Below are 115,343 nucleotides of genomic sequence, written 5' to 3' on the forward strand. Positions count from 1 at the left end.
GAGCGCGTCGTAGACCGCCTGGGGGAACTCCCCGGACTCGTCGGTCTCCGCCGCCCGCGGAGCGATCTTGTCATCGGCCAGCGAGCGCACCGTCTCGCGGAGCATCTGGTGCTCTTCAGAGAGTTCGAAGACGGGGACGTCGGTCATCACTTCTCCTGATAGTCGTAGAAGCCGCGGGCGCTCTTGCGGCCGAGCAGGCCGGCGTCGACCATGCGCCGCAGCAGGGGCGGGGCGGCGTACAGGGGCTCTTTGAACTCCTCGTACAGCGACTCGGCGACCGAGACGAGGGTGTCCAGGCCGATCAGGTCGCACAGGCGCAGCGGGCCCATCGGATGCGCGCAGCCGAGTGTCATGCCGGTGTCGATGTCCTCGGAGGTGGCGTGGCCCGCCTCGAGCATGCGAACGGCCGACAGCAGGTAGGGCACGAGCAGGGCGTTGACCACGAACCCGGACCGGTCGGGCGCGGTGATCGCGGTCTTGCCGAGCACCTCGGTGGCGAAGCCGCGGGCGCGCTCGAGCACGGCCTCGGCCGTGAGCACCGAGGGGATCACCTCGACGAGCCGCTGGACGGGCACCGGGTTGAAGAAGTGCAGGCCGACCACCTGGGCGGGCCGGGTGGTGGCACCGGCGACCTGGATGATCGGGATCGACGAGGTGTTGGTCGCCAGGATCGCGTCGGGTCGTTCGACGACGGCGTCGAGTTCGGTGAACAGCGCGGCCTTGACCTGGGGATTCTCCGTGGCGGCCTCGATGACCAGGTCGCGGTCGGCCAGGGCGTCCAGCCGGGTGGTGAAGCTCAGCCGGGCCAGCGCGGCGTCCCGGTCGTCGCCGCCCAGCTTGCCGGCGTCGACGGCTCGCCGCATCGATTTCTCGATGCGGGCCCGCCCCGCCTCGGCCGCGGGCTCGTCGATCTCCCGGACGATGACGTCCAGGCCGGAACGGGCGCAGACCTCGGCGATGCCGGACCCCATCAGGCCGCAGCCGATGACGCCGACACGCGTGATGTCACTCATGGATCTCCCTGTCGGATGCTGCTCAGATACTGCGGCGGTACTGGCCGCCGACCTCGAAGAAGGCGTCGGTGATCTGCTGGAGGCTGCACACGCGCGCGGCGTCCATCAGCACGGCGAACACGTTGTCGCCGTTCCTGGCGGCGTCCTTCAAGGCCTCGAGTGCGGCGTGCGCCTCCTCGCGGTGGCGGTTCTGGAAGTCGCCGACCCGCTCCAGTTGGGAGCGCTTCTCGGCCTCCGTCGCGCGGGCCAGCTCGACCGGCCCGGCCCCGGCCGTCTCACCGTGGGGGTTCCGGAAGGTGTTCACGCCGATGATGGGCAGTGTCCCGTCGTGCTTTCGCTGCTCGTACAGCATCGACTCGTCCTGGATCCGGCCGCGCTGGTAGCCGGTCTCCATCGCCCCCAGCACTCCCCCGCGCTCGCTGATCCGGTCGAACTCGGTCAGCACGGCCTCCTCGACCAGGTCGGTGAGCTCATCGATGATGAAGGAGCCCTGGAGCGGGTTCTCGTTCATCGCCAGACCCCACTCGCGGTTGATGATGAGCTGGATGGCCAGCGCTCTGCGGACCGACTCCTCGGTGGGCGTGGTGACGGCCTCGTCGTAGGCGTTGGTGTGCAGGCTGTTGCAGTTGTCGTAGATGGCGATCAGTGCCTGCAAGGTGGTGCGGATGTCGTTGAAGTCCATCTCCTGGGCGTGCAGCGACCGGCCCGAGGTCTGGACGTGGTACTTCAGCTTCTGGGCGCGTTCGTTCGCGCCGTAGCGGTCTCGCATCACGATCGCCCAGATCCGGCGGGCCACCCGGCCCAGGACGGTGTATTCCGGGTCCATTCCGTTGGAGAAGAAGAACGACAGGTTGGGCGCGAAGTCGTCGATGTCCATGCCACGGGCCAGGTAGGCCTCCACGTAGGTGAACCCGTTGGCGAGGGTGAAGGCGAGCTGGCTGACGGGGTTCGCACCGGCCTCGGCGATGTGGTAGCCCGAGATGGAGACCGAGTAGAAATTCCGGACCTTGTTGGCGACGAACCATTCCTGGATGTCGGCCATCATCCGCAGGCTGAACTCGGTCGAGAAGATACAGGTGTTCTGCCCCTGGTCCTCCTTGAGGATGTCGGCCTGCACCGTTCCCCGGACCGTCGCGAGAGTACGGGCCCGGAGATCGACCGTCTCCTGTTCGGTCGGTTCGCGGCCCTGTTCACTCCGGAAGGCGTCCAGTGCCTGGTCGATCGCGGTGTTGAGGAAGAACGCCAGGATCGTGGGGGCCGGTCCGTTGATCGTCATCGACACCGAGGTCGTCGGGGCGGCCAGATCGAATCCGTCGTAGAGGGCCTTCATGTCCTCCAGCGTCGCGATCGACACCCCCGAGGTGCCGATCTTGCCGTACACATCCGGACTCTGCCCCGGGTCCCGGCCGTACAGGGTGACCGAGTCGAACGCCGTCGACAACCGGGTCGCCTCGCCGTCGGCCGACAGCAGCTTGAACCGCCGGTTCGTCCGGAAGGCGTCCCCCTCTCCGGCGAACATCCGCGCCGGGTCCTCTCCCTCCCGTTTGAACGGGAACACCCCCGCCGTGAACGGGAACCGGCCCGGCAGGTTCTCCCCGCGCAGGAACCGCAGCAGTTCCCCATGGTCGGTGTAACGCGGCAGCGCGACCCGCGGGATGTGGTTGCCGGACAGGGACTCGCGGGTCAGGCGCGTGCGCAGTTCCCTGTCCCGGATCCGTACGACCTGCTCTTCTCCGGAGTACGCCTCGACGACGGCCGGCCAGGTCTCGATGAGCTCGGCGTCGGCGGGGGCGACGTCACGGCGCGCGTGATCGAGGAGTTCGGTCACGGCGGCGGCGGGTTCGCCGGTGAGCTCCGCGGCGACCTCGCTCAGGCGCTGCGCGCGCCGGACGGCCGCGCACTGGCGGGCGGTCTCGGCGTGGTACCCACGAACGGTCGCAGCGATATCGGCGAGGTAGCGTACGCGGGCCGGCGGGACGATCTGGGCGGCGCCGGTCGAGGTACGGCCCTCCACCGGCGGTAGGACACCAGGCTGCAGGACGAGGCCGTGCTCGGCGAGCAGGCCGGTCAGATGCCGGTAGAGGGCGGTCACGCCGTCGTCGTTGAACGTGGCGGCGCTGGTACCGAAGACCGGCATGTCCTCCGGGCGCGCGCCGAAGGCCTCCCGATTGCGGATCAGCTGCCGGGACACGTCGCGCAGGGCATCGGCAGCACCGCGGCGCTCGAACTTGTTGATCGCCACGACGTCGGCGAAATCCAGCATGTCGATCTTCTCGAGCTGTGAGGCCGCGCCGAACTCCGGCGTCATCACGTACAACGACACGTCGACGAACGGGACGATCGCCGCGTCCCCCTGCCCGATCCCCGGCGTCTCCAGGATCACCAGGTCGTATCCGGCGGCCTTGCAGGCGTCGATCACGGCTTCGATGTTCTCCGGCAGCTCGCGGGCACCGCGCGTGGCCAGCGAACGGAAGAAGACATGGTCGCCGTCGAGGCAGTTCATCCGGATCCGGTCGCCCAGCAGCGCGCCGCCACCACGGCGGCGCGTCGGGTCGACCGCCAGGACCGCGATCCGGAACTTGTCCTGCTGGTCGGTGCGCAGCCGGCGTACCAGCTCATCGGTGAGGGACGACTTGCCCGAGCCGCCCGTGCCGGTGATGCCCAGGACGGGCACACGGCGGGAGCCGGCGGCGGCCGCCAGCGCCTCCCGGTCCGTCGCGGGGAGCCTGCCGTCCTGAAGGCACGTGATGGCGCGTGCCAGCGCACGACGCTCCCCGGCCAGGACCGCCTCGGTCGGGGCCGGATCGCCGGCCAGGTCCAGGTCGCAGTCGCGGATCAGCTCGTTGATCATTCCGGGCAGGCCGAGGCGCTGGCCGTCTTCGGGCGAGAAGATACGCACGCCCGCGTCCGCCAGCCGAGCGATCTCCTCGGCGACGATGACGCCGCCGCCACCGCCGTAGACCCGCACGTGTCCCCTGCCCGCCTGCTTCAGCGCCTGGGCCAGGTACTCGAAGTACTCGACGTGACCGCCCTGGTAGGAGCTGACCGCCACCCCCGCCGCGTCCTCTTCCACGACGGCGTCGACGACCTCCTGCACCGACCGGTTGTGCCCCAGATGGACCACCTCGGCACCCTGGGACTGCAGGATGCGCCGCATGATGTTGATCGCGGCGTCGTGGCCGTCGAACAACGCCGCCGTCGTCACGAACCGCACCGGATGCACCGGCCGATGCAGCGCCTCGTTCGTGGATCCGGTCACCATGGCCTCCCCGGGAATCGGATGCCGCAGCGCCGGACACCCGGGCGCTCGGATCCAATTACTTGGACGTCCAATATTTTGAAGCCAAAGTAGAGTCTCGCTCGGGACGGGTCAAGGTGCCGGGCAGCGGACCGCCCGGCCGTCGCACCCGTCGCCGATCTCCCATACGGTGAGCCGGTGCCCCAGCCATTCGATCCCATCGCGGAAGCCCACCGGCAGTGGACGCGGCGCTGGCCGGAACACGCGGATCACATGGCCGCCGTGACCTCGATCATGCGCGTGCAGCAGCTCCTGCTCAGCCGGGTCGAGGAGGCCCTCAAGCCGTACGCCCTGACCTTCGCCGCCTATGAGGCGCTGCAGCTCCTGGCCCTGGCCCGCACCGGCACCCTGCCGATGGGCAAGATGGGCCGACGCCTCATGGTCCACCCCGCGTCGGTCACCAACGTGATCGGCCGACTCGAACAGCGCAGGCTCGTCGTACGGCGCCCCTCCCCCGACGACCGCCGCGTCGTGCTCGCCGAGATCACCGAGGAAGGACGTGCCACGGCGCGCGAGGCGACGACCGCGCTGAACGAGTGCGCGTTCGGCCTGCCCGGCCTGACGCCGGGAGAAGCCGCCGAGATCACCGAACGCCTCTTGGCCCTGCGCGTCGCGGCCGGCGACCTCCCCCAGGACGCGCACGCTCGCCCTGAACGGAGGTGACGCGACGGGCGGCTCAGGCGGGGTATCGGGACGACATCACCACGGCAGGGGGAGTTCTGCGGCCTCGCCGCCCGTGGCGGTCCCCGCGAGGTGGCGTACGGCCAGCTGTGCCGTGACGATGTCGTCGGTCGCGCCGGCCACTCCGGTGAGCGGCGGCACGCCCTCGGTGACCATGGCGTGGAAGGCGAGCAGTTCGTTCTCGAACGACGGTGTCACATCGGCGTACTCCGCGCGCCGTTCGGCTCCGCCGTCGCCCTCGACGAGGGTCAGCCGGGTGGGTGCGCCGAGCAGGTACGGCGTCGGGAAGACCAGCTCGGCCGATCCGGTGGCGTGGTGGATCGCCACCGTCTCCCGGTAGGCCGGGTAGTCCGCCAGGAAGTGCCAGTGGATCGTGTACCGGCCGCCCGTGCCCAGCGTCCCGGCCAGCTCGACCGACCGCCCGCCAGTGGCCGGACCGGCCGCGAGCGTCGCGACGGCGGTGGACCGGGTGGGCGGTCGCCCGGGATGGTCGGGCCAGAGCGCGACATGGTCGATGGTGGCGACCCCGCCGGCCAGCAGGCGCAGGAGCGACAGGTCGTGGCTGATGCTGTTCAGCGTCGTCGTGTAGAGCCGACGCGCCGCCGCCGGAACATCGCCGACGGCGGCCCGTAGCAGGTCCTCGTCGGCGGCTCGCAGGGCGGCGAGCGTGCCCGCGGGCACGTCCAGCGGCGGCGCGGGCAGCCGGGCGAACGCCAGCTGCGCGCCGTCGCTCGGATGCAGCACCGTCACCTGGATCGCCTGCGCGCCCGCGGCGACGTTGGTCGCGAGGACACGCGCGACCGCCAGGTCGTACTGCTTCATGTAGCCGACCATCAGCTTCGGCACCGGCCCGCCGTCGAGCGCGGCGAGGTCCGCCGCCTCGGCCCGGGTGTAGGCCAGCGGCTTCTCGCACAGCACGAAGTAGCCGTGGCGGAGCGCGGACGCCGCGGCCGGGCCGTGCGAGCCGGAGGTGAGCAGGGCGACCGCGTCGAACCCGCCCGCCGCCAGCATCGTCTCGACGTCGGTGTACCGGCCGGGCACGCCGTACCGGTCGGCCGTCCGTGCGGTGAGCGAGGGCGACAGGTCGCAGACCGCGGTCAGTTCGAACCGGTCGCGGAGCCGCTCCAGCAGCGGCAGGTGCACGGTCTGCGCGATGACGCCGAGACCCGCGACGGCGATCCTGACCCTCACAGCCCGGCCTTCCGCAGCAGCTCCCGGTTGGCCCGCTGGTCGGCGAGGATGGTGTCCAGGTCCTGGCCGGTGGCGGGCGCGTCCTGCTCGACGACGACCCAGCCGGTGTACCCGGAGTTCTTGAGCGCACGGGCGAACGCGAGCACGTCGAGGTCGCCCTCGCCCAGCGCGCAGAAGCCGCCACGGCGCACCAGCTCCGTCAGGTCCGCCTCGTCGGCGCGGGCCTGGGCGTGCAGGTCGTGGCGGGCGTCCTTGACGTGCACCTGGGTGATCCGGCCCGCCCACGCGCTCAGCGCCTGGAACGGGTCCCCGCCGGCCAGCATGAGGTGGCCGGTGTCGAGGCAGATCCCCACGTCGGTGAGCTCGAGCAGGCGTTCGACCTCCTCATAGGTCTCCACGTCGGTGCCGAGGTGCTGGTGGAAGGCGGGCTCCAGGCCGGCCGCCCGGCAGGCGTCGGCGGCGCGCTGCACGCGGGCCGCGAACGCCGGCCACATCGCGTCGGGCACGCCGGGCCGTACCGGGGTGCCGGGGTGGGCGAACCGGGCCGGGTTGCTCGGGCAGGCCAGCGTCGGGCGCGGCGCGAACCACGGGTCGTCCACCGGCGCGGAGGTGAACCACTCCAGAGCGCGGCGGAGCTTTTCGAGGTCCTCCTCGAACCCGTCGGCGTCGCCGTACCGCAGGTCGACCCAGCCGCCGGCCAGCGCGAGCCCGTGCCGGGCGAGCCGGTCGCCCAGCTCCGGCCCGGCGCCGAGGTAGCCGATCGGCCCGGAGTCGGTGCCGTCGTAGCCGTCGTCGGCCATGCTCGCCAGCAGTTCGTCCGGGCCGAGGGTGGTGTTCGACCGGTAGATGCCGAAGTTCACGGGGGCACTGGCCACCCGGATGGTGTCGTTCGCCGTCACGTCGTCTCCAGAGTCCAGGACCATCGGTGGGTGCCCGCTCCCACCAGGAAGGCGGGCAGGGTGTCGGGACCGCAGGACGCCGTGCCGAGGCCGCGGTGCGCGGCGTCGATGTGCACGACGCACTCCGGCCGTGGCACCAGCTCGTCGTGGTGTGACGCCGCCGCGAGGTCGGTCGCGCGGTACCGGGTGAAGCTCACCTGGCGTGGCCGGTCGAGCCGTACCCGCAGCGTGTGCGCGGGTCCGGTGAGCGTGAACCGGCGGACTCCGTGCCGGCCGCCGCTCTCCTGCGGCCGCAGGTACGGGGTGAACAACTCGTCGATCGCGGCCTCATGGGAGCCGACCGGGCCGCCCGCGCACCGGTCGGGGTAGGTCTCCCAGGGCCCCTGCCCGTACCACGAAACTCGGTCGAACCCGCCGATGGTCTCGAACACCGTGCCGACCCGCGCGACGTCGGTCAGCGCGTCGCCGAGCACGACGGTCTCCTCGACCAGGATCCCGTCGGTGACCGGGGTGAACGACTGCTCGTGGACGACCAGGCCGCCGAGGTAGCGGGCGTGAACGGTGACCCGGTCGCCGTCGCGTACGACGTCGACCGGGTCGCGGGCGGGTTCCGGCAGTCCCTGATCCGCCCAGCGGGCGCCGAGCCCGGCGAGCCGGTCGTTGTCCGTGGGCGCCCGCCACAGGCTGAGCGTCGGTGGCGCGGCGAGCAGCGGGTGGACCAGCAGCCCGTCGTGGTCGACCTCGATCGGGGGGCCGCCAACCGTTCCGCTCGTCCGAAGCGGCAGGGCGCGCCGTTCGGCGCGCAGGTGTACCTGGGGCAGGCACATCGTGGTGCCGGCCGCCGCCCACGGCTGGTCGTCGCGCACCGTCACCCGAAGGGTGAGCCAGACCTCGCCGTCACCGGGCAGGTGGCCGATGAGCGCGGCGGGCGGCGTGAGGAGCGCCGACCCACCGGGCGGCACGTCCGGCAGTTCGGCGGGCAAGGTCCGGACCGCCGCTCCGTCGGCGTCGAGGCGCCACTCGGCGGCCAGCCAGGACAGGTCCCGGAAATGCTGGCGATTGTGCACCCGGATCACCCCGGCGTCGGCCGTCAGGCGGAGCGGAGCGGCGAGCTCGCGGTGCTCGTACATCGCCGGTTTCGGTGTGCGGTCGGGAAAGACGACGCCGTCGGCGCAGAAGTTCCCGTCGTTCGGCTCGTCGCCGAAGTCGCCGCCGTACGCCCACCGGTACCCCGGCCCGGCCACCCCATCGGCGTACGGACCCCCGGGAGGTCGGTCGGGGTCGGTTGGTTGGGATTGGCACTGAGCCGGGCGGCCGTCGTCGAGGCGCTGGAGCAGGCCGTGGTCCCAGAACTCCCAGATGAAGCCGCCCTGCAGGCCGGGCGTGGACTCGATGGCCGCCCAGTAGTCGGCGAGGGTGCCGTTGCTGTTGCCCATCGCGTGGGAGTACTCGCACAGGATCAGCGGACGGTCCTGCCGTCCGGAGCGGGCGTGTGCGGTGATCTCCTCGATGGAGGCGTACATCGGGCAGATGATGTCGCTGACCGGCCCGCTGCCGAAGTCGTACTTGATGGCGCCCTCGTACTGGACCGGCCGCGTCGGGTCGAAGGCTCGCAGCCAGCCGGCGGCGGCGTCGTGGTTGGCGCCGTAGTCGCTCTCGTTGCCGAGCGACCAGATGATGACGCACGGGTGGTTCACGTCCCGCCTCGCCATCCTCGACACGCGGTCGACGAACGCGGGCAGGTACGCCGGGTCGTCACAGATCTCCCGCGCGTACGCGTGGCTCTCGATGTTCGCCTCGTCCACCACGTACAGGCCGAGCTCGTCGGCGAGGTCGAGCAGCACCGGGTCGTTCGGGTAGTGCGAGGTGCGGATCGCGTTGAACCCGAAACGTTTCATGGTCACCAGGTCGGCGCGCATGTCCGCTTCGGAGACCACTCGTCCGGTCCGCGGGTGGAAGTCGTGCCGGTTGACGCCCCTGATGTAGACGCGTTCGCCGTTGACGAGCAGGTCGCGGCCGACGACCTCGACGTCGCGGAAGCCGACGCGCAGCGTGGTCTCGTCGGTGACGGTCCCCTCGGCGTCATGCAGCCGTACGACCAGGTCGTACAGCGTGGGAAGCTCGGCCGACCAGGGCCGGACGCCCGGCACGGTCCCGCGCAACCGGACCCGGCCCTGCCACGTCGAGATCTGGTCGCGTTCGGCGAGCATGGCGCCGTACGCGGTGTCCAGCCCCAGCTCGAGCCCGCCCAGGGTCGCCGAGACCCGCCAGCCGCCGGGCAGCGGGCCGTGCCCGGACCGTACGTCCACGTCCACCCGCAGGTCTCCGGAGCGGCGCGCCCTGACCCGTACGTCGGCGAGGTGCAGCGGATCGGTGGAGTAGAGGAGGACCGAGCGGGTGATGCCGCCGTGCCACCACTGGTCCTGGTCCTCGATGAAGGTCGCGTCGGACCACTTCACGACGGTGAGCCGGACCGTGGTGGTCTCCCCCGGCCGGACGAGCTCGGTGACGTCGAACTCGCTCGCCAGGTGGGAGTCCTTGCCGATCCCGGCGGTGACCCCACCGACCTGGGCGATGAGGACGCTCTCGGCCGCTCCGACGTGCAGGATGATCCGCCGCCCGGCCCAGTCGGCGGGAACGGCGACCTCGCGTTCGTACACGCCGGTCGGGTTCGCCGCCGGCGGGTTCGGCGGCAGGCCCGGCCAGGGCATCTGGAAGTTCGTGTACTGCGGCAGGTCATCGGTGCCGCCCATCGTCCAGCAGCCCGGGACGTCGGCCTCCTCCCAGTCGGCGGTCACGGCGGCCTCGGGCGAGGGCAGCAGCTGGAAGCGCCAGCGCCCGTCCAGGGGGAGGGCGGCGGCCGGCCGCAGCGCGTGCATCCGCAGCCGCCCCGTCCCGGTGAGCTCCGGGAACGCCCACGGGCGCTCAACCACGCAGCGCCCCCTTCATGACGTCGCGGATGAACTGCCGGGCGAACAGGATGAAGACCACTACGAGCGGGAGCACGGCGAGTAGTGTTCCCGCCATCACCATGCTGTAGTCGGTGTGGTGCGCGGTGTTGAGCTGGGCGAGCGCCACCTGCAGGGTGACCTTCTTCGGATTGATCAGCGCGATCAGCGGCCAGGCGTAGTCGTTCCAGGTCGTGATGAAGGTGTAGATGCCGAGAAAGGCCAGGGCGGGCCGGACGGCGGGCAGCGCGACGTGCCAGTACTGCCGCATGAACCCGCAGCCGTCGAGACGGGCGGCCTGGAGCAGCTCGTCGGGTACGGCGCCCTGGATGTACTGACGCATCCAGAAGATGCCGAACGCGTTGGCCACCCCGGGGAAGATGAGCGAGTTCAGCGTTCCCGCCCAGTGGATCTGCACCATGAGGACGAAGCGCGGGATGAGGGACAGCTGGGCGGGCAGCATGAGGGTCAGCAGCAGGAACCGGAACAGCATCCGGTTCCCCGGGAACTCGAACTTGGCGAACGTGAACGCCGCGAGCGAGTCGATGAAGAGCACCAGGAGGGTCGTCGCGCTGGACACGATGACCGTGTTGAGCAGCGATCCCAGGAAGTCGATGTTCTGGAAGACCCGGTGGACGTTGTGGAGCAGATGCGTCCCGGGGACCAGCGCCGGCGGGTTGCGGTACATGTCCTCCGTCGTGTTGGTGGCCATCACCGCCGTCCAGTAGAACGGGAACATCGACACCAGCACGCCGGCCAGCAGCAGGAGATGCAGGGCGATCCGCTGGACCCGTCTCCTGGCCCCGGCGCGCTGGTTCGCCCTTCTCGCCCGCTCCGCCCGGCCGACTCGGGTGGCGGGAATGCTCTTGTCGCTCACCGCCTGACTCATCCGGCCCTCCTTCTCCCGAAACGCGTCACCATGCCCCAATTGATCGCGGTGAACAGCAGGATGACGAGGAAGAGCGCCCAGGCGATCGCGGCGCCGTACCCGTACTGGTTGAAGTCGAACGCCTCGCGGTACAGGTACAGGACGGTGGTCAGGCCCGCGTGGCCGGGACCGCCGGTGTCGGGGTTGGTCGCGTCGGTGCTGCCGAAGAGCACCTGCGGTTCAGTAAAGGTCTGCATGCTGCCGATGGCCGACATGATGACCGTGAACAGGATGATCGGGCGCAGCTGCGGGATCGTGATGCGGCGGAAACACTGCACCGGCCCCGCGCCGTCGATCCGGGCGGCCTCGTACAGCTCGGAGTCGATCGCCTGCATGCCGGCCAGGTAGATGATCGCGTTGTAACCCGTCCACTGCCAGGTGATCAGAGACGCGATGACCAGCTTGACCGTGAAGCTGCCGGTCATCCAGCCGACCGCCGGGATGTGCAACCACCTGAGGACGTCGTTGATCAGGCCGACCTGGTTGGCGAACACCGAGCCGAAGAAGATCGCGACGGCCACGAGCGAGGTCACGTTGGGGACGAAGTACGCGACCCGGTAGAAGCCGCCGAACCGTACCGACGCGTTCAGCATGGCCGCGAGGACCAGCGCCAGGAACAGCATCGGCACGGTCGACAGGAACCAGATCGCGAACGTGTTGGTCAGCGACTGCCAGAAGAGGCTGTCCTTGACCAGGAACCGGAAGTTCTGCAGCCCGGTGTAGTGCATGGGGCCCAGGCCGTCCCACTTGTGGAATGCCAGGTAGAGCGAGAACAGCACCGGGCCCAGCATGAACACGGCGAAGAGCACGTAGAACGGGGAGATCGCCAGGTACTGCGGCCAGAACGTGACAACCGCTCTCTTCCTGCCCGGTCCCTTGACGGCGGCCTGGGGGGCTGCCATCTAGTTCACGCCCTGGCGCTGGGCGATCTGCTTCGCGGTGCTCACCGCGTCCGACCAGGCCTTCTCCGGGTCCTTCTTCTTCGCCCAGACGTTCTTCAGCTCCGACTGGAACGGGTCGGAGACCGCGGCGTCGGCCGGCGCCTCGTACTGGGCCTGGATCTTCTGTGCGGCGGGCGCGAAGATCTCGATCGCCTTCTGGCCGCCGAAGAAGGGGACCGGCGCGGTCATCGCGGGCAGGGTGTAGCTCCCCGTGTTGGCGGCGAAGTTGCCGTTGTCGACCCAGGTCCGGGCCTCGTTCTGCGGGTTGAGCAGCCAGGTGATGATCTCGAAGGCGAGCTTGTGGTCACCGCCCTGCGCCGGAATGGTGAGGAACGAGCCGCCGAAGTTGGCCGGCCCGCCCGGCATCGTGGCCACCCGCCACTTGCCCGAGGTCTTGGGGGCCGCCTGCACGAGGTCGAGGTAGTGCCAGGCGGCTCCGACCGAGCTGGCGAACACACCGTTGTTGTAGGCGGCGTTCGAGTCGGTGCTGCCCGGATCCGCGAAGGGCGCCACGATGCCGAGCTGCATGGCCTTGATCGACCGGTCCCAGGCCGCGCGGATGTGGGCCTGGTCGCCGATGAAGTGGTTGTTCTCGTCGATGAACCGCTTGGTGCCCTGCTGGATCGTGTACGTGAACGGCGAGGTGCCGTCGTCGATGATGAAGGACTTCGGGTTGGCCTTCTTGAGCTTCACCCCGGCCGCGAAGTAGTCGTCCCAGGTGGACATGGCCGCGGACACGGCGTCGGGTTCGGTCGGCAGCCCGGCCTTGGCGAAGATGTCGTGCCGGTAGAACAGCGCGCAGGGGCCGATGTCGATCGGCAGGCCGAGGAGCTTGCCGTCCTTGGTCGTGGCCTGCTTCAGCTTCCACGCCACGTACTGTGAGGCGATCTTGTCGGCGCCGAGAGTGTTGAGGTCGACGAACTGCTCGGCGTAGTTGCCCTTGAACGTCGCGATGTCCTCGCCCTTGACGCCGGTGATCGACGGCAGGAACGCGCGGCTGGTCATGGTCGTGACCAGCTTCTGCTTGAAATCACCCCCGATGACGGACGGGGTCAGCTTGGTCTGGGTGAAGTGGGCGACCGCGTCCTTGAGGACGTTCGGGCTGATGCAGCCGTCCCAGACCCAGACGGCCATCTTCTTGCCGGCCAGGCTGGCCGAGGCGGCACCGGAGCCGCTGCCACAGGCGCTCGCGGCGAGCCCCGCGCCGGTGAGCAGGCCGGCCTGGAGCAGTCTTCTGCGGGTGAGTTCCATTTTCAGGCCCCTTCGAGGGTGGGGATGACGTCGGCGAGGAACGCGTAGTCGCGGAGGATCCGCGGGTCGCCGGGAGAGGAGCGGACGGAGCGCCACCAGGCGGCGATCCCGGCCCAGCCGGGCGCGGACAGGGATCCGCCGGGCCGCTGGAGCGACAGCGCGGCGGACAGGTTGGCGAAGCGCAGCCGGTCGGCGAGCGGCCAGCCGGCGAGCGTGGCGGCGACGAGGCTCGCGCCGAACACGTCACCGGCCCCGGTCGGGTCCACCGCGTCGACGGGGAGCCCGGTCACCGACGCGGTCTCACCGGTGGATCCGTCGATGGCGATCACGCCGTCGGCGCCGCGGGTGACGACGGCGAGCGGCACGAACTCGGCCAGCCGTGCGACGGCGGCCTCCGGGCTGTCGGTGCGGGTGTAGGCCATCGCCTCCCATTCGTTGGGCAGGAAGGCGTGGTAGCGGGCGAGCCGGACGAGGACGTCCGGCGCCCACTGCCCGGAGGGGTCCCAGCCGAGGTCGGCGAAGATCAGGCCCAGGCCGGCGCCGTCGAGCCAGGGAATCGGCTCGGGCCCGACGTGCAGCACGGTCGCGCGGGCCCGCGGCGGGGCGACGGGCAGGTCCGGCGGTGTCGTGCCGTGGCTGACGAGGGCGCGGTCGCCGTCATAGGCGAGCGAGACCGTCACGGGCGTGGTCCAGTCGACGAACCGCCGGGACCAGGACAGGTCGACCCCTTCGGCGTCGAGGGTCTCCCAGCAGTCCCGGCCGTGCCGGTCGTCGCCGAACGCCGCCGCCATCCCGACGCGCAGGCCCAGGCGAGCGAGCGTGACCGCGAAGTTGGCGATGCCGCCGGGGCCCGCGCCCATGCCGGTGGTCCACGTCTCCGTGCCCGGCTTGGGCGGCCGGTCCAGGCCGGTCAGCACCAGGTCGTGGAACAGCAGCCCGGAGACGAAGACGTCGACGCCGTCCGCGTGGAGGGCAGCGTTCGTTCGCCCGCCACGATCCGTTCGTGCACTGCCGGAGTCGTCCATCGAAATGACCTTGAAGTGGGGGTACGGGGTTTCGAATACGCAGCATCGTGACGAACTGCGCACAGGCGCGCAAGAGTTTGACGGGAAATTTTCATCTTTGCGCGACTTGGGTCTAGAGTGCTCTCATGCTTAGGGATCAACGGCACGAGCTGATCCTGCGCATCCTGCGCACGGACGGCGCCGCCACCGTCGAGGATCTCGCCGCCCGGCTGGACACCAGCCAGGCGACCATCCGCCGTGACCTGGTCCAACTGGACGAGGACGGCCTGCTGCGGCGTGTCTACGGCGGTGCGGTGCCCACCGATGACCGCGACGATCCGTTCCTCGACGTGGCCGCCGTTCACGCGGCGGAGAAGGACGCGATCGCGAGACGCTGCGCAGAGCTGATCAAGGACGATGAGACCGTCCTGATCGACATCGGCACCACCGCGCACCGGGTCGCCCGGCAGCTGCGCGGCCGGTCCCTCACCGTCGTCACCAGCAGCCTCGCCGTCGCCGAAGAGCTGGAGGACGAGCCGGACATCCAGCTGATGCTGCTCGGCGGCGTGCTCCGCCGGGAGTACCGGTCGCTGGTGGGATTCATGACCGAGGACAACATCCGGCAGATCCATGCCGACCGGCTCATCCTGGGCGCCAGCGGCGTCCGCCCGACCGGTCACGTCATGGACACCACCGTGATCGAGGTCCCGGTGAAACGCGCCATGCTCGCGGTGAGCGACCAGGTCATCCTGGTCGCCGACGTCGGGAAGTTCCCCGGCAAGGGCATGGCCAAGGTCTGCGGACCCGCGGACCTCGACATCGTGGTGACGAACGCCCCCGCCGATCCGGCGACGGCCACAGTCCTGCGCGAAGCCGACGTTGAGGTGATCGAGGTATGAGACTGACCATTCTCGGCGGCGGCGGGTTCCGCGTGCCGCTGGTGTACCGGGCGTTGCTGGCCGACGAGGGCAAGGGGCGGGTCACCGACGTGGTCCTGCACGACCTCGACGCGTCGCGCATCGCGGTGATCGAACGGGTGCTCGCCGAGCAGGCCGCCGAGTTCTCCGACCCGCCGCGCGTCACCGTCACCACCGACCTCGACGAGGCCCTGACCGGCGCGGACTTCGTGTTCTCCGCGATCCGGGTCGGCGGGCTCCCGGGCCGGGCCGCCGATGAGCGGCTGGCACTCGAGGAGGGCGTGCTCGGCCAGGAGACCGTCGGCGCGGGCGGCATCGCGTACGGCCTGCGCACCATCCCGGTCGCGGTCGACATCGCCCGGCGCGTCGCCGAGCGCGCCCCCGATGCCTGGGTCATCAACTTCACCAACCCGGCCGGCACCGTCACCGAGGCGATGTCCCGCCACCTCGGCGACCGCGTCATCGGCATCTGTGACTCACCGGTCGGGCTGGGCCGCCGGGTCGCCGCCGCCCTCGGTGTCGAGTCGGAGAGCGTCTGGTTCGACTACGCGGGCCTGAACCACCTGGGCTGGCTGCGGGCGGTCCGCGTCGACGGCCGCGACGTGCTCCCGAGCCTGCTGGCCGACGACGCCGCGCTGGCCTCCTTCGAGGAAGGGCGGCTGTTCGGCGGGGAGTGGCTGCGCGCGATCGGCGCCGTGCCCAACGAGTACCTGCACTACTACTACTTCGACCGGGACGCCGTCGCCGCGGCCCGCGAGGCGCCCAAGACCCGCGGCGCCCTCGTCCTGCACCAGCAGCGCGACTTCTACGCCCGCACCGCGGACACGCCCGGGTCCGCGCTGGAGGCGTGGGACGCCACCCGGCTGGCCCGCGAGACGACCTACATGGCGGAGAACCGCGAGGCGGCCGGCGCGGGCGAGCGCGAGTCGTGCGACCTGGAGTCCGGCGGGTACGAGAACGTCGCGCTCGCGCTGATGCGCGCCATCGCGCAGGACGAGCGCACCACTCTCATCCTCAACGTCCGGAATCGCGGCGCCCTCCCCGGTCTCGACGACGACGCCGTCGTCGAGGTGCCCTGCCTCGTCGACGCCAACGGCGCCCGCCCCGTCGCCTGCGCCCCGCTCGCCGACCACCAGCTCGGTCTCGTCACCACGGTCAAGGCGGTCGAACGCGCCGTCCTGGAGGCCGCCACCACCGGGTCGCGCCCGGCCGCGCTGCGCGCCCTGGCGACCCACCCGCTCGTCGACTCGGTCGCCGTCGCCCGCCGGCTCCTCGAACGCTACGAGGACCACTTCCCACAACTCGCCTACCTGCGCGCGACGGGAGCCCGCTGATGCACGACGACCGCCGGCAGGTCGAGGACCGGATCGACCGTGTCCTCCGCGAACGCATCGTCCCCGCCACGTACGCCGCCCGGCTGCCGCTGACGCTGGAGATCTGGCACGTCCCGGACGAGCCGGTGCCGGTCGCCGAGGCCCTCGCCGCGACGTACGCCCCGTTCCAGTCCGGCACCCGGTGGGGCCGGCCCTGGTCCACCAGCTGGCTGCGCGCCACCGGCACCGTGCCCACCGAATGGGCCGGGCGCCGCGTGGAGGCGGTGTTCGACCTCGGCTTCGTCGGCGACTGGCCCGGCAACCAGGCCGAGGCGCTGGTGTACGACCTGGCCGGCCGGCCGATCAAGGGCCTCGAGCCGATGAACCAGTACGTCCCGGTCGCTTCCTCGGCGGCCGGCGGCGAGCAGGCCGGCCTGCTGCTCGAGATGGCCGCCAACCCCGACATCCTGGCGAACGGCTTCACGCCCACGCCGCTGGGCGACAAGGCCACCGCCGGGAACGATCCGCTCTACCGGTTCGCCGCCGCCGACCTGGCCGTCCTCGACGAGGACGTCTGGCACCTGCGCCTCGACACCGAGGTCCTGGCCGGGCTCATGCGCGAACTGTCCACCGACGACCCGCGCCGCCACGAGATCATGCGCGCCCTCGAGCGGATGCTGGACGACCTCGACATCCAGGACGTCGCCGGCACGGCGGCCCGCGCCCGCACCCACCTGGCGGACGTGCTGGCCCGGCCCGCGCACGCGAGCGCGCACACCGTCTCGGCGACCGGGCACGCGCACATCGACAGCGCGTGGCTGTGGCCGATCCGGGAGACCCGGCGCAAGACCGGCCGGACCTTCGCCAACGTCACCGCGCTGGCGCGGGACTACCCCGAGTTCGTGTTCTCCTGCTCCCAGGCCCAGCAGTACGCCTGGGTCAAGGAACACCACCCGGAGGTCTTCCAGCGCATCCGGGAGGCGATCAAGGCCGGCCAGTGGGTGCCGGTCGGCGGCATGTGGGTGGAGGCCGACGGCAACCTGCCCGGCGGTGAGGCCCTGGCCCGCCAGCTGATCCACGGCAAGCGCTTCTTCCTCGAGGAGTTCGGGGTGGAGACCCGGGGCGTGTGGCTGCCCGACTCGTTCGGCTACACCGCGGCGTACCCGCAGCTGTCCGTGCTCGCCGGCAACGAGTGGTTCCTCACCCAGAAGATCTCCTGGAACCAGACCAACAAGTTCCCGCACCACACGTTCTGGTGGGAGGGCATCGACGGCACCCGGATCTTCACCCACTTCCCGCCCGCCGACACCTACAACGGCACGTTCGCCGCGGCCGAGCTCGCGCACGCCGTGCGCAACTACGGCGACAAGGGCGGCGGCACGCGGTCGCTGCTGCCGTTCGGGCACGGCGACGGCGGGGGCGGACCCACCCGGGAGATGCTGGAGAAGGCCCGGCGGCTGCGCGACCTCGAAGGCTCTCCGAAGGTCGTGATCGAGGACCCGAACGACTTCTTCGCCGCCGCCCGCGCCGAGTACCCCGACGCGCCCGTCTGGTCCGGCGAGCTGTACCTGGAGCTGCACCGCGCCACGTACACCAGCCAGGCCCGGACCAAGGCCGGCAACCGGCGCAGCGAGCACCTGCTCCGGGAGGCGGAGCTGTGGTCGGCGGCCGCCGCGATCACCGCCGGGCTGGCCTACCCGTACGACGAGCTCGACCGGCTGTGGAAGATCGTGCTGCTGAACCAGTTCCACGACATCCTGCCGGGCAGCTCGATCGCCTGGGTGCACCGCGAGGCGGAGGCCACGTACGCGCGGGTCCGCGCCGACCTCGAAGCGATCATCCAGGGCGCCGTGGCCGCCGTGGCCGGGGAGGGGCCGGGCGGATGGGTGTTCAACACGAGCCCGCGCGACCGCGCCGAGGTGGTGACCGTCCCGGCCGCCCTCGCCACCGGTCCGGACGCCCAGGTCCTGGCCGACGGGTCGGCGGCCGTCTTCACCGCGGTCCCGGCCTCGGGCATCGCGGGGCTCGGCGCCCCATCGGCGCCCGCGCCGGTCACGGTGACCGCCACCGGCGGCAGGCAGGTGCTCGACAACGGCCTGATCCGGGTGGCCGTCGACGAGGAAGGCCTGCTCGCCTCGGTGTACGACCTGACGGCCGACCGCGAGGTGCTCGCTCCCGGCACCCGCGGCAACCTGCTGCAACTGCACACCGACCTGCCGAACCACTGGGACGCCTGGGACATCGACCGCCACTACCGGCGGCGGCACACCGACCTGACCGGCGTGGACGCCGTCGACGTCGTGGAGCGGGGACCGCTGGTCGCCGCCGTACGGGTCACGCGGACGTTCGGCGCGTCGACGGTGACGCAGACCGTCACCGTCACCGCGGGCAGCCCCGGCGTGCGGATCGACACCGAGATCGACTGGCACGAGCGGGAGAAGATCCTCAAGGCGGCGTTCCCGCTCGACGTGCACGCGGACCGCTCCGCCGCCGAGATCCAGTTCGGGCACGTGTTCCGGCCCACGCACACCAACACCAGCTGGGACGCCGCCCGGTTCGAGGTCTCCGGACACCGCTGGCTCCACGTCGCCGAATCCGGGTACGGCGTCGCGCTGCTCAACGACTCCACGTACGGACACGACGTCACCCGCGCCACCCGGCCCGACGGCGGCACGACCACGACCGCCCGGCTCAGCCTCGTCCGCGCGCCACGCTGCCCCGACCCCGACGCCGACCAGGGGCGGCACCGGATGACGTACACGCTGCTGCCCGGCGCGACCGTGGCCGACGCCGTGAGCGGCGGCTACGCCCTGAACCTGCCGCTGCGCGTCACCACCGGCACCGGCACTCCCCCGGCCCCTCTCGTGCGGGTCGACGGGGACGCCGTCGCGATCGAGGCGGTCAAGCTCGCCGACGACCGCTCCGGCGACGTGGTCGTCCGGCTGTACGAGTCGCTGGGCGGCCGGGCGAGCACGCACCTGCGCGCGTCGTTCCCGGTGGCCGGCGTGGAGGTCACCGACCTGCTGGAGCGGCCGCTGCCCGGTTCGGTCACGCCGGCCGGCGACGGCGCGATCCCGGTGACGCTCCGCCCGTTCCAGGTGCTGACCCTGCGGCTGCGCAGGGCTCCGGGCACGACCCCCTTCCCTGGAGAGTGAAAGATGACCGAACACAGGCGTAGCGCGAGCAGGGGCCTGATCTGCCTCGTGGCGGCCGTCGTCGTGGCACTGACCGTGAGTCTGCCCGGCCGGGCCGCCACGGGCGGAGGGCCGACGGCGCGTTCCCGGGCCGGAACGGCCGTGTCCGCGATGATGGGCTTCTACGACGAATCCACCGGCCGCTGGGACGCCGACGCGCCGTGGTGGCAGTCGGGCAACGCGCTCCAGGCGCTTCTCGACTACATGGTGAAGACACGCTCGACGCAGTACATGCCGCAGGTGCTGCACACCATCGAACTCCAGCGCAAGCCCCTGCCCTGGTGGCCTCAGGGCGATGGGGAGTTCCGCGCGGACTCCACCGACGACACCGGCTGGTGGGCGCTGGCCATGGTCCGCATGTACGACCTCACCCACGACCGGCGGTACCTCGACATCGCCAAGACCGATGAGGCGTACATGCGCCAGTACTGGGACGGCACCTGCGGCGGCGGCATCTGGTGGGACCTGCCCGCCAAGACGTACAAGAACGCCATCAGCAACGAGCTGTACCTCGAGCTCACCGCGTCCCTGCACAACCGCATCCCCGGCGACAGGACCTACCTCTCTCACGCGCTCGAGGAGTGGCGCTGGTTCGAACAGACCGGGATGATCAACAGCGCTCACCTGGTCAATGACGGCCTGGCGACCCAGAGCGGGAGCTGTGCCAACAACGGCGGCACCACGTGGACGTACAACCAGGGAGTCATCCTCGGGGGGCTCACCGAGCTGTACCGCGGCACCGGTGACCGGAAGCTGCTCGCCACCGCGGGCCGGATCGCCCACGCCGTCATCACCAGCCCCGATCTGTCCCCTGGCGGCATCCTGACGGAGCCCTGCGAGCCGGCCGGCACCTGCAACTCCGACCAGTCCGCGTTCAAGGGCGTCTTCGCCCGCAACCTCGCCGAACTCGACGAGGCCACACCGGCCCACCCATACCGCGGCTACCTGCTCGCCCAGGCCCGGTCGGCGTACGACCATGACCGGAACGGTTCAGAGCAGTACGGCCTGCGCTGGGCCGGGCCGTTCGACCAGGCGGGCATCGCCCGTCAGGAGTCGGCCGTGAGCCTGCTCACCGCCGTCCTGTAAAACGCTCGGCCGGGAGGCCGGGCCTGCGCACCGTCCACCGACGTGTTCAGCGTGGTAGGCACGCCGCGACCTGCGCGACGTGCCTACCGGATGGACGGCGCTGGAGCGCGCGGCCGCCCGCCGCAGCGCCCAGGGTGCGGCCATCGTCGCGCTGCTGTTGTACGCCGGCGCCCGGGTGGAAGGCGGAGGATGAGCAGCTCGACGTCCTTGACGCCGTTCCCGACACACTGACGGTCCGGGAGCCCGGCGAGGGAATCCACTTCGGACTCGACACGGCAGACAACCCCACGGGACTCACCAACCTGCGTCGCTGACCAACCGGTACTGAGCAGCAGGTCCGATTCACCAGTGATCCAGCCTGCCCGGGAACCAGCCGATCTCTGGAAGACGCCCGTTCCACGTGGGACCGGCTCCCGCCGTGGGACGGCGCGAGCCGGGTGCATCCAACCGTTTCCAGTGGTCACCAGTCTTGCGACGCCCCCTCGAATCCGCCGATGTGCCGGGCCTTCGCCTGTGCGGGTCGGTTGCTATCTGGCGACGACCTCGAAGGTGCCGCGCAGGTGGATCCGCGCGGAGGAACTGCCGACCTGGACCTCGAAGGTGCCGGGCTCGACGACCTGCCGCATCGACTCGTCGACCAGTTCCATCTCCCGCGGGCCGAGCGTAAGCCGGACCGTCCGCTTCTGGCCCGGCTTCAGCTCCACCTTCGCGAAGCCGCGCAACTGCTTGACCGGCAGCGACACGCTCGACTGCTGGTCGGCCAGGTACAACTGGACGACCTCCTGGCCCGTACGGTGCCCGGTGTTGGTGACATCGACTCGAACCTCCGTGGTCTCTCCTGCCTTGATCCGGCGGCGAGAGATCTTGAGGTTGTCGTAGCGGAACGTGGTGTAGCTCAGACCGTGGCCGAAGTCATAGAGCGGGGACGCCTTGAGACCGACGTACCCGTCGGCCGCCGCCCGCATGGGCTTGACGTCGTTGTAGATCGGGAGCTGGCCCACGCTCCGCGGCACCGTCACCGGCAGCCGCCCACCGGGGTCACATTTGCCGAACAGCACGTCCGCGATCGCCTCACCGCCGCGTTCTCCAGGGAGCCACGCCTGCACGATCGCCGGGACGTGCTCGGCGGGCCAGGTGATGGACGACGGACGGCCCGCCACCAGCACGATCACGACGGGCTTTCCGGTCGCGTGGACGGCCTTGACCAGCGAGTCCTGCACGCCGGTGAGGTTCAGGTCGGCGGCGTCGACCCCCTCCCCTCCAGTGGCGCCCTCGAAGAGGAAACCCTTGGACCGCTCGCCGAGCACGAGCACCACGAGGTCGGCGCCGCGCGCGGTCGCAACGGCCTTGGCGAAGCCCGTACGGTCAGCGTCGTTGATGCCGCAGCCCTTGGCGTAGGTGACCCTGGTCCCGGCAGGCGCGGCGACCTTGATGGATGCCAGCACTGTGGGCATCCCGTTCTTCGGCGGCCAGGGCGCGTAGTCGCCGGTGAGGTTCTCCGGGACGTCGGCGTTCGGCCCGATCACGGCGATTCGCTTGATCGAGCTCTTGATCGGTAGCAAGCCGCCGTCGTTCTTCAGCAGGGTGATGCCCTCGCGCGCGGCCTGGAGCGCGAGGGCGCGGTGCGCGGCGCCGCCCACGATCTGCTCGGCTCGCGCGGGGTCGACGTAGGGGTTGTCGAACAGCCCGAGCCGCAACTTGAGCATCAGCACGCGCCGGACGGCCCGGTCCACCAGTTCCATCGGGACGGAGCCGTCCTTCACCCCGTCCTTGAGCCCGTCGAGGTAAGCGTCCTCCCAGGTGATGCCCACGTCGACTCCCGCCTTGATCGCCTGAGCGCCGGCCTGTTTCTGGTCGGCCGCGACACGCTCGGTGACCAGCGTCGTGAGGCCGCCGCCCTCACTGATGACGACGCCACGGAACCCCAGCTCCCCTCGCAGGACCTGCGTGAGCAGCTTCTCCGACCGGTGCGTGGGCACGCCGTCGATTGTGGACTGGCAGGCCAGCGTCATCAGCGCGCCCGCGTCGGCGAACCCGGCGCGCCACGACGGCAGGTGGATCGCCCGCAGTTCGCGCTCGCCGATCTCGACCGAGCTTCCCTCCAGCCCGCCGACGTTCGGGGTCTGCAGCGGGAAGTGACACAGGGATGCGACGGTCCGGTCCGATCTGCTGACGTCGGTGCCCTGGACAGCGCGCACGATCGCGCCGATGATGCCACCGACCAGGTACGGGTCCTCGCCATACCCCTCGCAGCCGCGCCCGAAGCGGGGGTCGCGAAACACCTCGGCGACCAACGTGTTGAGCACATGGGTGCCGCAGGCGCGTGCCTCGGCCGCGACCGCGCCGTAGACCGCGCCGACCAGGCCGGTGTTCCAGGTGGCGGCGATCGACGGCCCCGCGGGGAAGATCGTCGCGTACGGCGCGGAATGACCGTTCGTCCCTTCGGCGATCTGCAGCAGCGGGATGCCGAGCTTGCTGCCCTTGGCGACCTTCTGCAGTTCGTTGGCAGCCTCCGCCTGCTGCCGGGGCGTACGGGGCTGCTTCACCGGGAGTGCCCCGGCGATCGTCTCGTTGAAGAACCCGAAGAACCCGCCTCCCTGCCCGAGGTCGCGCCACTTGCCTGCCGCATAGGCCTTGCGGTGCTCGTCCGTGGTGACCGGGGACGTCTTCGGGACCAGCCCGTCCGGCAGGACCTGCGGCATGTTCAGCTGGGCGATCTTGTCGGCGAGTGACATCTTCGCCAGCAGTGCCTCGATCCTCGGATCGGTCGGCTCCCCTGGCGTGGGCCGGGCCGTCGGCGCCTGCGCGCAGGCCGCCGGGCCGGAGAGGACCAGCGTCCCGGCCAGCGCAGCGGCGCCGTTCCCGAGAAAGCCGCGCCGTCCCACCCCGGCGGAAGTCACAGGGGCCTCATCAGTACCTGTCGGTTCCATGCCGCAACGGTAGGAAGGGCGCTGCCTGCGCCACAGCTTGCCCAAGGGGGCTCTTCGCGCCGACTTCGGTCTATCCGAAAGTAGGGGGCTACCGCCAAGACCGCCTCGCCGTCCGCGCGAGCGGGCGGCGCCGGTAGCGACAGACAGCGATGCCACCGGCCCTCGTCACCGTCTCATCGCCAGAACGCGCAGCCGGTCGTGTCGCTCGTGTTCTTGATGGTGGTCGTACCGGTCTTCAATGCCTTCACGTGCATTAAGGCGGTGCGAGGATCGACCAAAGTGGACTCCAGGTTCCATCCTCCGTCCGCTGCGGCCTCAGCGCGACGGAAGGCAGGCTAGTGCCATGACACAGATCGAAACGCCGCTGGCTCAGGCCCCTTACATCGCCTCGACGGCGGAGGAGCTGAGGGCCCGCAGGAAAGGCGACCGGATCGCGGCCGGGGTCGACCAGAGCGTGCTGTTCCCGCGAAGGGGCCAGGCGACGCTGTACGACGATCGGCTCGTGCTCAGCGGCTGGGGCGACGATGGCGACCTCGTCCTGCGCCCGGACCAGGTGACCTCTGTGGCGAACGAGTTCACCAACCTCTACGGCCGGTTCATCGGCGGGCTGCTCAACGCGGGAAAGCCGCTGATTCTCGGAACCACCATGGTCGGAGAGATCTACCTGATGATCGACCACCGGACCTTCATGGAGACCACCGACAATCGGCGATGGACCGCGCTGATCAAAGAGTGGCTCGGGTCCACGGGTGCATGACGAGCAGGGGCCGCGTCCGGTGAGCGTCTCGTGGCGGCTGCTGCCAGGGGCCCTGCGAGCCGACCTGGAGGAGGACCCGCCCGGAGCCCGCACGGCCCGTGACATCGCGGTGGACGTGTCCGGGATCCTCCTCGCCGTCCTGATCGGCGCGCTGAGCGGGTGGCCCCGGTACCAGGGCGTCGCGCAGCCGGTGGTGATCGCCGACGTGGCGGTCGGGGCGCCGGCCTGCCTGGCGCTGTGGTGGCGGCGCCGGTGGCCGGTGGGGCTGGCGCTCGCCATGACCCTGTTGTCGGCGGTGTCGCCCGCGGCCGGGGGCGCGGCGTTCGTCGCGACGCTGTCCGTCGCCGTTCACCGTCCGCTGCCTGTCGTCTTGTGGATCGGCTCCCTCGGCATCGCCACCGAGTTGGTGAATGCCGCCCTCTTCCCCAACCCGGGCGTGCCCTACGCGGCGAGCGTCACGATCGGCGCGCTCTTGACCATCGCGACGGTCGGCTGGGGGCGTGCCGTTCGGGCCCGCCGCGGCCTGCTGGCCTCGCTGACCGAACGAGCGCGCCGCGCCGAGGAGGACCGGCAGGCGAGGATCGCCGAGGCCCGCAGGATGGAGCGGGTCCGGCTCGCCCGCGAGATGCACGACGTGCTGGCACACCGCATGTCGCTGCTGAGCGTCCACGCGGGCGCGCTGGAGTTCAGGCCGGACGCCCCGCGGGCCGAGATCGCGCGGGCCGCAGGAGTGATCCGCAGCGGCGTCCACCAGATGCTGGAGGACCTCCGGGAGGTCATCGGGCTCCTGCGGGAGGAACCCGGCGAGGAGACGGCGCCGCGCCCCCCGCTGACCATGCTCCCCGACCTGGCCGAGGAGGCACGCCGAGCCGGGACGGACGTGACCCTGGACATGATGGTGGACGAGGCCGAAGCCGTCCCGGCGGTGGTGGCGCGCACGGCGTACCGGATCGTCCAGGAGGGACTGACCAACGCCCGCAAGCACGCCCCCGGCATGCCCGTGACCGTCACCGTCCGCGGAGCCCCAGCCATGGGCTTGGACATCGAGGTCCGCCAGCCGCTTGCCGGCCGGGACGCCGAGATCCCCGGGGCGGGTGTCGGGCTGGCGGGGCTCGCCGAGCGCGCCACACTGGCGGGCGGCACACTGGACCACGGGCTGGAGGACGATATGTTCGCCCTGCGTGCCCGCCTGCCGTGGGAGGCGTGATGGAGGACCGGGACGAGCCGATCAGGGTCCTGCTCGCCGACGACGAGTGGCCGGTGCGCGCGGCCCTGTCCACGATGCTCTCCGGGCTGGACGGCATCGAAATCGCCGGCGAGGCGGCCGACGGCACAGCCGTCCTGGAAGCGGTGGGCGCCACGGGTGCGGACGTCGTGCTCATGGACATCCGCATGCCGAGACTCGACGGCATCGCCGCGACCGAGCGGCTCCGCGCCGCGCCGGACGCGCCCGAGGTCATCGTGCTGACCACGTTCGACACCGACGAACTCGTCCTGCGGGCGCTGCGGGCCGGAGCGGCCGGGTTCTTGCTGAAGGACACCCCACCAGCGCTGATCGTGGACGCGATCCGGCGCGTCGCGTCCGGCGAGCCGATCCTCTCCCCGGCGATCACCCGCAAGCTCATCGCGCACGTCCGCGACGATGGGCCGCGGGTGGCCGCGCGCGAGCGGCTCGCCTCCCTCACCGGCGCGGAACGACGCGTGGCGGACGCGATTGGCCGGGGTCTGTCCAACGCCGAGGCCGCGACCGAGCTCTATATGACCGTGGCGACTGTCAAGTCCTACGTCTCCCGAATCATGGGCAAGCTCGGACTGAACAACCGCGTCCAGATAGCCCTGCTTATCCACGACGCCGAGTAAAGAGCCGCCGACAGGATGGCGCGCCCGGAGACCACCAGCGACGACGCGCTCGGGCGCCTCCGAGCCATCACCACCGCCGCCGCCACACTCGCCCTTCGCGGCAGCACCCCCGACCACGCCACCTACGACGTCCGGCTGACCGCAGGCGAAGGGGCACGACTGCACTGGCTCCCCAAACCACTGATCTCCGCATGCGGCAGTAATCTGCGGCAGTCCTGCACCGTCGACCTGGCTCCCACGGCCCGGCGGGTACTACGCGAAGAGCAGATCCTCGGACGCGCAGAAGAACCACCAGGCCACCTGATCACCCGCCTGACCGTCCGCCGCGACGGTCACCCGCGCCCGACGTGATCACCGCGACCCCCGGCCCCCGCCGCCGGGCGTCGGGACCGGCCACGACCCGAGCCACCTGGCCGGCATCGCCGACGTTCGGGTGCCCGACCTCACCCACGTCCACCCGGCCCCGGAAGGCTTGCGCGTCAGCGGTTGAGCTGCCAGATCCGGGCAGTGTCGTCGTAGGACCCGGTGGCCAGCAGCTTGCCGTCCGGACTGAAGGCCATGCTGATGATGCCGGCGGTGTGGCCGGTGAGGGCGGGTCCGGACTGCCGCTGGTCTGCCGCGGTCAGCAGCCGGGCGTCCTTGCCGTCGGAGTAGGCGAGCAGCGTGCCGTCCGGGCTGAAGGCGACGGCCCGGCAGTCCGACCAGCAGTGGATCGACGCGCCGACCCGCTGATGGCTGGTCAGGTCCCACACCTGTACCAGGTCACCGCCGGCGGCGGCGAGCCTGCGGCCGTCGGGACTGAACGCCACGCTCGCGATCCAGCCGTCGTAGCCGGTGAGGTCCGGTGTAACGTGCCGTTTCGCGGTGAGGTCCCAGAGCTCCACCACGCCCTTGGTGTTGTGGGTGTCCAGGTCCCTCTCGTTGCCAGTGGTGCCGACGGCCAGCACCCGGCTGTCCGGGCTGAAGGCCAGCGCGGTGACGTTGCCGGACTGCACCCGGGCCGCTTGGGTCGGCATGCCCTTGCCTCTGAGCGGGAAGAGCTGGAGGTAGCCGTCCGGCTCCAGGGCCAGGAGGTTCCCGCTGGGGGCTAGCGCCATCGCTCCGATCTGGCCTCCGTCGAGGTTCACGCCGCTGGACCTGCCCTGCCCAGACATCGGGAAGATGCGCAGGTACCCGTCGTTGCCGCCGGTGTAGAGCGCGGTGCCGTCCCGCGAGATCGCCAGCGATTCCACGCCGTCGGGATGCCGGTCCGGCGCGCCGCGCTCGGTGTGCGTGGCCACGTCCCACAGGCGGGCCGTCGCGTCGTTGCCTGCGGTGGCCAGCGTCTTGCCGTCCGGGCTGAATGCCACCGCCATGACCCAGGACGTGTGCCCGCGCAGCGTCCAGCTGGGCGGCGGGGGTGGAGCGGACGAGGTGGCCGGGTGCGGCGCGGGCTTGCGCGCGGCCGAGCCCGACCAGGGCGTCCAGACGAGGAGCCCGAGCAGCACGGCGACGGTCAGCGCCGCGCCAACGGCCAGGAGCCGGCCGCGCCGTGGCGCCCGGACCGGCTCGACCGCGGTGGGCTGCGTGCCTGCAAGCAGCCGGGCGAGCTCGGCCTGCCGGTCATCGATCAGCTGATGGACGGCGGGCGACCAGGGCCGGGCGGCCGGCGCGACCTGACCGACGAGCTCCAGCAGCCGACCCGGCGACGGCCGGTCGCCGGGCGCCTTGGCCAGGCAGGCGGCCACGACCGGGCGGAGCGAGACCGGCACGCCGCCGAGCTCCGGCTCGGCATGGACCAAATTGTAGAGCGTCTGCATGGCGCCCGGGCCGTCGAACGGACCGCAGCCGGTGCAGGCCAGCACCAGCACCGACCCGAGCGCGAAGACGTCGCCCGCCGCCGTCGGCGGCCCGCCCTCGGCCTGCTCGGGCGACATGAAGGCCGGCGTGCCGGTCGCGTCGCCGGCCAAGCCGTCGGCCGATGCGATCCCGAAGTCGATGACCTTCGGGCCGTCGGCCGCCAGCAGCACGTTCCCCGGCGTGAGGTCGCGATGCACCAGCCCTGCGCCGTGGATGTCACGCAGCGCGGCGGCCAGCCCGGCCGCCAGCCGCCGTACGGCGGGCTCGGGCAGCGGCCCGGCGGCCCGTACCGCCTCACGCAGCGATGGCGCCGGGACGTAGACCGAGGCGAGCCAGGGCACCGGCGCGTCCGGGTCGGCGCCGATCACCGCCGCCGTGTAGGCACCGGAGACGGTCCTGGTCGCCGTCACCTCGGCGCGGAACCGGTCCCGGTAGCCGGGCGCGCTGAGGAGCCGCGCGTGGACGAGCTTGACCGCGACCAGCCGACCGTCCGGGCCCGAGCAGAGCAGGACCCGGCCCATCCCGCCGCGGCCGAGTTCGGCCAGCATCCGGTACGGCCCGATCCGGGGCGGGTCGGTGAGGGACAGGGGGCGCATCGAGATCACCCCCGGGCGAGGGCGGCGAGATCCCAGAACTGGATCGTCCGCTTGCTCAGGGTGGCCAGCGTGCGGCCCTCGCCGTCGAATGCGACGCCGGTGACCTCGTCGCCGAGGGCGATCGGCCGGCCGACCGGGCGCTGCGTGGTCACGTCCCAGAGGCACGCGTCGCCATTCCTGGTGCCGCCGGCCAGGGTGTGCCCGTTCGGGCTGAAGGCGAGGAACTCGACCATCGTCGTCGAGCCGACGGTGATCGGCCGGCCGACCGCGCGGCCGGTCGGCACGTCCCAGAGCCGGACGGTGGAGTCGTAGGCCGCCGTCGCGAGCGTGCGGCCGTCCGGGCTGACCAGCGCGGCGATGATGTCTGCGGTGTGGCCGAGCAGTGACTGCCCGGACTGCCGGCCAGAGGTGACGTCGTAGACCTTCACAGCGGTCTGGTCCGGGATGGCCAGGAGCTTGCCGTCGCCGGTGAAGGACACCTTGGACAGGAGGTTGGCACCGCCGTAGTCGACCCTGCCGACCGGCGCGTGAGTTCGGGCGTCCCAGATCTGGATCAGGTCCATGCCGGCGCCCCCCAGCAGCCGGCCATCGGGGCTGTAGCCGACGTCGTGCGCCGGGCCCGGGGCGTCCATGCTCGCCATGAGCGGGACCGTCAGGGTGCCGACCTGCCGGCGGGTCTTGACGTCCCAGAGCTTGACGCCGTCGCCGGCGGTGGCCAGCGTGTCGCCGACCTGGTCGAAGGCGACGGCGAAGATCTTCGCCTTGTCCCCGGTGCCACCCTTGATCGGGTCTCCGGAGGGCTGCCGCGCGGCGACGTCGAACACCCGCACCGTGCCGTCGCCGCCGATCGCCACGAGCAGGCTGCCGTCCGGGCTGTAGCGCAGGTTGTCGAGCGGGACGTCGCTGGTCAGCGTGGCCACCGGCCGCCGCGCCGCGACCCCGGCCGGCTTGTCGGTGGCAGTCTTCCGCTTCTTGGAACCGCTGCCGCCCGACGAGGCCCAGGCGACGCCGCCCGCGACCGTCGCAACGCCAAGGACCGCCCCGCCCGCCGCCAGGATGCGCCGGCGGCTAGGCCCGGCGGGCGGCGCCTGGTCCACCGTGGTGTGGGCCGAGGGGAACGGCAGGCCGGTCGGCGGCCCGTCATGCAGCAGCCGGTCGACCTCGCCCTGCTGGGCGGCGATCAGGGCGTGCACCGCCGGCGGCCATGGGCGGGCGGCTGGCACCACGCCGCCGATCCGGCCCAGCAGCTGCTCGGGTGTCGGCCGACCGGCCGGATCCTTGGTCAGGCACGCCCCCGCCAGCTCCCGGACCCGCTCCGGCAGCCCGCCGAGCTCGGGTACGGCGGTGAGCACGTTGTGCAAGATCCGCGGCGCGCTGTCGGCTTCGAACGGACCGTGCCCGGTGCAGGCGTACACCAGCACCGAGCCGAGCGAGAACACGTCGCTGGCCAGGCCGAGCGACTCGCCGCGCGCCTGCTCGGGCGACATGTAGCCAGCGGTGCCGACGAGCATCCCGGTCCGGGTGACCTGGGTGCCATCGCCCTCGGCCGCCCGGGCGATGCCGAAGTCGATGACGCGCAGGCCGTCGTCGGTGAGCAGCACATTCGAGGGCTTGAGGTCGCGATGCACCAGGCCCGAGCGATGCACCTCCATCAGCGCGGCGGCCAGCCCCGCAGCTAGCCGCAGCGCCGCCTCGGTGCCCAGCACCCCCGTTTGCGCGACGGCGGTATGCAGCGCGGGACCGGGCACGTACACCGAGGCCAGCCAGGGAGTCGGCGCCTCCGGATCAGCGTCGATCACCGCCGCCGTGTAGGCCCCGGCGACCTGCCGCGATGCCCGGACCTCGCGCCGGAACCGGGCGCGGAACCCGTCGTCGTCGACGTACTGCTCGTCCACGAGCTTGACCGCGAGCAGCCGCCCGTCCGGGCCGCTACCCAACAGCACCCGGCCCATCCCGCCCCGGCCGAGCTCGGCGAGCATCCGATAGGGCCCGACCTGCCGGGGATCGGACGCGTCCAGAGGCCTCAAATTCACACCTCCCTCTCAGAAAGACAATCTTGTCTTAGAGAGAGGAGCACGGCAACCTGTGGGTGTGAGTGCCGATATCGTGTCACAGGGCTTGATCTGGGGTTTTGCTGTGCTCAGTAGCTCGGCTCCGGCAGGATCGCGGGATGGCTTTACGGCTGCTGTACTTGATCGTCTTACGGGTGTTCGGCTGGATCGCGCTGCTCGCCCGATCACAGGCGTCCAAAGACGCAGAGATCCTGGTACTGCGACATCAACTCGCCGTGCTCAGACGCCAGGGCGCCGCTCCCCGACCATCATGGGCGGACCAGGCGATCCTCGCCGCGCTCGCGCGGCTCCTCCCCCGACGCCGCCGGAACCACCTGTTCGTCACACCGAGGACGATCCTTCGCTGCCACGCCGAGCTGGTCAAACGGCGCTGGACCTACCCCAAGCACGGACCGGGCCGACCGCCGATCCGCCCCACGATCAGAGCCCTGGTGCTGCGGCTGGCCGCCGAGAATCCGGGCTGGGGACACCGGCGCATCGCCGGAGAGATCACCAGCGCGGGCCGGAAGGTGTCCCCGGCCACCGTGTGGGCAATCCTGAAGAAGGCCGGCATCGATCCAGCCCCGCGGCTCAGCGACCCGACCTGGACCCAGTTCCGGCGCTGACGCTCCGCTGATCTGGGTTCGTTACAACAGTCGTTACGCCCTGACCGGGCAGGGACCGAGCGGGAGGCTGGCATGCAGCACGGGGGTGTTCATTCGGCACGGGCTGTGAGCTCCATCGTGGTCAGCCGGCCTGCGGGTCCTCATGATTGCCAGTGGGCAGGCACGTGGGGTGGGAAAGAACTAGCTCCTCGTCCGTGCTGCCGTCACAGAATGCATGCCTGATCGCCGGGAGCATGTCTCTTGTAGGTCCGAGAGGGAACGCGATGAAGTACCTGGTCAGCGCTGAGCTCGAGACACCGACCGATACGCCCGAATTGGATCCTCTCCAGCGTGAAGGAGCCGCTGCCCTCCTCACAGACGGGCTCGTCCAAGTCGACGAGGTCACCGGCCCCGATGGCATCGAGGTCGAGGTGGAGGACTTCCGCATCGGTGTCCATCCGGCAGGAGCCGTCGTGGGGATTGTGTCCGATGCCCCGGCGCTGGAGTTCGCTGAACAGGCCATGCGCGTGATCATCGAACAGATACTGGAGCACACCGAGTTGCTCGCCGGCTGGCAGGTGACCAAGTGCGAGGTCAGCCTGAACGACGAGCTGGCGTTGGAAAGCCTCCGAGCCGCCGAGGGACACACCGCACCGCCTGACGACCCCGCCGAACGCCTCACTCCCCCGCACAGCGACACACCGGAGTCCGGTGTGCAAGACCTGCAGGACCAGAGCGACCAGGTCCGCGTCCAGATCCTTGAGGCCGCCGAGAAGCTACGGGCATTCGATCTGACAGCTTTCGGTCACTATCCCGATGAAGCTGGCCTCGGGCTCGGCTCTGACCAGGCCCGCCTGGCCGCAGGAGCCCTTCTGTGCTCGGTCGAGACCATGCTCGATCACCTCTTCACAGACATCGAAACCCTACGCACAGACCACTTGACGGTCGCCGAAGGCGACGGGTTCTTCGTCATGGACGGCCTGCCAGCCCAGTACGCACACAGGTACACGGCGCTGCTCGCACAGCAGTTCATGGTCGCGGCCATCACGATCACGAGCCGCTTGCTCGAACCGCAATGGCATAAGCCGTCATGCGTGGCCGAGGCGCTCGCCCTGCACCTGCTTATCAGAGAGGCCAAAGCAACCCTCGACATGTTCGACCTGCTCGACGGCCGGGCGGCCGAGCACGCTTACGCCGCCTTCCAAGAACACGCCTATGAGGACCTGGACTTCGAATGGCTTTACGACCCTAGCTTCGACGGTATCGATCAAGACCCCAGCCTGGGCTTCCTGGACATCCGCCCGATGGACGTCGGCTCCTGGTTCCTTCCCTACCCGACAGCGACCCGTCCCCTCCATCCCTACGCCGAGAGCAAACCGCCCGCCGAACGCACCGAGTGGGACGACTGAACCTGGCGATCACAGTCGGGCGGCGATCCAGCACAGAAAAGACCGCGACCGGTACGCCCCGGAGATCACTTTCGCCTATGAGCAGCACGCCGAGGCCATGCCGCTGATCGGTTTCATCGGGCCGGACGCGATCGTCACCGGCGTCGAAACCGTGCCTGCCCGCACATTTACCTCGAGGACAGCGCACGGACTGCCTGATGAGTTCCCGGGCACGAGGCACCAGGGGAAGAGGCCTCGCCGGCGCCACGGGGGAAGACACACCGGCGGTTCGATCCGCAGCCGCGAGATCAGGGCGGCGCGGCCTGCAGGCCGGCCAGGACCTCAATCAGCACGGCCGGGCCCGGTGCGCTGGCTTGCCGCGACAGCGTGACGAGCCAGCCCTCCGGATCGCCGAGGAAGTCCAGCGCGTTCGCCGCGCGACGGGCGTACGGGCAGACGCCCGCCACGCTGCAGACGCGGCACCGGCCGTCGACGAGCGCGTGAGCGGCCAGCGTCGTGATCGCCGTCCGGCGCAGCAGCTCAGGATCGGTCAGCATCAGCCCTCCATCTCGCTGCGGCGGCGCGCGAGCTCGGTCTCGGCGAGGATTTGATCAGTAGCGTCGACGACGTCAGCGAGGGGACGCCGTCGAGGGCCGCTCGCCCCGCACCACCGGTAGGCCCCGTTCAGGGCCCACACCGTCAGGTGACGGACCGACAGCCGCGCGGCCCGCCCGTTCACCCGGGCCTGCAGCTCGTCTCCATCGATTCCGCGGTGGCGCAGGTGGGAGGCCAGGCTCTCGATCGCCTCGGCCGGGGAGATATCGCGGAACGCGGGCCCGGCGCGGATCTCCGACGGCAATGGCAGCGCTAGCCAGGCCGCCGTACCCGGTAGCCGGTACGCGCCCAACGGGGCCCGGCTGGGATGCATTCCCCACCGGCCCTGCGACTCCTCGGCCAGCGCGCCGAGGATCTGCAGGCCGCGACCGCTTTCACTTTCGGCATCGGGGACACCGACGGCGGGAACCGTCGCCGCCGACCAGCTCGCGCCCAGGCCCATATCGAAAACGCTCAGAACGAGCTCGCGAGGGAGCGCCGTTCCTCGCACGTACAGCCACAGCTCAGGCAGGCCCGTCACCGGCGGCCCGCTCTCGAGCGCCGCGTGCGCGGAGCCATGCACCAGGGCGTTCGTCGCCAGCTCGGACACGGCAACCGTTGCGGTGTGGACGAAGTCTTCCGGCACTCCGAGGCCGGACACGACATCGCTGACGATCCGGCGGGCATGGCGGACCATCCGGTCACCAGGAAGCTCCCAGGCCACGCACGCGCCAGCGCGCAGCGCGTCCGCTGCAGACTCCATGGCGGATGCGGTCATCGCCGTGACCGGCCGGCAGGAAACCCCTGCAGGCGAGGAGAGACGACCTTGACTGCGAGCGCAGCGATCGTGCGCACCTCGCTGACCGGGCCCGCCGCAGCACCGAGCGACCAGAAGAAGGACGGCACTCCGCCCGGCCCTGGTCTGCAGGTGATGAGTTCCGCGAACTGCTCGAAATCCGGATCCCAGACGCGTACCTGCGTGGGAAACGGCGACGTGGCCAGGCCGAGAGCCGCACATGCCGCGCTCAGCTCGGAGCAGTACCGCCGGTACGGATCAGTCACCATCGGCCGGGCTCCTCTTGCGCGCCGCGAGGCCGAACGCATCCTTGCGAACGCCGGCAGCAGCGCTTGGCACCCGGGCTTCGGGGGACATGTCTCGTGGCCTCCTCTTGTGAACTCCATGGGGTTGTGGCGTCCGTAACGCTTCCGGGCCCGGGCCGCCCCGGCAACGACGATGCGTCGTGGGTCGGGCACGGCGGGTTATGACGGATTGGCATAGCCGCCGGGTGGTGGCGGAGCTACGGTGAGGCGGGCCCCGAGCGGCCACGCAAACCTGCGCGGGGCGCAGTAACACCCGTTTTTCCTGCACGGCCCGAGGAAAGGTCGCCCGGATGGCCAGTACCGCCCGCGTCTGCCCCAGCTGCCGCATCACGGTCTTGAGCCGGTACAACGCCGAGCCGCTGTGCGCAGCTTGCTTGCGCTCGGTACGGGATCCCGGCGCGCTGGTCCCGACGTGGATGTGGGACTCGCCGCCGATGCGGCGCGCGCTCGCGCGCGCCGACCTAGGGGCGTTCCTGGCGATCCTGCGGGGCGCGGCCGGACTGTCGCAAATGGACTTGGCGCACTTGGTCGAGGGCTGGTCGCAGTCGACGGTGAGCCTGATCGAAAACGGGCGCCGGGCCACGTTGTACGACGTCAGGGAGTTGTTGCGCGTCGCTGATGCGGTCGATATGCCACGGCAGGCGCTGTTGCCGCTTGTCTTCGGCGATCCAGGTGTCACCGTGGAAGAAGCAGACAATGCCGACCTTACGGGAGATGCGTTGGCCGACCTTGATCGCCGGTCCTTCAACACCATGACGGCCGGTCTTGCCGCCGGAGCGCTCGCCCCGATGATCCGGATCCCGGACCGGGCCGATGCCGCACACCTGCGATATCTGCGGGCCGGGCTGGCGCGGCTGCGTAACCGTGACCACGATGTCGGCGGCGGCGCCATAGTGCGGCAAGCAGCCCGGCAGTTCTCCCGGGCTCGCCGCATGCTCGATGAAAGCGACTACACCGAGACCATCGGCCGTCAGCTGCTGGCCGTGGCAGCCGAACTGGCGATTTTCACCGGATGGCTCGCCTACGACGCTGGCCAGCAGCAGCTGGCCCGGCGGCTCTACAGCGAGGCCGAGTTGCTGACCGGCAGCATCGGCGATGGGCAGCTGTCCGCACACGTGTACCTCAACCTGGCGATGCAATCGACCTACCTGGCCCGGGTCGGTACCGCGCGGGGCATGGCGCGGGAGGCTCTGCGGTTCACCGCACAGGCGGCGGAGACGGCCCGGCATGAGCCGTCGCCGCGGCTGCACGCGCTGATCGCATTGCGGGGGGCCGCCGCGCACGCCCAGCTACGCGATGAGATCGCGTTCCGGTCAGCGATCGGGCAGGCCCGGCGCGAACTCGACCGCGGCGCACATCCCTTCGACCCGCCCTGGTGCGGCTTTGTCGACCACACCGAGGTCACCGGGTATGACGCGGACGGCCGGATCTGGCTCGGCACACCCGCCCGCGCGGCTGCCCTCTACGGCGAGGTGCTGGCCGATCGGGGCCTACCCCGCCGGAACCGGGCCTACTACCAGGCCCGGCTAGCCGGGGCGCTCCTGGATGACGGCGACCGCACCGAGGCGATCCGCCAAGGGCTGATGGTCCTACCGGAACTGGGCGAGCAGGTGACCTCGACGCGGACTCTGATCGAGCTCCGGCCGGTACGCGCAGCTGCCGAACAGGCCGCTGCAGCGGAGTTCGTGACCCGCTTCGACGCCGCCGCCCGGTCGCTATCGGTCGCCTAAGGGGAGAGAGCATGTTCGATGGGGTGAAGTTCCGCCGCTACGACGCGGTCGGCGCCAAGACCGTCCGCGACCTGGTCGCCGACATCCACCGCGACGCCTACGGCGAACGGGTCACTGGCGATGGGTTCTCCTCCGACGAGGCGTTCATGCGCCGGTTCGACGCATACACCGCCCGCGACGGCTTCGACCTCCTCGTAGCCGTCGACGACGCCGGCGAGGCAATCGGTCAAGCGTGGGGGTGGCCCCTGCCCGCCGACACCGCCTGGTGGCGCGGCCTGATCGAGCCGCCCGAATTGGGCTTCACCGACGAAGACGGACATCGCACCTTCGCATTGAGCGAGATCATGGTCCGCCAAGCGTTCACCGGGCGAGGCATCGCCCACGCCCTCCACGACGAACTTCTGAGCGACCGGACCGAGCAACGCGCGACGCTCCTGGTCCGCCCGACCAACACCACGGCGTACCAGGCATACCAGCGCTGGGGATGGCGGACTGTCGCCAAGCTACGCCCTGACTGGCCCGATGCCCCGCTGATGCATGTCTTGACCCTGTCCCTGCCACAGCATCGCCGGTCCTGATGCGGGCCAGGGAAGCAGCCGCCCGGGCCGCGCCACAAAGTCGCTGTGACACCGTGGAAGCGGCAGTCGCCGATGCTCGCCGTGCGGTGTTTGAGTTCGACGACGCTCGGACGTGGCCGGAGCCCACCCGGCAGGGCATGATGGAGCCGCTTGCTGCCGAGATGTGGGGCCTGTGACGTGCGGTTAGTTAGGGGACCTGCACAGCGCCGGGCGGGGCCTTCATGGATGTTGGTCGTCCGTTTGGAGAATGTGGAGGCCGAATCCGGCGAGGATGGCGTCGGCCTGATCGACGGAGATGTGGGCGCCTTTGAGAGCGTGGAGGTCGACTGGTGTGAGCTGGCCGAGGTCGGCTCCGCGCAGGTCGCGGCGCGTAGGTCTTCTCTGAACTAAGAGATGATCGGGTCTGTACGGTCAACGGTGGATCTTCGAGCAGGAAGTGACACCTGATGACAGACGTGACGGTCTCCGCCGAGGCTGTAGAGGAAGTCCAGCCCGTGGGGGTGAGGGGCCCTGCGTTTTCCGGACAGCCGTCGACGCCCGGACCGTCCCAAGCTCCGGCCAACCATCCCCGAGGGGCTCAGGGACGGGCGGCTGTGAAAGCCGACCATTGCTCGGACGCGCCGACTGCGTCTACGGGGCTCCGGGTCCCTGGCCCGCCAGGTCCAGTGCGATGTCCATGATCATGTCCTCCTGGCCGCCCACCATCTTCCGGCGGCCGACCTCGACCAGGATGCTGCGGGTGTCCAGCCCGTGGCGCTTCGCGGCGGCCTCGGCATGGCGCAGAAAGCTGGAGTAGACGATGATCTCACACGTGAGCGGCCGACCGGTGTCGGCTGCCGACGCCAGGAGCGCACGGATCGCGTGGTCCGCTCGCGCCGAGATTCGCATGGCGTCTTACGCCACCCAATTAGCCCCCTTTAGGTGTCTATTGCCGTGAGGGCGGGCCGCCAGCCGAGCTTGGGGGCGATCAGCGTACGGACGTCGTGGAGGATCTGCTCGTAGTCTCGCTCGTCGAACTCGTACGGCAGTTCCAGGCGCAGCTCGGAGACCGCGGCCACGGCGCGGTCTCCGAGCAGGCGCTCGATGATCTCCGCTGAGGGGCCGACCAGGTCGGGGGCGAAGAGGATCCGCCGCTCACCGTGGGGTGCGAGGGTGCGGGCGTGCCGGCTCGCCGCATAGCGGCGGTACCGCTCCCTGGTCGCGGCATCCGCGCCGTCCCACGGCACGATGACCCGGCCCAGCGCCACCCGGCCGGGGCGGCCCGGGGGCAGGAGGCGGCGGTACTCTCCGATCAGCGCGAGCTGCGCGGTCACGAAGTCGTCGCTGCCCTCGCCCTGGATGATGTTGCCGGTCAGCAGGTTCAGCCCGTGCCCGGCGGCCCAGCGGATCGAGCGCAGGCTGCCCCCGCCGTACCAGATCCGGTCGAGCAGTCCCGGGCTCCGCGGCTGCAAGCGCGGCCGCTGGACGTTCCCCGGTGAGTGGATGACGGTGTCCGGGCCGCCGAGGTAGTCCCCGCGCAGGTTGTCGACGAGCCGTCCGATCCGGCCGTACGACAGGTCGTAGGAACGCCAGTCGCCGTCGTACACGACGTCCCCGAGCAGGTCCGCGTGCGGCATCCCGGTGCTGAACCCCGGGTGCAGCCGGCCGCGGGCGAGCACGTCGACGGTCGCGAGGTCCTCGGCCAGCCGGAAGGGGTTCTCGTAGCCGATCGGGATCACCGCGGTCCCCAGCTCGATGCGCCGGGTGCGCTGGCTCGCGGCGGCGAGGAAGACCGCCGCCGAGGAGACGCCGTGTTCCAGGTGCCGCTGCCGGATCCAGGCGCCGTCGAAGCCCTCGCGCTCCCCGAACTCGAACAGCCGGAGCGTCGCCTCCAGCCCGGCGTACGGGTCGTCGTCGGGGTAGTTGCCGGGGCTCAGGAAGGACAGCGAACGGATCGTGGTCATGCCCGCTCCTCTGATCGACGTGGGCCGGTGGCGGCGCGGGCTCTCCGGCCGGGGATGGCGGCCAGCAGTTCGCGGGTGTGGGGGTGGGCGGGAGCGCCGAAGATCTGCTCGGTCGTGCCGGTCTCGACGACGCGCCCGTCTTTGAGGACCGCGACCCGGTGCGCGATCTGCCGTACGACGGCGAGGTCGTGCGAGATGAACAGGTAGGCCACGCCGGTGTCGGCCTGCAGTTCGGCCAACAGTTCCAGCACCTGGGCCTGGACGGAGACGTCGAGCGCCGAGACGGGCTCGTCGCACACGACCAGGTCGGGCCGGAGCGCGAGCGCGCGGGCGATCGCGACCCGCTGCCGCTGCCCACCGGACAGCTCAGCCGGCCGTCGGTCCAGCGCCGAGGCCGGGAGGGCCACGCGGTCGAGCAGTTCCCGGGCACGGGCCGTACGGGAGGCCCGGTCGCCGATCCGGAAGGCCCGCAGCGGCTCGCTGATCACCTCGCCGATCGAGAACCGCGGGTCGAGCGAGGCGTACGGGTTCTGGTAGACGAGCTGGGCGCGGCGCCGCAGCCGCCGCAGCGCATCTCCATGGGCGGTGGTGACGTCCTCGCCGTCGAAGACGATCCGCCCGGCGGACGGCTCGACGAGGCGCAGCACCAGCCGGGCGGTGGTCGACTTGCCGGAGCCCGACTCGCCGACCAGGGCCAGCGTCCGGCCGCGGTGCACGGTGAGACCGACGTCGTCGACGGCCCGCACCGTACGGGCGGTGCCCCGCGTGTGCGGGAGGGGGAACTCCTTGACGAGACCGTCGGCGACGACCAAGGGCTCCTCCCCCGGCGACGACGCGCCGGCGGGCCGTACGCGCGGCCGGGCGACGGTGAGGCTGGGCGCGCTGCGCAGCAGCCGCCGCGTGTACTCGTCCTGCGGGTCGTCGAGGATCCGCCGGGCCGGGCCTGCCTCGACGACACGTCCCCGCGACATCACGACGATGCGCTGGGCCCGGTCCGCGGCCACGCCCAGGTCGTGGGTGACGAGGAGGACCGCGCTGCCGAGCTCGCCGGTCAGGTGCTCGAGATGGTCGAGGATCCGGCGCTGCACCGTGACGTCCAGCGCGCTGGTCGGCTCGTCCGCGACGATCAGTTCCGGCGAGGCGGCGATGGCGATCGCGATCAGCACGCGCTGCCGCATGCCGCCGGACAGCTCGTGGGGATACTGCCGGGCCCGCGTTTCCGGGTCGGGCAGGCCCGCCCGTTCCAGCACCGCCACCGCGTCCAGCGGCGCCGAGCGGCGGGTGGACCGGCCGTGCAGCCGCAGCACCTCCGCGACCTGCTCACCGACGCGTTTGACCGGGTTCAACGACACGGTCGGGTCCTGCGGGATCAGGCCGATCCGCGCCCCGCGCACGGCGCGCAGCCCGCGTTCGGACAGGTGCGTGAGATCCTCGCCGGCGAACCTGACGTGGCCGGCCTCGATGACGGCGTTGTCGGCGAGCAGCCGGGGAACGGCGTGCGCGGTCGTGCTCTTGCCCGACCCGGATTCCCCCACGAGCGCGACGATCTCGCCCGGGTGCACGTCCAGGTCGACGCCGCGCACGGCGGTGAGCCGGCCGGTCCGGGTCCGGTACGAGACGGTCAGGTCCCGGATCTCCAGCAGCGGGGTGCCGGTCATGACGCCCTCGCGAACTCGCCGTCCAGCGCGCGGGCGATCCGGTTGGTGGCCAGTACGGTCGCCGCGATGGTCAGCCCCGGCAGGGTGGTCATCCACCAGGCGTTCGCCAGGTAGTTGCGGCCCTCGGAGATCAGGGTCCCCCATTCGGGTGCCGGTGGCGCCGCGCCGTACCCGAGGAAGCTGAGCGCGGACACCGCGAGGATCGCCGCGCCGAAGTCCAGCGTGGCCAGCACCAGGACCGGGCCGGTCGCGTTGGGGAGCACGTGCCGGGTGAGCACGCCGTACCAGCGCACGCCGCAGGAGCGGGCCGCCTCGACGAACACCGCCTGGCGCACCCGCAGCACCTCCGCCCGCGTCACGCGGGCGAAGGTCGCCACGCTCGCGATCCCGACGGCGACCGCCACCTTGACCGTGCCGTAGCCGAGCGCGGTGACGAGGGCCAGTGACAGGAACAGCGCGGGGATGGACAGCAGCACGTCGACGAACCGCATCAGCAGGTCCTCGACCCACCGGCCGACGAACCCGGCCAGCAGGCCGAGCAGGCCGCCGACGACGAACGCGACCGCCACCGCGATCAGCGTCGCCTTCAGCGACAGCGCGGCGCCGTGGACCATCCGGGCGTACAGGTCGCGGCCGAGTTCGTCGGTGCCGAACCAGTGCGCCCCGCTCGGCGGCCGGAACGCCTGCGCGGGTGTCCCGGTGAGCGGATCGCGGGAGGTGAACAGGCCGGGCCCGAACGAGGCCGTGAGCACCGCGGCGACCACGAGGATCGACAGGACGAGCCCGGGACGGCGTAGCAGGAACCGTCCCGTACGCGCGAGGTCGAACCGGCGGTGGGCGGTCCAGTCGCCGTGTCCGACCGGCCCGGCGAGGGCGGCCTCGGCCACGATGTCCTCGTCCAGCGTCCGGCTCATGTGAGCCTCCAGCGGTTCTGCCCGGCCAGGACGATCCGGGGGTCGAGCAGGGGATAGATCAGGTCGACGGCCAGGTTGACCAGCACGAACACCAGCGATCCGAACACGATGACGCCCTGGACGACCGGGATGTCCTGGGCCGAGACCGCGCCGGCGGTGACCCGTCCGAGGCCGTTGCGGGAGAAGACGGTCTCGACGACCACGGAGTTGGCCATGAGTTGCCCGACCAGGACACCGAGGACCGTCAGGGCGGGCAGGGACGCGTTGCGGAGCGCGTGGTGGAGGTGCACCCGTGCCCGTCCGGCGCCCTTCGCCCGCGCCGTCTCCACGTACGGCTCGGCCAGTGCGGTGGACAGGCTCTTGGCCAGCACCTGCGCGATCATCGCGCCGCTGAGGACCGCCAGGGTCACGGCCGGCAGGACGAGCCCGCGCAGCCCGTCGTTGCCGAAGGCCGGGAACAGCCGGGCCCGGAAGGAGAACAGCTCCACCAGCATCAGCCCCACCCAGAACGTCGGGACGGACACCCCCAGCGGCGGCAGCGACAGCAGTGCCTGCCGCAGCCAGCGCAGCGGGGTGTAGGTCGCCAGCAGGGCGAGCCCTCCGCCGAAGATCACCGCCAGGACGAGCGCGGTGCCGGTCAGCTCCAGCGTCTGCGGGAGCGCGTCGGCGATGACCGAGGTGACGGACCGGCCGGTCGCCACCGAGTCGCCGAAGTCGCCGCGCACCGCCTTGCCGAGGTAGTCGGCGTACTGCACCAGCGCCGGCTTGTCGAACCCGTACTCCGCCTTCAGCCGGGCGAGCTGCGCTGGGTCGGCGGTCCCCTGGTCGGCCCCCTGGCCGGCCATGGCCGAGACCGGGTCGCCGGGCAGGTAGTCCAGCACCAGGAACGACACCGTGTAGGCGGCCCACAGCACGCCGGCCGCCTGCGCGAGACGCCTGATCACGTAACGGCGCATCGGTCAGCCGATCCAGGTGTCGTGCAGCTGGATGCGGCTGGACGCGTCGAACCGCAGGTCGTGGACCGTCTTCGCCACGCCGAGCTCGGTCTGCAGCTCCACGACCGGGATGACGTACGCGTGCCGGGCGATCTCCTGCTGTGCCTGCGCCACCACGGGCCACCGCTTCGCCTGGTCGGCCGCGGCGGCCTGCCCGTCCAGGAGCGCGTCGAGCCCCGTCTTGGGCAGCTTGTAGACGTTCGCGAGACGCGTGGAGTAGGAACTGCGCAGGATGTCCGGGTCGGCGCGGGTGATGTTCCCCCACAGCAGGTCGAAGTCACCGCTCTGCTGCACGCGGACGAGCTGGGCGATCTGCAGTTCCTTGAGGTCGAGCTGGACGCCGACGGCCTTGAGCTGCTGCTGGACGAGTTCGAGCGTCGGCTGGTTGGTGGCCGCGTTCGCGAACCACGTCGCGGTCAGGCGCAGTCTCGCGCCGTTCTTCTGCCGGATGCCGTCGCTTCCGGCCGTCCACCCGTCCGCGTCCAGCAGCGAGGCCGCTCTGGCCCGGTCGTGGGCGAGGAGCGATCCGAGATCGCGGTAGCCGGGGGTGGTGTGGGCCAGGACGCTCGTGGCGGGCTGGGTGCCGGCCGGGAAGACGGTGTCGGCGATCTGCCGGCGGTCGATCGCGAGTGAGATCGCCTGGCGGACCTTCTCATCGGTCAGCGGGGACCGGGCGTTGTTCGGGCTCAGCCCGAAGACGATGCCCGGGTTGGCGCGGGCCTGGAGGTGGACGCCGGACGCCTTGAGCGCGGCCTCGTCGGCCCGCCCGACGCTGCCGATCGCCTGAACCTGCCCGGACTGCAGCGCGCCGGTCCGTACGCCCGACTCGGGCAGCACCCTGAACACCAGCCGGTCCAGGTACGCCTCACCGTGCTTGCTCCACAGCGAGGAGCCCCAGGCGTACCCCTTGCGTCTGGTGAGCGCGATCTCCTGGGCCGGGACGTACTTGGACAGCGCGAACGGACCCGAGCCGATGACGCCCTGGCCGCACCGCTGCTGCGGCGACTTGGCGGCACTGGACGCGGCGACGATCCCGAGCGAGTGCGTGGCCGTGGCCTGGAGGAACTGCGCGTTCGGCTGTTCGAACGTCACCTTCGCCGTCAGGTCGTCGACGACGGTGGTGCCGGTGTACCCGCTCAGGTAGCCCTCCGCCAGGAGGGCGAGCGGGCCGAGCTTCGGGATGGCGTCGAAGTTGGCCTTGACGACCTTGGCGGTCAGCGGCGTGCCGTCGCTGAAGGTGACGCCCGGCCGCAGGTGGAAGGTGAACGTGCGTGCGTCCGGGCTGACCTGCCAGCTCTGCGCGAGCCAGGGCACGATCCTCCCCGAGGAGGGGTCCTGGTCGGTCAGTGAGTCGACGAGCTGGCGTACCGAGTAGATGGTGTCGTTGCTGCCGACCTGCTGGGGGTCCACGCAGCCGGCGTCCGACCCGACCGCGAAGGTCAGCGTGCCGCCTGCCTTGGGCGCGCCGGAGCCGCTGCCCGCGGCCGCGCCGCCGGAGCCGCATGCGGCCGACGTCCCGACGGCGGCCACCAGTGCGGCGGCGTACACCCAGGTGCTTCGTCTCACGGAAGTGGTCCTCCTCATCGCCGTCGGATCCGGGCGGCGCGCTGCGCGCCGTCGGTCCGGCATGTTTCTCTGAGCCGCCGGAAGGCGCTGGCGTGGAAGACCAGCGGGGCGATGTCGGCGGAGGCGTCCAGGTCACGGACGCGGAAGACCACGATGTCGTGGTCGCCGGACCGGACCTCCTGCTCGATCGTGCAGTCGAACCAGGCCGCCGCACCCTCGATCAGCACGGAGCCGTCCGCGGTCGACCGCCAGGCCACGCCGGCGAACCGGTCGCCGCCACGAGCACCCAGCCGCCGCCCGACCTCCTCCTGGTGCGCGCCCAGCACGCTGATCCCGATCCGCCGCAGGCCGCGCAGTGACGGCCACGTACTCGAGGTGTGCGCCACGCACACCGACACCAGCGGCGGATTCAGCGACACCGGCACGAACGAGCTGGCCGCGATCCCCACCGGCCGCCCGTCGACCAGCCCCGCGACCGCCGTCACACCCGTCGGATAGGCGCCGTAGACACGGCGCAGTTCGAGTTCCACCGCGGTCATGAGTTCCATACCTCCGCGAGCAGCTGGAATGACCGGAGCCGGTCGGCGTGGTCGTGGGTGATCGTGGTGACCAGGAGCTCGTCCGCGCCGGTGACCCGCTGGAGCACGCGCAGGCGTTCGGCGACGGTCGCCGGCGAGCCGACGAACTGGGTGTCGATCCGGTCGGCGACCAGCGCCCGGTCCTCCGCGCTCCACTCGTGCGCGTCGGCCTCCTCCGGCGTCGGGAAGGGGATGGCCCGCAGCTCCTTGCGGATGCTGCGCACCCACAGGCCGTACGGGGAGGCGAGCCGGCGCGCGGCCTCGTCGTCCGCGGCGACCACGACGTCCGCGGAGACGAGGACGTACGGCTCGGAGAGGACGTCGGATGGCTTGAACGCCTCGCGGTAGGCGGTCACGGCCTCCAGCACGGTGGCCGGGCTGACGTGGTAGTTCGCCGCGAACGGCAGGCCGCGCTCGCCGGCGACCTGGGCGCTCTGCCCGCCGCTGCTGCCGAGGATCCATAGCTGCACGTCGGCGCTCTCGCCTGGAACGACGTGTGCCTCGTGGCCCTCCGCCGACCGGTAGGTCCCGGCCAAGAGCGCGATGATGTCGTCGACCTGGTCGGCGAAGTCCGGGGACCGGGCACCGGGCTGCTGGAGCAATGCGCCCTGCAGGGCGACCGTCGGGGAACCGGCCAGGGAGGCGAAGGAGAAGGGCGGCGGGATGAGCAGGCCGTCGACGACCTCCGCCTCGCGCGGAGGCGGGGGTGGTGCGCTCCCGAGCCGGGCGAACTCCGCGCGGCGCTGACCGGAGCGGCCGAGGCCGAGGTCGATCCGGCCGGGGTGCAGGGCGTCGATGGTGCCGAACTGCTCCACGACCGCCAGCGGCGTCTGGTGGCCGAGCTGGACCGCTCCCGACCCCACCCGGATCCGGCTGGTGGCGGCCGTGACCAGGCCGATCAGGACGGCGGGCGCGGAGCTCGCGACGCCGGGTGCGAGATGGTGCTCGGCGAGCCAGTACCGGTGGTATCCGGCTTCCTCGGCGTGCCGGGCCAGGTCGATGGTGTTGCGCAGCGCGTCGCCGACGGTGCCGCCGGACGGGACCGGCGCGAGGTCCAGGATCGAGAGGGGTACGGGCATGCTCGCCTTCCGGTTCACCGAAGCACCTTTTCCATGCAGATCGAGAACGTCAGCCGCTCGTACGGCGGAAAGATCGGGATGCGTGAGTACCCCTCTCGCTCGTAGAGGCGTACGGCGTCGGGCTGGCGGTCACCGGTCTGAAGGATGATCCGGCGTACGCCGAGGCGACGGGCCGCGTCCTCGACGGCCGTGAGCAGCGCCACGGCGACGCCCCGGCCGCGGTACGCGGGGACGACGTACATCCGTTTGAGCTCAAGGTCCGGGCCGGCCCAGCGGAGCGCGGCGTGGCCGACGGGGACGCCCGGTGCGGCGAAGCCGACCCCGGCGTAGGCGACGTGGCCGGCGTCCACTCCGAGCGTCGCCGCGATGTCGTCGTCACCGGTGACGAGCGCCGCGAGGCGGTCGGCGTACCGCTGTTCCATCTCCGCCTCCATCGCGGCCCGCAGACCGGCCCCGACCGGGTCGTCCCAGGCGACCTCCCGGACGGTGACCGGGATCGTGCGCCGCCGGGCCGTAGCCGTCACGACGCCCTCGCGTACCGGCCGGCCGGGCGGGACAGGCCGAGCAGACCGCGAAGGGTGTCCGCCTCGTACTCGTCGCGGAAGGCTCCGCGCCGGCGCAACTCCGGGACCAGGCCCTGGGTGATGCCCGTCAGGTCGTGCGGGAGGGCGCCGGGACGCAGACGGAAGCCGTCGAGCCCGGCGGTCCGCCAGTCCAGCAGCAGGTCGGCCAGGTCGCCGGGCGTCCCGGTGAAGATCAGCGCGTCGGAGGAGAGCGGAGCGCCGTCCAGGTCGTCGAGGTACTCCTTCCGTTCCCGGGCCTCCGCGTCGTCGTCGAGGAAGACGACCAGGTCGGCGAAGACCTTCAAGGGTTCACCGGTCCGGCCGGTGGCCGTCTCGGCGGCCCGTACCTGACCGACGATGGAGGCGACCTGCTCACGCGAGTGCGGGGTCACGTAGACGACGTCCGCTCCACCGGCGGCGAACTCGTACGGCACCACGTCGTGGGCGAGGGCGGTGATCAGCGGCTGCCCCTGGGGCGGCCGGGGCGTGATCGAGGGGCCCCGGACGCTGAAGTACGCGCCCTCGAAGTCGATGTAGTGCAGCCTGTCGCGGTCGACGAACCGGCCGGTCGCCACGTCGCGGATCTCGGCGTCGTCCTCCCAGCTGTCCCACAGCCGCCGGACGACCTCGACCGCGTCGGCGGCCTCGGCGAACAGCTCCCGCACGTGCCCGGCGAACTCTGGATCGTTCCAGGCACCGGGCCGCAGTTCGGGGAACTCCCGGCGGCCGAAGTGCCGTGCGTCACCGGCCCGCCCGGAGATCTGCGGGCGCCAGCCCGCCCTGCCACGGCTCACGTGGTCGAGCGTGGCGATGCCGATCGCGACGTGGAACGGCTCGGTGTGCGTGGTGCTCGTCGTCGGTATGAGGCCGATGCGGGAGGTCAGCGGGGCGAGCCGAGCGGCCAGCAGCACGGCGTCGAGCCGCCCCCGCACTTGGTCGAGGCGGCCGTCCGGGCCGTCGAACGCCGAGGACTGCGGACCCAGGGAGTCCTCGAAGGTGACGAAGTCGATCCGGGCCCGCTCGGCCTCGGCGACCAGGTCGGCCCAGTACCCGGCGCTGAAGAGTTCCTTCGGCCGCGCGTCCGGGGAGCGCCAGGCGGCCGGGTGCCAGCCGGCACCGTCGAGCGCGACGGCGAGATGGAGATGGGTCACAGGGACGCCTCCTGACGGTGCGGGGTGGCGGTGAGGCCGAGGTGGTCGCGGAGCGTCGGGCCGGTGTAGTCGGCGCGGAAGACGCCCTTCTCCTGCAGCAGCGGCACGACCTTGTCCACCAGGTCGTCCAGCCCGCCGGGCGTCAGGTGCGGCACGAAGATGAAGCCGTCCGCGGCTTCCGTCTGGACGAACTCGTCGATCTGGTCGGCGACCGATCGGGCGGTGCCGATGAACGTCTGGCGGCCCGTCACCTCGATGACCAGTTCCCGGACCGTCAGGCGTTTCTGCCGCGCCACCTCACGCCACTGCTCGACCGTCGCCCTGCGGTCGCCCCGGAACTGAGCGCGGCCCTTCGAGACGCCGTCGGCGAAGTCGGGCTCGATGTCGGGCAGCGGCCCGTCCGGATCCACCGCGGACAGGTCCCGGCCCCATACGCCCTCCAGGAACGCGATCGCCGTCTGCGGGCTCACCTGCGCCCGCCGGATCTGCGCCGCGTGCTCGGCCGCCTCCTCCTCGGTGTCGCCCAGAACGTAGGTCACCGCGGGCAGGATCTTCAGCTCCTCGGGCCGGCGTCCGTACTTGGCCAGCCGGGCCTTGACGTCCTTGTAGAACGCCCGGCCCTCCTCCAACCGGCTGTGCCGGCTGAAGATGACGTCGGCGTCGGACGCGGCGAACTCCCGCCCCTCCTCCGAATCCCCCGCCTGAATGATCACCGGTTGGCCCTGCGGCCCGCGCGGCACGTTGAACCGCCCCGAGATCGAGATGTGCCGCCCCTCGTGGTGGAAGGTCTCGATCCCGTCGGGCCGGACGAACTCACCCCGCACCGGGTCGGCCAACACGGCGTCGGGCCGCCAGGAGTCCCACAGCTCGCGGGCCGTCCGGAGGAACTCGGCGGCGCGGGTGTAGCGGTCGGCCTCCTCGAGATAGCCGCCGCGCCGGAAGTTCTCTCCGGTGAACGCGTCGAAGCTGGTCACGACGTTCCATGCCGCCCGTCCCCCGCTCAGGTGGTCGAGTGTGGCCAGCCGCCGGGCCACCTCGTACGGCTCGTTGAACGTGGAGTTGACGGTCGCGGCCAGACCCAGATGCGAGGTGACGGCCGCGAGCGCGGAGAGGACGGTGAGCGACTCGGGCCGCCCGACCACGTCCAGGTCGTGGATCCGGCCCTTGAGCTCACGCAACCGGAGCCCTTCGGCGAGGAAGAAGAAGTCGAACCTCCCGCGCTCGGCGGTACGGGCGAGGTGGACGAAGGAGTCGAAGTCGATCTGGCTCCCCGACCGGGGGTCGGACCAGACGGTGGTGTTGTTCACGCCGGGGAAGTGCGCCGCCAGGTGCACCTGTCTCCGTGTCATCGAAAACCTCATCCCTGCCGGAGTCGCCGCGATCTCCGACTTATCTGATCAAAAAGGTAGGAAATCTACGATCAGTAGTCAATGGCGCAGAGGATGCTGTCTCACACCGCGGTGCGGCGGCGGATGGTCGGCCGGCCGCCCGGCACCCGCTGAGGCGTGTGTGCCGGGCGGCCGTTGTGCGCCGGGGCGGCCGCTTGGTCAGAGGACCCCGGAGACCCTCAGCGGGAAGGTGCCGGTGCCGACGTCGGTGAGCGTGGTGGTGTTCGCCGCGAGGTACTGGTCCAGGTACGGCGAGCGGTCACCCTGGGTCGGCACGTCCAGCCGCGGGTCCAGCACGTTCAGCCCGAGCCGGGCGCCGGAGACCGCGATCGTGTGACCCGAGGGAACGTCCACCCAGCCGGTGGAGCCGATGGTGCCGATCTGGACCCCCAGCCGGTGCCCTCGCTCGAAGGTCCAGTCGGTCGACTTCAGGTCGAACGAGATCCGTCCGCTCCTTTCCAGCAGTGCGACGTTCTCGTCGAACATCGTCGCCGTGCCGTCCGGAGCGACGTCCCACAGGCGCACCATGACGTTCCCGCTCGTGCCCGCCTTGAGCGTGATCCGCGGCGTACCCGTGAGCCGGAGCGTCCGGGACGCGGGCGTGGACCACGTCCAGAAACTCGAGGCGGCGGCGTCACTCCGCCGGGCGGCGTTCTTCTCGGCCGGAGACAGCGACTCGATCCGCGGCGCTCGCTCCATGTCCCAGCGGCCACGGTTCGCCGAAGCAGCGGCCGCCGAGCCGCCGCCGTCGTCGACGTAGCGGCCGGAGGACAGCCGCGCCTCGTACGACGTCGTGGTCACCGGCCAGGTCCGCTGGGCGCGCCAGTGGCCGAGGCTGTCCTCGATGGCGTACGCCGGGTCGGTCACCGACGGGGCGGTACCGCGGAGGTACTGGTCGTAGAACCGCATCACCTCGTCGAACCAGCCGGCACGGCCCTGCGACAGCCGGCCGCTCGCGTCGGTGTCGTTGCCCCGCACGTGCTCCCACTGGCCGAGCCAGCCGCGTTCCCGGCCCTGGTGGCGGCCCAGGTACTCCTTCACGTCCTCGGGCTTGGTGTTGGGCTCGATGAAGCCCTGGGTCACGAACAACGGCGTGCTGGTGCCGGCCGCGTGGGCGGCCAGGTCGCGGGCGCGCCAGTACGCCGAGTTCGGGTTCGGGTTGTCGTTGTTGGTGATGTTGTCGCTCAGGCACTGCGGATGGGTCTTCTCGTACTCCGCGTTCGCCTTGTACCGGTCGCTGTCGTCGGCCATCGGCGGCATCGTCGCGATCGAGTTGTAGGCCAGCGGCGTGCCGGTGACGTTCGGGCGCGGAACCTTGTTGCTGAACAAGTAGTTGTACATGTTCCAGACCGGTTCTTGCGCGACGACCGCCTTCAGGCTGCGCAGCTTGAGGTCGTTGCCCACCAGCCCGGTGACGGCGTCGTACGACTTGCCGTACATGCCGACCTTGCCGGTCGACCAGGGCCGGCCGGCCGCCCACGTGATGGCGGCCCGGACGTCGGCCTGCTCCCCTGGTCCGACCCAGTCCAGGCACCCGGTGCTCCCGCCGAAGCCGCGCAGGTCGACCATCACGTAGGTGTAGCCGCGCGCCATCAGGTGGGCGCCGTTGACGAAGTCCTGGAAACGCGCCGACGGTCCGACCCGGTCCCACCCCTCAGGACCGGTCTGCCCCGCGTGCGCGAAGTAGGGGCCCACCGACAGGATCACCGGCGTCTTCGCGTCGGCCGGCAGATTCGCCGGGCGCAGCACGTCGGCGTGCAGCACGACACCGCTGCCGTCAGAGGACGGGAAGTACGCCTCCGTCCACGCCGCGCCTTCGGGAACCCGTGGATTCTCCTCATGGGTGATCGGGGTGTCCGATGCCGCGGACGCCGGCGCGGCCTGTGCCGCCGCAGGCGAACCGCCCGCGGCGAACGTGGTGGTGGCCAGTGCACCGGCCGCCGCGACGGCCGATGCCTTCTTGCGAAAGTTCATACACGCTCCGCTGAAATAGGCCCGAAACCAGGCCCGCCTGGGTTGCCTGGCGAGAGTAAAGATTCCGAACCTTCGGCCCGCTCAGGCAAGTGACGGAGGCAACATGACCGGACCTGGACAATTCAGGCCGGCGCGAAAGGCCGCGCATATGAGCGGGCGTGGCCGAACCAGAAGGACGTCATCGTGGCTCGTTCAGAACCGGCCTTCGGGTTTCATGGTGACGTGGGGCCGAGCTTCAGCGTCGCGCGGCTGAAGGCCCCGAGGATCCGTTGGTGGGTCTGGCGGGGAAGGGACCGGCTTCCGGGCTCGCCGAGAGGCGTTCCCGGCCGTGCCGGAGTCTCGCCCAGCAGGTCGTCGAGACCGGCGCGGGCCACCATCAGCAGTCCGTGGGTGGCCCGGGTGCAGGTGACGGCGAGCCGGCCGAAGGCCGAGTTGAACTCATCGAGCCGGTCGGCTCCGGAAAGCGGGTGGACGGCGACGGTGATGGCGTTGGTCTGGCCCTGCCAGGAGTCGACGGTCGACGCGAGCAGCACGCCCGCCGGCAGGTCGTACTTGTCCGTGAGGCGTTCGACCATCGCGGTCGCGTCGTCCACGGCCTGATTGCGCGTGGCCAGGACGACGATCAGGGGATCCCCGGACGGCGCGTCGGAGGTGATCCGCTCCTCGTTCAGGGGTCTGCCGACGCCGTCGTACCGCCGGCGGGTGATCGCGAACCCGCTCTCGAGGAGGGGCATGAGCAGGTCCTCGACGACGCCGAGCAGTTCCGGGTCGATGTCCGGCGCCTCGGGGTCGGGGAGGCCGTCGACCTCGAGCAGGGTCGGGGTGCCGGTGGCGACGGACGTCCAGACCTCGGCGGCGGGTCCGGTCATGGGCGGCGGCTCGACGGTCCGGTCGCCCGGGGCCGCCACGCAGTCCAGCCGGTCCCAGTCACCGTAGAAGGCCCGCCAGAGGGGAAGCTGTGCGGCCGTCGGGCGCCACACCGCGGGGAGGTCGACGGCGAAGGTCTTCTCGTCGTTCTCGTACGCGGTCGGCCAGGCGCGGTACGGGTTGTAGCCGGGGTCGCCGCGCCAGGGGTTCTGGCCGGGGTCGATCGGCGGCAACTGGCCGACGTCGCCGACGCCGACGGACAGCGGAGCCAGCCCTTCGACCGTCGCATAGCGGTGAAGAGGGAGCTGCCACGCCTCGTCGACGAACAGGACGTCGAACGGCATCGTTGCGTTGGCACCAGGACCGAGGCGGTCGAGCAACCGCTGCGGCTCCCCCCACGCGCCCATCTTGTGCGAGGTTCCCAGGATCACGGCGCACGTTTCGGGGATGCCGCCGGCGGAGGTCGCGACGGAGACGCGGTCGAGCACCTCCTGCGGCACGTCGGGCACCCGGTCCTTGGCCACGAACAGGCAGACCTGGGAGGCGCCCAGCTCTTTGCCCAGCTCGCCGGCGAGCGGGAACACCTGCTTGTTCGCGAAGGCGGTGACGCCCACCCGCGTGCAGTTCTCATGGCCCAGGGCCTCTCGGACCATGCGCACGAGCGCGTAGGACTTTCCGGCGCCGGCGGCGGCGCGCAGCAGGATCCTGTCGTAGTCGGCGGCGCCCTCGAGGGCCGACAAGAGCGCGGAGATGGCCCGCTGCGCAGCCTCGGTGTTCCCCTCGGCCGCGGACTCGTGGTGGAGCGCGTCCTCAGGCGGTCCGCCGGGGACCGAGAAGGTGATCGTCATTACCGTTCAGTCCAGGTCGTCAACGGTCAGGTCGCCGGCGACGGGCGTGGGCACGAGCAGCGGTGCCACCTCGTACCGGCTGACGTCGAACCGCTCTTCGTCGACCAGCGGCGGCCAGATCTCCGGGTTGAGCTCACCGCGGGATCGGCGCTCCGCGAGCGTGTCCGCCCATTCGGCCTCGGCGACCGTGTGCGGCCGGCAGCACCACTGGTGCTCTTCCGGGTTCTCGGCGTAGGCGTCCGGGGTGCAGGTGGCCTTCGGGGCGGACCGGTCGTCCAGGGACGGCCGCTTCACGGCGATCTCATGACCCGACTTGAACTGCGTGAACCAGGTGGCGTCAGCCAGCACCAGGGTGTCGCCGACCGCCAGGTCGGGGACGACCGTGGGGTCCCAGGCGAGTCCCTCGGCGCCGTCGAGACGCCTGAGCGTCCCGATCGGCATCTGCCCGAGCTTGAAGGAGCCTCTCTGAATCTTGAGGTCCGTGCTCGGCTGCTCGACGAGAGCGCGGTCGCCCACGTGCAGCGCGACGACCTGCGACCCGTCGACCAGGCGCCGTGACCTCACCTCGAGCCGGATGGGGTCGAGGTCGATCACGGTCGCGAGGGCCAGTTCGCGGACCCCGGCGTCGGTCGCCCTGTCGCGTGCGACGGAGGTGTCGACCAGGCAGATGAGCTGGTCGAAGCACTTGCGATCGGCGTCCAGCAGGTCGACATGGGCATTGCGCCAGTGCGCGTACATCCGGGAGAAGCGGACGAGATCGGAGGCCTGCAGCGCGACCCGGCGGCCCCAGATCTCCTGCGCGTCGGCCTCCAGGACGCGGTGCACCTCACGCAGCCGGGAGATCCCCAGTCCGTCGAGGACCCGCTGTGCCCGCTCGAGCACCTCGACGCGGTAGTCCAGGGCCGCGCCGACGAGCGCCTTGTACGCCGCCGTGTCCTCCTCGCGGCGCGCCTTGTCGATCGCGTCGGAGGCGACGTTGGACAGCCGGGCGCCGGGGGTCTCCGGTTGCTGCGCGATGGCGTCGGAGACCTTGCGATGGTCCAGCGGGTCGGTGGCCTCGGCCCAGGTGAGGAGGTAGTCCAGGCGGCCTGCGTCGACGGCCGGACCGCCGGGCGTCACGTGGGCGCCGAGCACGTCCCGCACATCGACGATGGGCGTGCGCAGGCTCATGGCCCGGGCCCTGTCCTCCTCCAGCAGGAAGCTGACCGCAAGCCGCTCGTCGTCGTGCAGCGGCTCCGGCAGCGTGGCCGGCTCCCCGTCGAAGGTCAGGGCCTGGCGGCCGCTGTCCAGGTCATGCTGCCAGCGCAGCCGGCTGAGTTCGACCCCGGCCAGGGAGTCGGCGGCGGTGGCCAGCAGGTCCGCGGTCGGCCGGTCCGGAACGACCAGGTGAACCGCCCCGAGGCCCGCCTCCCGGATCTCGCGGATGGCCGCGCCCAGGATCCGCATCACCGCCCGGCGGGTGAGCGGCGACTGCGGGTCGGCGAACACCCGCCGAACCCAGGCGCTCCGTCCGTCCGCTCCCACCTTCCGCACGGCCACGCCGTGCACCCCGAGAGCCGACGTGTCCGACTTCACGAGGACGAGGTCGATGGTGCCCGGCGATCCGCACGGGTCGATGCGCAGACGTCCCGTCCAGGACGGGAGGCCCGTGACGGTGGCGCGCACCTGGTTCACGATGCTGCGCGGCCCGGTCCCGTCGGCGCCCGGATCGGACACGAGCCCCGCCACGGCAGGACGTCTGAGACGGTCGATCCCGATCTCGGTGAGGACGGCGAGCGGGTCGCCGCAGTCCCGCAGCTCCGCCCGGCAGTACGAGAACAGGTTGCAGGTCACGCAGCTGCGCGGGTCGAAATTCGCGGTCAGATGAGCGACGTACGGGAGGAGATCCTCGTCCGCCGGGAAATCGTCGCCGAGTCCGGCCTTGGCCTTCAGCCGTTCATCGGCCCTCGTACGGACCTCGATCCGGTGGTCGTCCAGCAACTCCACGACGGCCTCGGGCTGCAGGAAGGCGTTGCGCGGTACGGCGAGGGCTCCGTAGCGGTGCACGCGCATGCCGCTCGGCAGTCCGCTCCAGGCGGCGACGGACTCCGCGCCCAGCGCGACCTGCAGAAACCCCTTGAGCATCCGGCCGTCGTCGATGCGCGAGCGGACCCGCTCGTAATCCTTGGCGTCGCCCATGATCAACCAGGAGCCGACGGTCCGGCCGCCTTCTTCCCGGGGACAGACGATCGCGAAGTCAGGCTGGACGTGGGTCGAATCGGGGACGTTCTCGAGGTCGAGGTACGGGACGGCGAGCGCGGTCACCATGGTCGCCTCGCCGGAGGACTCCGCCTTGAGGTGGGCCGAGGCGAGTTCGGTGGCCGTGGCGGCGACGGTGCCGTGGCAGTCGCGGCGGCGGACGCCCTCCGGGCGGGCGAGCCCGAGCTGTCCGACCGTCTGGGTGAGCAGCTCGGAGACGAAGAGTTCGGAGTGCACGAGGCTCTCGAAGGTCATCGCCCGCGTCCACCGGGCCTCCGGAATCCCGGCACCGGCATCAGGGTGGCCGATGCGGGCGGCCAGGGCCTTGCGTGTTCTGCGGGTGATGAACGGATCGGTCAGCCGGAACCGTTCGCACCCGGCATGGGCCGACGCGGCGACAGCACTGGTTCCGCCTCCGGACTGCAGTCCCCCCACGTCACGCCTTTCACTCGTCGCCCGCTTCGCTACGCGACTGTAGGGCGTGAGCCGTCACTGTAGCGACGATCACGCGAAACCGGCGCTCGCGCGTTCCAGGCTGGGGCGCAACAGCGGGGCGGCTCCGAGACCGCTGGGGGCGGGTGTGGCGCGCTGCGACGTGCCGGCGTAGTAGTGGTTCGCGGCCGTCGAAGCGACGTGCACCCGCAGTTCGTTGCCCTGGTCGCGAAGCAGACCAGGGGGGACCGCGCAGCTGACCGGACCCCAGCCGTACCGTCCGAGCGGTGTTCCGTTGAGTTCGATCTCGGCGCTGGTGTCGATCACGGGCAGGATCAATTCCCAGTCGGGCCAGGCGAGATCCCCGCTGGGGATGTCGAAGCTGAGCCGGTACTCGCCGATTCCGGAGAATTCGGCGAGGCCCTGCCGCTCCCAGCCGCGGTCCACCTGGATCGGGATCGTCGATCCTGCGGCGCGCAGGGTCCAGCCCTCTGCCAGCACCCGGTCGCCGGGGACGGGCGTGGTCCCGTCGCGGAGACTCAGGCACACCAGCTCCCAGGGCGCGAGGGAGAGCGTGAGCGACGCGCCGGTCGTCGTCCGCAGCGGTTCGATCGCGCCCGATTCGGGCCGCCATCGGGTCACCTCGGCCGGAGTCGAGGAGGGGCGGATGGTCACCGTTCTGCGGTGGTCGGCGTCGTTGAACAGAGCCAGCCGGGTGCCCGCCGTGTCGCGGCCCGCGTACTGCCACACGGTCTCGCCGGAGTCCGCCGAGCCCATCGGGTCATCGACCTCCACGACGGCATGCCGGGCACGCAGCGGTCGCAGGACCGCCTCGACCTGCCGCGCGGAGGGTGGTTCCGGCCAGTAGGACATGGTCGCCGCGTCGCACAGGCCGGCCATCCGCACTGCCAGCGTCGCGTCCACACCGTCGGCCTGCGTGGCACCGGGGAGCGGTCCGGACGCGAGGAGCGTGCCGCCGGCGTCGAGGAACCGGGCGAGCACGTCGACCGTCGATCCGTCCCGTACGACCTCGACGCCCGGCAGCACCACGCACCGGTACCGGCGTCCGCCGATGGCCAGGCAACCGTTTTCGACCGCGGCGGCCCGCACGTCGCGCTCGTCGACCAGGTGATAGCCGTAGCCCTTCCGTGCGAGATGCTCGGTCCAGAAGGCGGTGTGCGCACCGTATGGGTGTTCTGGACCACCGGCCCAGCTACTGCGTAGCGGGTAGACGACGGCGACCTCACACTGTGGCTCCGTGTCGTCGAGGAACACCGACAGGCGGCCGGACTCATCGGCGAACGCGCGGTGATAGGGGAACCAGGGCTCGAAGTTCACACCCGGCGCGAAGTCGAAACGCGGGTTCGTGAACATCTCCTCGCGGTCGTCCCCGTCGGTCTGCCAGAACGCGTGGGTCAGCAGTTGGCGGGCGCCGAGCATATGGTGGCGGATCGTCTGCGCGCGCAGGTCCCGCAGGGTGAGCTCCCACTGTCCGGCCGCGAAGTGCGACCCGGTCGCCGTACTGCCGAAGTACTGCTCGACCAGGCATCCACTGCGGCCGTTCGCCCGCGCGACCGAGTCGCCGAACTTCGCGCTGAGCTGCGGATCCGTGTTCCGGGCGTCGACGGCGGTGTGATCCCGCCACCGGTCGAGCCCGAAGTAGTCGGTCCCGAAGTTCGTCCGAGGGTCGTCGGTGATGATCGTCCCCGTCGGATCCCATGAGGAGACATGGCCGAGGACCTCGTGCCCCGACAACGCGATGCCGTGCCGCCGGCACCAGCGGGCGAGCGTGCCGAAAAAGCTGTCGATGCCCAGCGTGGAGTAGGTCTCGAAGAAGTCGCAGCGGCGTGCGGGTGTCGTCGGGCCGATGCCGCGCACGAGTGCCAGCAGCGAACGCCGGAAGGGGGCGTCGTGCTCGGCCTCGTATCGGTGGACGAGCTCCGGCGCGTACATCAGCGACGAACCGACGTGCCCGTGATGCTGACGCCAGCGGAAGAAGCACGCGTGCGGTTGGTCGAAGAACGCGTACTTGACCGTGCTGCCCCAGTGCGGGCCGAACGCCTCGGCGTACGGGGCGTAGCCGACGTCCGTGTAACGCTCCGCGGCCTCGGGAAGCAGGTAGTTGATCATCCGGCTCGTCGCGCAGCGCGCCGCGACGAAGACGGTCACCGCGGTCGATCCGGTGGGGAGAACACCGCGCGGAACGACGACGGTGCAGCCACCGGCCTCGGCCGAACCGATCCTGGCCGATTCGGTGAGATCGTGGATCTGCGCCTCGTCGGTCACGTCACCGGCCGGGTGTGCCAGGGCCGCGACGAGCTCCCACTCGTCCCAGCGCACTTCGCCGTTCTCGAAGACCCAGTGCATCCCGGGGTCCAGCAGGTACTCGACATCGGTGGGGTGGATGTCGTCCACCGTGCACTCGACGTCGGTTCCCGCGTCCGTGATCTGCGCCGTCGACCAGAAGAGATGGCGTTCGCGCAGCTCGTCATGGCCCTCGACGGTACGGCCGCCCGCGTGGCCGGAGAGCCAGTTGTACTCGTCGTAGATGCCGATGATCATGCGGTGCCGGGCGGCTTCGTCGGCCGCGAGCCGGCAGGCCGCGAGGTAGCGTTCGCCCAGGTACTCCTGCCGTGGGAAGGACATGCGGGCCTGGATCTGGAACGAGCGAAAGCCCGCCCGCGCCATCTGCGCGACCTGTTCCCGGATCTCGGCGGAAGTCGGAAGCCGATGCCAGAACCAGTATGTCGCGGGGGCGTGCCATGGATCGGGCTCACGCCACGCGGCGCTGCTTGCCATCTTGCGGGTCGCCTTCCTCAAGTCGGGACGCCTTGCCGAAGTTCGGAGGAACGTCGAACTTGAATACGAAGGTGAGGAGACCGTAGAGCACGATGCCGATCGCCATGGCGATGAGTACACCCATGTTGGTCTGGCCGATGACGCCTTTCTCCTGGCTCTTGGAGAGCAGGAAACCGACGACCCGTCCGATGTTCGGGTCGCTCGAGGTGACCATGCCGAGACCGACCACGGTCGCGGCCGCGAGCGAGACGAGCGCGGTCCACCGGCCTGACCGTCCGCCGTACCCGGCCGCCTGTGCCATGCCGACGTTCCAGCCGAGTCGGCGCTGGCGGATGAAGTCGAGCAGCTGGATTCCGCCCATCGTTCCCATCACGACGGCGATGAGCGCGAGGAACGCCTGGAAAGTGGCCAGGAACGAGTCGGAGATGAACAGCAGGTAGAACGCACCCGCCGAGATGACCACCATGTTGATCACGGTCGTGGCGGCGCGCGACAGCGGCACGCCCAATGCGAGAAGTGCCAGACCCGAGGAGTACAGGCCCGTGATGGCCGCGGCGACCAGCGAAATGACGATCACGATTGAGAACGGGATGAAGAACCACAACGGCAGCAGCGCGGTGAGCGCCGCGATCGGGTCGGCCGCGGCCGCTTCGCCGAGCGCGTGGTCGCTGCCGGCGAGCAGTACGCCGAGGATCAGCAGCACGGCGACCGGCAGCGTGATACCACCGGCCGTCCAGCCGATGACGCCCCGCGCTCTGGTCTGCCGGGGCAGGTAGCGGGCGAAGTCGCCGCCGTAGTTGAGGAATCCGAGGCCCACCATCGTCATCGCCATCACGATGCCGCCGAGGAACGCCCACGCCGAGCCGTTCGGGGTGCTGCCGAGCTTGCTCCAGTGCACGTGCGGAATGATGATCACGATGAACGCGATCGTCATCACGGCCGTCAGCCAGGCGATCCAGTTCTCGATCCGGGTGATCAGCGCGTGGCCGAACACCGCCGCGGTCATGGTGACGGCGAGGACGACCACGAACCACAGCACGATGGCCGTGACGGTCGCCTTGCCGTTCGAGGAGGCGAAGACCGACGGCCACAGCCTGGCGAAGAGTTCGGCGCCGGTGGTGGACGCCAGTGTGATGATCGTGACCTTCCAGCCCACGTTCGACAGATAGGCGAAGAAGCTCGGGAATTTGTTGCCGTGTATGCCGAACGCGAAGCGGGTCTGGGTGAGCGTGGGCAGTCCGGTGCGCGGCCCGCCGACGGCGAGCACGCCGACCAGGAATGAGGACGCCGCGTAGCCGACGATGCCGGCGACGATCGCCTGCCATACGCTCAGCCCAAGGGAGAACACGTAGATCCCGTAGCTGACGCCCAGGATCGAAACGTTCCACGAGAACCAGATTCCGAACAGTCCTCTGGGTGTGCCTCGCCGTTCGGCGTCGGACACCGGATTGATGCCATTCTTCTCAATGACAGAGCCGGTATTCGGCCGATCCGTGATTTCTTCTGTGCTCATTCCCGGTCCTCACGTCCTTCCGTGCACAACACGCGTCGCGCCACCACCGCTGCAACAGGAACGGAGGTGGCTCCGGCGAACACTGGGGCATTCCGACAGCAGCCCGCCTCCCGTACCGCCGGAAGCGCGGGCTCCGCGCGTGAGAGGTAATCCGAACACGGACTATCTCGGAAAGCAAGAGCTCGAGCCGATCTCATTAGCCCGGGACCTCGCGCACCACGGAGGCCGTGGCAAGGTAGAGGCATGACAGCCGATGCCGAGCAGGCGCGGGAGGCGGTCACGACACCTCCCGCGTTGATGGCCGCCCCCGGATACCTGGCCCGCCGGATCTACCAGTCGTACGTCGCACTCTGGACCCGGGTCGTGGACCCGGTGCTGACCGGTCCGCAGTTCGCGGTGCTGACCGTCGTCGACAGCCATCCGGGGATGGATCAGGGGTCGCTGGCATCGTCGGTCGCACTGGACCGGTCCACGATGACCGATGTCGTCCGCCGGATGGAGGACGCCGGGTTGATCGTCCGGCAGACCGCCCTGCACGACGGTCGGCGCAAGCTGCTCTACATGACCGATGAGGGCCGGCGGCGGCTGGCCGAGGTGAACCGGCTGGCCCGCGCGCTGGATGAGGAACTGCTGCGCGGCTACCAAGGGGCCGAGCGCGATCGGATCATGCGGGAGCTCACGAGGCTGGCCGGCCACTGGGAGAGCCTGCTCGACGACCGCTGACGAACGTTCGCTCTGGGTTTCCGCCGCGTTACATCCGCCGCGGCCCCTTGCTTTCCGAGATAGTCCGTGTTCGGATTAGTTCCTGCGAACACCAGCTCGCGCTTCCGTCATACGAACCGCTGGTCGCCGTCGACATGCTCAGATCACGGCGGCCTACGTTCCGTTCCCATCGCATTGTGAACGGCGGACGCGCGTTGCGGAACATGGGTGTGGAGGAGGAACAGTGCCGGCTAGCCAGTCATACGACGTCACGATCGTGGGAGGCGGCCTCGGAGGGCTGACGGCCGCGTTGGCCCTGCGCCAGCGCGGGCTCCGCGTCACCGTCCTCGAGCAGGCCGCCGAACTCGGTGAGGTGGGCGCCGGCATCCAGACCGCGCCGAACGCCAGCCGCGTTCTGCTGGGGCTCGGACTGCGCGCTCGGCTCGAGGCCATCCGCACCGAGCCCCTCGACCAGGTACGCCGCCGCTGGCAGGACGGCAGCGTCATCGGGCTGACCAGCCTCGGGGACTTCTGCAAGCGCGAGTACAACGCCCCTTACTGGCATTACCACCGCGCCGACCTGCACAAAGTGCTGCTCGACACGTGCCTGGACGCGGAGGGCGCCGGGCCGGTGGTCGAGGTACGGACCAGCAGCAAGGTCGTGGAGATCGACCAGAGCGATCCCGCCCGGCCGGTCGCGGTCACCGAGGCCGGGGACGCGCATCAGGCGGACGTGCTGATCGGTGCCGACGGCATCAGATCGAACGTGCGTGACCTGCTGGGTTTCGCGGAAACGCTCGTGTTCTCCGGCGAGATGGCCTACCGGGCGCTCATTCCGGGCGACAAGATCGCCGCGGATCCGGCGACGCGCTGGCTGGTGGACCGCTTCCAGAGCACGATCTGGTACGGCCCGGACCGGCACCTCGTCCACTACATGATCCGCGGCGGGGAGTACCTCAACGTCGTGGCGATCGTGCCCTGCTCCCCGGAGGTGCGCGACCAGTGGACCGCGTCGGCGACCGTCGAGGAGCTCGTGGACGCATTCCCCGGCTGGGACGACCGCGTCGCCGCGATGCTCTCCAAGGCCGAGGGCGACATCTCCGCGTGGGCGATGTACCACCGGCGCCGGGACCCCGTCTGGGTGGACGGCCACGTCGCGCTGCTCGGTGACGCCTGCCACGCGATGCTGCCCTACCAGGCGCAGGGCGCCTCGCAGGCGATGGAGGACGCGGCGGTGCTCGCGGAGGAACTCGGCTCCGTCCCGGTCGAGGGAGTCAGGAACGCCCTCATGCGCTATGTCGCGCGACGGGCGAAACACGCCGGGATGGTGCAGGACGCCGCCTGGGAGAACATGGCCTTCTACCACCTGCCCGACGGGCCCGAGCAAAGGCGACGGGACGAGAGACTCAAGAATTTCGATGGCGAGTCCAACGTCTCCTACGAGTGGCTCTGGAGTGGCACGCCCCTGAACGATCCTGACGAGGAGCGGTTCGCCTACCAGTTCCACGGTTGATCCTCCGGGGCTCGCGAGGCACCGCGGCCCCGAAGGATCGTGACGTCACCGCCGTTGGCGCGGCGGGCGGCGTCGGTCAGGGAAGCGCGTACCAGCGCGCTCCACCTTTCTCCGAGAAACAGGCTGGAGTCTACATGGAGACAGGAAGCGAGATCGTCCAGGGCCTGCCCTGGAGGTGGCGGGTACAGGGGAAGATCTTCATCATCGGCGGCCTCGGCTACATGTTCGACGCCTGGGACGTCACGCTCAACGGCTACCTCACTCCCCTACTGGCCGAACACTTCGACCTCACGGTCGCCGAGAAGGGCCTCGTCGCCACCGCCAACCTGATCGGCATGGCGGTCGGCGCGGTCGTCTGGGGCACCATCGCCGACCGGGTGGGCCGGAAGAAGGCCTTCAGCCTCACGCTGCTGGTGTTCGCCCTGTTCTCCGTCCTCGCCGCGCTGTCGCCGACGTACGACTTCTTCCTGGCGGCCCGCTTCCTCGCGGGCGTCGGCCTCGGCGGCTGCATCCCGGTCGACTACGCGCTCGTCGGCGAGTTCACGCCGAGCCGCCGGCGCGGCCGGGTCCTCACCGCGATGGACGTGTGGTGGCCGATCGGCGGAACCCTGTGCGGCCTGGTGGCCACCGCGCTGCTGCCCGTCCACGGAAACTGGCGGTGGATGCTCACCGTCATGATCCTCCCTGCGCTGCTGCTGTTCTGGGTACGGCGCGGCGTGCCGGAGTCGCCGCTCTACCTCGCCGGGGCCGGCCGGGAGGCGGCGGCCCGCGCCGTCATCGACGACCTGGTCGCACGCACCGGAGCGGAGAGCAGGCCGTACGCCATCGTCGCCCCGGGGCCGCGCGCGCCGCGCGGCGTGAAGGCGGCACTCGCTCAACTCGCCCGGATCTGGCGCCACAACCCGCGCATCACCTCGGTGGCCTGGCTGCTGTTCGTCTCGATCATGCTGGTGTACTACGTGTCGCTGACCTGGCTGCCCACCATTCTGAAGAGTCAGGGCTACGGCTCGTACGCGGCGTTCTCGGGCACCACGACGATGACGGCGGTTGGAGCCGTCGGCGTGATCCTGTCCGCGCTTCTCGTCGAGGTGGTCGGGCGCAAGTGGGTCATCGGGATCAGCGCACCGCTCGCGTCCGCCGTCCTGGTGCTGTTCGCGTCGACGTTGAAGGTCCACTCGGTGGCGCTGCTATGGATCGCGGTCTTCGGGTTCGTCATCCAGTTCACGATCCCGGCGCTGTACGCCTACGTGGCCGAGCTGTACCCGACCGCGCTGCGGGCGAGCGGATTCGGCTGGGCCTCCAGCATGAGCCGGATCGCCTCGGGATTCATCCCGTTCATCTTCGGCACCGTCCTGTGGCCGCAACTGGGACTGACGATGACGTTCACCGTGACGGCCGCGTTCGTGCTGGTCGCCGTGGTCTGGATGATGATCGCCGGGCCGGAGACCAAGGGCCGGAACCTGGACGCGGACGCTCCCACCGTCCCCGCGCCGGCGCCGGTCGCCGGATCCGCCTGACCTCGGAGAAGGGACCATGAAACCCGCATCGTTCACCTACCACCGGGCTCGCGACATCGCCGGCGCCGTGAGGCTGCTCGCGGAACTGGGCGAGGACGCCAAGGTCATCGCGGGCGGCCAGAGCCTGGTCGCGATGATGAACTTCCGGCTGGCCCGGCCCACCCACCTCATCGACCTCGGGCGGCTGCGGCGCGACCTGGCGTACATTCGCCTCGACGCCGACGGCTCGCTGCGGATCGGGTCGCTGACCACTCACCACGAGGTGGAGACCGCCGAGCTCGGGCCGGGCTTCCAGGCGATCCGGGAGGCGATGCGGTGGATCGGCCACCTGCCGATCCGTACGCGGGGCACGGTCGGCGGCAGCCTCGCCCATGCCGACGCCACCGCCGAATGGTGCCTGCTCGCGGTGCTCCTGGACGCCGAGATCGTCGTCCACGGGCCCGGCGGGCGGCGGGTCGTCCCGGCCGGCGACCTGTTCCTCGGCTTCTACACCACCACGCTGGAGCCCGCCGAGATCATCGTGGAGGTGGTCTTCCCACGAGCGGCCCGGCGGGCCGCGCTCACCGAGTTCGCCGAGCGACACGGGGACTTCGCCGTCGTCGCCGCCGCCGTCGACCTGGACCACGGGCGGGTCGCGCTGGGCGGGGTCGCGCCCGCTCCGGTCCGGGTGCCGGAGGCCGAGGCGGTGCTGGCCGGCGGCCGGAACCCTGAAGTGTTCGCCGAGTGCGCGGAGGCCGCCGCGGCGGCCATCGATCCGCCGAGCGACGGCAACGGCGACGCCGACTATCGCAGGGTCCTCACGCGGACCCTGGTCACCCAGGCCTGTGAGGAGGCGATGTGGCGATGAGCTGGGTCGGGACATCGGTCGCGCGCCGGGAGGACCCCCGGCTGCTCACCGGGCGCGGCCGGTTCGTGGACGACATCCACCTACCACGCATGCTGCACGCGCAGTTCGTCCGCAGCACCGTCGCACACGGAACGGTCACGGGCGTCGACCTGTCGCAGACGCTCACGGTGCCGGGAGTGGTCGCGGCGTTCACCGCGAGCGACCTGGAACTCGGCGACATCACCGCGATGCTCGACAGGCCGCCGAGCGAGTTCGTGCCGACCGCGATGCCCGTCCTGGCGCGGGACCGGGTCCGGTACGTCGGGGAGCCGATCGCCATCGTGCTCGCCGAGGATCCCTACGCCGTCGAGGACGGCCTCGATGCCGCCAAGGTGACCTATGAGGTGCTGCCGCCGGTGGTCTCCGACGAGCAGGCCCTCGCGCCGGGCGCACCGCTCGTCCACGCCGCCGCCGCGGCGAACACGCTCGTCGACGTGTCGATGTTCGCGACCGAGGGCATCGACGAGGTCTTCGCCTCCGCGCCCTGCGTGGTGAACGTGCGGACGAAGACCGGCCGGCAGAACGCGCTGCCGCTGGAGACCCGGGGTGCCGTCGCGAACTGGGACGCGCGGGACGAGCAGCTGCTCGTCCAGACCTGCACTCAGGTACCCCACCTGGTACGCACCGTCATGGCCGAATGCCTGGGACTGGCCGAGCGGAACGTCCGGGTCCTGGTCCCCGACATGGGCGGAGGCTTCGGACTGAAGTGCGTGGTCGGGCGGGAGGAGATCGCCGTCGGGGCGGCGGCGCTGCGGCTGCGGCGGCCAGTGAAGTGGATCGAAGACCGCAAGGACGCGCTGACCGCCTCGTTCCTGGCCCGCGAGCAGCGCTACGACGTACGGGCGGCGTTCGACGCCGACGGGCGGATCCTCGGGATCGACGCCGACGTGGTGTGCGACATGGGCGCCTACTCCTGTTACCCGTTCACCGCCGGCATCGAGCCCCTGATGGCCTCGGCCGAACTGCCCGGCGTCTACCGGGTGCCTGCGTACCGCGTCCGGGGCCGCGCGGTCACGACCAACAAGGCACCGACGGCGCCGTACCGGGGCGTCAGCAGGCCACAGATCGTGATGGTCGTGGAGCGGCTGTTCGAGCGGGCCGCCCGCGAACTGGGCCTGGATCCGATCGAGATCCGGCGCCGCAACCTCATCACCGAGTTCCCCTACACGGGAGTCAACGGCGTCACCTACGACCCTGGCTCCTACCTCGAGTCGCTCGACCTGTGCGAGCGGGTACTGCGGGACGAGGACTGGTACTCGGTCCGGGACTCCGCCGACCGAGTGGTCGGGATCGGCTACTCCTGCTTCAGCGAGCGCACCGGCTACGGCTCGGCGGCGTTCGCCAAGCGGAAGATGGCCGTGGTGCCGGGCTTCGACCTGGCCGAGATCCGGATGGACCTCAGCGCCGCCGTTACCGTCACGACCGGGACCATGAGCCACGGCCAGAGCCACGAGACCACCCTCGCCCAGATCGTCGCCGACCGGCTCGGCATCGACCTCGCCCAAGTGAAGATCCATCAGGGCGACACCGACCGCGTCACCTACGGCTTCGGCAGCTTCGCGAGCCGCTCGGCGACCATCGGCGGCAGCGCCGTCGCCCGCGCCGCGACCGCGTTGGCCGACCGGTTGCTGCACCTCGGCGCGCACCTGCTGGAGACCACCCACGACCAGGTCGAGTTGCACCGCGGCTCGGTCCGGACGAACGACGGCCGCAGCGTGTCGTTCGAGGAGATCGCCGACGTCGCGTACCTGAAGGCGCACCTGCTGCCCGCCGGCGCCGAGCCGGGCCTGACCGCCCGCGCGTCGTTCGACGTGCAGGGGGACGGCACGTTCTCCAACGCCGCTCACGGCGTGGTGGTCGAGCTGGATCCGGGCACCGGGCGGGTGCGGATCCTGCGGTACGTGTGCGTGGAGGACTGCGGGGTCGCCATCCATCCGCAGGTCGTGGAGGGCCAGTGCCGGGGCGGCATCGCGCAGGGCATCGCCGGGGCGCTCTTCGAGCAGGTGACCTACGACGCGCAGGGCGAGCCGTCGTGCGCCAGCTTCATCGACTACAAGGTGCCCACCGCCCTGGAGATCCCGGAGGTCGCGATCCACCACCTGGAGACACCGTGCGCGTTCACCGAGAGCGGCGCGAAGGGCGCGGGAGAGGGCGGCACGATCGGCGCGCCGGCCACCGTGCTCAACGCCGTGAACGACGCGCTGCGCCGGACCGGGGTGGAACTCGACGACACGCCCATCCGGCCGGAGACCGTGCAGCGCGCGCTACAGCGCCATGGAGCAACGATATGACCGACAAGATCTTGATCAGTCTCACCGTCAACGGCACGGCGTACGACGACGTCCTGGTCGAGGCTCGCCACACGCTCGTCGACGTGCTGCGCCACGGCCTCGGGCTGACCGGTACCCACGTCGGCTGCGAGCACGGGGTCTGTGGCGCCTGCACGGTGCTGGTCGACGGCGCCCCGGCGCGTGCCTGCCTGATGTTCGCCGTGCAGGCCGAGGGCGCCGATATCCGCACGGTGGAGTCGCTGTCGGACGGCGACGCCGAGTTGAGCGATCTGCAGCGCGCGTTCTCGGAGCACCACGGGCTGCAGTGCGGCTTCTGCACGCCCGGTTTCCTCATGCTGGCCGAAGGATTCCTGGCCGAGCGGCCGCAGGCGACCAAAGAGGAGATCCGCGAGGTCGTCTCGGCCAACCTGTGCCGATGTACCGGCTACCAGACCATCGTCGAGGCGATCGACGGCTGCGCGCGCCAACGACGCGGAGAGGGACGGCAATGATCCTGGACAACGAGATCACGGTGAACGCCTCGCCCGACGAGGTCTTCACACTGATCAACGACGTGGAACGGGTCGTCACGTGCCTGCCCGGCGCGTCGATCCACGGCCGTGACGGCGACAGCTACCAGGGCGGGATCAAGGTCAAGGTCGGCCCGATCACCGCCGAGTACGCCGGGACCGTACGGTTCCTGGAGACCGACCCCGACCGCCGCCACCTGCGCCTCCAGGGGCGCGGCGCCGACACGCGCGGGAGCGGCGACGCCGAGGCAGAAGTGCGCCTCACCGTGGACGAGACGCCCGGCGGCGCGGTGCTCCGGCTGTCGACCGACCTTCTGATCCGGGGGAAGCTCGCCCAGTTCGGCAAGGGCGCGATCGTCTCGGTGTCCGACCGCCTCCTCGCCCAGTTCGCCCGGAACCTGGCCGTCCTCGTCGAGTCCGACCGGACTGTCGAACCCGCCTCGACCGCCGGCGCCGGGCACTCCGACGGCGCCGGACGCCCGGCACCGGACGGCCGGCCCGAAGCGGCCGTACGGTCCGGTCCGCACCGGCCGGGGTCGGCGGACCGGGTCGCCGCCGCCGAACTCGACGGGCTGGCGATGCTGGTGCCACCGTCGGCGGCCAAGTACGCGCCGGTGGTCGCCGCGTTCGCGCTCGGGGCGTTGCAGGGCTGGCTGATCGCCACCGTGCGATCGCAGGCCAAACAGCTGAAGGAGCTCCGACGTGGCTGACGGCATGTACGGGCGGCGGACCGACGACGTCTACGCGACCGCCGGGTTCGGAGCGGCCGTCCAGCGAGGCAGGCGGCCAGCGATCGTCGTCGTGGACCTCACCAACGGGTTCACCGACCCGGCGTACCCCTCCGGCGCCGACCTCGGCGACGTCGTCGCGGCCACGGCCGCGCTGCTCGAGACGGGGCGCGACGCCGGCGTACCGATCGTCTTCACCACCATCGCCTACACCCCGGCCGAGGCGGACGGGACGGTCGTGCGCTGGCTGGACAAGGCGCCCGGGATGCGCGCGCTGCGCGAGGGCAGCCCGGCCGTGGCGGTCGACGAGCGCCTGCCGCGCCGCGACGAGGACGTGCTCGTGGTGAAGAAAGGCGCGTCCGCGTTCTTCGGCACCTCGCTCGCCTCGATCCTCACCGGCGCGGGCTGCGACACGGTCGTCGTCTGCGGGGCGACCACCAGCGGCTGCGTCCGCGCGACGGTCGTCGACGCGGTGCAGTCCGGCTTCTCGGTCCTGGTGCCGCGCGAGTGCTGCGGCGACCGGGCCGCAGGCCCGCACGACGCGGCGCTCTTCGACATCCAGGCCAAGTACGGCGACGTCATCTCACTCGCCGACGCCCTCGGCTATCTCGGCAGGAGCCCTCAGCATGTCTGACCGTGCCCTCTCCCAGTCCGCCCTCGCCGACCTGGCCGACATCCCCGCGCTCAGCCGCTGGGTCCGGTCGGGCTCCCTGCGGCTGCACGCCCTCGACTACGGCGGCGAGGGCGTGCCACTGGTCGTCCTGCCCGGTATCACCAGCCCGGCCATCAGCATGGACTTCGTCACCCGCCAGGTCACCGACCTGGTCCGGCCGATCGTCCTCGACGTGCGCGGCCGCGGACTGTCCGACGACGGCGGCTCGTACACGCTGGAGGATTACGCGGCCGACGTCGAGGCGGTGGTCCGGGGGCTGGACCTGCGTCACCCGCTGCTGTTGGGGCATTCGATGGGCGCGCGGATCGCGGCCGTCACCGCCGCCCGATCCGCAGTGCCGCTGCGCGGGACCCTGCTGGTGGACCCGCCGATGAGCGGCCCGGCTCGCGGTCCGTACCCGACCACGCTGGCCGCCTTCCAGTCCCAACTCGACCAGGCGAGGCGCGGCACCGACGCCGACGAGGTGGCGTTGTCGTGGCCACGATGGCCGCGCCGTGAGCAGGAGTTGCGCGCCCGCTGGCTCGCGAGCTGCGGCGCGGAAGCGATCGCTGCGACGCATCAGGGCTTCGAGACCGAGGACTTCTTCGACACCTGGCCCGCCGTACCGGCCCCGTCCGTGCTGCTCTACGGCGCGCAGAGCCCCGTCGTCACGCAGGCCGGCGCCGCGGAGGCCGGCCGCGCCAACCCCGCCGCACGCCTGGTCGAGATCCCCGAGGCCGGCCACATGGTCTTCTGGGACAACCCCGGCGGCGCCCTGGCCGCGCTCCGCGAGGCACTCTCGCGGTGGGTGCCCGGCGACCGGTCGCCGACGAGCGAGAACTGAATGCCACAAATTTCCCCGCTTTCGCCCGAATAGTCCGAATCAATTTCGCCCCAAGGAGCTGGGCTTCATCCGAACCGGATAGTCCGTGTTCGGATTAACTGGGGCCTCATCGCGGGAGGTGCGATGGATCAGAATCTGTTGAACGACATCTGCGTGCGGCAGCTGACGATGAGCGGCGTACACGAAGGCGAGACCATCGCCGTGCTCTCTCAGGGAGCCGAGCGGCTGGACTACGCGGACGCCTTCCTCTTCGCCGCCCAGAGACTGGGGGCGACCGCCTACCACGTGCGGCTGCCGGAGGAGTCGAGCGCGTCGGGCGCGTGGGCGGTCGGGCAGACCGCACTCGGCGCCAATCCGCAGGTGGTGGAGGCGTTCAAGCAGGCGGACATGCTGGTGGACCTGAAATTCCTGCTCTTCAGCAAGGAGCAGTTCGCCATCCAGGACGCGGGGACACGAATCCTGACCGTCGTCGAACCGGCGCCGCTGCTGGCACGGCTGATGCCGACGCGGGAGCTACGGGAGCGGGTCGAGGTGGGCGCCGAGTTGCTGGGCAAGGCGACCTCGATGCGCATCACCAGCCCGGCGGGGACGGACGTCACCTACCGGCTCGGCGTCTACCCGACGATGAGCGAGTACGGCTGCACCGATCAGCCCGGGCGCTGGGACCACTGGCCGGCCGCGTTCGTGTTCACGGGCGGGGCCGACGACGGGGTGGACGGGACCATCGTGCTGTCGCCGGGCGACGTGCTGCTGCCGTTCAACACGTACGTGCAGAGCCCGGTCACGCTCACGATCGAGCAGGGATTCATCACCGACATCCGGGGCGGGCTGGACGCCGAGCTGCTGTCGTCGTACATCAAGTCCTTCGACGACCCGCGCGGGTACGGCATGTCGCACGTGGGATGGGGCCTGGACGAGCGGGCGCACTGGCACGGTCTGATGCAGTTCCCCGGCGGCATGGGCATGGAGCTGCGCTCCTTCTACGGCAACGTCATGTTCTCCATCGGTCCCAACAACGAGCTGGGCGGCCCGAACGACACGCCGTGCCACTTCGACATCCCGATGCGCGGCTGCAGTCTGTTCCTCGACGACGAGCCCATCGTGCGCGACGGCGACGTGGTCGTCCCCGAGATGCGCCCGGCGGGGCGGAAGTGACCGTGAAGGGGGACGCGGACGTGACCGACCACCACATCGGCCTGATCGTGCCGAGCTCCAATCTGACGATGGAGACGGAGCTGCCGCGGATGATGCGGGCTCGGGAGGACGTCGAGCCGGGCGACCGGTTCGTGTTCCACAGCGCGCGGGCCCGGATGCGGCAGGTGACCCCCGAACAGCTGATCGCGATGAACGCGCAGGCCGAGCGGGCCGCTCTGGAACTCGCCGACGCGCGCCCCGACGTGGTCACGACCGCCTGTCTGGTCGCGATCATGGCGCAGGGGCCGGGCTACCACTGCGTGGCCGAGGATTCGATCCGCGCGGTGCTGCGCGAGGAGGGTGCCGAGGCGCCGGTCGTCTCCAGTGCCGGCGCGCTGCTGGCCGCGCTCGGCGCTCTCTCGGCGCGGCGGATCGCCGTCATCACGCCGTACCTCAAGCCTCTGACCGGCAAGGTCGTCGAGTACCTCGAGGAATCCGGGGTGGAGGTCGTGGACGCGCTGAGCCTGGAGGTCTCGGACAACCTCGCGGTCGGCCGCCTCGATCCACGGGGTCTTCGTGAGCACTGGCGGCGGCTCGATCTGACCGGCGCGGACGCGCTGGTCCTGTCGGCATGCGTCCAGATGCCGTCGCTGTCCGCCATCCAGGCGGTCGAGGACGAAGCGGGCCTGCCGGTCCTGTCGGCGGCGACGGCGACGGCCTTCTGCATCCTGCAGCAGTTGGGCCTGTCACCCACCGTCCCGAACGCGGGCAGCCTCCTGAACGGCAAGCACACCCTCTGAAACCGGTAAGGGCCGGGCACCGTCCCGGCCCTTACCGGCAGACCCGGGCCGTCTGGCCCGGTGGCGCATAAAGCGCAGTAGTTGTTATTGGTGCGCCATACGGGGAAATCCGCCGACCGCCAGTGTGTCAGGTCCCCTATCCGCCAGCAGGGAGTTCGGCATGTCCGCTGACGGGCGAGCAGTGGAAGCTCGAGGCCACCCGGGTGTCACCCTTGCCGTTGTAGGCGGCCGCCTGCGGATACGGACACAACGGCCGGGTCTGCCCCGAAGACGACTTGAAAGCGGTGATGCTGTCGGGTGCGGTCCTTCGCTCGACCCACGCGCGGATGGTCCCCATGGCGTCGAAACCGTCGAGCCCGGGACCTCCGGCGACGTGCCCGACGCCGGGTTGCATGAAAAGCCGGAAGAAGGAGCGGGTGCGCGCCTCGCCGCCCAGCTGACGCGAGACCTTGTCGTAGTACTCGATCGGAAGTGTCTGGGCGTTGTAGGCGTCGGACCAGCCCTGCGTCATGATCAGCTTCCCGCCGCGGGCCGCGAACGCCCGCAGGTCCGGGCTGGTCGCCTCGATGACGGGACTGAGCCTGGCCCCGACGGTATCGGCGTCACGACCGAAGTCGAAGCCGGTCCAGTCCCAGTTCGGGTCACCGAACACGGCGCGGCCGAACAGCGGCTGGGCGTACTGCCGGGCCAGGCTGTGGCCGCCGGAGCTCTGGACGCTGTACCAGCCCGCGCTGGACGCGGAGCCGTGTTCCGGGTCGGCCTCGCTGCCGCGGACGAACCCCGGATACAGCTCCCGGCCGGTGCGCGGGTCACGTACGGATGCGTAGATGACCTCGGCGGCGGCGACCTGCGGTTCGGTGAGGCAGGACGAGGTGCCGCCGTCTTCAGGGCACAGCAGCGTCGCAGCGTCGAAGTGGCAGTCCTGCGGCCGCGTGAGGTAGTCGTCGGAGGGCACCGCCTTGTCGGCCGCGCACGCCGACAGCACCGCGCGGTTCAGCAGCGCCAGCTTGTCCGGCGGGAGGTAGGCGTCAGGGTCGCGTTCGGACGGGAGCGCGGTGTGGATGAAGCTCATCATGAGATGGCTGTAGGCCATTCCGGGCGCCATGGCGACGATGCCGTCGTAGTCGCGTGGGAAGAATTCGGCCTCTTCCATCGCCTGATCGCCGCCGGTCGAGCCGCCGACGAAGTAGGAGTGGTGCGGCCGGTGACCGCGATACGCGGCGATCGCCGCCTTGGCGGGTCCCGTCATCAGATGGATCGAACGGTGTCCCCAGTCGGCGAGCAGGACCGGATCACTGATCCACGTGCCGGCGGTGTCGGAGGCGGAGTGGCCGGTGTCGGTGGAGGCGGTGGCATACCCGGCGCGCAGCGCCTGGGCCATGCCCGCGTACGTGATCGTGCCGGCGAAGCCGCCGTTGCCGACCGCTTCGTAGTCACCTGACCATGCGCCGGACGGAATCCAGACCTCGAACCGCACGGTACGCGCCGTGACCGCGGCGACCCGGCAGAACGCCGGAAGGCCGGTGAAGGTCTGGCCGTCGGGAGTCGTGTAGGAGCCGGCCGGAACCTGCTCGGTGGCGGTGATCCGAGCTCCGGGCAGGTCCCGGACGCGGGCGCAGGCCGAGAGCGTGGCGCCGTCCGGAGACGTGGCGCCGGCCTGCGCGAACGGTGCGGTCAGAGCGACGGCCGCCGCGGCGGCCAGGACGGCGACGGCGCGGCGAATGCCTCGTCGTGTCATGCGGGGTGTCCTTCCGGTGCGTCGGGCAGGTCGACGATGAGCTCGAGCAGGGCGCTGCTGAGGCTCTTGGCGTGGGTGTCGAGGTAGAGCGACGCGGTGACCGTGTCGTCCGGGTCGCGCCGGCAGACGAACAGCAGCGCGGGCAGGTTGGGCATCTCGTGCCGGAGGACCTGCCCGCGGACGCGCCCGGCCAGGTGGTCGCGGACGAGATCCGCGGTCACCAGGCGGCACAGGTCCGGGTAGTGCCGCGGTTCGTACGGGATCAGCGACAAGGTGACCAGCGTTCCCTTGTCCCCGGCCCGGGAGTGGGCGACCTCGGCGAGCCTGACCTTCATCGATCGGCCGCCAGGTGATGCACGCGGGGTTCCACGAGCGACCGTTCGATCGAGGTGGACACGATGCCGATGACCTCCTCCGTGGTGACGCGGACCCCTCCCCCGCCCGCCGGCCCGGTGGTGTAGAGGGCGGTGACCTCGTCACCGATGGCCTCGGCGGCCTCGCGGGTGGGCGCGATGCCGGCGATCCGCAGCCGGCACTCGTACGGTTCGGCACCGCCGCCCAGGTCGTCGCCGTGCAGGGCGGTGGCGCCGATGTAGTCGATCCGCAGCCGCGGGATCAGGTCACCGAGCCGGTCGGCGACGACCTGGCCGGCCAGTCGTGCCCGGTCCAGTGCCGTGGCACCGGCGTAGGAGATCTCCGCCTCACAGCGGAACCCGGCGCGGTATCCGACGCTGACCTTGAGGGTCGGCGGGCGCGGCGCGCCGGTGGTCGCCGTCACCCGGACGCGGTCGGGCCCGGTCTCGTGGATCCGGACCGTGGTGAAGTCGGCGGTCACGTCCGGGGTCAGGTAGGCCCGTGGGTCGGTCACCTCATAGGCGAGCTGTTCGGCGACGGTCATCCGGTCGACCCGGCCGCCGGTGCCCGGCGGTTTGGTGAGCACGCCGGCGGCGTCCTCGTCGACCTCGGCGATCGGGTAGCCGAGGTTCGCCAGGTCGGGCACGGTCTTGTACGGCGGATCGGCGAAGTAGCCTCCGGTGACCTGGCCCCCGCACTCCAGCAGGTGGCCGATCGCCGTCGCGCCCGCGATCCGGTCCACGTCGTCGAGGGACCATCCGAACTCATGGGCCAGCGGCGCCACGAACAGCGACGGGTCGGCGATCCGGCCGCCGATGACGACCTGCGCGCCGCCGCGCAGAGCCGGCAGCAGCGCGTCCGCACCGAGGTAGGCGCTGGCCGAGACGAGTTCGCCGTGCTCGATGAGCGGCCGGCCGTCCTCCCAGGCGGGTGCGGTGACGTCGATCCGATCGAGTACGTCGTCGCCGGTGACCGCGGCGACGCTCACCGGCACCGCCAGTTCCGCGGCGATCTGCAGGACCCGGCGCGCGGCGGCCGGCGGGTCAGCCGATCCGATGTTGGTGACCAGCCGCGTCCCGGTTCGCGCCAGCGGCTTCAGCAGCAGCCGCATCCGCCGGTCGAGCGACGGATCGTATCCTGCGGTCGGATCGGCCAGCCGGCGCAGCTGCCCGAGTGCCGTGGTGCGCTCGGCCAGGCACTCCAGCACCAGATAGTCCAGTTCACCGCGGTCGACCAGGTCCACCGCGGGCTGGACGCGGTCGCCGGCGAACCCCGCGCCGCAGCCGACGCGGACCGTTCGCACCGGCCGTCCGGACGCGGAAGGGCGTGGACGGGGCGTCGTACGGGTCACGGTCACGGTTCGACCGATCCCAACGCGGCGGCGGTGATCGTGCCGTGCGCGCCGCCGCCCGTACGGTGGCGCTGCACGATGGTCACCGCGGCCAGCGACACGACTCCGGCGGCGGCGAACACCAGGTAGGCGAGCTTGAGCGGGACCTCGTGGTCCAGCAGCGCGCCGCCGAGGTACGGCCCGGCGATCGCGCCGACCCGGCCGATGCCCAGGCACCAGCCGGTGCCGGTCCCGCGCAGCTCGTCGGGATAGACGAGCGTGGAGTAGGCGTTCTCGGCGACCGACGAACCGTACGCGAACATCCCGGCCAGGAACGCCAGCATTCCGATCACGAGGTCGGAGTGCGCGAATCCGAGGACGATCAAAGACACCGCGACGCAGGCGTACGAGGCGAGCACGATGCGGGAGACCGCGACGCGTCCGGCCAGTGCGCCGTTGATGACGATGCCGACCACGCCGCCGCCGTTGAGCAGGATGAGCATCGTGAGGCCTCCGGCCACCGACAGACCTGACTTCGCGACCAGCGTCGGCAGCCAGGTCAAGATGGCGTACAGCATCAGCAGGCACCCGGAGAATGCGAACGCCAGGAGCACCGTTCGCAGCACGTAGCGGCGCTCGAACAGCCTGACCATCGGCACCCGGTCGGCCGCCGGCGCAGCATGGAGCTCCGCGTCGTCGGCCACCCGTCCGGGACCGGCTATCGCGGCCATGATGCGGCGAGCCCGGTCCGTACGGCCGCCGCGCACCAGCCATTCCAGGGACTCGGGCAGGAACAGGGCCAGGACGGGCACCAGGAGAAGCGGGAACGCGCCGGTCAGGATCACGCCGCGCCAGCCCCACGAGCCGATGGCGGCGCGGCTGACGGCCGCCGCCAGCAGCGCGCCCGTCGCGTACCCGATGGAGGTCCACATGACGAAGGAGGACCGCCAGCGGCGCGGCGCGTACTCGGCGGACAGGGTGGCGGTGAGAGGCAGCGCGCCCCCGAGCCCCAGCCCGGCGCAGAACCGCAGGACGCCGAAGACGAGTGGACCGGAGGCCGCCGCGCTGAGCCCGGCGCAGGTGCCGAAGACGGCCAGTGCGGCGATCAGACTGGGCTTGCGGCCGATGCGGTCGGCCACGGTGCCGAGCCCGATTCCGCCGAACAGCATGCCGGCCAGTCCGGCCGACCCGAGCAGCCCGGCGGCGGTGTGGGAGATGTGCCAGGACTTGGTCAGCGCCGGTATGACGGCGCCCAGGACGCCGACGTCGTAGCCGTCGGCGAGCAAGGTGAGTCCGCAGAGCAGCGCGACCGAGATGTGCACCCGGCCCAGCCTGCTGTCCTTCATGAATTCGGTGACGTCCGTACGCGGCATGGGCCACTCCCGGGGCAGGAGACGCGGTGGCGGGGGTCGCGGCGCTGTTGCTGCCGTGTTGCGGATTGTTCACCGTGGAACGAAGATGCGTCCAACATCAATATCGCAACCATTTATGATCTGGATGCATGAATCTGTCGCTGCGCCAGCTCGCGGCCTTCGAAGCCGTGGCCCGGGCGGGGAGTTTCACCGCGGCCGCCGAGCGCCTGCGCCTCTCGCAGTCGGCGCTCAGCCGGACGGTCGCAGGCGTGGAACGGACTCTTCGCGTGTCGCTGTTCGAGCGCACGACCCGGACGGTGACGCTCACCCCGGAGGGCCGGCAGGTCCTGGCGGTCGCCGACCGGATCCTCGCGGCCCATCGTGCCGGGATGAACGACCTCGCCCGCTACCTGGCCGGTGAGCACGGCACGGTCACCATCGCGACACTGCCGTCGGTCGCGGCGGTCCTGCTTCCCCGCGTCCTGTCGGTCTTCCACGAGCAGCACCCCGGGATCACCGTACGGATCCTCGACGGCCTGGCCGGGACGGTCACCGGCCACCTGCTAGGTGGTGACGCCGACCTGGCGATCACGATCCCGGACCACGCGCCCCCTCGGATGGAACGCCGCGCGCTGGTCCTCGACCGGTTCTTCGCTGCGCTGCCTCCCGGCCACCAGCTCGCCGAGCGGGCCACGCTCACCTGGTCCGATCTCGCGCCCCAGCCGTTCGTCGCCATCGGTGCCGACTCGAGCGTCAGGATGTTCACCGACGCGGCGTTCGCCGACGCCGGAGTCAGCGCCGTCCAGGTCGTCGAGGCGGCCAACGTCGCCACGGTGGGCGGCCTGGTGGCCGCCGGACTCGGCCTGTCCGCGCTGCCGGCCCTCGTGCAGGCCCTCATGAGCTTCGCCGGCCTGGTGCACCGGCCGCTCACCGACCCGGTCGTCGAACGACGACTCGACGTCATCCTGCCCGACCGCGGCGCACCTGCCCCGGCCGCCCGCCACTTCCTCGAGCTCCTCGAGACGCTGCACGCCGGTGCGTACCCACTGCCGTCCGGCGTCCGCTGGGCCATGTCGAGCGCCTCCCGGCCGACGTGACGCGGGGACTGGTTCGGGTCTTCACCTGTCCTGGGACAGGGCCATGCGGCGGTGGGACATTCCAACTCGTCGATTCGGCGAAGGCGCCGTGGACCAGGACCATGACGGGCTGTTCGGTGGAGGCGATCAGTTGTCCTTGATGCCGTCATCGGCCGGGCCGGTTGCAGGGCCCGGCGCTTCCTCACGAAAGTGGATCTCTCGGTGGGTTCCGTCGCACAGCGGCTTGCCGGCCGAATGCCCGCAGCGGCACAGCGTCATCCTGTTCCGGGTCTCCAGCGGCCGTCCGTCCGCGCGCTGGACGGGCACGCCGCCGGTGACCCACAGCGCGCTGGCCAGGCCGCCCTCCTCCTCGAGGACCGAGATGGCCTGCGGGAGGTCGGGCTCGACCGAATCGCCGCCGCGTCGCAGGGCGAAGCTGTACGACCCGGAGGGGCAGTGGTCGATCCGTCCCATGATGTTGGAGCGCACGTCGCTGTCCTCGGTGTCGGCGAGCATCTCGGCGATCGGCCTGGTGCGTCCGATGCAGAACGCGGCGTGGACGCAGAGTTCGCCGACACGCTGAGCCGAGATGCCCACGCCGTCGTGCACGTGCTGTAGTTCCTCGTACGGCCGGACGTCGGCGGACTCCGTGCCGTCGAACCCGACCCGGGCGTGCGTCCCGTCGCAGAACGGCTTGGCGGACGATCGGCCGCAGCGGCACAGCGCGTAGGTGTCCTCGGTGGCCAGCGTCTCGCCGGTCTGCCAGGTCAGCGCGGCGTTGTTCTCGGCGGCGACGATCTTGCGTTTGCGCTTGAGCGGAACTCCGCCGTACACGAGGTAGGGACCGTCGGGGAGCACGACGATCCGCTGCCGGTCGTCGGCGCTCCACCCGCGGTGCTCGGGTGGGACGTACTCGAAGGTGGGGCCGGCCGTCGTGCCCTCCCCGTCGGGCATCCGCATCAGCGCCTGGGCCTGCGCCTTGAGCCTGTACATGGTGGCCGTGGCGACCGCGAGCAGCCTCGGGCTGCCGTTGAACGCCTGTTCCAGCAGATGCAGGAGGGTGCAGTACGTGTGGTCGAACTCCTCCTGGGCCGTACGGATCGCGCTGCCCGGAGCATGATCGGCGAGTCGCGGGTTGGGCCGCATCGGGAGGACGCCGAGGAGATCCACGGTGATCGTCTCGCCGGTGGGCCCGGAGCGCGGGGTGTCGCCACGCCGGTAGCGCCGGCCTGCTCTGAGTTCCTGGAAGCGGTAGTAGTGGGCGACCTCGTCCCGGTCGGGATGGTGGACGTCCGGGTCCCCGTCCCAGACCGCGCCGCGGGACGTACCCTCGCCCTCCTCCACGATCTCCTCCAGCGCGGCCAGCGCCGAGGCCAGGTCGTTGACGGCGATCATCCGTCCGGCGGTTTGCCGGAAGTGTCCGGCGTGCACCTGGCGAGCCGAATCGCCGCGGAAGACCTCCCGCTCACCGAGCCGGTCGCACAGGTGGCGCAGCCCGACCTCGATCGCGTCGTAGAACTGCCCGATCGTCTCGTAGCCGTCGCCCTCCGGCGGGGCGCCGGGCGGTGCCGGCCGTTCGAGCCGGAGGAACATGTCGAGTGCCTCGGGCCCGAACGGAAGCAGCGACAGTTCCAGGGAGGGGTCACCGTGCGGCAGCCGCCGGGGATGCGGCGGCAGCATCCGCGGCGAGTCCAGCCGCGGCCGCCCGCCGACGGCGTTGAGCAGGTTCGCGGCCAGCGTCAGGTGGAGCATCTCTTCGATGAAGACTCCGGCCACCGCCTCGACTGCTTCGGGATTGCGTTCCGGGTCGAGCGAGTAGAGCGCGCACAGGTACGGCGGCAGGGTCGCGTGTTCCAGCTCGATCGCCCACTGCAGGTGCTCACGGAGATCGTCGAGCGTGGCGATCCGCCCGGGCGTGACGGGAGCAGCGGCGTGCTGCCGCCGGGCTGAGTGATTCATGGGTGTCTCGCTTCCGTTCGCCATCCGGTCGCCAGCTAAGACAGGCCACCCGTCCGGGCTGTGACAACTCGGACGAGAAATCCTCACGGTCGCGGTTGTTCGGTGCGAACTGTCACAGGAGAGGGCGCTGCCCTGTCTTTGTCAGCGGGACGGACGTATGGAGCGACGGGAGCAAGGCGTGCCGCCGACAGACACCAGGTACCGGATCCGGGTCCGGATGACCCCGCGCGCGATCGACGAGCCGCACCGCGTCTCGAGCCCGCTCGAGCTACTGTTCGACCTCACCTTCGTGGTGGCCGTCGCGGCCGCCACCGGCCAGTTCGCACACGACGTCATCGACGGGCACGCCCTGGCCGGGCTCGCGCCGTTCCTGCAGGTCTTCTTCGCCGTGTGGTGGGCGTGGATGAACTTCACCTGGTTCGCGTCGTCGTACGACACCGACGACGTCGCCTACCGGCTGCTGACCATGGTGCAGATGGGCGGCGTGCTGGTGCTGGCCGCGGGTGTGCCTGCCGCGGCCGACCGTTCCGACTACGGCGCCGTCACGCTCGGTTACATCATCATGAGGTCGGCTCTCGTCGCCCAATGGCTGCGGGCCGGGGTCGAGGACTCCGCGGGCCGCCGCACCGCGCTGCGCTACGCCGGCGGCATCTCCGTCCTCCAGGCGGGCTGGATTCTGCGTCTCGTTCTCGCCGAGACCGGCAACCTGCCGTCACCGGCCCAGGTGCCGTCCTTCATCGGCCTGGCCGTTCTGGAGCTGGCGGTGCCGCGGTGGGCGGAGCGGACCACGCCCACCAACTGGCACCCGCACCACATCGCCGAACGCTACGGCCTGTTCACGCTCATCATCTTCGGCGAGAGCGTGCTCGCCACATCCAACGGAGTCGACAGGGCGCTCGAAGCGGCCGAGCTCAGCGGTCCCCTCGTCATCATCGCCGTTTCCGGCCTCGTCCTGCTGTTCGCCCTCTGGTGGCTCTACTTCCTCCCACCGGCCGGCGAGGGTCTGGGCGACCGGCGCCACCGGTCCTACCTGTGGGGGTACGGCCACTACGGCATCTTCGCGAGCCTCGCGGCGCTCGGCGCCGGCCTCAAGGTCGCGGTCGAGCAGACCGGGCACGACCTCAATGCCACCCCCCTTGCGGTCTGCTATGCCGTGGCGATCCCCGCCGCGACGTTCGTCATCTCGCACTGGCTCGTCCACACGCCGCTCTTCGCCGAACCCGTCATCCACCCGGCCGCGGCCCTGTCCGCCGCCACCGCCGTCCTGCTCCTTCCGCTCGCGGCGCCGCGGACCGGAGTGGCCGCCGTCATCGCGGCGATCGCAGGCGTCTGCGCCCTGATGACCGCCGTCACCATCCTCCCGAAAGCCGGCCGCACTCGATTTCACAAGATCAGTCCTGTAGGTCCTCGGCGCTCCGCCGGTGAGCACTACAACCCCGATAGGTTCAACGGCACCGGAGTCTGAGCGGTCCGGACCGCCGCATGCGCCCGTCTGACAATCGGCGCTCATCCTAGTTTGAGCATGAGGTCCATCACCTGAGTGGCTTTGATCGAGTCGACGCCGCGTGAGGAGTCCGAGCACACGAGGAGCGGCCCGTCGGCGGGATCGTCCGGCAGGCGCCCGTGGGTGCCCCTGACGCACGACGGATCGATCGGCACGACCTGCATGCTGTAGCGCAGGCCCAGGGACTTGCGGGCCAGAGCGGTGGCCGCGCGGGCCTTCACGAGCGGGTCGTGCGGGTCGAAGAAGAGCTCGGCCGGGTCATAGCCGGGCTTGCGATGGATGTCGACGGTCCGGGCGAAGTCGGGAGCCCTGTCGTCGTCCAGCCAGTAGTAGTAGGTGAACCACGCGTCCGGATCGGCGATCAGGACGAGCTCGCCCGCCCGCTCGTGGTCCAGGCCGTAACGGGCCTTGCCGGTCGCGTCCAGCACTTCTGCGACGCCGGGTAGTTCGGCGCACACGTCGCGGACACGCTTCAGATCGGCGCCGTCGCGTATGTAGACGTGCGCGATCTGGTGGTCGGCGACGGCGAAGGCGCGGGACGTCCACGGGTCGAGGAGTTCCCGCCCGGCCTGTCGGTGCACCTCCAGCAGCCCGGCGCGGCGGAGGGCTCGGTTGATGTCGACAGGTCTGCGGGCATCGGTGATGCCGTACTCGGACAGCGCGATGATCGCTGCGTCCTGGGCGAGGGCGTCGTCCAGCAGCGGTCCGAGCACGGTGTCGACCTCGGCCGCGGCCCGGATCGCCTGGGGCGAGTCGGGCCCGTGTCGTTGCAGGTCGTAGTCGAGGTGCGGCACGTAGACGAGGAGGCAGTCCGGGCGGTGCCGGGAAAGGACACGCCGGGCGGCCGCGACGATCCATTTCGAGGAGGTGAGGCCGGCGGTCGGTCCCCAGTAGGTGAACAGCGGGAACGGCCCGAGTTCGCTCGTGAGTTCATCGTGGAGTTCGGGGGGACGGGTGTAGCAGTCCGGCGACTTGCGGCCGTCGGCATGGTAGATCGGCCGGGGTGTGACGAGCAGGTCCGTGGCCGCACCCATCGCGTACCACCAGCAGATGTTGGCGACCTTCCATCCAGGCCGGTCCCGGCGCGCGAGATCCCAGAGTTTCTCACCGTGGACGAGCGCGTTGTGCTGGCGCCACAGGTGGATCTCGCCGAGCTCGCGGAAGTACCAGCCGTTGCCGACCACGCCGTGGTCGCGGGGCGGCCGTCCGGTCAGGAAGGTGGCCTGGACCGAGCAGGTGACGGCCGGCAGCACCGGCCGCAGGTCGGCTTGGAACCCGGCTGCGGCGAGTCGGCGCAGGTTCGGCATGTGAGCCATGAGCTTCGGGGTGACGCCGACCACGTTCACCACGACGAGGGGTTTCATCGAACCTCCTTCAGGCCGAGCGCGAGCAGGTGATCACGGGTCCAGGCGAGTTCGGCGGCCAGCCCGGCCACCAGCCCCGCATCACTCCCGGGCGGGTTCGGCAGGACATGCCAGGTGTAGGTCTCCACCTCGAGGTGGCGGGTCCGGGCGGTCGGGCCTCCGAACAGCGCGTCCAGCGCCGACTCGAGCACGTCCGAGGTGCTCTCCAGCGGCGGCCGCGGCTGCGCGTGCAGGGGCAGGTGGTAATGGACCCGCCACGGTGCACGGCCGGGCAGCCGACCGCCGATCGCCTGGTCGAGATCATCGACAGAGCCGGCGCCGCGCTCGCCCGTCTGGTGCAGGAAGCGCGGCTCCTGATAGTCGGCGAGCGCCCGCAGCGTGGCCGGATCCGCCGGATCACGCGCCTCCATCGCGCAGGACGCCTGGACCTTCACGATCGGCAGACCTGCCGCTTCGAGCCCGGCCAGCGCTGCATGCGGGTCTTCGAACCCGACGGCGAGGTGACAGACGTCGACGCAGACGCCCACCCAACCGGTGTACAGGAAGGCGAGGCCCTTCGCAGCGTCCTCGGCGGTCGTGAGGACGCAGCCGGGCTCGGGCTCCAGGCCGACGCGGACGATGCGACCCGTCGCCGCCGACAGCGCGGCCAGGCCTACGGCCAGGTCGGCCAGATGCCCACGAGCGAGCGCGGCCCGTCCGAAGTCCCAGGGATCGCGCCATGCGAGCGGGAGCGTCGACACGCTGCCCTCGGCGACGTCCGCGGGCAGCAGATGAGCGAGCACGGTCGCGGCGTCGAGCGTATAGCGCAGGCGCTCGGGCGTGGTCCAGTCGGGATGGTAGACGCGTTTCTTGACCGCGGGGCTCTGGAATCCCTGGTAGGGAAACGCGTTGAGGGTGACGACCTCCAGGCCCCGGGTGCGCAGTTCGGCGCCGAGTCGCCGCGCGGCGCCGGGGTCGGCGGCCAGGGCCCGCGCGACGTCGGCGGCCAGCCACAGCCCGAGTCCGAGCACGGGCACGTCGAGGCGCTCTCTGACCGGTTCGGCGAAGCGGTCCAGCTGGGCGAGGATGCCGTCGAGGTCTTCGGCCTGGTGGACGTTGGTGCAGTAGGAGAGGTGGATCGTCGCACCGTCGGGGTGACGCAGGCGCATGTCAGGACCGCTTCGGGGTGCCGCGGTGCACCGAGTTGCCGGCGAAGGCGTCGGCCGCGAAGCCGAGCGGATCGAGCCGGCCGCTCTGCCCGTAGAAGGCGCGGGGGTTGCGCCAGAGGATCTTGTCGACGTCGTCGAAGATGAACCCGGCTGTCAGCATCGCTTCCGCAACGCGGCGGGTCTTCAGCGGGTCGCTGCGTCCCCAGTCGGCGGCGGAGTTCACCAGCGTGCGGTCGGTGCCGTACTCCTTCAGGATGGCGACCATGCGGTCCTCGTCCATCTTGGTGTCGGGATAGATCGAGAACCCTGCCCAGCAACCGGAGTCGACGACCATCCGTACGGTCATCTCATTGAGGTGGTCGACGACGACCCGCTCCGGTGGAATTCCGGACTCACGGACGACGTCCAGGGTGCGGCGGGTACCGGTCGCCTTGTCGCGGTGCGGGGTGTGCACGAGCGCCGGCAGCTCGTGCTCGACGGCCATCTCCAACTGGTGGGCGAAGGCGATGTCCTCGTCGGCGGTGATGGCGTCGTAGCCGATCTCCCCCACGGCCACCACGCGCTCCTTGACCAGGTACCGGGGCAGGAGGTCGAGGATCCCGACGCAGCGCGGATCGTTGGCCTCTTTCGGGTTGAGGGCGAGCGCACAGTGGTGGGTGATGCCGAACTGCGCGGCCCGGAACGGCTCCCAGCCGATGAGCGAGTCGAAGTAGTCGACGAAGGAGCCGACGCTGGTGCGCGGCTGGCCGAGCCAGAACGCCGGCTCCACGACCGCGCAGACCCCGGCGGCGTTCATCTCCTCGTAGTCGCCGGTGGTTCGGGACGTCATGTGGATGTGGGGGTCGAATATCCGCATTCAGGTCTCCTGGGAGTCGAGGAGGATACGAAGGTCGGTGGGTACGGAGCGTCCTGCGGCGGCGCGTTCGGCCGCGTAATCGCGGAACATGCGGATCAGCTCAGGGTCGCTGCGCCGGTCGAGTCCCGCCACCGCGACGAGCGGTACGCCCATGAACAGGCATTTGAGGACGCCGTCTCGCCAGGAACGCTGATCGAGCTGTTCGGCGGCATAGGGGCCGAGAGCCACGGCGATCAGCCGCGGATCGTTGGTGCGGAGGGCGTCCCGGACGAGCGGGACCGCCTCGTCGCCGATGGCGAGCAGCGGCAGCGTCCGCAGGACCGCGCGCCGTTCGAGGGTGTCGCCCTGCCGGTAGACCGCCGCGACCGTCTCGACCAGCTCAGGACCGTCGAGAGGCAGAGAACACAGCATGAGCGCCCGGACCGCGTCATCGGCCGTCCAGTCCGGGAGGTCACACCCCAGTGGAGCGCGTCCGCAGCGCAGCCCCGCGACGGCCGACAGCTCGAAGAGAGCGGGCGGGTGGGCGGCCACCGCGGCGCAGGACGCTTCCGCCCAGCGCATCGCCGCGGGCGAGAGGAGATCGGTCAGCCTGCCGTGGATCTGTTCCGTCTTCATGCGGGAGGTCCCTCCATGCCGGCCGCGATCAGGAACGCCAGGGCCCGCTCGGCGACGCCCGGGGCGTCATGGCTGTGGCGGGGCAACTCGACCGAGACCAGCCCGCGGTAGGAGATCTCCTCGAGCGCCGCCAGCACGGGCGGGAAGTCGATCTCCCCGTCACCGAACTCGAGATGGACGTGCTCACCGCGCCGCATGTCGTCGATCTGCACGTTGACCAGCCGGTCCCCGGCGCGTCGCACGCAGTCGGGCACCGGAAGCGGCTCGTTGCACCGGCAGTGCCCGATGTCGAGGGTCAGGCCGAGCCTGGGCGGGTCGCCGAGTCGCGAGTGCAGCCGCTCGAACCCGGTCAGGTCGTCGACGAGCATGCCGGGTTCGGGTTCGAACCCGAGCGTCACGCCGCGTCGGTCGGCGTGGGCGAGGACGGCGGCGCAGTGCTCGGTCAGCCGCTCCCACGCGGCCGAGACCGGAAGACCGCTCGGCCGTACGCCGCTCCAGAAGGAGACCGCTTCGGCGCCGAGGTCGGCGGCGACGTCGATGGCGGTTCGAAGGAACTCCACCCGCCGGTCCGCGCCCTCGGCGGAAAGAAGGGTGGGCTCGTGCTTGCGCCGCGGGTCGAGAAGGTAGCGCGCGCCGGTCTCGACCACGACGGCCAGTTCCAGCTCGGCGAGCCGAGCGGCGAGTGCTGCCACCCGGCGGCCCAGGTCCGGGGCGAACGGGTCGAGGTGGGCGTGGTCGAGGGTGAGCGCCACCCCGGCATATCCGAGGTCCGCGATGACGGAGAGAGCATCGTTGAGCCGATGGTCGGCGAATCCGTTGGTGCCGAATCCGAATCTCAGGCCGCCGGATGTCATGTCGCCGCCACCTTCCCGGCCAGCCATCGGGCGGCAGGAAAGGCCGCGGCGAGCGCGAGCCCGGCGCGGACCGCACCGGAACGCGCCGTGAGTGCGGCCTGCAGGGGTAGGAGCCCGACGATTCCCGCGCCGACCGCCGCCCGGATCCGCCCGGCCGTGGGCTGCTGAACCGCCGCGGACTGCGGCCCCGCCACCGTCGCCGCATAGACCGCGGCGAGCCCTGCCGTCGCCGGCCATGAAGCCGAGCGCCACGGACGGGTCCCGGCCAACGTGGCCGAGGCGACCACCGCCGTACCCGCGAGTGCGGCCAACGGCACCTCACGGCGCGTCCCGCGTACCTCGCCGAGCGACAAGGTGGTCACGACCAGCACGTGTCCGCCCAGGGTCAGAGCCGGGGCGACCGCCTCGGCCCGCGGACCGGACCCCATGAGGACGTTCAGCGTACGCGCGGCGGCCATGCCGGCCGGTCCCGCCACGGTGTTCTTCAGCACCAGGTCGTACAGCCAGACCGTTGCCGCCAGCGGCACCACGACCCGCAACGCCGGGCGGCCGCCCGACAGCCCGGCCACGGCGACTCCCGCGACGGTCAGGCCGGACGCCACGGTCAGGGCCAGCCGCGGGGTGACGCGGCCGGACGGGATCGGGCGCTCCGGCCGTTCACGCCGGTCCAGGTCACGGTCGGCGTAGTCGTTGAGTGCCATTCCCGCCCAGTACAGGCACACCGAACCGGCCGCGCAGCCCAGCCAACGACGGCCGATCGGGAATCCGGCCGCGGCCGCTCCGGCCAGGACGTCACCGGGAACCGTCAGCGCGGCCGGTGCGCGCACCAGTTCGACGAGGTCGCGGAGGCCCGTCACAGCCGCCTCGCCCAGTCGCACAGGATCGTGTACTGCTCGGCCAGCCGATGCTCCTCGGCGCCGAGAGGGTCCTTGAAGAAGAACCCGAGAGCGGGCTGGACGCCCAGCTCGCCCGCCTCGTGTGCCCGTGCGGTCAGCCGCGCCAGGTCGAGGACGAGCGGTGCCGCGAGCGTCGAGTCGCAGCCCTGCCAGGTGACCTGCATGGTCATCCGGGTGCCGAGGAAGCCTTCGAATCCGACGTGGTCCCAGGCGGTCTTCCACTCGCCGAGATCGGGCACGTAGTCGATGTGGGTGGCGCCCGCCACGTCATCGCCGAGCATCGCGGTCAGACCGCGCTGTTTGGAGACGCTCTTGCTCTCGGCGGCCGCGGGGTCGGCCAGTGTGGCTCCGTCCCCGCCGCCGAGCAGGTTGGTGCCCGACCAGGACAGGACACGCAGCGCCCGAGCGGTGAACATCGGCGCGAGCGCCGCACGCACCAGGGTCTGGCCGGTCTTGGCGTCACGGCCTGCGAAAGGGACCGCCTTCTGCCGGGCCAATGCGGCCAGCGCCGGCAACCGGGCCCCGGTCGACGGCGTGAAGTCCACGTACGGGCAACCGGCCTGGAACGCCGCGTGCGCGTACAGCGAACTCGGCGGCAGCACCCCGGGCTCCCGCGCCATGGCATGCTCCAGCTCGGGCAGGCTGTCGTACTCCGGCCGGTGGACGGCGGGCGGTTCGGTCGAGGAGACGTTCACGACGACGACCCGGGCGAGGCGGTGCCGTTCACGAAAGCCGGTGAGGTCGGCGGCCAGCGCGGCGGACGCCTCGGCCTGACAGCGGCGATCATCTCCTTTGGCGCCACCGCGCAGCTCGGAGTCGATTGTGGCCAGGTCGTGGCGTACGGCCGTGACGAGATCGGCCGGTATCACGCCCGCAGCCGCCAGTTGCTCCGCCCGCTTCGGCAGCGGCGTCTGCGTGATGTCGTGGCCGCCGAACACCAGTGAACCGAGGGGCGGCAGCGCTGTCCCGGCGAACTCCGGGCTCTCGGTCACCATTCCGACGGGCGCGACCATTCCCGCACTGATGGCCAGGGCTCCGGAGATCGCGGTCGTGGCGACGGACCCGCGGGCGCCGACGAGCCACACGCCGGTGCGACGCTCGTCATGGTTCATTCGCGGACCTCCTTTGCGGTACGGGGTCACGGCTCGCGGGTGAACGCGGAGTCGAAGGACGCGGCGGGCGGCTCGATGCGGTTCAGGTCCTGCACGAACCGCAGCGCCTCGGGCGCCCCGAGCAGGCGGTCCATGCCCGCGTCCTCCCACTCGATCGAGATGGGGCCGTCGTAGCCGATGGAGTTGAGTGCGCGGAAACAGTCCTCCCAGGGCACGTCACCCCGCCCGGTGGACACGAAGTCCCAGGCTCGGCGCGGGTCGCCCCAGGGCAGGTGGGACGAGAGCCGGCCGCGGCGCCCGTCGCGCGCCCTGATCCTGGTGTCCTTGCAGTCGACGTGGTAGATCCGGTCGGCGAACTCGAGGATGAAGGTCGCCGGGTCGATGTCCTGCCAGACCATGTGGGAGGGGTCCCAGTTCAGACCGAAGGCGGGCCGCCGTTCGACGGCCTCCAGGGTCCGTTCCGTCGTCCAGAAGTCGTAGGCGATCTCACTGGGGTGCACCTCGAGAGCGAACCGGACGCCTTCGGCGTCGAACACGTCGAGGATCGGGTGCCAGCGCTCGGCGAACTCGGCGTAGCCGCGGTCGATGGCGGCGGCGGGCATCGGGGGGAACAGCGCCACGGTGTGCCAGATCGGCGAGCCGGTGAATCCGACGACCGTCCGCACCCCCAGCGCCGCCGCGGCCCGCGCGGTGTCCGCCATCTCCTGGGCCGCCCGCCGCCGGACCTCCTCAGGCTCCCCTGTCCCCCAGACGCGTTCGGGCAGTATCGCCCGGTGCCGTTCGTCGATCGGGCGATCGCAGACCGCCTGGCCGACGAGATGGTTGGAGATCGCCCAGACCTTCAGCCCGTACTTGTCCAGGATCCGACGACGGCCGGCCACGTAATCGGCCTCGCCGAGGGCCCGGTCGACCTCGAAGTGGTCGCCCGAGCAGGCGATCTCCAGCCCGTCGTATCCCCAGCCGGCCGCCAGCCGGCACACCTCCTCGAACGGCAGATCCGCCCACTGGCCGGTGAACAGGGTGATCGGTCGTGTCATGCTCGCTTCTCCTCTCGTGTCCGAGGTCCGGTGTCGGTGTTCCGTGGCGGTCCTGGGGACGGGTGAAGGGGCCGGCCCGGTGACCGGGCCGGCCCGGAAATCGCACCCCAACGGACTCCGGCTCAGCCGAAGGCCGGCCGCCCGTCGATGGCCTGGACGGTGCGGAGCGTCACCTCGATCGGGTGCCGCCGGCGGCGTGGGCGAGTGTGAAGTCGTCGACGTCGAAGAGCCCGCCCCCGGATCCGGTGAACACCAGGTAGAGCCGGTGCGTGCCGGCGATCGGGGTCAGGGTGGTGGAGACGTCGGTGTAGTTCTCCCAGCCGCCGGTGGTCGGCACCGCGACGCTGCCCAGCAGCGGGCCGGTGGGCGAGTCGGCACGCACCTGGATACCGCCGCCCGGGCCCCCGGAGGCGACGCGGGCGGTGAACCGGGCGACACCGTCCAGCTTCACGTTGTCGTAGGCGGCCCAGTCTCCGGGATCCACGAAGCCGAGGACCGTGCCGTCGTGCGCGGGGGCGTGCGGGTAGGTCGCGACCCCGCTCTGACTCGACCAGTTCTCCGCCTGGATCGTGGTGTCCGCGGTGAGCTGCTTGATCCGTACGTTGCGGAACGACACGTGATCGGCGTCGGAATGGTTCTGCAGCCCGAGGTACCCACCGGCCAGCCGGTTCGGGTCCTTGCTGACGAAGTCGTTGATCTTCACGCCGTTGAGGTAGACCTGGATGCGCGGCGCGTCGACGACGATCTCGTAGGCGTTCCAGGACCCTGGCGGGTTGAGCGCGGCGTCGCGGGCCTTGGTATCGGGCGCCTGGAATCCGTAGATGGAGCCGGTGGTGTGGTCGGGGCTGTCCGTGGCGTCGATCTGGATCTCGTATCCCTTGTTGACCGCCGTCCACGGGTCGCCGCCCGGATCGGGGAAGCCGACGAACACCCCGGAGTTGTCGTCGCCCTGCATCTTCCAGTCGACCTTGAGCGAGTAGTGGTTGGTGAACTGCTTGGCGGAGTGCCACAGCAGCCCCATGCCGCCCTGCGTGCCGAGGGTCGCGTCGGTGTTGCTGAAGCCGCCGGGACCGGCCTGGGTCCAGCCGGTGAGCGAGCCGTTGTAGAGCGGGGTGTAGCCCGTCTCGGGACGGCAGTCGGCCTTGACCGCCCCGGCGGCGTAGCGGATGCCGCCGAGGATCATGGTGCGGAAGGCCGGGTCGGCGTAGGACTCCGTAGTGTGGCCCATGCCGGTGTACCAGGATCGGCCGCCCTGGAAGCCCTGGCACCAGGTGATCGGGTGGTCTCCCATCCGGTCGGCGCCGGGGTCGTAGCTCGACTCGTCCAGGGAGGCGAGGACGTGGGCGACGCTCCTGGGGTCGGACCGGTAGTTGTACCACTCGTCCGTCCTGGTCCACGGGGTGGACGCCAGGTGCGCGGTGCTGGGGTGGGCACGGTCCTCGGGGACGACCTTGGCCTGCTGGATCGCGGGATGGCTCTTGAACCAGGCGCCGACGAGCCCGCCGTAGAAGGGCCAGTCGTACTCGGTGTCGGCGGCCGCGTGGATGCCCACGAAGCCTCCGCCGCCGTGGATGTAGCGCTCGAAGGCGGCCTGCTCGGTGTCGCCCAGGACGTCGCCGGTCGTGAGGGCGAAGACGACGGCCTTGTAGCGGGCGAGGTTGGCCGCGGTGAACTTGGTGTCGTCCTCGGTGGCGTCGACCGTGAAGTTGTTCGCCGCGCCCAGGTCCCGGATCGCCTGGACCGCGGCGGGGATCGAGTCGTGGCGGAAGCCGGCGGTCTTGCTGAACACGAGGACCTTGTAGGCCGGGCCGGCCGCGTGGGCGGGAGCTGCGGCAGGGACCGTCATGACGGTGGAGACGCCCAGAGTCAGGGCGAGAAGGATTCGTCTCATGGCAGGAACCACTTCTGGGTTGAGCCGGTGGTGCAGTCGCTGATGACCAGCGGGGTGCCGTCCTTGGTGCCGTCGCCGGTGGGCGTGAGGCAGCGTCCGGACTGCGGGTTCTTGAGCGTGCCGTCGGCCTGCGGGAGCCACACCTGAGCCCCGGTGGTGTTGCAGCCGAACAGCTGGGCCTTGGTGCCGTTGCCGGTGCCGCCGCCGGCGACGTCCACACACTTGTTGAGGACGTGGATGTGGCCGTCACCGGACGGCGCCATGTTCTGGGCGGCCCTTCCGTCGCAGGTGTAGAGCTTGATGGCGGTGTTGTCGCGGCCGTCGGCGCACTTGGCACCGGCGCCGACGATCTGGCCGGGGCCGGTCGACCGGTCGAGGGTGAACTCGTCCACGTCGAACAGGGCGCCGCTGCCGCCCTTGAACACCAGAGTCAGGCCCGAGGTCTGACCGGCCGACAGCCGCGTCGTCACCTCCTGGAAGTTCTCCCAGCTCCCGGTCACCGGGACGGCGACGGAGCCGAGGACCGGCCCGGTGGCCGATCCGGCATGGACCTCGATCGTTCCGCCCGCTCCCGCCGAGGAGACCCGGGCGCTGAACCCGGTGACGTTGCCGAGCTGGGTCCCGGAGAAGGAGATCCAGTCGCCGTTGTCGATGTAGCCCACCGTCTTGCCGCCGTCCGCGGGAGCGTGGTCGGCGAGTTGGACACCCGACTGGGAGGTGAAGGTCTCGGCCTGGGCGAGCGGGCTGAAGCCGAACTCGTCCACGTCGAACAGCGCCCCGCTGCCGCCCTTGAAGACCAGGTACAGCTTGGTCGGGCCGAGCGGCTGGTTGGAGAGGGCCGTCGAGACGGTCGTGAAGTTCTCCCAGCCGCCGGTCACCGGCACCTTCACCGAACCCATGAGCGTGCCGGTCGGCGATCCGGCGCGGACCTCGATGGTCCCGCCGGCGCCGGCCGAGGAGACGCGGGCGCTGAACACCGACGAGTCCACGGTGTAGGGGTCGAACTCGATCCAGTCGCCGTTGTCGATGTCGCCCACCGTCCGGCCGCCCTCGGCGCCGTTGTGGTTGATCTGGTCGACCCCGCTGGAGGTCTTGTAGAACTCGGCCTGCTTGGTGCGCGGCTGCAGGATGCGCTTGGCATGGGTCGTCAGGGCAGGTTGGCCGTTGGCGCCCTTGTCGGTGTACTCGACGTCGAAGACGCCGTAGGTGTTGGCGTCGGCGGCGTGCTCGCCGTCGACCTCGGTCTGGATGACGCCCGAGCAGCCGTGCTGGTCGGTCATCGGGTGCCCGTGAGTGTCGTGGCCGAGGATGTAGTGCATCGTCACCTTGGAGCAGTCGATCGTGCCGTCCTCCGGGTCGGTGACGGTGACCTGCCAGGGGACGGCGTCCCCGAAGGAGAACAGCCGGCCGTCCGGCGGCGTGTTGATCGCGACCGTCGGCGCGGTGTTGCCCACGGTGATGAGCACGCTGGCGGTGCCGGTGTTGTGGTGGCTGTCGGTGACGGTGAGTTTGGCGGTGTACTGGCCGTTGGCGGTGTAGGTGTGCGACGGGTTGGCGGCCGTGGAGGTGCCGCCGTCGCCGAAGTTCCATGCGTAGCTGATCGGGTCGCCGTCCGGGTCGGAGCTGCCCGCCGAGGAGAAGGTCGCCGACAGCGGCGCCTTGCCGGAGGTCTTGTCGGCCGAGGCGGCGGCGACGGGCGCGCGCCCGTTGGCGCCGATGTGGTCGATCCGGTAGAGCGCGGAGTTGGCGTCACCGCCGAAGTTGCCGGTGCCGTAATCCAGCACGTACAGGCTGCCGTCCGGGCCGAAGGCCATGTCCATCACCTGGGTGCCCTTCCAGGGGAAGGTGGTGTCGATGGCACCGGGCGAGCCGTCGGACTTGACCTCGACGGGGCGGATCCACCGGCGGCCGTACTCGCCGAGGAAGACCTTCCCGTCGTAGTCCGCGGGGAACTTCGTCGGTGAGGTCGAGGCGGCGTCGTAGTGGTAGACGGGGCCGCCCATGGGCGACTCCGAGCCGCAGCCGAACTCGGGGACCGAGCAGTTGTCGTACTTGATCCAGGCCGGTTTCGGCGCCGGGAGGTTGCCGATTCCGGTGTTGTTCGGCGAGTCGTTGACCGGCCCGTTCTGGCAGTCGTACTTGTCACCGGACTTGCCGGTGGCGAAGTCGTAGTGGTTGTAGGTCTCGTCGGTGGTGTTGGTGCCGGTGCAGTACGGCCACCCGTAGAAGCCCGGCCCGGTGACCCGGTCGAACTCCACCTGGCCGCCCGGGCCGCGCGTCGGGTTGGCCGAGCCGGCGTCCGGTCCGTAGTCGCCGATGTAGACCGCGCCGGTCTTGCGGTCCACCGACATGCGGAAGGGGTTGCGGAAACCCATGGCGTAGATCTCCGGCCGCGTCTTCGCGGTCCCGGGCGCGAACAGGTTGCCGGACGGGATGCTGTAGCTCCCGTCGGCGCCGACCTTGATGCGAAGCAGCTTGCCGCGCAGGTCGTCGCTGTTGGCGGCGGTCCGCTGGGCGTCGAAGGCCGGGTTGCGGCTCGATCGGGTGTCCAGCGGCGAATAACCGTCGGAGGCGAACGGGTTGCTGTCGTCGCCGGTGGTCATCAGGAGGTTGCCGGCGGCGTCGAAGTCGATGTCGCCGCCGACGTGGCAGCAGATGCCCCGGGTGGTGGGCACCTGGAGGATCTTCTGCTCGCTGGACAGGTCGAGCGTCCCGTCCGTGCCCAGTTTGAACCGCGAGAGCTGGTTGTAGCCCTTGTACGCTGCGAAGTCCGCCGCGGTGCCGTCGTTCGGCGCGTCGCCGGACGGCGTGTTCAGCGGCGGGGCGTAGTAGGCGTAGATCCACCGGTTGGTGGCGAAGTCGGGGTCGGCCGCGATTCCCTGCAGTCCCTCCTCGTCGTGGGAGTAGACCGGGATCTTCGCGGCGACCTTGGTGGTGCCGCTCGCGTCGGTGTAGAACAGCCTGCCGTCTCGCGAGGAGTGGACCACCGAGCGGTCCGGCAGGACGGCCAGGGACATCGGTTCTCCGGCCTGGTCCACACCCTTGGCCAGGGTGACCTGCTGGAACTCCGAGGCGGGTGCGGCGACGGCGACATGGACGGACGAGGGGAGGGCGAACATGGCGGCGATCAGCGCGGCGATCACGCCGATCGCGAATAGGGGATGACGCATGACACTCCTAGCGGGTCAGGAGGCTGGGTGTCGGGAGGCAGATGTACAGAAGGTTGGTGTGTCAGGAAGGTGCGACGGGCTCCCAGCAGCCGGCCTTGGCGCTGGCCTCGACCGCTGCGAGAACTCGCTGGATGTGCAGGCCGTCGGCGAACGACGGCCGCGGATCGGCGCCAGTGCCGATCGCTTCAAGGAGGTCCTTCACCTCGTGAGTGAAGGTGTGGTCGTAGCCCAGGGTGTGTCCGGGCGGCCACCAGGCACCGGAGTACGGGTGTCCGGGTTCGGTGACGAGGATCCGGCGAAACCCTGCTTCGGCCGGATCCTCGGTGTTGTCGTAGAAGTGGAGTTCGTTCAGCGACTCCAGGTCGAAGGACAGGCTGCCGAGCGTGCCGTTGATCTCGAAGCGCAGGCCGTTCTTGCGGCCCGTGGCGAACCGCGTGGCCTCGAAGGACGCCACGCAACCGCCGGTGAGCCGGCCGAGGAACAGCGCCGCGTCGTCCACGGTGACCTCGCCGATGCCGGCGCCGTCCGCGAGCGGACGTTCACGGACGAAGGTCTCCAGCAGCGCCGAGACCTCGGTCAGCCGCTCCCCCGTGACGTACTGGACGGTGTCGATGATGTGGGCGGCGATGTCGCCGAGCGCGCCGGAGCCGGCCCGGTCCTTGCGCAGGCGCCACACCAGCGGGTGCCGCGGGTCGACCAGCCAGTCCTGCAGGTACTGCGCCCGTACGTGACGCAGCCGGCCGAGCCGGCCGTCGGCGACCATCCGCTGCGCGAGGCTGACGGCCGGGACGCGCCGGTAGTTGAAGCCGACCATCGAGCGGACGCCACGGGCGCGGGCCCGCTCGGCGGCCTCGGCCATCTCGGTCGCCTCCGCCACCGAGTTGGCCAGCGGCTTCTCGCACAGCACGTGCTTGCCGGCGTCCAGCGCCGCGATCGCGATCTCCGCGTGGGTGTCTCCCGGGGTGCAGATATCGACGATCTGGACGTCGTCACGCTCCACCAGCCGTCGCCAGTCCGTCTCGACCGAGCCGAAGCCGAGTCGCGCCGCGGCGGCCGCGGCCTGCTCGGCGTCGCGCCCGCACAGCACCGCCGGTATGGGTGTCACCGGCAGGTCGAAGAAGGCCGCGACGTTGCGCCAGGCGTGGGAATGGACGCGGCCCATGAAGGCGTAGCCGACCATGCCGACCCCGAGTGTCGTCATCAGGCGAACCCCACGACCATGTAGTCGTCGACGTTGTCCTTGGTGACGACCGCCGAGTAGGTCGTGACCTGCGCCGGGACCTCGTGCTCGACCATGTCGGTCAGGCCGCGCCCCTGGCCGAGCAGCCGGGCGAGCGAGATCGCCGACGCCGCCATGCTCGGGCTGTACAGGACGGTGGCCTTCAGCGGCGTGTTGTCGGCCTTGATCGCCGTCATCGCGTTGCGCGATCCCGCTCCCCCGACCATGAGGAACTCCTTGTCGCGCGAGGCCTGCCGGATCGCGGCCAGGACCCCGATGCCCTGGTCGTCGTCGTGATTCCAGAGGGCGTCGATCTTCTTGTTGGCCTGCAGCAGCGCCGAGGTGACCTTCTGGCCGGTCTCGGCGGTGAAGTCGGCGGCCTGCCGAGCGGTGACGGACAGTCCGTGGGCGGCCAGTGCCGCCTTGAAGCCGGCGCTGCGGTCCTGGGTGAGCTGGAGGTTGTCCAGCCCGGCCACCTCGACGATCACCGGCTTGGACACGTTCTTGGCCGCCATCTGCTTGGCGATGAAGTTGCCGGCGCTGACGCCCATGCCGTGGTTGTCGCCCTTGATCAGGGTCCGGTAGGCCAGCGGATCGGCGAACTCGCGGTCGAGGTTCACCACCGGGATACCGGCGGCCATGGCCTTCTTGGCGATCTCGGTGAGCGCCTTGCCGTCGAACGGCAGGATGACCAGCGCGCCGACCTTGGCGTCGATCATCGTCTGGACCTGCTGGATCTGCTGGTTGACGTCGTTGGTGCCCTCCGTGGCCTTGAGCGTGACGTCGGAGTAGCGGCCGGCCTGGGTCTTGGCGTTCTCGGAGATGGCCGCGGTCCAGCCGTGGTTGGCGGCGGGCGCGGTGAAGCCGATCGTGACGTGCTTGCCAGGGGAAGCCGGACTCTGCGTCCGCTGATCGGCGGTGTTCTTCGACTCGGCAGGGCTGTTGCTGGTGCAGGCTGCCGCGAGCGCGCCGGCTCCGGCCACGGCTCCGCCGATCAAGAGACGGCGGCGGTCGAGTACGGTCATAGTTGGCCCTTCTGGGGTGATTTCGGGCGTGCTGAACACAGGTGGCGGCGCCACCAGGGGTGATAGCGGTCAGGTGGTCCGGCGGTTCCAGCGCTGGATGAGCAGGACGACGGCGATGATCGCGCCCTTGGCGATCTCCTGGATGGGCTGCTGGAGGTTGGCGAGGATGAACAGGTCCTGGATCGTGGTGAAGACCAGGACCCCGAGGATCGACCCGGCGATCGAGCCGGATCCGCCGGTGAGCAGGGTCCCTCCGATGACGACCGCGGCGATCGCGTCCAGCTCGTACAGCGTGCCGTGGGTGCTGGACCCGGTGTTCGCCTGGGACGTCAGCATGATGGCCGCGATACCGCAGCACAGGCCGGAGATGACGTACAGCAGCAGCGTGTGCCGCCGCACGTCGATGCCGGCGAGGCGGGCCGCCTCACGGTTGCCGCCCACGGCGAAGGTACGGCGTCCGAAGGTCGTCCGGTTGAGCACGAGCCAGCCCGCGACGACCACGGCCAGGAACAGGTAGACGAGCAGCGGCACGCCGAGAACGCGGTTGTAGGCGAGCTTCAGGAACGTGGCGTCCGTGACGATCTGGGAGTGCCGATCGGAGATCTGCTCGGCGAGGCCCCGCGCGGCGACCATCGACGCCAGCGTCACGATGAACGGCACCAGCCCGCCGTAGGCGATCAGCAGCCCGTTGACCAGGCCGCAGGCGAGGCCGACCACGATCGCGGCGAACGCCATCCCGGCCCAGCCGTACGACTGCGTGGCGACCGTGGTGGCCCAGATCGACGACAGTGCCATGATCGCGCCGACCGACAGATCGATGCCGCCCCCGATGATCACGAAGGTCATGCCGACCGTCACCACGCCGATCTCCGAGGCGAGCGTCAGGATCGTGACCATATTGCTCGTGGTCGGGAAGGTGTCCGGTTTCATGACCGTGCCGAGCACGAACAGCACCGCCAGCGCCACGACCAGCGGGACGTGCCGCAGGTCCCGCGCCCGAAGACTCACCGGGGCCGCCGAGGCCTTGACGATCGTTCTCACAGGACACTCCCTTCCATGATCATGTCGAGGACGCGGTGCTCGTCCAGCTCGGCCGCGTCATGCTCGGCGATGACACGGCCGTCGCGGACGACGAGCACCCGATCCGCGAGGCCGAGCACCTCGGGGATCTCGCTGGACACCAGCAGGACGGCAACGCCCTCTTCGGCCAGGCCCCTGATCTGGCCGTAGATCTCGCTCCGTGCCCCGACGTCCACTCCGCGGGTCGGTTCGTCCAGCAGCAGCACCCGGCATCCGCGCAGCAGCCAGCGGCCGAGAATGGCCTTCTGCTGGTTTCCGCCCGACAGCGTCCGGATGGGGCGGTGCGGATCGGGCGGCCGCAGGTCCAGGGCACTGATCTGCTCGGCGGCCTCGGCGTGCTCGCGGCGGCGGTCGTGCCAGCCGTACCGCGAATAGCGCCCCAGGCTGGCGAGCGAGATGTTGCGGGCGACGCTCTCCAGCATCAGCAGGCCCTGGCTCTTGCGCTCCTCGGGCGCCAGGCCCATCCCGGCGGCGACCGCCGCACGGGTCCCGCCACGGGCCGGCCGGACGTCGTCGACCAGGACCCGGCCGGCCGTACGCCGCCGGGCGCCGTAGATCGTCTCGAGGATCTCCGAGCGGCCGGAGCCGACCAGCCCGGCCAGTCCGACGATCTCCCCCGCCCGCACCTCGAACGAGATCGGCTCGAAGTGCCCGGCCAGAGCGAGGCCGTCCACCCGCAGAACCGCCTTCCCCGGCGTGCCTCGTCGCGGCGGGAACACATGGTCGACCGAACGGCCGGTCATCAGCGGGACGATCTTCGTGGTGGCGGTGTCGGCGGGCAGTCCCCTGGCCACGGTACGGCCGTCCTTGAGCACCGTGATGCGGTCGCCGATCTGCCGGATCTCGTCGAGACGATGGGTAATGAAGACCACGCTCACCCCTGACGCGGTGAGCTCACCGATGATCCGGAACAGGTTCGCCACCTCGTCGTGGGCCAGGGCGGCCGACGGCTCGTCCATGACGATCAGCCGCGCGTCGTACGACAGTGCCCGCGCGATGCTCACGACCTGCTTGGCCGCCGGGGACAGGCGTCCCACAAGCGTGGGCGGCGAGATCTCGGCGTGGCCCAGCCGGGCCAGCAGCTGCTCCGTACGGTGCCGGGCCTCCCGCCGTCCGGGTTCGTGGCCGAGGAAGATGTTCTCGGCGACGCTCAGCCCGTCCACCAGGTCGAGCTCCTGGTAGATGGTGGCGATCCCATGGCGCGTGGCCGCGGTCGGGTTGGGGAAGCGCACCGGCTCCCCGGCAAGGACGATCTCTCCCTCGTCAGGCCGGTGCGCGCCTGACAGCACCTTGATGAGAGTGGACTTGCCGGCGCCGTTCTGACCGAGCAGGCAGTGCACCTCGCCGGGGAGCACCTCGAGGTCGACGCCGTCGAGCGCCCGGACCCCCGGGAACGTCTTCACGATGCCGCGCATGGTGAGCAGCGGGGACGATGTCCGCACCAGAGCCTCCGGGTCAGTGGGAGAAGACATGTGAGCTGATCAACTTGGCCGCCCCCACGACGCCGCAGGTGTCCCCGAGCTCGGCGAGCGTGATCGGCAGATTCCCGGTGGCCAGCGGCAGCGACCGGCGATAGACCACGCTGCGGATCTCGGCGAGCAGCACGTGGCCCAGGCCGGCCAGGCCACCCGCGATCACCACGAGACCGGGGTTGAAGAAGCTGACCAGGCCCGCGAGGACCTGGCCGACCCGGCGCCCGCCGTCGCGGATGATCGCGATCGCCACGGCGTCACCCGCCGCGGCGGCCGTGCCGACGTCCTCGGCGGTCAGCCGGCCGGCCTGGGCCAAGCGCTCGGCGAGGTGGCCGGACGCTCCCGAGCGGGCCGCCTCCTCGGCCTGGCGGGCGAGCGCCGCGCCGCCGAAGTAGGCCTCGAGGCAGCCGGTGTTGCCGCACGAGCAGGCCGGGCCGTCGTCGTTCACCCGGATGTGGCCGATGTCGCCCGCGCAGCCGGAGACTCCGCGGTAGATCTCGCCATCGACGACGATGCCGCACCCGATGCCCGTTCCGATCTTGACGAGCAGGAAGTCGTCGACCGTCTTGGCCACCCCGGCGTGCATCTCTCCGAGCGCCATGATGTTGACGTCGTTGTCGATGAGCGCCGGGCAGCCGAGTTGCTGGGCGAGCACGTCCCGAACCGGATACCGGTCCCAGCCCGGCATTATCGGCGGGGCGACCGGGAAACCGTCGCGAAAGCTGACCGGGCCCGGCACTCCCACCCCGACCCCGTGCAGTTCGGTCGCGATCCCCCGCGAGCGCAGCTTGCCCAGCGCTTCCAGCGCCACCGACAGCACCGCGTCGGGCCCATCCCGCACGTCGCACGGCTCCGCCGCGTGCGCCAGGATCTCCAGATCGCCCCCGGTGACCGCGACGTCCACGGACGTCGCGCCGATGTCGATGGCCGCGAACCGCAGACGCTGCGACAGGCGCACCACCGCGGCCCGGCGCCCCCCGCGCGAGGCCGCCAGACCCGCTTCCTCGATCAGTCCGAGCTCGGTCAGCCGCCCTACCTCCACCGCGAGCTTGGATCGCGACAGTTCCACGACGTCACCCAGCTCGGCCCGGCTCCGTGGGCCGTCCTGTAGCAGATGCAGGAGACGCGCCTGATGAGCGTTCTCCGGTCTCAGCGCCACGCGCTTCACTCCGCCCTCCCTGAGGAAACCGACTTCTGCCCGGAAATTACATACTTCTCCGCCCGAGCGAAAGACTTCTGCTGCGAATTCTCTAATCTTTTTCCACGGAGAGGACAAACTGTTTTAGGGCATGCGAAAGCGAGCTCTGGCAATCAGTCGAGTGCCGTTAAATCCACCACCGCATTGCTCGTTCGAGAACATCGAGAACAATGACGGTGCACTAAAACTGATCAGCTATCTGACCAGCCAAAACAAGCAAAAGATCTTCAGTGGTTTATTCGATGGCCGCCTTTCGTGCGGTAGGCCGACCCGCTTCCTTCACCGGAACCAGGCGGCCGCGCCGTACGGCGGCCTGGCCGACTACCGCGTCGTGATGGACGTGCACGGCCCGGCCGACAGCCCTAACTGCACTGGCCACTTGTCTCGGCCTCACCGTTGCCCGCCTCTCGGGAAATTTCCGACACTGTGAAGACCCCGCTCGCGGCGGCGGATAACAGGAACTGGGCGACCTCGGCCGAGCTTTCGCCGCGAGCCGCGCATCGCATCCGGTCGCACCCCGGTGGCCTGCGGACACCGCCCGCTCGGCAGCGCTCGCCGGCGCCGTACGCCCCGGATCTGACGCTCGATCACCGTCCAGGACCGTCGACGACCTGCGGCATCGCATCGCGGACGACAGGGCGAGGTCGGCGGCCCCGATCCGCGGACAACGGTCGCTTCCGGCCGCGCGTCCGCAGATAGCCACAAATGGCCCCGGATTTCGTGTAATCGGCGGCGCGAAGCGAGGTCTTCCAGGAAGAGGTCGAACGGATCGGCCCGTGAGGAGGACGGATGCCCGCGGACGTCAGCGAGGAGTTGGTCGCGGCGGCGCAGGCCGGCGACCGGGAAGCCCGGGAACGGCTGGCCTCCGCTTGCCTGCCGCTCGTCTACAACATCATCGGCCGGGCCCTCGGCGGCCACGCCGACGTCGATGACCTGGTGCAGGAGACGCTGCTGCGGGTCATGAACGGCCTCGGGGGCCTGCGGGATCCGTCACGGTTCCGGTCCTGGCTGGTGACCGTCGCCATGAACGAGGTACGGCGGCGCTGGTCGGCGAACCAGAAGCGGCCCGTCGTCGACCTCGAGGCCGGGTACGACGTGCCCGATCCCGCCGCCGACTTCGTCGAGCTGACCATCCTGCGGCTGGGCCTGTCCGGGCAGCGCCGGGAGATCGCGGAGGCGACGCGATGGCTGGACCCGGACGACCGCGAACTGCTCGCGCTGTGGTGGCTGGAGGCGGCGGGACAACTCAGCCGATCGGAGTTGGCCGCGGCGCTGGGATCCGAGGCGAGGCACGTCGCCGTACGGGTCCAGCGGATGAAGGAACGACTGGACTCCGGGCGCACCATCGTCCGGGCGCTGGGCGCGGAGCCACGGTGCGCGGGACTGTCCGAGCTGATCGCCGGGTGGGACGGCCACCCCACGTCCGTCTGGCGTAAGCGGATCGCGCGGCACATCAGAGACTGCCGGACCTGTTCAGAACACCGGAAGGGTCTCGTACCCGCTGAAGTGCTGCTCTCGGGCCTGGCCTTGGTGCCACCACCCCTGCACACCGGCTCCGCGCTTCCCCATTTCGGGTCCGCGTCGCTCCACGCCCACGCCGGCTCGGCGTCACTCCAGGCAGGCTCCGGGTCCCGCCACACCGGCACGCACACCGCCGCCGGGAGGCATCGACGGATGCGGCGCCTCGGATCCGGTCGGGCACCGACGGCGATCGCCGGAACGGCTGCGGCGGCGATCGCCGCGTTCCTCATCTGGTCGATCCCTCACTCACTGGATCTCGAAACGGCGGCGAAGCCGGACGCGGCCAGGCCGGCCACCATGAGCAGGCCGACCGTCACGGCAATACCGACCACCATGACCAGGACGTCCGCTCCGGCACGCCGGCATCGCGCGCCGTCGACGGTCCAAGGCTCGGTCACACGCACTCACCGGCCGGCCGGCCACACCCGCCGCCCGGTCACGCCTCCCGCGAGCGCCTCACCGGGCGGCATCGAGCAGCAGGTCGTCAGCCTCGTGAACACGCAGCGGGCCAAGAACGGCTGCGGTCCGCTGCACGTCGACGGCAGACTCCACTCCGCGGCGCAGAAACACTCTGACGACATGGCCACCCGCCACTTCTTCGACCACACCAATCCCGACGGCAAGGGCCCAGGCGACCGCATCACGGCAGCGGGCTATCGATGGAGCGGATGGGCGGAGAACATCGCCGCCGGCCAGCAGACGCCGGCGGACGTGATGAACAGCTGGATGAACAGTCCCGGCCACCGGGCCAACATCCTCAACTGCGGATACAGGGACATCGGCGTCGGCGTCGCGTACGGCAGCGGCGGCCCCTGGTGGACGCAGGACTTCGCGACACCGCAGTGATGCGGCCTGACGGCCCTCGGAGCCACGGGCTTCCGCCCGGGGCTCCGAGGACGGATGACGGGTCAGTACCGGGTCTGGACGGCGACCCGGCCGAAGGCCTGGTTCGCGTACAAGCTGATGTAGTTGTAGCCGGAGGGTGGGTCGGTGATGGTCAGGGTCTCGTCGTTGCCGGGCGTGGCGGACCGCCGGCTGTACGCCGACGTGGTGGCCCAGCCGGTGGGGTTGTAGTACAGGTCGGCGTCGCCGGTGCCGCCCGATGAGGTGATGGTCAGCGTGTGCGTGCCGGCCGGGATGTCGATGTAGAGGTAGGCGTAGTCGCCGGCTTTCGCCGACAGGTCGCCGCGCCGGCAGTCCTTGCCCAGTTCGCGGGTGTCACCGGAGGTGCATTCGGTGTCCTGTCCGCCACCGGCGCAGGCACCCGCCGCGCACGCCGCCAGCCAGGTCCACCAGTCTCCGTCGTATCGGTTGCCGATCGTGCCGGTCACGAATCCGCGGGCGGTGTTCCAGTCACCGGTGCGGAAGTAGCCGAGCAGGGTGGTCAGGTCGGACGGGTGCCGCTCGAACATGTACCGCACGGCCAGATTGCCCCACGGGTAGATGCGTGTCGTGTCGTCGGTGTAGGTGGTGTTCCACAGGGTGCTGAGCGCGTAGGTGCGCTTGCCCGCCTCGGTCACGGCCTGATCGTCGGTGACCTCGCGGTAGGAGTACGACACGTACTCCGCCAGGCCCTCGATCCACCAGATGGTCGGAGTGGAGGTGCCGGCGGCGAAGTCGCCGTACATGTCGAACCGTCCGTCGAGGTAGTGGGTGTACTCATGGTTGAGGTTCCAGATCTCGAAGGCGGGCCGCTTCCATTCGGCCTCGTAGGCGACGAATCGCGCCTGGTTCGCCGCGTTGGACGGATCTCCCTCGAGGTACATGCCGCCGTTGTTCGTGTCGATGCCGAAGATCACACCGGCGTAGGTCTGGTAGTCGGTGCTGGAGTCGAAGACGCAGACCTCGATGGTGTTGTTGTGGTCCCCCTGGACCGGCCGGTTCCCGTCGCCCACCAGATTGTGGAAGTACGCGTCCTGGCCGGTCAGGCTGCGGCAACTGTCGGCCAGCTCGGCCGAGGTCATCTGCTGGGCGCGGAACCTGATGCTCGGACTGCACGTGTAGTCGACGGTCAGCACGGCGGCGGCGAGACGCTTCTGCAGATCGCAGGTTCCGTAGTAGGAGCACTGCGCCTTGTCGTAGGCGTCGGTCATCTCGGCGACGCCCACCCACAGCGGTGCGGTCGTGCCGGTCATCGAGCTGCGCGCGAGCAGGTCCTCGGCCATCGGGCGGATCTTCGCCTGCAGGGTCGAGTCCTGCAGGAACCGGGCGAGTTCCCGGCCGGCGTTGGAGGTCAGGTAGCGGCGGTCGGTGCCGAGCAGGTTCAGGTGGTCGATCGCGAAGGAGTGGAGCGTGTCGAGGACGCTGGGATCGGCCTCGACGGCGGCGACGAACGCCGGCATCTGGTGGCCGCGGAAGAGGATGGTGTAGACGTTGTTGACCGCGTCGACCATCCACCAGTGCGCGTCGTACGAACCGTCGTAGCCGGTCAGCATCCGCTTGACGACGGAAAGGTAGCGGTCGTTCTCCTGGGCGCTGTCGATCAGCGTGACCGACTCGGCGAGGATCTCACCGTTCTCGTCGCTGACCGTCGAGGAACGGGAGTTGCCGAAGAAGGAGTCGAGGCCGGCCTCGATCGCGGTCTTGAGCTGCGGACCGTAGGAACCCACCGTCGACGCGTTGTTCCACTGCACGTAATAACCGGCGCGCAGGTAGAGCACGATCTGAGCGGTGCTGGTGCTGTCATCGCCGGGATAATTCACAGCGTTGTCGCGCAGCGCGTACGCGACGCTGACCATCTGCGCTTCACGGAACGCGTTATAGGCGTCATTCCCCGTGAGACCGAACAGCGTGTTGACGCAATCGGTGGTGGACGCCTTGATCTGCCGTACGAGATCACTTCCGGTGCGGGTGGTGAAGTCGTGTGGGTCGCACGTCACGGCGCGTTTCGCCGATTTCCGGGCCATGGAGGGCCGTGGCCGGGACGGCACGGGCCGGGGGTCGTCGTAGTCGCGCCGCAGTTCGTCCTTTGACGCGCGCGACGGCGGACGGTCCTCGACGGCGAGGGGACGCCTCTGGACGTGCGCCGATCCGTCGTCGGCGGAGGAGCCCGCGACGGCCCGGGTCTTCGGGGGTCTCGGCGCCGAGGTCGCGGACGGGACCGCGATCGGCTGGAGCGCCAGCGCCAGTCCCGTCAGAACCGCGAGCAGCGTCGGCAGGCCTCTCCGTGGTCTGCGGGGGAAGGGTGTGATTCTCACGTACAACCTCCTGCGGGGGATCCAAGGCCACACCGGGCGCGTGACCGGACGTGAGGTCGGGGTTTCGGTGAGTGGGCGAACGCGATCGAGTCCGTTCGCGTACCGCGCGCGGTCGGCAACGGACGGTTCCCGGGCGTTTTCTTTCCGGGGATAGGGCGGGATTTAAGGCGGAGTCTGACAGTGAAATAGCACTGACAGTCATTCAGCGTCGCCATAAAATTCGGCTATGGGGCTCGATATTCGGCATCTCCGCGTCCTCTGCGTGATAGCGGAGACGGGCAGCGTGACGCGCGCCGCGGCCCGGATGGGGCTTACTCAGCCCGCCATGAGCAACCAGTTGCACCAGATCGAGGACCTCGTGGGCGGCGCGCTGTTCGTCCGCAGCCGTACCGGAGTGCGGCCGACCGCCCTCGGGCGGCGGGTCATCGACCGGGCGCGGATCGTGCTGTCAGAGGTCGACGCGCTCTTCGGCGACCTTCGGGTGCCCAGCGATCCCGCCGGCGCCGTGCGACTGGGCTGTGTGCACCTGGCCTGTGTCGCGAGTGTCATCGAGCGGGTGAGCGAAGCGCTGCCCGGACGCGAGATCTCGTTGTCCATCGAACCCTCGGCGGTCATGCTGGCCGAGTCCCTCGCGCACGGCCGGCTCGACGTGGCGCTGTTGGGGATGATCGAGGGTTTCGACGTACCGCTGAGCCCGCCGATCGCCAGCCGCACGCTTGTCCCGAGATATCCGATATTCATCGCGCTGTCGGCCGGTCACGCCCTGGCCGGCCAGGAGCAGGTCCGGCTCGAGGATCTGGCCGGAGAGTCCTGGATCAGCCCGCCGGGAGCCGACGACGGCTCCCTGGCCGCGCTGCGTACCGCCTGCCGGAGGGCCGGGTTCGAACCGCGGGTGCGCCACGAGGCTCCCAGCGGCGCGGCGCGGTCACTGATCGCCGGTGGCCATGGAGTACGGCTCGTCGACCCCACCTGGCCCGCGCAGTCCGGCACGGTCGTACGTCCCCTCGCCGGCGAGCCACAGGTCGGCCGGCTGGTCGTCGCCTGGCGCCAGGACCGATTCACCGGCGATGAAGGCCGGACGCTGTACGGCAGGTTCGCCGCCGCGTATCTGGATCACGTGACCGACAACCCGATCTTCCACCGCTGGTGGAACGACCACCCGGAGGTCCATCCCGCTATGTGACTGATTTATCGGTAATCCCCGACCTCTAGCGAGGTCTCCCATGTGTCGAGCCGGTGTCGTTTCCCCCGAAACCAGGATGGCCAATGCGATCCCTCAGACCCCTCATCGTCACCGTCCTCCTTGCCGCACTCCCCCCGATCTCCGTTCTCGAGTCGGCGGCTCCGGCGGCGTCCGCCCCGAGCACCCCGCAAACCGTTCCCGCGCTGCGCACGTGGACGGCCGGCAGCGGTGGCTTCAGCTTCGGCGCGCAAAGCCGCGTCGTCGTCGACCCGGCGTACGCCGCGCAGCTCACCGGCGACGTCAAGACCTTCGCCGCCGATCTGTCCGCGCTCGAAGGCCGCACCGTCGGCGTCGTTCAAGGCAGCCCCGCCGCCGGGGACATCGCCCTGACCCTGGGCGGGACGGGGCTACCGGCGGAGGGCTACACCATGACCGTCGGATCGAGCATCACGATCCAGGGCGGCACCTCGACCGGCGAGTTCTGGGGCACCCGCACGGTCCTGCAGCTCCTGCATCAAAACCCGACGATCCCGGCCGGAACGGCGCAGGACTCGCCGGTCAAGGCCGAGCGCGGGCTGATGATCGACACCGGACGCAGGTTCTTACCCGTCGACTGGGTCGAGAACCAGATCCGCGACATGTCCTACCTGAAGATGAACTACCTCCACCTGCACCTGTCGGACACCTTCGGATTCCGGCTGGAGAGCAGTAACCACCCCGAGATCACCTCACCGCAGCACTATTCCAAGCAGGACATCGCGGACATCATCGCGCTGGGAAACGCCTACCACGTCACGGTCGTCCCGGAGATCGACATGCCCGGGCACATGGACGCGATCCTCAAGGGCGAGCTGTCCATCGGAAAGGACTACCGGCTCAAGGACAGCTCCGGCAAGGCCAGCGACTCCTTCGTCGACCTGTCCATCCCGGCGGCCCGTACCCTGATCAGCGACCTGATCAAGGAGTACCTGCCGCTGTTCACCTCGAGCAGGTACTGGCATCTGGGCGCTGATGAGTACGTCACCGACTACAGCGCCTACCCGCAGCTGCTCAGCTACGCACGCGCCAACTACGGACCGAACGCCACGGCCAAGGACACCTACTACGGCTTCATCAACTGGACCAACGACATCGTCCGCGCCGCCGGCACGACCACACGGATGTGGAACGACGGCATCAAGACCGGAGACGGCACCATCAAGCCGGCCTCCAACATCATCGTCGAATACTGGACCAACAGCGGCCTCACACCGCAGCAGCTCATCGACGCCGGGCACCCGGTCGCCAACGAGTCCTGGACGCCGACCTACTACGTCTACGGCGGCGCGAAGCCCGACACGACGTGGATGTACGAATCCTGGAATCCCGACCTGTTCGAACGCAGCAACACTGTCAACGACGCGTCGAAGAACCTCGGCTCCCTGATCCACGTCTGGTGCGACAACCCCGCCGCCGAGACACTGGACCAGACCGCCGCGGGCATCAAGTACCCGTTGCGCGACCTGGCACAGATGACGTGGGGCTCCCCCAAACCGGTCTCGACCTACGCCGCGTTCATACCGATCATGGACGCGATCGGCCGCAACCCGCTGTGGCCGGGCACGCGCATCCCCGGCGACCTCGCCCAGGGCAAGCCCACCACCGCCTCCAGCACCGAGACACCCGACTTCCCAGCGGCCTACGCCACCGACGGCGACCTGGGCACGCGATGGTCCAGCCAGTACGCGGACCCCACGTGGATCCAGGTGGACCTGGGCTCGACCCAGACCATCAACCGCGTCGTCCTGGCCTGGGAGACCGCCTACGGCAAGGCGTACCAGATCCAGATGTCACCGGACGCCAAGACCTGGACCACGATCTACTCCACCACGACGGGCACCGGAGGCACCCAGACCCTCACCGGGTTCACCGGAACGGGCCGCTACCTCCGCGTCTACGGCACACAGCGCGGCACCGGCTGGGGCTACTCGCTCTGGGAACGGGACTGTCCGGGGATCCCTCAGGAAACCCGTGAGCCTTCCACGGCACCGCACCGAGGCTGGGGGCCTTGTCAAGCAGGGGCGAACACAAGGAATCTCGCGAAGGCGCGTAAGCGCCAGGTTCCCGCCCACTCCTCTCTGACAAGAGAGGAGAACGATGAGATCGATTCATATGATTCTGCTGGGGTTCGCGGCGGTCTTGGCGCTGGCCGCGGGCGTGGCCGTTGCCGTGAACCAGGGTGGAAGCGCGCAACCGACCGCGGCGGTGGCCAGGGGGAAGGATCCGGGCAGGCAACCGAGCGCTGCGGTGGCCGCGCCGGTGAGCACGGGGACGTTCGCCTGCGACCATAAGGACGCGCCGAACAAGGGCTGGACGCTGGCCATCTACGTGCACCAGCCCGGCAAGGACGCCTACCGCACGTCCGCAGCGATGATCCGCCAGGCGATGTGGGAGACCGACCAGACCTACGACGCCAGCGCACGGCGGTTCGGGATATCAAGGCGGATCCGGTACGTGCAGGACGCTTCCTGCAGACCGCTGGTCGCCGATCTCGCCTTCGCCAAGGGCCGGAACCAGGCGGAGATGGGCGGCGAGTTCGGCAAGCAGATCGCCCGCCAGCCCGCCCTCGTGCAGAAGCTGTGGAAGGCGAACCGGGTCAAGGCGCTGTACATGGTCGGCGACAACGAGATCACCAGCAATTGCGTCGGCGGCGGCGCGAACTCCGGGATCAGCAGCGGCTTCGTGATCCTGCCGCGGTGGTGCTGGGGCGAAGCGGGGCTCACTCACGAGTTCGGCCATACCTTCGGCCTGTCGCACTGCAACGACGAGGGCACCAATGCGGGGAACGGCAACGATCCCATGTGCCGGGGCTGGGGCAAGCGGCCGGAGTGCACCACCGACGCCGCCTCCAACTACTTCCTCGACTCCTGCCGTACCGACGACTTCCGCTACTACGAGCCCAAACCGCTGACGGGAAAGCCGCCACTGCCCAAGATCTGGAACGTCGCCTTCAGCCCGTATCTGATCACCAATCAGCCGAGCAAGCCGGTGAGCTTCCGGATGCGCGTCGACAAGACGTCGGAGTGCCTGGACGGTGGTAAGGCCGCGGTCGTCCTGCGGTCCTGCCGGGCGGTGCCACAGCAGACCTGGCAGCGGCGGATCGACCGGCAGGGGTACACGACGCTACGGAACCTCAAGACCGGGCGCTGCCTGCAGATGGCCACCACCCCGAAAGCCACGACCGCTCCCGTCGTGACCGCGCGGTGCGTGGCGCACAAGCGGTCACAGCAGTGGGTGCCTGATAACGGGACCAATTTCTGGAACCGCACCGGCGGACTCTACGGCGCGCATCTCTCAGCGCAGGGCGGGGCGACGCGCAATGGGACTCCCATCGTGCGCGGCGACGGCACCACGTTCGTGATCGACGTTATCGCCGCCAAGAAGGGGACCCAGGCGTAGCCCGGGCAAGCTCGCGATCTCAATCCGGATACCGACCTCCGTCCATCCGACAGGTCACTATCCGGGCAAAACCTAATAATTCTGGATTAGTTGGCAGAATGACCGGATGATCGAGGACGCGGAGCTGACCCGGCGCGTCCGGGACGGCGACGACCGCGCGGCCGAGGAACTGTACCGGCGCCACCACGGCGCCGTGCTCTCCTTCGCCGTGCGGTTGTCGCGCGACCAGCAGACGGCCGAGGATCTGGCCAGTGAGGCGTTCGCCCGCACCCTCAAGACGGTCCGCTCGGGCACAGGCGGACCGTCCGGTACATGGCGTCCATACCTCTATGCCGTCGTCCGGAATACGGCTTCGAACTGGGCGCGCAGTGAACAACGGCACGTCCTCACCCCGGAGTTCGCCGACGTGCCCGCCGAGCCTGAGGCCGACCCGGAGAACGGCACCAGGGAACTGGCCGTCCAGGCGTACGAGTCGCTGCCCGAACGCTGGAAGACCGTCCTGTGGCACACCGTCATCGAGGAGGAGTCTCCCGACCAGGTGGCCGGCGTCCTCGGCACCACCCGCAACAACGTCAACGTCCTGGCCTTCCGCGCCCGTGAGGGACTCCGCCGCGCCTACCTGAAGGCGCATCTGACCACCGTCACCTCGCCCGAGTGCCACGGCTTCGCCGACCGCATCGCCACCGCCGTCCGCAAACCCGGCAACCGCCTCCCGCACGCTCTGCGGCAGCACCTCGACTCCTGCCCCCGCTGCTCCCGCGCCCACGCCGACCTCCTCGACCTCAACACGACCCTCCGCGCCGCCATCCCCTTCGCCCTCCTGGTGCCCCTCGCCAAGCAGGGTGCCGCCCTCGGCGTCCACAGCGCGTCGGGTGCCACCGTCACGGCCGCGAGCGCGAAGACCGCGGGCACCACCGCCAAGGGACTGAGCGTCAAGGGCATCGGAGCCAAGGGCATCGGCGGAGTCGCGGCCGGCGGCCTCACCGTGGCGGTGGCCGTGGGCCTCGCGGTGTGGCACGGACCGATGCGCGAGGCGACCCGCCCGCCTTCGGCATCATCGCCCTCGGCCCCGCGGCCACGGGCGACCGTGCCGCTCGCCCCGCCACCGGCAGAGGCATCGAAGGCGCTGACACCAGGACCGGTCGCCGGCACCCGGATCAAGGCGGCTTTCATCGGGGCCTGCGTCGGCGTCAAGGGAAACGCGGTCGTGGCGCTGCCGTGCGACGATCGACGAACGGCCTGGAAACGCGACGGTGGCGACCACTTCCGGCTGGTGAACAGAGTTAGCGGGCGGTGCCTGTCCGCAGGCGAGCACTACAACCTCGAGAGATTCAACGGCACCGGAGTCTGGGCGGTCCGGACCGCCCCGTGCGCCACGGCCGGAACCTGGTCCTCCACGACCTTCTCCGACAAGATCACCCGTCTGGTCAACGACGAGACGAAGGGGTCCATGGGCGTCGGCAATGTTGACCCGAAGACCCACGATCCAACCACGTTTGTTCTTTATATGGCCTACACCAACGACGGAGAACAGCGCTTCACGCTCGGCTGAGCAGCGCCCGCTCGCCCGTCCGTTCACCGCGGCCCGCGCGGCCCGTGCGGCCGTTCCCGTGCCCTGGACGGCCGTGTGTCCGTGCCGCGGTCGCGGCACGGACACACGCTAAGCCCGGTGGCTTGCGCTCATGGGGTGTAGAGCTGCTGCGTCGGGACGATCTGCTGTGGGGTGTTCGGGCTCGACCACAGCAGCTTCATGTAGGCCTCGCCGGTCTGCTCGGTGTGCTCGACCCTGATGGAGTACTTCCGGCCGGCCTGCAGGGTGATGCTGCCCTTGTCGACCTGAGGCCCGTGCGGAGTCGTGTCGCTGACGATGAGCTTGCCGTCGATCCAGACCTGGACGGTGTCGTCGGAGACGGTGGTGACCTGGTAGGTCTCGCTGTGCCGCGGTTGGATCCAGCCGGTCCACCGAGTGCCGAAATGGTCGCTGGGGATGCTCGGAGCCGGGGAACCGAGGAACCGCCAGGTGTAATTGATCGACGGGTCGGTGCGCGTGATCTTGGGGGTGCCGGACAGCTGGTCGTTGTCGAAGATCTCGGCCTTCAGCCCGGTCCCGCTGCCCGGCGCCGCCGGGCTCTGGGGAGCGATCGATAGTTTGATCACGGTGGCGGACGGGTTGGTGGCGTTCCCGGACGGGGTGATGTCGTATCCGTCACCGGCCTTGGTCACGGTGACCTGCTGGCCGCTGCCGAGCACCGCCGCGCCGGTGACGGTGAACGGGACCGTGGCGGTCAGATGCAGCGGTTTGCCGGCGCCGGGCCACTGGGAGACCGAGGCGTACAGGTCGTTGCCGGACCGGCTGACCGTCCCCCAGCCGGGTTCGGTGACCACTCCGGGGTAGCCCGCCCGGTAGATGGCGGCGCCCTGCCCGGCCGTTCCGGACCAGTCCCCGATCGCCTTGAGCCGCTGGGCGGCTTCGGCGGGCACCCGGCCGAGGCTGTCCGGGCCGATGTTGAGCAGGTAGTTGCCGCTGCGGCTGGAGGTCGTGAGCAGGTTGTGGACGAGCGTCGGCCCGGACTTCCAGTTGTCGTCGTAGCGTGCGTAACCCCAGTGGTCGTTGATGGTCATGCAGCTCTCCCAGAGCTGCCCGTCGACGGGCGCCGCGGGGATCTCCTGCTCGGGCGTGCCGTAGTCGCCGTCGGTGACCCGCCGCTTGCCGACCCGGTTGTTGATGACCAGATTGCGGTCCAGGCCACGCAGGTACGACTCCAGGTCCTCCCCGTCCCTCGGACTCCAGTTGTTGGTGGGGTTGTCGGTGTTCCAGTCGCCGTCGAACCACAGCAGCGCCGGATGGTAGTTGTCGACCAGCTCCTTGAGCTGGGCGTACATCCGCTGCTTGTACTTGGGGAAGTCACTGGCGAAGTCCGGGTCGTGCCAGTCCCAGATGGAGTAGTACAGGCCCAGCTTGATCCCCGCCGCGTCGGCGGCCTTCTTCAGTTCGGCGAGGATGTCCCGATTCTTGTCGAAGGAAGAGTGGTCGCGCAGGTTCCAGGTGTTCTGCTTGGTCGGCCACATCGCGTACCCGTCGTGGTGCTTGGACGTGATGACGATGTAGCGCATTCCAGCGCTCTTGGCCGCCGCGACGACGGCCTTGGCGTCGAAGTCCTTCGGGTTGAACGTCGCGGCCTTCTGCTCGTACTCGGCCATCGGGATGTTGCAGTTGCGCTTGATCCACTCGGCGTCCCGGCAGACGGTGCCATCGGGCCGGGTGTACTCGCCCTCCCAGTTGGAGTAGTCGCCGAAGTGAATGAACATCCCGAATCTGGCGTCCCGCCACCACGCCGTACGGGCGGAGGTGAACGGATCGTCGAACGCGTAGTTCGTGCCGGGGCCGGAGGCCGCCGCTGCGGCGGACGCCGTCCCTGGTGTGACGGCCAGGCATGTGGCTGCCAGCAGGACGCCGGACAGGGCGAGACTCCTGAGGTGCGTCATGGACATGAACCGCTCCTGTTCTGTGAGGGGGTGGGCATGGCCGTACGGCCGCATGATCGGCCGGAGTGAAGCCGGTCGTGCGGTGGCGACGGCCCCTGAACAGCGGTCAGGCGGGGATGGCCAGGCTGGTGGTGAAGGGTCGGTCGTAGATCTCGAGGCTGCGGATGGAGGCCCACGCGCCGGAGGGAAGGCCGGTGACGGTGACGCGGGTGCCCGCGGCGACGTCGTGGACGCGGGTCACGCGCGCGTCGCCGACCGGCGGGGTGTACCGCCGCCACGTAGTCCTTGACGAAGTCACGCCGCAGCGGCGCCTGGCCCGCGTTGAAGGCGTTGGGCCGGCCGGCGGGCCACAGCGCGAAACCGTCGTGGTGCCGGGTGGTCAGCACGGTGTACCTGGCCCCGAAGTCCTTCGCGAGCTGCGCCCAGGCGGCCCGGTCGTACTGATCGGCGGTGAACTGTTCGCTCGTGGCATCCGTGACGAACCTGCTGTAGTTCGCCGGCGTGATGGCCGCGTTGTGCATGTACCACTCGCCCTTGGCGGGGCCGGAGTAGACACCCCAGTGGATGAACATGCCGAGCTTGGCGTCCTGCAGCCAAGCGATCTTGTCATCCGGCTGCTGCTCCAGGCCTTGATCGACCTGGGGAATGCGCAGCGGAAGAATGGGCAGTGGCGCGGTGGGGGCGGCCTTGGCCGCGAGCGGCGCACCCGGCCTGACGACTGCGGCGACCGTGATGGCCGCCATGCCGGTCAGCACGCTGCGGCGATTGATGGATTCGTGCATTCTCGCCTCCACGTCATTCGCCGGAATCGAGCTCGTTCTTCGACCACTGCTCGAGCCCGAATACGTGCACCGCTGCTGCGGCGGCCATCTGGCCGTCGCGTACGGCCAGCGCGTCGACAATGGCGGTTCACCCCATCGGGGATCTCAACGCTGCGAGCACGTTACGTCCGCATTGCGAGAAGCGTCAATACATTCATCCGATGTATTTGTCGGCACACATCGGCGCACCATTAGCACGAATTGCGGGCATGCTTCATCGGGCCGCCTCGATCTGCGCATCAATCAGGGAAAGCGGATGCGAGACGGCCTCAAGGCGACCCGATCTTTAATTAGTTCTCGCGCAAGAGATCCGATCTTCGTGTGGATTTCGCGTCCCCAGCCGCGGGCCGCTCGTCTGCCCGCGGCCGGGGACGGACGTCAGCTCGGTAGCCTCCATTGCTGGTTGGCTCCGCCGTTGCAGTCCCAGACGTCGAGCTGTGTGCCGTTGACGGTCTTCCACTCCGGGTCGTCCAGGCAGCGTCCGGACAGAACGTTCTTCAAGGTCCCGTCCGGCTGCGGTGACCACTGCTGGTGGGCTCCGCCGTTGCAGTCCCACAGCTGGACCAGGGTCCCGTTGGCCACCCCTTCACCCGCGACGTCCAGGCACTTGCCGTTGTGGGTGAGCGTGCCGCCCGCCCACGCCCAGACCTGGGCGTCGGTGCGGTTGCAGTCCCACAGTTGCGCGTGGGTGCCGTTGTCGCCGGCGTTCCGGTCATCGTCGAGGCACTTGCCGGCGATTCCCGAGGTGACCGGGCCGGAGACCGATGGCGTGGCCGTGCCCGGGCTGACGGCGAAGTCGTCGAACTGGACGGTCTTGTAGTCGGTCACGCCCAGGCCCGCCTGACCGCTGCCGAACGACGCGTCGGTCGCCTCGCCGACCTTCGTGCCGTCGATGCTCGCCGAGAGTTTCGAGCCCTGCATCGTGAGCGAGATCCGGTGCCAGGTGCCGGCGCCCAGCGGCTTGGCCGTCTTCCCGCTCGCACCAGGGAGCGTCGTCCAGTTCCAGTTGGTGTCGCTCTTCTGGATGGACCACGCACCGCTGTCGCCGACGAGCAGGTGGTAGGCGTTCAGCCCGTTGTTGTTCCTGCCCTGCTGGCCGACCCGGCCGAGGACGTCGACGGTGCTGGACGGCTCCAGGAGCGCGTCGACGGTGACCGTGTAGTTGCTCCAGGTCTGGTCGCCCATGATGGTGTACGGGTTGGGCGACTTCTCATCGGTCCAGTGGATCGGCCGGGTCGGTGCCATCTGGCGCAGGCACTTTCCGGTACGGCCGCCGCCGCAGGGCACGGTCTGGAAGGCGCCGTTCATGTCGGCGAAGTACTTCGGCGACGTGGTGCCGGCCGGGGTGTCGAAGTTGTCGGCGTAGGGCAGGGCCAAGGACTTGGAAGGCGGGGGCGTCGCGGTGCCCTTGCCTCCACCTGCGGTGGTCGTGACCGTGTAGACGTGACCTGGGTGGAGCGTCAGGGTGTACTTGCCACCGGACGGTGTCACGTCTTGGGTGTGGGCGAACCAGTCGGCGGAGTTGTCCGACGTCAGGTTCGTCGACCAGACGTGAACCTGACCGGCGGGCAGGCCGCCGGTGACCGTGAACGTGGCGGTCTGGTCGGCCGTCGCGTCCACCGTCTCGATGACGGTGGTGTAGTCGGAGTTGTTCGCCGGCTTCAGGGTCACGTAGCTGCCGTTGGCGCGGTCGCCGCCGAGGTATCCCTTCGCGGAATCGACGTAGCGCCAGCCCGGGTGGGTGAACTGGGTGGTGTGCGCGGTGACCCAGGTCGTCTTGCCGATGCGGTAGTGACCGGACCAGGGCTGGTTCGCCAGCGACAGCCCGTCGGTCTGGAAGTACAGGTTCGGGTACAGCGCCGCGATGACCGGCCAGTTGATGTAGGACGTCATCTGTCCGTCGATGTAGTCGCGGTTGATCGCGCGCGCGACCGCCGGGGCGCCCCTGCCGCTGTCGAGCCCCGGGGAGCCGTCGAGATCCTCGGAGCCGTTCTCACTGGCCCACAGCGGTTTGCCCAGGCTCCGCGCGGTGGGGGTGCTGGAGCAGGAGGTGAACGCGGAGTTGTAGCCGCACGGGTAGTGGACACCGACGATGTCGACGGCGTTCTTGAAAGCCGGGTCGCTCGTCATCGCGTCGGCGACGTTCCAGCCACTGTCGGCGGCGACGACCTTGATCGAGCCGTAGCCCTTGGCGACGAGCGTGGACTTGAGGTTCTTGTACCAGCCGGCGTTCCAGTCCCGTTCGTTCCAGCCGCCGAGGTAGTCGATGCCCAGGTTGTGCTTCTTGGCGCAGCCCAGCCAGGACATCAGGTAATCGATCATGTCCTGGGACCAGAAGTTGCCGCCGCCGATCCACCCGGGAGCGCCCCAGGCCAGACCGTACAGCTTGATGTCGGGGTTGTGGGCCTTGGCCTGCTCGGCCAGCCACCACTCATAGCCCTGGTCGCAGTCGACGGCGCCCCGGGTGTGTTCGTGGCTGGCCTCGGCGCCGTCGGTCGAGTTGGTGTCGCCGCCGATCTCGATCTTGAGGGTCTGCAGTGCGGCACCGTAGCCGGGTTTGAACAGGTAGTCCAGCAGCCGGCTGCGCTGCGGCTCGGGATAGTCGGCCAGGAGCCGGGAGTTTCCGCCGCCGCCGCTGATCGCGCCGACACCGTCGAACGCCGGTCCCGGTG

88 protein-coding genes (1 of these 88 running past the window's edge) are annotated in these 115,343 nt (G+C 70.4%); 32 read left to right on the plus strand and 56 right to left on the minus strand.

The features are described 5' to 3' along the window. From ABEA24_RS46870 to icmF, 3 genes are all read right to left on the minus strand, one after another. Positions 1-147: acyl-CoA dehydrogenase family protein (locus ABEA24_RS46870; protein ID WP_345441825.1), on the minus strand; the 147-nt coding region annotated here is incomplete at its 3' end. Beyond that, the gene (locus ABEA24_RS46875; protein ID WP_345441558.1) at positions 147-1,013 is read right to left on the minus strand and encodes a 3-hydroxybutyryl-CoA dehydrogenase; all 867 of its coding nucleotides are present in this window, start codon (positions 1,011-1,013) and stop codon (positions 147-149) included. The genes ABEA24_RS46875 and ABEA24_RS46870, both read right to left, overlap by 1 nt. 22 nt (positions 1,014-1,035) lie before the next feature. After that, positions 1,036-4,272: a fused isobutyryl-CoA mutase/GTPase IcmF gene (icmF, locus tag ABEA24_RS46880; RefSeq protein ID WP_345441561.1), complete on the minus strand. Its 3,237-nt coding sequence runs from the start codon at positions 4,270-4,272 to the stop codon at positions 1,036-1,038. 177 nt (positions 4,273-4,449) lie between these two features. On the opposite strand from icmF, the gene ABEA24_RS46885 reads away from it, so the two are divergent. Then, positions 4,450-4,974: a MarR family transcriptional regulator gene (locus tag ABEA24_RS46885; RefSeq protein WP_345441564.1), complete on the plus strand. Its 525-nt coding sequence runs from the start codon at positions 4,450-4,452 to the stop codon at positions 4,972-4,974. A gap of 36 nt (positions 4,975-5,010) precedes the next feature. On the opposite strand, the gene ABEA24_RS46890 is transcribed toward ABEA24_RS46885, so the two are convergent. The 7 genes from ABEA24_RS46890 to ABEA24_RS46920 are packed head-to-tail and all read right to left on the minus strand — an operon-like array spanning position 5,011 to position 14,175. Continuing rightward, the gene (locus tag ABEA24_RS46890) at positions 5,011-6,183 is read right to left on the minus strand and encodes a Gfo/Idh/MocA family protein (protein ID WP_345441567.1); all 1,173 of its coding nucleotides are present in this window, start codon (positions 6,181-6,183) and stop codon (positions 5,011-5,013) included. Beyond that, complete coding sequence (locus tag ABEA24_RS46895; protein ID WP_345441570.1) at positions 6,180-7,082, minus strand: sugar phosphate isomerase/epimerase family protein; 903 nt, start codon at positions 7,080-7,082, stop codon at positions 6,180-6,182. The genes ABEA24_RS46890 and ABEA24_RS46895 overlap by 4 nt, the downstream gene beginning before the upstream one ends. Further along, positions 7,079-10,015 (minus strand): glycoside hydrolase family 2 TIM barrel-domain containing protein, encoded by a 2,937-nt coding sequence (locus tag ABEA24_RS46900; RefSeq protein ID WP_345441573.1) that lies wholly within the window; start codon positions 10,013-10,015, stop codon positions 7,079-7,081. The genes ABEA24_RS46895 and ABEA24_RS46900 overlap by 4 nt, the downstream gene beginning before the upstream one ends. Next, a complete protein-coding gene (locus ABEA24_RS46905) occupies positions 10,008-10,919 on the minus strand; it encodes a carbohydrate ABC transporter permease (protein WP_345441576.1) in 912 nt (303 codons plus the stop codon). The genes ABEA24_RS46900 and ABEA24_RS46905 overlap by 8 nt, the downstream gene beginning before the upstream one ends. Beyond that, the gene (locus ABEA24_RS46910) at positions 10,916-11,860 is read right to left on the minus strand and encodes a carbohydrate ABC transporter permease (RefSeq protein ID WP_345441580.1); all 945 of its coding nucleotides are present in this window, start codon (positions 11,858-11,860) and stop codon (positions 10,916-10,918) included. Before ABEA24_RS46910 ends, ABEA24_RS46905 begins: the two co-directional genes overlap by 4 nt. Continuing rightward, positions 11,861-13,150: a type 2 periplasmic-binding domain-containing protein gene (locus ABEA24_RS46915; protein ID WP_345441583.1), complete on the minus strand. Its 1,290-nt coding sequence runs from the start codon at positions 13,148-13,150 to the stop codon at positions 11,861-11,863. It lies immediately after the preceding gene. A gap of 2 nt (positions 13,151-13,152) precedes the next feature. Beyond that, positions 13,153-14,175 carry a PfkB family carbohydrate kinase gene (locus tag ABEA24_RS46920; protein ID WP_345441585.1) on the minus strand — a complete coding sequence of 341 codons (1,023 nt, stop codon included), beginning with the start codon at positions 14,173-14,175 and terminating at the stop codon, positions 13,153-13,155. 125 nt (positions 14,176-14,300) lie between these two features. On the opposite strand from ABEA24_RS46920, the gene ABEA24_RS46925 reads away from it, so the two are divergent. Genes ABEA24_RS46925 through ABEA24_RS46940 form a run of 4 tightly spaced genes read left to right on the plus strand, consistent with a single transcriptional unit; the run spans position 14,301 to position 20,664 of the window. Further along, positions 14,301-15,053 carry a DeoR/GlpR family DNA-binding transcription regulator gene (locus ABEA24_RS46925; RefSeq protein WP_345441587.1) on the plus strand — a complete coding sequence of 251 codons (753 nt, stop codon included), beginning with the start codon at positions 14,301-14,303 and terminating at the stop codon, positions 15,051-15,053. Further along, entirely contained in the window at positions 15,050-16,405 is a 1,356-nt protein-coding gene (locus ABEA24_RS46930) for a 6-phospho-beta-glucosidase (RefSeq protein ID WP_345441589.1), read from the plus strand. Before ABEA24_RS46925 ends, ABEA24_RS46930 begins: the two co-directional genes overlap by 4 nt. After that, positions 16,405-19,539 (plus strand): alpha-mannosidase, encoded by a 3,135-nt coding sequence (locus ABEA24_RS46935; RefSeq protein ID WP_345441591.1) that lies wholly within the window; start codon positions 16,405-16,407, stop codon positions 19,537-19,539. The genes ABEA24_RS46930 and ABEA24_RS46935 overlap by 1 nt, the downstream gene beginning before the upstream one ends. A gap of 3 nt (positions 19,540-19,542) precedes the next feature. Next, positions 19,543-20,664: a glycoside hydrolase family 76 protein gene (locus ABEA24_RS46940; RefSeq protein WP_345441594.1), complete on the plus strand. Its 1,122-nt coding sequence runs from the start codon at positions 19,543-19,545 to the stop codon at positions 20,662-20,664. Between the two features lie 527 nt (positions 20,665-21,191). On the opposite strand, the gene ABEA24_RS46945 is transcribed toward ABEA24_RS46940, so the two are convergent. Beyond that, the gene (locus ABEA24_RS46945) at positions 21,192-23,564 is read right to left on the minus strand and encodes a glycoside hydrolase family 3 C-terminal domain-containing protein (RefSeq protein WP_345441597.1); all 2,373 of its coding nucleotides are present in this window, start codon (positions 23,562-23,564) and stop codon (positions 21,192-21,194) included. Positions 23,565-23,937: 373 nt separating this feature from the next. On the opposite strand from ABEA24_RS46945, the gene ABEA24_RS46950 reads away from it, so the two are divergent. The 4 genes from ABEA24_RS46950 to ABEA24_RS46965 are packed head-to-tail and all read left to right on the plus strand — an operon-like array spanning position 23,938 to position 26,562. Further along, positions 23,938-24,351 (plus strand): hypothetical protein, encoded by a 414-nt coding sequence (locus ABEA24_RS46950; protein WP_345441599.1) that lies wholly within the window; start codon positions 23,938-23,940, stop codon positions 24,349-24,351. Next, positions 24,344-25,558: a sensor histidine kinase gene (locus ABEA24_RS46955; RefSeq protein ID WP_345441602.1), complete on the plus strand. Its 1,215-nt coding sequence runs from the start codon at positions 24,344-24,346 to the stop codon at positions 25,556-25,558. The genes ABEA24_RS46950 and ABEA24_RS46955 overlap by 8 nt, the downstream gene beginning before the upstream one ends. Continuing rightward, entirely contained in the window at positions 25,558-26,211 is a 654-nt protein-coding gene (locus ABEA24_RS46960; protein WP_345441605.1) for a response regulator transcription factor, read from the plus strand. The genes ABEA24_RS46955 and ABEA24_RS46960 overlap by 1 nt, the downstream gene beginning before the upstream one ends. 15 nt (positions 26,212-26,226) lie before the next feature. Then, positions 26,227-26,562, plus strand: a complete 336-nt coding sequence (locus ABEA24_RS46965) for an urease accessory protein UreD (protein WP_345441607.1) — start codon at positions 26,227-26,229, stop codon at positions 26,560-26,562. A gap of 128 nt (positions 26,563-26,690) precedes the next feature. Here the strand turns inward: ABEA24_RS46965 and ABEA24_RS46970 are convergent, their stop codons facing one another. Further along, positions 26,691-28,646: a WD40 repeat domain-containing serine/threonine protein kinase gene (locus ABEA24_RS46970; protein ID WP_345441609.1), complete on the minus strand. Its 1,956-nt coding sequence runs from the start codon at positions 28,644-28,646 to the stop codon at positions 26,691-26,693. Positions 28,647-28,651: 5 nt separating this feature from the next. After that, on the minus strand, positions 28,652-30,673 hold the full coding sequence (locus ABEA24_RS46975; protein WP_345441612.1) for a WD40 repeat domain-containing serine/threonine protein kinase: 2,022 nt from the start codon (positions 30,671-30,673) through the stop codon (positions 28,652-28,654). Positions 30,674-30,816: 143 nt separating this feature from the next. On the opposite strand from ABEA24_RS46975, the gene ABEA24_RS46980 reads away from it, so the two are divergent. Continuing rightward, positions 30,817-31,323, plus strand: coding sequence for a helix-turn-helix domain-containing protein (locus ABEA24_RS46980; RefSeq protein WP_345441615.1), 507 nt, complete (start codon positions 30,817-30,819; stop codon positions 31,321-31,323). 263 nt (positions 31,324-31,586) lie between these two features. Further along, entirely contained in the window at positions 31,587-32,711 is a 1,125-nt protein-coding gene (locus ABEA24_RS46985; RefSeq protein ID WP_345441618.1) for a hypothetical protein, read from the plus strand. A 287-nt stretch (positions 32,712-32,998) separates the two neighbouring features. Here the strand turns inward: ABEA24_RS46985 and ABEA24_RS46990 are convergent, their stop codons facing one another. Genes ABEA24_RS46990 through ABEA24_RS47000 form a run of 3 tightly spaced genes read right to left on the minus strand, consistent with a single transcriptional unit; the run spans position 32,999 to position 34,349 of the window. Further along, a complete protein-coding gene (locus tag ABEA24_RS46990) occupies positions 32,999-33,247 on the minus strand; it encodes a hypothetical protein (protein ID WP_345441621.1) in 249 nt (82 codons plus the stop codon). Beyond that, positions 33,247-34,047, minus strand: a complete 801-nt coding sequence (locus ABEA24_RS46995; protein ID WP_345441624.1) for an ATP-binding protein — start codon at positions 34,045-34,047, stop codon at positions 33,247-33,249. Before ABEA24_RS46995 ends, ABEA24_RS46990 begins: the two co-directional genes overlap by 1 nt. A gap of 11 nt (positions 34,048-34,058) precedes the next feature. Continuing rightward, a complete protein-coding gene (locus ABEA24_RS47000; RefSeq protein WP_345441627.1) occupies positions 34,059-34,349 on the minus strand; it encodes a hypothetical protein in 291 nt (96 codons plus the stop codon). Positions 34,350-34,675: 326 nt separating this feature from the next. On the opposite strand from ABEA24_RS47000, the gene ABEA24_RS47005 reads away from it, so the two are divergent. The 3 genes from ABEA24_RS47005 to ABEA24_RS47015 all read left to right on the plus strand — a co-directional run bounded on the left by ABEA24_RS47005 (position 34,676) and on the right by ABEA24_RS47015 (position 37,083). Continuing rightward, positions 34,676-36,115, plus strand: a complete 1,440-nt coding sequence (locus tag ABEA24_RS47005) for a helix-turn-helix domain-containing protein (RefSeq protein ID WP_345441630.1) — start codon at positions 34,676-34,678, stop codon at positions 36,113-36,115. Between the two features lie 11 nt (positions 36,116-36,126). After that, complete coding sequence (locus tag ABEA24_RS47010; protein WP_345441633.1) at positions 36,127-36,693, plus strand: GNAT family N-acetyltransferase; 567 nt, start codon at positions 36,127-36,129, stop codon at positions 36,691-36,693. A 240-nt stretch (positions 36,694-36,933) separates the two neighbouring features. Further along, positions 36,934-37,083 (plus strand): hypothetical protein, encoded by a 150-nt coding sequence (locus ABEA24_RS47015; protein WP_345441636.1) that lies wholly within the window; start codon positions 36,934-36,936, stop codon positions 37,081-37,083. Between the two features lie 240 nt (positions 37,084-37,323). On the opposite strand, the gene ABEA24_RS47020 is transcribed toward ABEA24_RS47015, so the two are convergent. From ABEA24_RS47020 to ABEA24_RS47095, 16 genes are all read right to left on the minus strand, one after another. Further along, positions 37,324-37,581 (minus strand): hypothetical protein, encoded by a 258-nt coding sequence (locus ABEA24_RS47020; RefSeq protein WP_425551320.1) that lies wholly within the window; start codon positions 37,579-37,581, stop codon positions 37,324-37,326. 29 nt (positions 37,582-37,610) lie between these two features. Further along, complete coding sequence (locus ABEA24_RS47025; protein ID WP_345441639.1) at positions 37,611-38,636, minus strand: LLM class flavin-dependent oxidoreductase; 1,026 nt, start codon at positions 38,634-38,636, stop codon at positions 37,611-37,613. Beyond that, positions 38,633-40,294: a dipeptide ABC transporter ATP-binding protein gene (locus tag ABEA24_RS47030; RefSeq protein WP_345441642.1), complete on the minus strand. Its 1,662-nt coding sequence runs from the start codon at positions 40,292-40,294 to the stop codon at positions 38,633-38,635. Before ABEA24_RS47030 ends, ABEA24_RS47025 begins: the two co-directional genes overlap by 4 nt. Next, positions 40,291-41,208: an ABC transporter permease gene (locus ABEA24_RS47035; protein ID WP_345441645.1), complete on the minus strand. Its 918-nt coding sequence runs from the start codon at positions 41,206-41,208 to the stop codon at positions 40,291-40,293. Before ABEA24_RS47035 ends, ABEA24_RS47030 begins: the two co-directional genes overlap by 4 nt. After that, the gene (locus tag ABEA24_RS47040) at positions 41,205-42,164 is read right to left on the minus strand and encodes an ABC transporter permease (RefSeq protein ID WP_345441648.1); all 960 of its coding nucleotides are present in this window, start codon (positions 42,162-42,164) and stop codon (positions 41,205-41,207) included. Before ABEA24_RS47040 ends, ABEA24_RS47035 begins: the two co-directional genes overlap by 4 nt. 3 nt (positions 42,165-42,167) lie before the next feature. Beyond that, the gene (locus ABEA24_RS47045) at positions 42,168-43,769 is read right to left on the minus strand and encodes an ABC transporter substrate-binding protein (protein ID WP_345441651.1); all 1,602 of its coding nucleotides are present in this window, start codon (positions 43,767-43,769) and stop codon (positions 42,168-42,170) included. 14 nt (positions 43,770-43,783) lie between these two features. After that, positions 43,784-44,308 (minus strand): flavin reductase family protein, encoded by a 525-nt coding sequence (locus tag ABEA24_RS47050; RefSeq protein WP_345441654.1) that lies wholly within the window; start codon positions 44,306-44,308, stop codon positions 43,784-43,786. Next, positions 44,305-45,426, minus strand: coding sequence for an LLM class flavin-dependent oxidoreductase (locus ABEA24_RS47055; RefSeq protein ID WP_345441829.1), 1,122 nt, complete (start codon positions 45,424-45,426; stop codon positions 44,305-44,307). Before ABEA24_RS47055 ends, ABEA24_RS47050 begins: the two co-directional genes overlap by 4 nt. Positions 45,427-45,440: 14 nt before the next feature. Beyond that, on the minus strand, positions 45,441-45,950 hold the full coding sequence (locus ABEA24_RS47060; RefSeq protein ID WP_345441657.1) for a GNAT family N-acetyltransferase: 510 nt from the start codon (positions 45,948-45,950) through the stop codon (positions 45,441-45,443). Continuing rightward, positions 45,947-47,140 (minus strand): LLM class flavin-dependent oxidoreductase, encoded by a 1,194-nt coding sequence (locus ABEA24_RS47065; RefSeq protein WP_345441660.1) that lies wholly within the window; start codon positions 47,138-47,140, stop codon positions 45,947-45,949. The genes ABEA24_RS47060 and ABEA24_RS47065 overlap by 4 nt, the downstream gene beginning before the upstream one ends. Beyond that, positions 47,137-48,489: an NtaA/DmoA family FMN-dependent monooxygenase gene (locus ABEA24_RS47070; protein WP_345441663.1), complete on the minus strand. Its 1,353-nt coding sequence runs from the start codon at positions 48,487-48,489 to the stop codon at positions 47,137-47,139. Before ABEA24_RS47070 ends, ABEA24_RS47065 begins: the two co-directional genes overlap by 4 nt. Before the next feature lie 198 nt (positions 48,490-48,687). Next, on the minus strand, positions 48,688-50,502 hold the full coding sequence (locus tag ABEA24_RS47075) for a CocE/NonD family hydrolase (RefSeq protein WP_345441666.1): 1,815 nt from the start codon (positions 50,500-50,502) through the stop codon (positions 48,688-48,690). Positions 50,503-50,714: 212 nt separating this feature from the next. Then, a complete protein-coding gene (locus ABEA24_RS47080) occupies positions 50,715-52,217 on the minus strand; it encodes a hypothetical protein (RefSeq protein ID WP_345441668.1) in 1,503 nt (500 codons plus the stop codon). Between the two features lie 6 nt (positions 52,218-52,223). Continuing rightward, positions 52,224-54,890 carry a hypothetical protein gene (locus tag ABEA24_RS47085; RefSeq protein WP_345441671.1) on the minus strand — a complete coding sequence of 889 codons (2,667 nt, stop codon included), beginning with the start codon at positions 54,888-54,890 and terminating at the stop codon, positions 52,224-52,226. Between the two features lie 69 nt (positions 54,891-54,959). Then, on the minus strand, positions 54,960-57,686 hold the full coding sequence (locus tag ABEA24_RS47090; protein ID WP_345441674.1) for a hypothetical protein: 2,727 nt from the start codon (positions 57,684-57,686) through the stop codon (positions 54,960-54,962). Next, on the minus strand, positions 57,661-59,199 hold the full coding sequence (locus ABEA24_RS47095; protein WP_345441677.1) for a purine-cytosine permease family protein: 1,539 nt from the start codon (positions 59,197-59,199) through the stop codon (positions 57,661-57,663). The genes ABEA24_RS47090 and ABEA24_RS47095 overlap by 26 nt, the downstream gene beginning before the upstream one ends. Before the next feature lie 243 nt (positions 59,200-59,442). Between ABEA24_RS47095 and ABEA24_RS47100 the strand changes: the two genes are divergently transcribed. The 11 genes from ABEA24_RS47100 to ABEA24_RS47150 all read left to right on the plus strand — a co-directional run bounded on the left by ABEA24_RS47100 (position 59,443) and on the right by ABEA24_RS47150 (position 70,775). Then, complete coding sequence (locus ABEA24_RS47100) at positions 59,443-59,922, plus strand: MarR family winged helix-turn-helix transcriptional regulator (RefSeq protein WP_345441680.1); 480 nt, start codon at positions 59,443-59,445, stop codon at positions 59,920-59,922. Positions 59,923-60,145: 223 nt separating this feature from the next. After that, on the plus strand, positions 60,146-61,414 hold the full coding sequence (locus ABEA24_RS47105; RefSeq protein WP_345441683.1) for an FAD-dependent monooxygenase: 1,269 nt from the start codon (positions 60,146-60,148) through the stop codon (positions 61,412-61,414). Positions 61,415-61,548: 134 nt separating this feature from the next. Beyond that, a complete protein-coding gene (locus ABEA24_RS47110; RefSeq protein ID WP_345441686.1) occupies positions 61,549-62,931 on the plus strand; it encodes an MFS transporter in 1,383 nt (460 codons plus the stop codon). Positions 62,932-62,947: 16 nt separating this feature from the next. Continuing rightward, complete coding sequence (locus ABEA24_RS47115; RefSeq protein WP_345441688.1) at positions 62,948-63,778, plus strand: FAD binding domain-containing protein; 831 nt, start codon at positions 62,948-62,950, stop codon at positions 63,776-63,778. After that, a complete protein-coding gene (locus tag ABEA24_RS47120; RefSeq protein ID WP_345441691.1) occupies positions 63,775-66,108 on the plus strand; it encodes a xanthine dehydrogenase family protein molybdopterin-binding subunit in 2,334 nt (777 codons plus the stop codon). Before ABEA24_RS47115 ends, ABEA24_RS47120 begins: the two co-directional genes overlap by 4 nt. Then, a complete protein-coding gene (locus tag ABEA24_RS47125) occupies positions 66,105-66,599 on the plus strand; it encodes a (2Fe-2S)-binding protein (protein WP_345441694.1) in 495 nt (164 codons plus the stop codon). The genes ABEA24_RS47120 and ABEA24_RS47125 overlap by 4 nt, the downstream gene beginning before the upstream one ends. Beyond that, entirely contained in the window at positions 66,596-67,327 is a 732-nt protein-coding gene (locus tag ABEA24_RS47130; RefSeq protein ID WP_345441697.1) for an SRPBCC family protein, read from the plus strand. Before ABEA24_RS47125 ends, ABEA24_RS47130 begins: the two co-directional genes overlap by 4 nt. Continuing rightward, positions 67,320-67,979 carry an isochorismatase family protein gene (locus ABEA24_RS47135; protein WP_345441700.1) on the plus strand — a complete coding sequence of 220 codons (660 nt, stop codon included), beginning with the start codon at positions 67,320-67,322 and terminating at the stop codon, positions 67,977-67,979. Before ABEA24_RS47130 ends, ABEA24_RS47135 begins: the two co-directional genes overlap by 8 nt. Then, positions 67,972-68,841 carry an alpha/beta fold hydrolase gene (locus ABEA24_RS47140; protein WP_345441703.1) on the plus strand — a complete coding sequence of 290 codons (870 nt, stop codon included), beginning with the start codon at positions 67,972-67,974 and terminating at the stop codon, positions 68,839-68,841. Before ABEA24_RS47135 ends, ABEA24_RS47140 begins: the two co-directional genes overlap by 8 nt. Positions 68,842-68,964: 123 nt before the next feature. Further along, positions 68,965-69,996, plus strand: coding sequence for a 2,5-dihydroxypyridine 5,6-dioxygenase NicX family protein (locus tag ABEA24_RS47145; protein WP_345441706.1), 1,032 nt, complete (start codon positions 68,965-68,967; stop codon positions 69,994-69,996). Positions 69,997-69,998: 2 nt separating this feature from the next. Next, a complete protein-coding gene (locus ABEA24_RS47150; RefSeq protein ID WP_345441709.1) occupies positions 69,999-70,775 on the plus strand; it encodes a maleate cis-trans isomerase family protein in 777 nt (258 codons plus the stop codon). A gap of 136 nt (positions 70,776-70,911) precedes the next feature. Here the strand turns inward: ABEA24_RS47150 and ABEA24_RS47155 are convergent, their stop codons facing one another. From ABEA24_RS47155 to ABEA24_RS47170, 4 genes are read right to left on the minus strand one after another with little or no spacing between them, the layout of a single operon-like run. After that, a complete protein-coding gene (locus tag ABEA24_RS47155) occupies positions 70,912-72,513 on the minus strand; it encodes a tannase/feruloyl esterase family alpha/beta hydrolase (RefSeq protein ID WP_345441712.1) in 1,602 nt (533 codons plus the stop codon). Continuing rightward, a complete protein-coding gene (locus ABEA24_RS47160) occupies positions 72,510-72,848 on the minus strand; it encodes an AtuA-related protein (RefSeq protein ID WP_345441715.1) in 339 nt (112 codons plus the stop codon). The genes ABEA24_RS47155 and ABEA24_RS47160 overlap by 4 nt, the downstream gene beginning before the upstream one ends. Beyond that, positions 72,845-74,170 carry an acyclic terpene utilization AtuA family protein gene (locus tag ABEA24_RS47165; protein ID WP_345441718.1) on the minus strand — a complete coding sequence of 442 codons (1,326 nt, stop codon included), beginning with the start codon at positions 74,168-74,170 and terminating at the stop codon, positions 72,845-72,847. The genes ABEA24_RS47160 and ABEA24_RS47165 overlap by 4 nt, the downstream gene beginning before the upstream one ends. Positions 74,171-74,220: 50 nt before the next feature. Next, positions 74,221-75,570, minus strand: a complete 1,350-nt coding sequence (locus ABEA24_RS47170; protein ID WP_345441721.1) for an MFS transporter — start codon at positions 75,568-75,570, stop codon at positions 74,221-74,223. 128 nt (positions 75,571-75,698) lie between these two features. Between ABEA24_RS47170 and ABEA24_RS47175 the strand changes: the two genes are divergently transcribed. Next, the gene (locus tag ABEA24_RS47175; RefSeq protein ID WP_345441724.1) at positions 75,699-76,646 is read left to right on the plus strand and encodes a LysR family transcriptional regulator; all 948 of its coding nucleotides are present in this window, start codon (positions 75,699-75,701) and stop codon (positions 76,644-76,646) included. A 126-nt stretch (positions 76,647-76,772) separates the two neighbouring features. On the opposite strand, the gene ABEA24_RS47180 is transcribed toward ABEA24_RS47175, so the two are convergent. Next, positions 76,773-78,584 (minus strand): ferritin-like domain-containing protein, encoded by a 1,812-nt coding sequence (locus ABEA24_RS47180; RefSeq protein WP_345441727.1) that lies wholly within the window; start codon positions 78,582-78,584, stop codon positions 76,773-76,775. A gap of 178 nt (positions 78,585-78,762) precedes the next feature. On the opposite strand from ABEA24_RS47180, the gene ABEA24_RS47185 reads away from it, so the two are divergent. Further along, the gene (locus ABEA24_RS47185) at positions 78,763-80,049 is read left to right on the plus strand and encodes a low temperature requirement protein A (protein ID WP_345441730.1); all 1,287 of its coding nucleotides are present in this window, start codon (positions 78,763-78,765) and stop codon (positions 80,047-80,049) included. A gap of 41 nt (positions 80,050-80,090) precedes the next feature. On the opposite strand, the gene ABEA24_RS47190 is transcribed toward ABEA24_RS47185, so the two are convergent. The 15 genes from ABEA24_RS47190 to ABEA24_RS47260 form a co-directional block, all read right to left on the minus strand. After that, positions 80,091-81,452 carry an alkaline phosphatase family protein gene (locus ABEA24_RS47190; RefSeq protein WP_345441733.1) on the minus strand — a complete coding sequence of 454 codons (1,362 nt, stop codon included), beginning with the start codon at positions 81,450-81,452 and terminating at the stop codon, positions 80,091-80,093. Beyond that, a complete protein-coding gene (eboE, locus tag ABEA24_RS47195) occupies positions 81,449-82,600 on the minus strand; it encodes a metabolite traffic protein EboE (RefSeq protein WP_345441736.1) in 1,152 nt (383 codons plus the stop codon). Before eboE ends, ABEA24_RS47190 begins: the two co-directional genes overlap by 4 nt. A gap of 1 nt (position 82,601) precedes the next feature. Continuing rightward, a complete protein-coding gene (locus tag ABEA24_RS47200; protein ID WP_345441739.1) occupies positions 82,602-83,456 on the minus strand; it encodes a TatD family hydrolase in 855 nt (284 codons plus the stop codon). After that, positions 83,457-84,071 carry an EboA domain-containing protein gene (locus ABEA24_RS47205; RefSeq protein ID WP_345441743.1) on the minus strand — a complete coding sequence of 205 codons (615 nt, stop codon included), beginning with the start codon at positions 84,069-84,071 and terminating at the stop codon, positions 83,457-83,459. After that, complete coding sequence (locus ABEA24_RS47210; RefSeq protein ID WP_345441746.1) at positions 84,068-84,925, minus strand: sugar phosphate isomerase/epimerase family protein; 858 nt, start codon at positions 84,923-84,925, stop codon at positions 84,068-84,070. The genes ABEA24_RS47205 and ABEA24_RS47210 overlap by 4 nt, the downstream gene beginning before the upstream one ends. After that, the gene (locus ABEA24_RS47215) at positions 84,922-85,782 is read right to left on the minus strand and encodes an SCO3242 family prenyltransferase (protein ID WP_345441748.1); all 861 of its coding nucleotides are present in this window, start codon (positions 85,780-85,782) and stop codon (positions 84,922-84,924) included. The genes ABEA24_RS47210 and ABEA24_RS47215 overlap by 4 nt, the downstream gene beginning before the upstream one ends. After that, complete coding sequence (locus ABEA24_RS47220; protein ID WP_345441751.1) at positions 85,779-86,933, minus strand: inositol-3-phosphate synthase; 1,155 nt, start codon at positions 86,931-86,933, stop codon at positions 85,779-85,781. Before ABEA24_RS47220 ends, ABEA24_RS47215 begins: the two co-directional genes overlap by 4 nt. A gap of 26 nt (positions 86,934-86,959) precedes the next feature. After that, entirely contained in the window at positions 86,960-87,970 is a 1,011-nt protein-coding gene (locus tag ABEA24_RS47225; RefSeq protein ID WP_345441754.1) for a sugar phosphate isomerase/epimerase family protein, read from the minus strand. A gap of 169 nt (positions 87,971-88,139) precedes the next feature. Beyond that, on the minus strand, positions 88,140-89,861 hold the full coding sequence (locus tag ABEA24_RS47230; protein WP_345441757.1) for a ThuA domain-containing protein: 1,722 nt from the start codon (positions 89,859-89,861) through the stop codon (positions 88,140-88,142). Then, positions 89,858-93,031: a carbohydrate-binding protein gene (locus ABEA24_RS47235; protein ID WP_345441760.1), complete on the minus strand. Its 3,174-nt coding sequence runs from the start codon at positions 93,029-93,031 to the stop codon at positions 89,858-89,860. Before ABEA24_RS47235 ends, ABEA24_RS47230 begins: the two co-directional genes overlap by 4 nt. 61 nt (positions 93,032-93,092) lie before the next feature. Then, positions 93,093-94,232 carry a Gfo/Idh/MocA family protein gene (locus ABEA24_RS47240; protein WP_345441763.1) on the minus strand — a complete coding sequence of 380 codons (1,140 nt, stop codon included), beginning with the start codon at positions 94,230-94,232 and terminating at the stop codon, positions 93,093-93,095. Continuing rightward, positions 94,232-95,275 carry a substrate-binding domain-containing protein gene (locus tag ABEA24_RS47245; protein ID WP_345441766.1) on the minus strand — a complete coding sequence of 348 codons (1,044 nt, stop codon included), beginning with the start codon at positions 95,273-95,275 and terminating at the stop codon, positions 94,232-94,234. The genes ABEA24_RS47240 and ABEA24_RS47245 overlap by 1 nt, the downstream gene beginning before the upstream one ends. A gap of 69 nt (positions 95,276-95,344) precedes the next feature. Further along, positions 95,345-96,316: an ABC transporter permease gene (locus ABEA24_RS47250; protein WP_345441769.1), complete on the minus strand. Its 972-nt coding sequence runs from the start codon at positions 96,314-96,316 to the stop codon at positions 95,345-95,347. Beyond that, complete coding sequence (locus tag ABEA24_RS47255) at positions 96,313-97,797, minus strand: sugar ABC transporter ATP-binding protein (RefSeq protein ID WP_345441772.1); 1,485 nt, start codon at positions 97,795-97,797, stop codon at positions 96,313-96,315. Before ABEA24_RS47255 ends, ABEA24_RS47250 begins: the two co-directional genes overlap by 4 nt. A gap of 13 nt (positions 97,798-97,810) precedes the next feature. After that, entirely contained in the window at positions 97,811-98,995 is a 1,185-nt protein-coding gene (locus tag ABEA24_RS47260; protein ID WP_345441775.1) for an ROK family transcriptional regulator, read from the minus strand. Between the two features lie 819 nt (positions 98,996-99,814). On the opposite strand from ABEA24_RS47260, the gene ABEA24_RS47265 reads away from it, so the two are divergent. Beyond that, entirely contained in the window at positions 99,815-101,392 is a 1,578-nt protein-coding gene (locus ABEA24_RS47265) for a sigma-70 family RNA polymerase sigma factor (protein WP_345441778.1), read from the plus strand. 62 nt (positions 101,393-101,454) lie between these two features. Here ABEA24_RS47265 and ABEA24_RS47270 read toward each other — a convergent pair whose 3' ends face one another. Then, a complete protein-coding gene (locus tag ABEA24_RS47270; protein WP_345441780.1) occupies positions 101,455-103,743 on the minus strand; it encodes a M9 family metallopeptidase in 2,289 nt (762 codons plus the stop codon). A gap of 226 nt (positions 103,744-103,969) precedes the next feature. Here ABEA24_RS47270 and ABEA24_RS47275 point away from each other — a divergent pair, with 226 nt between their 5' ends. The 4 genes from ABEA24_RS47275 (at position 103,970) to ABEA24_RS47290 (ending at position 109,916) form a co-directional block, all read left to right on the plus strand. Further along, positions 103,970-104,926: a LysR family transcriptional regulator gene (locus tag ABEA24_RS47275; protein ID WP_345441782.1), complete on the plus strand. Its 957-nt coding sequence runs from the start codon at positions 103,970-103,972 to the stop codon at positions 104,924-104,926. An 83-nt stretch (positions 104,927-105,009) separates the two neighbouring features. Next, positions 105,010-107,256, plus strand: a complete 2,247-nt coding sequence (locus tag ABEA24_RS47280; protein ID WP_345441785.1) for a family 20 glycosylhydrolase — start codon at positions 105,010-105,012, stop codon at positions 107,254-107,256. Next, positions 107,225-108,364 carry an RICIN domain-containing protein gene (locus ABEA24_RS47285; RefSeq protein ID WP_345441788.1) on the plus strand — a complete coding sequence of 380 codons (1,140 nt, stop codon included), beginning with the start codon at positions 107,225-107,227 and terminating at the stop codon, positions 108,362-108,364. The genes ABEA24_RS47280 and ABEA24_RS47285 overlap by 32 nt, the downstream gene beginning before the upstream one ends. A gap of 106 nt (positions 108,365-108,470) precedes the next feature. Further along, positions 108,471-109,916 carry a sigma-70 family RNA polymerase sigma factor gene (locus ABEA24_RS47290; protein ID WP_345441791.1) on the plus strand — a complete coding sequence of 482 codons (1,446 nt, stop codon included), beginning with the start codon at positions 108,471-108,473 and terminating at the stop codon, positions 109,914-109,916. A gap of 128 nt (positions 109,917-110,044) precedes the next feature. Here ABEA24_RS47290 and ABEA24_RS47295 read toward each other — a convergent pair whose 3' ends face one another. The 3 genes from ABEA24_RS47295 to ABEA24_RS47305 form a co-directional block, all read right to left on the minus strand. Beyond that, positions 110,045-111,856 carry an alpha-L-fucosidase gene (locus ABEA24_RS47295; RefSeq protein ID WP_345441794.1) on the minus strand — a complete coding sequence of 604 codons (1,812 nt, stop codon included), beginning with the start codon at positions 111,854-111,856 and terminating at the stop codon, positions 110,045-110,047. Beyond that, positions 111,847-112,632: an alpha-L-fucosidase gene (locus tag ABEA24_RS47300; protein ID WP_345441797.1), complete on the minus strand. Its 786-nt coding sequence runs from the start codon at positions 112,630-112,632 to the stop codon at positions 111,847-111,849. Before ABEA24_RS47300 ends, ABEA24_RS47295 begins: the two co-directional genes overlap by 10 nt. A gap of 417 nt (positions 112,633-113,049) precedes the next feature. Next, on the minus strand, positions 113,050-115,343 hold the 3' portion of the coding sequence (locus ABEA24_RS47305) for a ricin-type beta-trefoil lectin domain protein (RefSeq protein ID WP_345441800.1). The gene runs 133 nt beyond the window's last position; only the last 2,294 of its 2,427 coding nucleotides appear in the window; its start codon lies off the right edge, out of view — the gene reads right to left on this strand; the stop codon is at positions 113,050-113,052.

This window comes from Actinoallomurus vinaceus, assembly GCF_039542055.1.
GTDB lineage: Bacteria > Actinomycetota > Actinomycetes > Streptosporangiales > Streptosporangiaceae > Actinoallomurus > Actinoallomurus vinaceus.

Coding starts and splice junctions, on each gene's coding strand:
- ABEA24_RS46875 (WP_345441558.1), bottom strand. CDS start 1,013: ATGAGTGACATCACGCGTGTCGGCGTCATCGGCTGCGGCCTGATGGGG.
- ABEA24_RS46905 (WP_345441576.1), bottom strand. CDS start 10,919: ATGAGTCAGGCGGTGAGCGACAAGAGCATTCCCGCCACCCGAGTCGGC.
- ABEA24_RS46910 (WP_345441580.1), bottom strand. CDS start 11,860: ATGGCAGCCCCCCAGGCCGCCGTCAAGGGACCGGGCAGGAAGAGAGCG.
- ABEA24_RS46915 (WP_345441583.1), bottom strand. CDS start 13,150: ATGGAACTCACCCGCAGAAGACTGCTCCAGGCCGGCCTGCTCACCGGC.
- ABEA24_RS46920 (WP_345441585.1), bottom strand. CDS start 14,175: ATGGACGACTCCGGCAGTGCACGAACGGATCGTGGCGGGCGAACGAAC.
- ABEA24_RS46925 (WP_345441587.1), top strand. CDS start 14,301: ATGCTTAGGGATCAACGGCACGAGCTGATCCTGCGCATCCTGCGCACG.
- ABEA24_RS46930 (WP_345441589.1), top strand. CDS start 15,050: ATGAGACTGACCATTCTCGGCGGCGGCGGGTTCCGCGTGCCGCTGGTG.
- ABEA24_RS46935 (WP_345441591.1), top strand. CDS start 16,405: ATGCACGACGACCGCCGGCAGGTCGAGGACCGGATCGACCGTGTCCTC.
- ABEA24_RS46940 (WP_345441594.1), top strand. CDS start 19,543: ATGACCGAACACAGGCGTAGCGCGAGCAGGGGCCTGATCTGCCTCGTG.
- ABEA24_RS46950 (WP_345441599.1), top strand. CDS start 23,938: ATGACACAGATCGAAACGCCGCTGGCTCAGGCCCCTTACATCGCCTCG.
- ABEA24_RS46960 (WP_345441605.1), top strand. CDS start 25,558: ATGGAGGACCGGGACGAGCCGATCAGGGTCCTGCTCGCCGACGACGAG.
- ABEA24_RS46965 (WP_345441607.1), top strand. CDS start 26,227: ATGGCGCGCCCGGAGACCACCAGCGACGACGCGCTCGGGCGCCTCCGA.
- ABEA24_RS46970 (WP_345441609.1), bottom strand. CDS start 28,646: ATGCGCCCCCTGTCCCTCACCGACCCGCCCCGGATCGGGCCGTACCGG.
- ABEA24_RS46980 (WP_345441615.1), top strand. CDS start 30,817: ATGGCTTTACGGCTGCTGTACTTGATCGTCTTACGGGTGTTCGGCTGG.
- ABEA24_RS46985 (WP_345441618.1), top strand. CDS start 31,587: ATGAAGTACCTGGTCAGCGCTGAGCTCGAGACACCGACCGATACGCCC.
- ABEA24_RS46990 (WP_345441621.1), bottom strand. CDS start 33,247: ATGCTGACCGATCCTGAGCTGCTGCGCCGGACGGCGATCACGACGCTG.
- ABEA24_RS46995 (WP_345441624.1), bottom strand. CDS start 34,047: ATGGAGTCTGCAGCGGACGCGCTGCGCGCTGGCGCGTGCGTGGCCTGG.
- ABEA24_RS47000 (WP_345441627.1), bottom strand. CDS start 34,349: ATGGTGACTGATCCGTACCGGCGGTACTGCTCCGAGCTGAGCGCGGCA.
- ABEA24_RS47005 (WP_345441630.1), top strand. CDS start 34,676: ATGGCCAGTACCGCCCGCGTCTGCCCCAGCTGCCGCATCACGGTCTTG.
- ABEA24_RS47010 (WP_345441633.1), top strand. CDS start 36,127: ATGTTCGATGGGGTGAAGTTCCGCCGCTACGACGCGGTCGGCGCCAAG.
- ABEA24_RS47020 (WP_425551320.1), bottom strand. CDS start 37,581: ATGCGAATCTCGGCGCGAGCGGACCACGCGATCCGTGCGCTCCTGGCG.
- ABEA24_RS47025 (WP_345441639.1), bottom strand. CDS start 38,636: ATGACCACGATCCGTTCGCTGTCCTTCCTGAGCCCCGGCAACTACCCC.
- ABEA24_RS47030 (WP_345441642.1), bottom strand. CDS start 40,294: ATGACCGGCACCCCGCTGCTGGAGATCCGGGACCTGACCGTCTCGTAC.
- ABEA24_RS47035 (WP_345441645.1), bottom strand. CDS start 41,208: ATGAGCCGGACGCTGGACGAGGACATCGTGGCCGAGGCCGCCCTCGCC.
- ABEA24_RS47040 (WP_345441648.1), bottom strand. CDS start 42,164: ATGCGCCGTTACGTGATCAGGCGTCTCGCGCAGGCGGCCGGCGTGCTG.
- ABEA24_RS47050 (WP_345441654.1), bottom strand. CDS start 44,308: ATGACCGCGGTGGAACTCGAACTGCGCCGTGTCTACGGCGCCTATCCG.
- ABEA24_RS47055 (WP_345441829.1), bottom strand. CDS start 45,426: ATGCCCGTACCCCTCTCGATCCTGGACCTCGCGCCGGTCCCGTCCGGC.
- ABEA24_RS47070 (WP_345441663.1), bottom strand. CDS start 48,489: ATGACACGGAGACAGGTGCACCTGGCGGCGCACTTCCCCGGCGTGAAC.
- ABEA24_RS47075 (WP_345441666.1), bottom strand. CDS start 50,502: ATGAACTTTCGCAAGAAGGCATCGGCCGTCGCGGCGGCCGGTGCACTG.
- ABEA24_RS47080 (WP_345441668.1), bottom strand. CDS start 52,217: ATGACGATCACCTTCTCGGTCCCCGGCGGACCGCCTGAGGACGCGCTC.
- ABEA24_RS47090 (WP_345441674.1), bottom strand. CDS start 57,686: ATGGCAAGCAGCGCCGCGTGGCGTGAGCCCGATCCATGGCACGCCCCC.
- ABEA24_RS47095 (WP_345441677.1), bottom strand. CDS start 59,199: ATGAGCACAGAAGAAATCACGGATCGGCCGAATACCGGCTCTGTCATT.
- ABEA24_RS47100 (WP_345441680.1), top strand. CDS start 59,443: ATGACAGCCGATGCCGAGCAGGCGCGGGAGGCGGTCACGACACCTCCC.
- ABEA24_RS47110 (WP_345441686.1), top strand. CDS start 61,549: ATGGAGACAGGAAGCGAGATCGTCCAGGGCCTGCCCTGGAGGTGGCGG.
- ABEA24_RS47115 (WP_345441688.1), top strand. CDS start 62,948: ATGAAACCCGCATCGTTCACCTACCACCGGGCTCGCGACATCGCCGGC.
- ABEA24_RS47120 (WP_345441691.1), top strand. CDS start 63,775: ATGAGCTGGGTCGGGACATCGGTCGCGCGCCGGGAGGACCCCCGGCTG.
- ABEA24_RS47125 (WP_345441694.1), top strand. CDS start 66,105: ATGACCGACAAGATCTTGATCAGTCTCACCGTCAACGGCACGGCGTAC.
- ABEA24_RS47130 (WP_345441697.1), top strand. CDS start 66,596: ATGATCCTGGACAACGAGATCACGGTGAACGCCTCGCCCGACGAGGTC.
- ABEA24_RS47140 (WP_345441703.1), top strand. CDS start 67,972: ATGTCTGACCGTGCCCTCTCCCAGTCCGCCCTCGCCGACCTGGCCGAC.
- ABEA24_RS47145 (WP_345441706.1), top strand. CDS start 68,965: ATGGATCAGAATCTGTTGAACGACATCTGCGTGCGGCAGCTGACGATG.
- ABEA24_RS47155 (WP_345441712.1), bottom strand. CDS start 72,513: ATGACACGACGAGGCATTCGCCGCGCCGTCGCCGTCCTGGCCGCCGCG.
- ABEA24_RS47160 (WP_345441715.1), bottom strand. CDS start 72,848: ATGAAGGTCAGGCTCGCCGAGGTCGCCCACTCCCGGGCCGGGGACAAG.
- ABEA24_RS47170 (WP_345441721.1), bottom strand. CDS start 75,570: ATGCCGCGTACGGACGTCACCGAATTCATGAAGGACAGCAGGCTGGGC.
- ABEA24_RS47175 (WP_345441724.1), top strand. CDS start 75,699: ATGAATCTGTCGCTGCGCCAGCTCGCGGCCTTCGAAGCCGTGGCCCGG.
- ABEA24_RS47180 (WP_345441727.1), bottom strand. CDS start 78,584: ATGAATCACTCAGCCCGGCGGCAGCACGCCGCTGCTCCCGTCACGCCC.
- ABEA24_RS47190 (WP_345441733.1), bottom strand. CDS start 81,452: ATGAAACCCCTCGTCGTGGTGAACGTGGTCGGCGTCACCCCGAAGCTC.
- eboE (WP_345441736.1), bottom strand. CDS start 82,600: ATGCGCCTGCGTCACCCCGACGGTGCGACGATCCACCTCTCCTACTGC.
- ABEA24_RS47200 (WP_345441739.1), bottom strand. CDS start 83,456: ATGCGGATATTCGACCCCCACATCCACATGACGTCCCGAACCACCGGC.
- ABEA24_RS47205 (WP_345441743.1), bottom strand. CDS start 84,071: ATGAAGACGGAACAGATCCACGGCAGGCTGACCGATCTCCTCTCGCCC.
- ABEA24_RS47210 (WP_345441746.1), bottom strand. CDS start 84,925: ATGACATCCGGCGGCCTGAGATTCGGATTCGGCACCAACGGATTCGCC.
- ABEA24_RS47220 (WP_345441751.1), bottom strand. CDS start 86,933: ATGAACCATGACGAGCGTCGCACCGGCGTGTGGCTCGTCGGCGCCCGC.
- ABEA24_RS47225 (WP_345441754.1), bottom strand. CDS start 87,970: ATGACACGACCGATCACCCTGTTCACCGGCCAGTGGGCGGATCTGCCG.
- ABEA24_RS47230 (WP_345441757.1), bottom strand. CDS start 89,861: ATGAGACGAATCCTTCTCGCCCTGACTCTGGGCGTCTCCACCGTCATG.
- ABEA24_RS47235 (WP_345441760.1), bottom strand. CDS start 93,031: ATGCGTCATCCCCTATTCGCGATCGGCGTGATCGCCGCGCTGATCGCC.
- ABEA24_RS47240 (WP_345441763.1), bottom strand. CDS start 94,232: ATGACGACACTCGGGGTCGGCATGGTCGGCTACGCCTTCATGGGCCGC.
- ABEA24_RS47245 (WP_345441766.1), bottom strand. CDS start 95,275: ATGACCGTACTCGACCGCCGCCGTCTCTTGATCGGCGGAGCCGTGGCC.
- ABEA24_RS47265 (WP_345441778.1), top strand. CDS start 99,815: ATGCCCGCGGACGTCAGCGAGGAGTTGGTCGCGGCGGCGCAGGCCGGC.
- ABEA24_RS47275 (WP_345441782.1), top strand. CDS start 103,970: ATGGGGCTCGATATTCGGCATCTCCGCGTCCTCTGCGTGATAGCGGAG.
- ABEA24_RS47280 (WP_345441785.1), top strand. CDS start 105,010: ATGCGATCCCTCAGACCCCTCATCGTCACCGTCCTCCTTGCCGCACTC.
- ABEA24_RS47290 (WP_345441791.1), top strand. CDS start 108,471: ATGATCGAGGACGCGGAGCTGACCCGGCGCGTCCGGGACGGCGACGAC.
- ABEA24_RS47295 (WP_345441794.1), bottom strand. CDS start 111,856: ATGTCCATGACGCACCTCAGGAGTCTCGCCCTGTCCGGCGTCCTGCTG.
- ABEA24_RS47300 (WP_345441797.1), bottom strand. CDS start 112,632: ATGCACGAATCCATCAATCGCCGCAGCGTGCTGACCGGCATGGCGGCC.